Raw genomic sequence first — 115343 nt, 5'->3', positions numbered from 1 at the left:
GACTTATTAGGAAACCAGTTAGGAACTATCCCAGCAGCAGAAAAAAACACATACAAACAAAAAATTCCGTTTCAAACTTTATTAAAGATGAACGGAGAATTGATGAAACCTGAAATCTCGTTTGATATCGTTCTTCCAGACGGTAACTATGATGTCTCATCAGATATTATAACAAAGTCTCAGGCAAGATTGCAACAATTACGTCAAGAGCCATCCGAATTAAATAAACAGGTATTTGCACTTTTACTCTTGAACAGATTTGTTGGTGAAAACCCTTTTGCAAGCGAAAGTGGTGGTACAAGTGCCGAATCTATGGCGAGACAAAGTGTGAGTAAAATACTTTCGGATCAATTAAATAATCTGGCAGGAGATTTAATAAGTGGTGTTCAATTGGAATTTGATTTGGAATCTACAGATGATTATACTTCGGGAACCAAGCAAAATAAAACAGATTTGAATGTAGGAGTTTCTAAAAAACTATTAAACGATAGATTAAAAGTAACCATAGGAAGCAGTTTTGGACTAGAAGGACAAGATAACAATGAGCAGGATACTAATATTGCTGGAGATGTTGCTATAGATTACCAACTTACCAAAGACGGACGATACATGGTTAGAGCATATCGTAAAAACCAATATCAGGTTGCTGTAGAGGGGCAGGTTGTAGAAACTGGAGTTGCATTTATTATTACGATGAATTATAATAAGTTTAGAGAATTATTTCATCGTAGTGAGAAAGAAAAAGAACTGATTAAAAAAGAAAAAATACGCAAAGAAAAGGATAAGCAAAAAGAGAAAGAAGAGAAAAAGAAAGAAGAATTAGATAATGAACAAGAGCAAAAAACGTAGTAATATGGAAACTAAATATCTAAAATATTTTATACTACTTTCTTTGTTTTTTGCTTTAGGATGTAGCAATACCAAATATTTGCCAAAAGGCGAATTATTATATACAGGAGCTTCGGTAAAAGTAGAAGACACCATTCTTACAAAGAAAGAAAAAAAAGAACTACAGACTGAGCTAGAAGGTTTACTACGTCCTTTACCTAATAAACAATTTCTGGGATTGCGTCCTAAATTATGGATATACAATGTGGCTGGGGAACCTAAGAAAAAGAAAGGAACAAGATATTGGTTAAGAAATAAAGTTGGAGAAGCACCTGTACTTTACAGCAAAGTCGATTTAGATTATAACTCGGCAGTGTTGCGAAATTTTATTGAGAATAAAGGTTTCTTTAAAGTGAGGGTTAGTGCCGATTCTACAGCAAAAGATAAAAGAGCAACAGCAGAATATACTGTTTTTCCTAAACGACAATATAAAATTAAAAGTGTTACGTTTCCTGATGATTCTTCGGCTATAGCCAAAGAAATAGGAAAAACTAGTCGCAGATCATTATTAAAAGTTGGTAAGCCATATGATTTAGACGTTATAAAATCCGAGAGAGAACGTATTGATTCCCGATTAAAAGAAAAGGGATATTATTATTTTAATCCAGATTATATCTTGGCACAAGTAGATAGTACCAAAGGAGATTATGAGGTAAATATAAAATTAAAAATAAAAGGTGAAACACCTGCCAAAGCCAAAATTGCTTATAAAATTAATGATATAGTAGTGTATCCTAATTTTTCGATTTTAAAAGATAGTGTAGCTTATAAAAAAGAAGACATCTTAAAATACAAAGATTTCACGATTATAGATTCTACAAATACATTTAGACCAAGAGTATTTGACAGAGCTTTGTATTTTAAAAAAGGAGATTTTTATAATCGATCAGATCATAATCTTTCCCTTAATCGATTTGTAAACTTAGGAACATTTAATTTTGTTAAAAATGAATTTAAAGAATCCGATAGTATAAAAAATGCTCTCGATGCATATTACTATTTAACCTTATTGCCAAAGAAATTCATTCGAGTTGAGGTTTTAGGAAAAACCAATTCGGCTAGTTATACAGGTTCAGAAATTAATGTAAACTGGAATAATAGAAATTTACTAAGAGGAGCCGAATTGTTTACCGTATCCATATTTGGAGGAGCCGATTTTCAGATTTCAGGACAAAATAAAGGAAATAATATCTACAAAGTAGGAGGAGAAGCCAGTTTAACCTGGCCAAGATTAATTACGCCTTTCAATTTCCAAGGCTCTAGCGAGTTTGTTCCTAAAACAAAAGCGACTTTAGGATATGAATATCAAAACCGAATAAATCTTTATGCCTTAAATTCTTTTAGAGGGTCATTTGGTTACTTATGGAAAGAAAATATTCGTAAAGAACACCAACTGGATATTATAGAAGTTAATTATGTAAGCCCAAATCATGTAACGCCTTATTACTTACAACAAGTTGCAGAAGATGAATCATTATCTAAAGTACTCGAAAAACAATTAATCTTTGGACCTACGTATTCGTATACTTATACCAATACTATGCGAAAAAGAAAAAAGAATACATTCTATTTTAATGGAGAAATTGATCTTGCAGGTAATATTACAGGCTTGGTAACAGGAGCTAATGTCAAGAAAAACGATACCATAAAAATATTTGATGTTCCTTTTAGTCAATATGTTAAAGTAAGAGCCGATTTTAGACATTACTTAAAACTAGGAAAAGAGAGCCAATTAGCAAGTAGGATTATTGTAGGAGCTGGTTTGCCTTATGGAAATTCCTCTTCTTTACCATCGATCAAGCAATTTGTAGTAGGAGGAACTAATAGTATTCGTGCCTTTAGAGCACGCTCAATAGGACCTGGTAGTTTTAAAAGTCCAGACACAACAAGTACATTTTTGCCAGATCAATCAGGAGATTTAAAACTAGAGTTTAGTACAGAATATAGAGCAAAGCTTTTTAGTATAGTAAGAGGAGCCGTTTTTCTAGATGCTGGAAATGTTTGGTTGGTTAATAATGACCCAAATAAACCCGGAGCAAAAATCAGTAAGAACTTTATGAAGGAACTTGCAATTGGTGCTGGAGCAGGATTACGTTTTGACTTATCATTCTTGATATTAAGAACCGATATTGCATTTCCGTTAAGAATACCTTATTTACCCGAAGGACAACGCTGGGTAATAGATGATATTAACTTTGGAAGTGGCTCTTGGAGAAAAGACAATTTAATACTCAACATCGCGATTGGGTATCCTTTTTAAGGATATCCCAACATCAATTTAGTAGTTAAAAATGTAGTTTTGTTAACATAAAGAGTTAAAAAAGCACCGTACTATTAACATCTATACCTTTAAGTAATTGGACGTTTGTTTTTAATAAATTAGATAAAAGCAATTTTTTAGATTTATCCTTATTACCGCTTATATCTCTGATAATTCTGTAAATATATCTTTTGGTGATATATTTAATTTTTCTGCTAGTTTTCATAATTAAGAGGTTTATGATTTGTTATCTAAAGTTACAAAAAATAACTTTTGGATTCATCAAGTTATCCTAAGAAATTTTGTGACTTCGAACTATTATGTAACTATTCAAAATAAGAGATTTTTTTCTATCGACGTTATATTTATTTAACGGTGTTAGAATTTTACAATTCAATTAACAATTAAAAGGTTATTAATGTCTAATTTTGTAAAAAGATTAATTAAACATGAACAATAATATACCTATATCCTTATTAGAATTAGCATTTATTACTGAAGGTAGTAATGCAGCAGAAACTTTTCAGAAAACTAAAGAGCTTGCTCAACTAGCTGATAGTTTAGATTATAACCGATTCTGGCTGGCCGAACATCATAATATGGCACATGTAGCAAGTACCGCAACCGTAGTCTTAATTGGTTACATAGCAAGTCAGACTAAAAACATCCGTGTAGGTTCGGGCGGAATAATGCTTCCCAATCATTCGCCACTTATTATCGCGGAACAATTTGGAACGTTAGAAACACTTTACCCAAACCGAATAGATTTAGGGTTAGGCAGAGCACCAGGAACAGACTCGTTAACAGCACAAGCAATCCGAGAGGATTTTTATGAGCAATCACAGAAATTCCCAAAAAATGTACAAGCAATTCATGATTATTTTTCACCAGATAATGCTTCCGCAAAAGTACGAGCATTTCCTGCAGAAGGGGCAAATGTACCAGTTTGGATATTAGGATCTAGTATGGATAGTGCTGCTCTTGCTGCTGCAAAAGGATTACCGTATGCATTTGCAGGACATTTTGCACCAAAGATGATGTTGCAGGCATTTGAGTTTTATCGCAAAAACTTTATTCCTTCAAAATATTTGAGCAGTCCTAAAACAATGGCTTGTGTAAATGCGATTGGAGCAGATACAAATGAAGAAGCCGAAATTCTCTCGACTACCTTATATCAAATGTTCTTAGGATTGGTTCGTAATAATAGAAAACCAATGCAACCACCACTTGAGTCATTAGATGGATTGATGAGCGAAGAAGAAAAATTTCATGTAGATCAAATGACAGCTTGTACTTTTAAGGGAAGTAAAGAGAAATTAGAAAAAGATTTAAAGCATTTTATAGACTATTCTGGTATAGATGAATTGATGATTACAAGCCCAATTTTTGACCATCAGGATAAAATGAAAAGTATAAAAATTCTTAAAGAGGTTATCGATAACATCAATAAAGCATAGTGATGCTTTCTGAAAAAATCACTAAATTGGCTTCATAATAGCCATCATTAAAACATAATTATGTTGAGAAGAATTTTAGTCGGAATCGTAATCATAGTCGGAATTGTCCTTGCATTTAAGTATTGTGAATTCAAGAAAGACGATTCGACAAGTTTGGATTATAATACCAATTTAATACAACAACAAATTGTAAACGTTGGGAAACTGGTAGTTACCGAAGGGCATTTCTCTGAAGTAGTAACCTATAAAAACTCAAATAAGTATTTATTAGATATGATATCTTTCGAGAAGAAAGCATTGATTATTGTAAATGCAAACGTTACTGTTGCCTACGATTTGCATAAGATGAAATATGAAATCGACGAAAAAAATAAAGTCATAAAGATAGTATCGATTCCAAAAGAAGAAATTACAATCAATCCAGATATTCAATATTATAATGTAGAGCAAAGTCAGTTAAACGAGTTTACAGGAGATGATTATAATAAAATAAATAAATCTGTAAAAGCAAGTTTAGCTAAGAAAATTGAGAAGTCTTCGCTTAAAGCAAATGCACAAAACCGATTAATCAGTGAGTTGTCTAAAATTTTAATCCTGACAAATACAATGGGTTGGAAACTACAATACGACGGCAAAACAATCCAAAACGAAACTGATCTTAGTAATGATTTGAAGTTGTAGGTTTTGCTAAGGTTCAAAGTTGCAAAGGCTTAAAGATACAAAGGTTTAAAGATACAAAGGCACAAAGTTTTCTTGCAATCTTGTCTTTCTCTCAAACTTGTCTTTCCGAGGAACGAGGAATCTCCATGAGTAGCTCCATAAACGTAAGACACTTTGTGTTAGTTTCTAGCGGAGATTCCTCGTTCCTCGGAAAGTTTATGGATGAAAATGTTTCTAACACTTCTCTTTATCAAAAATCAGATCCAAACCTCCTGAAATTAAATGTGCAACTTCAGGTCTTCTTGTTTTTAAATTTTCAAGATTTGCTAATACTTCCTGTAATAATTGAGGCTGATTACTATTCTTTAAAAGCTCAGCTATTTCTACAGATAGTAACCAATCATTAGGATGATTTGCTTTGATTTTTTCGAATATAGAAGTTAGTAAAGTTTCATGAGAATTAGTTTCTCTTATAGTTCTAACTTGTTGGTATAATTCTTCTAGTTCATCACGTTCTTTAGAATGCTTGGCTTTGATGGTTTTTGTTTTTGGAATAGAATCGACTAAATCAAAACTATTTACATCGGCAGGGCCAGAAAAAGCAGAAACTACTTTTTTGCCAATTGCCATATCATAATTACCCCATTCAGGTTTAAATAAAATAGTATCTCCGTGAGTTACAGTACAGTTTTTTAAACTGATTAAAATAATCTCACCGTGTAAATTTCTAGACCCAGTAATAATTTCACCTTCTACAATAACTCCACCTTCAAATTCTAGTTTGATGGTTTCGTTTTCGACTATTTTGTAAGCATTTAAATCCATCGGACTCATATCTTCAATAGCCAGATTAAAGCCTTTTAGTTTTCCGATAGGACTACCAAAACCTTCAGGATGCGTTAAAATTCCGTGTCCAACTAATTCTTTTTCACGGTAAGATAATGCTGTTTTTCCTGTTGTTTGTACGTAAACGGGTTTCCCTTCTGCTTCAATAACATTAGTGAAAACTCCAGAAATTTGTAAACCTGTACTTAGTTCTATTGTTCCTAAAGCATTTGAGTTTATTAATTTTTGAATGCTGGAAATTCCTCCCGTACGCAAAGCCATTTTATTAGCAAATTCTTCAAGAACAAGATTTAAATGGGCAAAAGTAGGCGTAACATATAGTTGAGGTTGCAATTTTGTAATATCAAAACTCTGGTTTGCTGCCGAGATATCGTAAGGAATTTTAGTTACGTTATCGGTCATACACCAAGCGCTTTCTCCAATTGATGATAATAAACCAGCGCCGTAAATCTTAGGGTTTTCGACTGTACCAATTAAACCATATTCAACTGTCCACCAGTGTAAGTTTCTTATTTGTGCCATTTCAGACAATTCGCCCATATTGTTTTGCAAATCTTCAACTGCTTTTTCAGCTTGATCGATATCGGCTTGTGGAGTACCTTCGGCTTCTTTTAAAATCGAAAGCAATCGAATCGCTTCATACATTTGGTAATCTTTATGCGAAGAAATGGCTTTGCAACCAATTTCGCCAAAACGACGCAAGTATTCAGCATATTCAGGATTAGCAATAATAGGAGCGTGACCAGCACCTTCGTGAATAATATCGGGTGCAGGAGTATATTCAATATGTTCTAGCTGACGAATATCCGAAGCAATTACCAAGACATTATATGCCTGGAATTCCATAAAAGCATTTGGCGGAATAAAACCGTCAACGGCTACAGCAGCCCAACCAATTTCGGTTAAGATTCGGTTCATGCCATACATACTCGGAATATTATTGATTTCGATTCCAGTTTTCTTTAATCCGTCTAGATACGAATGGTGAGCAACTTTAGATAAATAGTCAACATTCTTACGCATTACATATCTCCAAACCGCTTGATTAATTGGCGTATAATCGCTGTAATCTTGAGGTTTAATAAATTGCTTTAAGTGTTTAGGTAATCTGTCCAATAACGGATTTGTTTCAATAGTTGGGTTCATTTCGAAATCGTTGTAGTTCTTCTGCGAAATTACGAATTTATGAAGCTATTTTTAGCTTTATTAGTAATTTTTTGTGTTATCATTTAGACAGAAAATTTGGAGCCTATTTTAGGTTCTTAATTTCTTTATCAAAATCAGACATGATTCTTTTGAGTTTTACAAGGTTTTCTATATTTTGGCAGTTAGTTGTATTTTGGAACTAGCTAATTTATATTAGAGCTATTTATGAATTTTTTCCAGCATTCCTAAAATATTCAATTTTGTAATTGAACATATATGCCATATTAGCTGCTCGTACTTTTGCTTCTTCAGCAACAATTCCGATGAAAAGACCATCTACAGTTTTTGTGAAAATTTCCATCCATCTATTAAAATGGGATTGATCAACAGGTAAATGTTTGTGTGGAGGAAACGGACTTCCGGAATAAGTATGTTCTTCTAGCAAAATTGTTTGCCAGAATCTATACATCTTCTCTAAATGTTCTGGCCATTTTTCTTGAATCTTTTCATTAAAAATTGAACCAATAAGTTCGTCTTTTTGAACTTTGGCATAAAAAGTATTCACTAATAGTTTTATGTCTTCGATTGTTGTAATGTCTAAAATAACCATGGCTTTATGTGGAAAAAAATTAAATGCAAAAATAGCATAAAACAGAAGATTTATCTTATATATTTAGTTAAATGAATCTAAAATGGTTCTTAAATAATAGATCATTTATAAAACATAAAATGAAAAATAACGGTATTGAAAAGGATTACTAGATTTTTAAGTAGTCCTTTATTTTTTATCCAATTAACTGCGTATATAAATCTTGATTTTCATTGAGATATTGAAATTCGAATCCCTTGGCAACCATATTGGTTTTAATATTTACGATGTCTTTTTTGTTTTTAAGTTCCAAGCCAACTACCACCGAACCAACTTCTCGGCTGTTTTTCTTGGCAAACTGAAAATAAGTGATGTCATCATTTGGGCCTAAAATATCATTTACAAATTCCTTAAGCGCGCCAGGACGTTGAGGGAACTGAATCATAAAATAATGCATCAATCCTTCGTAAAGTAACGAACGTTCTTTTATTTCGGCAGTGCGCTCTATATCGTTATTACTTCCGCTTACCACGCAAACGACTGTTTTGCCTTTTATTTTATCTTTATAAAAATCTAATGCTGCAATTGTTAATGCTCCGGCAGGTTCTACAACCATAGCTTCTTCATTGTATAAGCGTAAAATTGTTGTGCAAACTTTGCCTTCGGGAACAAGAATAATATCATCTAAGTTTTTGCGACAAATACCAAAAGTCATATCGCCAACTTGCTTTACTGCTGCACCATCTACAAATTTATCAATGGTTTTTAATGGTGTGTTTTTGCCATCAATAATAGATGTTTTCATCGATGGAGCGCCTTTTGGTTCTACCCCGATAATTTTGGTTTCAGGACTTAAATGTTTAAAGACTTCTGAAAGTCCCGATGCAAGTCCGCCGCCACCGATGGGAACAAATACATAATCAATAGGTTCTTTGTATGATTCCAGAATTTCTAATCCTACAGTGCCTTGTCCTGCAATAACTTTTAAATCATCAAATGGATGGATAAAGATTCTATTGCTTTTTACAGCATCTTCAGTTGCAGAGGCATAAGCATCATCAAAAGTATCGCCAATAAGAACAATTTCAACAAACGATTTTCCGAATAATTGTACTTGCTTTACTTTTTGTTTCGGGGTCGTTTTCGGCATATAAATCTTGCCTTTTATTTGTAGTAAATTACAAGAGTAAGCTACGCCTTGAGCATGATTTCCTGCGCTTGCACAAACAACACCTTTTGCTTTTTCGGTGTCATTTAATGATGAAATTTTATTATAAGCACCTCTAATTTTATACGAACGTACAATTTGTAAGTCTTCTCTTTTTAATAAAATAGTCGATTTAAACTCGTCCGAAAGATTAAGGTTTTGAGTTAGTGGGGTAGCGGCAACTACTTTGCTTAGTTGTTCTTTGGCTGTAATTACTTCATTAAATAAATTCATGGTGTTTTTTTGGTTGTTTTTTAAAATAAAAAACCTCCCGATTTGGGAGGTTCTAATAAATTGTATTTTGTTTACTTATTTATATAACACCTCGCCATTATTGCATAATTACAATAATGTTAATAGCGATAATAATGTTATTTAAGTTTTTCATTGTTTATTATTTGAAAAAACAAATGTATTAATTATTTAATAAGAACAACAAAAAAGATTATTTTTTTGCAATTGTAGGTGGATATTGTGCTAATATTTTAGTCACAAAATTGGTTACTATTTTATCTTTTTGCTCTCCACCTTGTTGAGTTAAATAACCTACACCTTCACCTTGCCAGATCATTTCTTTTTTCTTAGCATCGATAAAATCAATGTATAAAGTTCCTTGGGTAGATGTTGTTACAGAAGTTTGATTTCCCATCATTAAGTAAGGATTCCATCCATATCCCCATCCGTAACCCCAACCAGCGCTAAACTGGTTTACATTCACTTCTTCTCTGGCTTTTGTAAAAATGTTTATTAATAAATCTGGATTATCACTTTTAGTAAAACCTTTTGCTGCCATTTGCTCATCGATAGCGCGTAAAATTCTTCTTTTATCTAAATCAGAAATCTCTACTTTATCAATACCGGCTTTAAAATAGGCATATGTTTTATAATTAGTAAAATCCACATTTTTATCATAATCTGAATAGACTGAAACAGAACTACAAGAGCTTAGAATAAAAAGGAATAGAATCGGTAAAATAAATAATTTTTTCATGTTTAAATAATTTAAAAGTTTAATATCGACTTTAATTTAGAATAACTTTTCGTCTACTATATTAGGGATGGTCACTTTTAATAAAGGTTGCGTGTCCATGGCTCTTTTTATTGTAAAAATTGCTTCGTCATTACGAGCCCAGCTTCTTCTTGAAATACCATTGTTAACATCCCAGAAAAGCATTGATGCTAAGCGTTTTGACGCCTCTTTAGATCCATCAAGAACCATACCAAAACCACCATTTATAACCTCTCCCCAGCCTACGCCACCACCATTATGTATAGAAACCCAAGTTGCTCCTCTGAAGCTGTCACCAATGACATTTTGTATTGCCATATCGGCTGTATATCTTGATCCGTCATAAATGTTAGATGTTTCTCTGTAAGGAGAATCTGTACCCGAAACATCATGATGATCACGTCCTAAAACGACTAGTCCGATTTCGCCTTTGGCAATAGCCTGGTTAAAAGCTTCAGCAATTTTTATACGACCTTCGGCATCAGCATATAAAATACGTGCTTGTGATCCTACAACTAGTTTATTTTCCTGAGCACCTTTTATCCATTTAATATTATCCTGCATTTGTTGCTGAATTTCATCGGGTGCAGTTTTTGCCATTTCTTCTAAAACCTGAGAAGCTATAGCGTCTGTTTTTTGTAAATCTTCGGGTTTTCCAGAAGTACAAACCCATCTAAAAGGACCAAATCCGTAATCAAAGCACATTGGTCCCATGATATCCTGAACGTAACTAGGATATTTAAAATCGATATTGTTTTCGGCCATTACCTGAGCTCCTGCACGAGAAGCTTCTAGTAAAAAAGCATTTCCATAATCAAAGAAATAAGTTCCTTTGGCGGTATGTTTGTTTATAGCATCGGCATGACGACGAAGTGTTTCTTGTACTTTTTCTTTGAATAACTCAGGGTTATTAGCCATCATTTCATTGGCAGCTTCAAAGGTAATTCCAACAGGATAATACCCACCAGCCCAAGGATTATGTAATGAAGTCTGATCTGAACCTAAATCGATCTTGATATTCTCCTGATCGAATTTTTCCCAAACATCTACTACGTTTCCTAAATAAGCAATAGAGACTACTTCTTTATTGGCTTTCGCCAAAGAAACTCTTTTTACTAATTCGTCAAGGTCTTCTACAATTTCGTTAATCCAACCTTGTTCATGACGGATCTTAGTGATTTTAGGATTTACTTCGGCACAAACAGTGATACAACCAGCAATATTTCCTGCTTTAGGTTGTGCACCACTCATTCCGCCTAATCCAGAAGTAACAAATAAGTTTCCTTCGGGATTTAGTTTTATTTTTCTGAAACCATTCAATACTGTAATTGTGGTTCCGTGTACGATTCCTTGTGGGCCAATGTACATATAACTTCCTGCAGTCATTTGTCCGTATTGAGAAACCCCAAGTGCATTCATTTTCTCCCAATCATCCGGTTTAGAATAATTAGGTATAACCATTCCGTTAGTTACAACTACACGTGGAGCTTCAGCATGTGAAGGGAATAATCCCATTGGGTGTCCAGAATACATAGTTAGGGTTTGCTCATTTGTCATTTCCGACAAATATTGCATAGTAAGCAAGTATTGAGCCCAGTTCTGGAAAACAGCACCATTACCACCATAAGTAATTAATTCATGTGGATGTTGTGCCACAGCATAATCCAGATTGTTCTGAATCATTAACATAATAGCTTTTGCTTGTTCTGATTTTCCAGGATATTCGCTAATTGGTCTGGCATACATTCTGTAATCAGGACGAAAGCGGTACATATAAATACGTCCGTATTTTTCTAATTCTTCAGAGAATTCAGTTATTAATTCCGCATGATGTTGCGGTTCAAAATAACGTAATGCATTTTTTAAGGCAAGTTTTTTTTCTTCTGCCGAAAGGATTGCTTTACGCTTTGGTGCATGATTTATAGCTAAATCGTACACTGCTTTTGGAGGTAATATAGATGGAATTCCTTGTTGTATTTGTTCTTGGAAAGTCATTTTTATAAAGTTGCTTAGTTGCTAAGATTCTAAGTTGCTAAGGTATTTTAGCTAGATTAACAACAGATTAATTTTTTGTTTTTTAGATTATTGTTGACCCGTTGGGGTTCAAATACTAATCGATAAATTCTATTTCTATAAAAATAATATAATTCCAACGAATTTATTTTTTCAGCCTTTTAAAGGCGTAATATTTATAGAAAACAATACGATCAGTTGGTAAAAGCTCCATAGGAGCGAAATACCTATCAATGAAAATTCGATTTCAAATAATTATCTAATTTTCAAATTGACACATTTTCTAATTAACAACTAGGGATACCGAATATCCGACCTATGATAGGATTTGTGGATTGTAATCCTATATTTTTGAGAGCAGATATCCATATTTCGTATTTAAAGATTTAAGCATTTAAAGATTGAAAAATCCATTGAAGTAGAATTTTTTAATCTTCAAATTGATACATTTTCTAATTATCGTATTTTAAAGATTTGGAAATTTAAAGATTATATAATTTGTTTCAAAGGAATTTAATATTTCTTAGGGTTTTTAGGTTTTGGAGCAGTCGAATAATCCAAAAAACCAAAAGTCTAAGAAGTCTAACAATCTAAGAAGTCTAATAATCTATTTCCTAATTTCTCCTGTTTTTTTATCATATCCATAAGGGCAATGGCGACAACCACTTTTGCAACAATACCCTCTTTTTAAATGATGTTTTTCGGTAAAACATTTATATCCTTCGGGGGTATAATAAAAATCTTCGCCCTCAATTAATTTATTTTCCTTATTTTGTTCATTCATAATTCTGAATTTGGCAAAATGCTATTTTTATGTTTAATTTTAAGTAAATTCAATTGATTATGATTTTCTTTGTATAGAAGTAATTTACTACTACAAATTTATAAATTTTACAGCGAATGTTTTTGATTATTGCTAAATATTTAATTCCGAAAGGATATCGAGGAATGGCTGTATTTCCGTTTGTATTGGTAAAATACCCTTCGGACAAAAATAATCAGGTTTTTGTTAATCATGAAAAAATACATTTGCGTCAACAATTAGAGTTATTGATAGTACCATTTTTTATTTGGTATTTAATAGAATATGTGTTGCGTTTATTTCAATATAAAAATGCAAGTTTAGCGTATCAGAATATAAGTTTTGAGAGAGAAGCTTATAAAAATGAGGCTAATATGAACTATTTAAAGAGCAGACCTTTTTTTCGGTTTGTGCAGTATTTAAATCAAAAATAAAATCAGATTTTGAATCAAAAAATCCATACCGTTTTCCCAAACAATATTTCACTTACAATTAAAAGAGAAGATTTAATTCATCCTTTTATTTCTGGAAATAAGTACCGAAAACTCAAATATAATTTACTTCAGGCGAAAGCCGAAAACCAAGAAACGTTGCTCACATTTGGCGGAGCATTCTCTAATCATATTGCTGCTGTTGCTTATGCAGGAAAAGAAAGCGGATTTAAAACCATTGGGATTATCCGTGGGGATGAACTTGTTGATAAAATCGAAGGGAATCCAACTTTAAAATTTGCTCATGAAAACGGAATGCAATTTGAGTTTGTTTCGCGAGAAGATTATCGTCTTAAAAGCGAAATAAACTTTTTAGATAATCTAAAAGCAAAATTTGGAGCCTTTTATCTTGTACCCGAAGGGGGAACAAATGAGCTGGCAGTTCGGGGTTGTGAGGAGATTTTAACGCCCGAAGATGCCGAGTTTAATTATGTATGTTGTGCAGTAGGAACGGGAGGAACAATCTCGGGAATTAGCAATAGTGCGTTACCAAATCAAAAAGTTTTAGGGTTTCCAGCGTTAAAAGGGGATTTTTTAAAAGATGAAATTCGTATTTTTGCAAAGAATCAAAATTGGGAATTGATTACAGACTACCATTTTGGCGGTTATGGTAAAGTAAATTTAGAGCTTATTGCCTTTATTAATCAGTTTTTTGATGAAAATCAAATCCCTTTGGATCCAATTTATACAGGAAAGATGGTTTTTGGCGTTATAGATTTAATTAAGAAAAATTATTTCCCCGAAAACTCAAAAATCCTGCTGATTCATACTGGCGGATTACAAGGAATACAAGGAATGAATATGAAGCTGATGAATAAAAATTTACCAATAATTAAAAGCAATGTTTAAAAAAACACTCGTACTATTAATAACGATAACACTAATAGGTTGTAATGCAAGCAAACCTGCTATTGCAACAACCAAAAAGGCTGCTACTACCCAACAAAAACAAAGAGTAGCAATACAAACCAAGAAAAAGCCAGTTTATACCAAGACAGATACTAAAAAAACAACATCTAATAATACGACTGAAGTCATCGAGTCGACTTCAAAAACAGTTGTTACCAATACTTCTATAAGTGATTACATTGCTCAATATAAAGATATTGCGATGGGTAATATGAAAAATTACGGAATTCCTGCAAGTATTATTCTGGCACAAGGTATTTTAGAATCGGGTGCAGGAAAAGGAGATTTAGCCCTTTCATCTAATAACCATTTTGGTATAAAATGCCATAAAGACTGGGTTGGCGAGAGTGTTCGTCATGATGATGATTCGGCTCAGGAATGTTTTAGAAAATACAAAGATCCATCAGAATCGTTTCGTGATCATGCTTTATTCCTGACAGGAAAAAGCCGATATGCGACCTTGTTTACTTACGAAAAAGGAGATTATAAAGCATGGGCAAAAGGATTAAGAGCAGCAGGTTACGCAACAGATCCTAGATATCCAGAAAAATTAATTAGTTATATTGAGCGTTACGAATTACACCAATACGATAATATCGCTATGGGCAAAGACTATGTAGTAATAGAGAAAACTACAACCGTTATTGCTACAAAACCTAATACACAAAATAATAATAATTCAGGTAATCTTTCTTTGTACGAAGTCCAGAAAGGAGACACATTATATTCTATTTCTAAAAAATTCAACGTACTTGTAGATGATTTAAAGCAAAAAAACAATCTTGCTGATAATACCCTTTCTATCGGACAGAAGTTAATTGTGAAGTAAGATTTAATTCTAAAGAAACCAGATACATAAAAATATTTTTAATGAGCTTATAATTGATTTTTAGATTTAAACTTATCGTGTAAATCTAAAATCAGAACTCTAAAATCTAAAGTTAATAATGATATATCAAAGAAGCAGTCAGCTTTTTGCTGAAGCAGAAAAAGTAATTCCGGGTGGTGTAAATTCGCCTGTAAGAGCATTTAAAGCAGTAGGAGGAACTCCAATTTTTGTAAAAAGCGCTAAAGGAGCTTATTTATATGATGAAGACGGAAACAAATTGATAGATTACATCAATTCATGGGGACCAATGGTTTTAGGTCATGCATATGCTCCAGTTGTTGATGCTGTAATTGAGAAAGCTAAATTAGGAACATCTTTTGGGATGCCAACAGAGTTGGAAACACAAATCGCAGCTTTGGCTGTTTCGATGGTTCCAAATATTGATAAAATTCGTTTTGTAAATTCTGGAACAGAGGCTTGTATGAGCGCAATACGTTTGGCAAGAGGATTTACAAAGAGAGATAAAATTATAAAATTTGCAGGTTGTTACCACGGACATTCAGATTCATTCCTGATTCAGGCTGGAAGTGGGGCTGTTACTTTCGGAAGTCCAAATAGTCCAGGAGTTACAGAGGGAACGGCTAAAGACACTTTGCTGGCAAAATACAATGATTTAGAAAATGTAGCGACATTAATTAACGCTAACAAAAACGAAATCGCAGCCATTATAATAGAACCTGTTGCAGGAAATATGGGTTGTATTCCGCCAAATAAAGGATTCTTAGAAGGTTTACGTGAATTATGTACAGAAAACGGAATATTATTAATCTTTGATGAGGTTATGACCGGTTTTAGACTTGCACGTGGAGGAGTTCAGGAATTATTTAATATTAAGGCCGATATCGTAACATTTGGTAAAGTAATAGGTGGTGGTTTGCCAGTAGGAGCATTTGCTGCTCGTGCAGAAATCATGAATTATCTGGCGCCAATAGGACCAGTTTATCAAGCGGGAACATTATCTGGTAATCCGCTGGCAATGGCAGCAGGATTAGCAATGTTGCAAGCGTTAGATAATGATCGTGCTATTTTTACTCGTTTAGACGAGAAAACAGCTTATTTAGAAGCTGGAATTGATAGAGTTCTTAAAGCTAATAATGTAGTTTTTACAATAAATAGAGTAGGATCGATGATTTCGGTACATTTTGATGCTGCGCCAGTTACTGATTTTAAAAGTGCTGCCAATGGGGATAACGAAACATTTAAGAAATTCTTCCACGGATTGTTAAATGAAGGAGTATACATTGCACCTTCGGCATACGAAACATGGTTTATTACAGATGCATTAACATACGAAGATTTAGACTTTACAATTCAGGCGATTGATAAAGTTTCTAAAACTTTTTAAATATTTTTTTCACCATAAGAAATTAAGTTTCATTAAGGGAATTCAAAGGTTGCAATCCTGTAAGGTTTTTAAATCCTGGATATACTAAAGCTTAATTTTCTTAATCTCTTAATGGTAAGAATAACCAAAAAAACTTCCAGTTTAAGCTGGAAGTTTTTTTTTGTAGATTCTGGATTATTGTTTGTTTGCTCTGTCTTTCATTTTTTCTTTCATCTTCTCTTTATTTTCTTCTCTCATTGCAGTCCATTTTTTGTACTGGTCGGCATTTAAGATAGATTTCATTTGAGTTTCTGTTGCTGTTTTCTCATCCATCATTTCTTTTTTAAGAGCAGCTTTTTCTTCGGCAGTTGGTTTTGCATTGCTGTCTTTTCTAGCTTTTCGAGTTTCCATGTATTTTTGTGATTTGGCACTTTTCTCGGCAAGTAATTTTCCAACTTGAGCTTGTTGGTTGGCATCTAGATTTAATTCGGTAGTCAGTTTCTTTAAATGTTTTTCATTTCGTTGTTCAGGAGTCAATCTTTCTTTTTGTTGCTTAGGAGTCGTTGTTGTAGCGTCTTGAGCAAAGCTTACCATTCCAACGAACAATAAAGCAGCGATAAATAATTTTTTCATGATTTGTTTGTTTTAAAGGTTATAGTCGTTAGACATTGATGAAATCAATAGGTTTAATTGATTTTTTTTTAATTATAATTTATTTAACAGATGATAAAATAAAATTTGTTTCTTAAATTCGCATGGTGAAAAAAATGGTCTTCATATTGATTCTAGCTATTTTTCTAAAACCTGTATTCCCGGTTATAGAATATATTGTCAATTATGATTACATTTCGACCGTACTTTGCGAGAACAAGGCACAACCTGTTATGCAGTGTAACGGAAAGTGTCACTTGATGAAAGAATTAGCAAAAGCAGCCGATGCCGAAAAGCCATCTTCATCTGATAAAAAAAATACCCTTCTGGATAAAGTCGATTTAATGTTTGAATCAACTAAATTGTTTACCCTACAATTTTATCCAAATAATACCAAATCACAAATTAATGCGGCTTACGCTAATTTGTATTCGCATCTTAATGCGGATTTGTTTTTTCATCCACCAGCACGTATTTCTTAAATTTTAATTAAAACACTTTTGTGACCTGCTATTTCATTTGATTATTATCATTTGAAGTAAGCCTATGCACATACTATTTTAAAGACTTATTAAAGATATACAACTCAAAAATGAAAAAAATATTATATAAAGCAATAGCTATTTTGGCTATAACTGCTACTATTTCAGCATGTTCAAGTGATGATAATAATGAATCAGTTTCTGGAACTGGAAAAATCGGATTAAAATTTGATAACTCTTTTGGATCAAACGATTTAATTCTTGAAGCTCAGCCAAACACAACTACCAATAAGGAAGTTTTAAAAATTACAACGGTAAAATACATCGTAAGTAATATTGTTTTAACAAAAACTGACGGAACTACATTTACATACCCAAAAGCAAAAAGCTATTTTATTGCTGACGAAGCAAGCGCGGCTGGTTACAAATTTGTCTTATCAGATGTTCCTGCGGGAGATTACATAAAAGTAAAATTCGGAATAGGAGTAGATAAAGAGCAATGGCAATTGGGAGCATCAGGACAAGGAGATTTTCTGGCACAAGCTCAAGCTGCCAAAATGTTATGGAACTGGACTGCAGGATATAAATTCCTTGCTTTCGAAGGCAATTTTACTTCAGAAACCGTTACAACTGCACTTCCTTTTATGATCCATACAGGACAAACAGGAACTGATTATAACTATACCGAAGTAACGCTGGATTTCCCAACCAAAGCCTTGGTAAGAACTAATATTTCGCCAGATGTACATATTATAGCCGATTTGTCTAAAATTCTTGACGGACCTAATAAAATCAAACTTTCAGATTACAACATGGGCGGAACAGGCGCTATGATTATGGGTGGAGCTGCTTTGCCTTTAATTACTGCCAATGTAGCAACAATGTTTAGAGTAGATCACGTACACAACGATTAATTTCATTCCTAGGAGCACAAAAGTTGTTTTTTCATTAGGAACTCTTGTCCCGCTTTTTGCTATATCTTTTTTATTTTAAAGAAAAATAAAAAAGGATATCGCGGCAATCGGGGCTAGAATCGAGCTTTTGTGCTTCTTTTTAAATTTAGAAACCATGAGAATAAAATATTTTCTTTGGGTTATGATTCCGTTATTATATAGTTGTAGTGATCAGGATGATGAATATATAAATGTGCCTTTAGACTTTAAGGTACCATCTAATTTTCCAGCTTTGGTTTATGATATTACCACAAATCCGCCAACAGAAAAAGGGTTTGAACTGGGTAAAAAACTATTCTATGATGGGCGTTTGGCCTCTGATGGAATCGTTTCCTGTGGGTTTTGTCATATTCAGGAAAACGCTTTTACACACCACGGTCATACTGTAAGTCATGGTGTTGGCGATGCTTTAGGAACCCGAAATGCACCACCAATCCAGAACTTGGCTTATCAGAGAACTTTTATGTATGATGGCGTAACCAATCATCTGGACTTACAGCCTATAATTCCGCTAACGAGCGATATCGAAATGAATGGCGATTTAAATGCTATTCTCGAAATGATGCGAGGCGATAAAACGTATCGAACTTTGTTTGGGCAAGCTTTTACTGATGGGGCTGTTACTACGGAGAATATGCTAAAAGCACTTTCGCAATTTATGGTAATGGCAACATCATCTAATTCTCGTTTTGATAAATACCGTCGTAATGAATCTGGAGGAACTCTTACTGCCGATGAATTAGCTGGATATGCTTTGTTTAATTCTAAATGTGCTTCGTGCCACGCAACCGATTTAATGACCGACGATTCGTTCCGTAACAATGGTCTTGCAGTAAATCCTAAAGTAAACGATGTGGGACGTTACAAAGTGACTGAGTTAGCAAGCGATTATTATAAGTTTAAAGTACAAAGTTTGCGAAATGTTGAGGTTTCGGCTCCTTATATGCACGACGGACGTTTTGGAACGCTAGAAGCGGTTCTTAATCATTATGCCAGCGGAATTGAAGCTTCGGCAACATTAGACCCAATCCTGAGACAAAATGGGAAACTAGGAATCGAACTTTCGGAAATGGATAAGAAGCAAATTATCGCTTTCTTGAAAACCTTGACCGATAATCAATTCTTGACTGATAAGCGATTCTCGGAGTTTTGAGATTCTCCTAACAGGTTTTAAAAACCTGTTAGGATTAAATAATATAATAAAAATAGAAGTTTTAGCCCCGATTGTAGTGAAAAGCCTTTTTAAGAAAAGCCCTTATTTTTTCTTGGGTTTACAAAGTGACCAGCGGAAACTTTGTAAACGTATAGAAAAATGGGATTTTAAGAAAAGCTTGTAACGGAAAGCGGGTCCCGATAGCTATCGGGAGCTCCTAAAAAAATAAAATACAATGAAAAAAATAATAGTTTTAAGTTTGGTTTTAGTTTGTAATCTAACTTTTGCTGCAACGGTAAAAGATAGTATTTCGAGCTTTACATTTCAGCGTTTGGCAATGATGGAAGACTTTGATTGTGATGCTTGTGGTTGTTCGGCAAGTGGTGGAAGTATGGGTTTTAGCTCGATGTTAAACACAAATTTTGTTGGAATACGTTATTTCAATCAGAGTTATACGAGTCGTGATGGTATTTTTGCTAATTCTCCCTGGATTGATGAGAACTTTAATACGGTTCAGGCTTGGGCGCGTATTCCTGTTACAAAGAGAATCCAGATTTCGGCATTGGTTCCGTATCATTTTCATAATCGCGAATTAACGACTGGAACCGAGAGTATTTCGGGATTGGGAGATATTTCGGTAATGGCACTTTATACGGTGTTTGAAACGCAAAAAGACAGCACAGTTTTTACACATAAAATAGAGCTTGGTGGTGGTGTAAAAATGCCAACAGGAAAGTTTAACGAAGCTAATAATGTGGGGAGTGTAAACAAGAGTTTCCAACTAGGAACGGGAAGTTGGGATTATTTACTGGTTTCGGAATATGTAATTAAAAGAAAGAATTTGGGTTTAAACACAATGCTTAATTATGTTATAAAAACCGAAAATGAACAAAAATACCAATACGGGAATCAGTTTAATTACTCAGGAACATTCTTTTATTTGTTCGATTTACCATCGGTACAATTAGTTCCTCAGCTTGGTTTTGCGGGCGAAGTTTATGCTACAAACAAACAACATGGCTTGGATTTGCCAAATACGGCTGGAGATATCTTGTTTGGGAAATTTGGTATTGAGGTTGGGAAAGATAAATTTTCTGTTGGTGTAAACGGAATGCTTCCTATAAACCAGAATTTATCGAATGGCGCAATGGAGGCTAATTACCGCTGGAGCGTAAACCTGAATTATAGTTTGTAACAGGTTTTAGAATAATATAGAAAAGCTTCTATATTAGTGAGCCAATAGCTTATTGATATAGAAGTTTTTTTTATGTGTCTGGTTATGGTGAATTTATTTTAACACATAGAAACATAGAATTTGTACTCTTAAATAAAGGTGTTTCACTTATCTAAAAAGCACAGAGCTAGCTATGTGAAAGAAATGTATTTCTTTTTTGTATTCTTTTTTAGACATAGAATCTATGTTTCTATGTGTTAAATAAAATTTTAATAGATTTAAAGTAATAGATGTTTAGTTTTACTAAGGTTTAATTTAGACACATGAAATTAAGAAAAATAACTGTTGAGGATAATGTTTATCTCTATATAATGACTGGTAAGGTCGATTTGCCTGCACAGGTAGGAACATTGACAATAAAAATATTTTTAAAGGATTATAAACTAACACCATTATTAGTTAATTTCCTGACATGGGATGACCCAATAATTGGGCTTCCTTTAAATTTTGGTTTTCCACTTGTTAAGTCATTAACTGACGAAAAAGAAGTTGTGAACCTGAATAGGCCTAAATATGTTAGAGAATGTATCTTATTTGGCTTGCAAAAAGGATGGACAGGTAAAAATAAGTTGGAACCTCTTGATGGATTAGAGGTGTTACGTAATCTAGGATATGATGTTTCTGTCTTATCGGTTAAGAAGGGCGATAGTAAATAAAAAACTTTTAATAATTTAAAGACTTCTATAACAATGAGTTTAAAGACTTGTTGTTATAGGAGTTTTTTTATGTGTTGTCTTGCTACTTTTATAAGGATAGGTTTTTAAATTTGTAGAGAGATTGAAATAATTAAAATAGTTATTACTAAGAGAAAAAATGGAGTTTAATAAGAAAAGTAAAAATCGGGTTCTTAAAGCTGTAAATGGCGAGATGTCTTATAAGAAATTAACTGCTGCCGAGTTGCATCAGTTTGTGCAACATTGGAATTATGATGACGGAATTGAGCCTTTTGATTGGATTATTAAACAAAAACATTGTGATAAAGGAACTGCATTGTGTTTGTATTGGTTTCTTCAGCCAGATTATTTTTGCAAGTTTGCAAATGAGGATGAAGCAAAAGAGGATATTAACTATGAGAGTTATAAACTGCTAAAAGAAATTGAGCTGCGATATTGTGCGGGTTTTTATGAAGATGAGAATTTCTCTTTTAACCCGAAAGATGAATTTCTTGACGAATATTCTAACACGAAATGTATTCCAGCAGAAATGCTCGAAAAATCGGAAGGAACTATTTTTGAACGACAAGATATTGAGTTTGCTTTTTTAAGAAAGCCAAACGAAAAGGAATTAAAAACGATTGCTGCTAAGATAAAAGATGCTATAAAGATTATTCAGATTTCGAATTCTAGTTTTATTTATGACGGAACAGATTCCGCTATACAAGCTATAATAGAAAGTGTTGAATACTGGAAAGGAAAGGAATTAGGGAAGATAAAAATTAAAAATCTGTCATATTTATGGATGGATTGTGTACATAAACAACATAGCTGGGATTGGATAATTTGGGACTGGGAAACGGGTAATAATATAGGCGTAACCAACTCGACAAAAGAACTGACTTGTCTTGCAGATACTATTATAAACCATACAATAGATGGTTTCCAGCCTAGTACAATAATTGCTAGTTTATATAAAGATTTAGAAGGAGTAACTAATTTTTACGATTTAAAAAAAGATCCTTATAGCGGTATTGGATTATTGTTTAGTTCTGACCATTTAAAATTTAGGGAATAAAATAATTGAGGTTGCATAGATTTAAGATTGTAATAAAAAAAAGGTAACCATATAAGTAATGTAAGTCCATTTAAATTTTAGGCTGATTAAGTCGCGCTTATATTTACTTAAATTACTTATATGGTTAAAATAATTTCACTTTTTATAGGGCTTTACATAGTAGGAATTGCTTAATTTTGCAATCCAATTTTAATAAATATAATATGTTTCAGAATAAAAGTTTGTGGCTTGCAGTTTTAGTTTCTTTCATTTTTAGCTTTGGTTTTGCCCAGGAAAATGAATATTTATTAAAATTTAAAACTTCTAAAGAATTACAGAAGTTTTTAAATTATTCTAAGAAAACAATTCCGTTGGTAAGTGCACATCGAGGTGGTCCAACAGTTGGATTCCCAGAAAACTGTACACCAACATTTGCCAATGCAATAAAATATAATCCTACGATTGTAGAAACTGATATTGCTTTGAGTAAGGATTCGGTTTTAGTAATGATGCATGATAATACATTAGACAGAACAACAACTGGAACGGGTGTTATCGAAGGATATACGTATAAAGAGTTACAAGAGTTTTTCTTAAAAGATACTGAAGGAAAAGTAACTCCATATAAAATCGAAACTTTAGATCAAATCCTACAATGGGGTAAAGGTAAAGTAATTTATAATTTGGATATCAAGAAAGGTGTTCCGATGCAAATGATTATCGATGCAGTAAGAAGAAATAAAGCCGAGGCTTATTCGGTAATTATTACTTATACAGCAACACAAGCTGCTGAGGCTGCTAAACTTGCACCAGACTTAATGATTTCGGTTTCGGCAAGAGGAAAAGAAGATGTGGAACGTATGGAGAAATTAGGTGTAAAAGCCAATAAAATGATTGCATTTGTAGGTACTTCAGAACCAAAACCAGAAGTATATGAGTATTTACACAGCCGAAAAATTTCTTGTATTCTAGGAACTATGGGGAATCTAGATAAAAGTGCTGCTGCAAAAGGAGATGAGTTATATTATAAACTTGTTGCCAATGGTGCTAACGTGTTATCATCAGATCGTAATGTAGAAGCTGGTAAACAACTATTAAAATATGCAACCGATAAAAAACTAAAATCGAAACATATTGTAATTAAGAAAATAAAATAACAAACACGAATTTCACGAATTTCACGAATTTGCACAAATCTTAATGAGTAGTTTAGTTTGTGAAATTAATTTCACAAACGGATTAGTGACAATTCGTGAAATTCGTGTTTAAGATTGATTTATAATTTTTGTATCAGACGAGCTTCAATTGAAGCTCTTTTTTTTTGCCTGGAAATTTACTTTGCGATTATTTGTTTAATTTTAATGGGTAAACAATTATAATTTTAAAGAAAGCATATATGGATTTAGATAGAGTAGCAGGCATGAATAAAATAACGTTTTTCTCGGCTCAGCCTTATGATAAGACTTTCTTTAATAAACATAATTGCGAGTTTGGTTTTGACTTAGAATTTTTTGAAACACAGCTTAATAAACATACAGTAAGTTTAATTCAAGGTTCGAATATTATTTGTGTTTTTGTAAATGATATTGTCGATGAAGCGGTGATAAAACAATTAGCAGAAAAGGGTGTGAAGATTATTGCTTTACGTTGTGCTGGTTTTAATAATGTAAATCTGGAAGCAGCAAAGAAACATGGAATTCATGTGTGTCGCGTTCCTGCTTATTCACCCGAAGCTGTTGCCGAACACGCTATGGCAATGATTCTTACACTTAATCGCAAAACACATAAAGCGTATAACAGAGTTCGTGAGCAAAATTTCTCGTTAAATGGGTTATTAGGATTTGATTTGCATGGTAAAACAATTGGTATAATAGGAACAGGGAATATAGGGAAGGCTTTCTCTAAAATAGGAAAAGGCTTTGGTTGCCGAATTCTTGCTTATGATATTGTGAGTAATCCCGAAATGGAAAAAGAGGGAGTTGTATTTACCGATTTAGAGACAGTTTTTAAAGAAAGTGATATTATCTCGTTGCATTGCCCATTAAACGAGAAAACAAAGCATATCATAAATAAAGATTCGCTTACGCAAATGAAAAACAGTGTTATGATAATTAATACTAGCCGTGGCGGACTTATAGAAACAGCTAGTGTTATAGAAGCGCTAAAAGATGGTAAAGTAGGATATTTGGGAATTGATGTATATGAGCAGGAGGAAAAATTGTTTTTTAGAGACCTTTCAGAAGATATTATAAAAGATGATGCAATCCAGCGATTAATGAGTTTTCCGAATGTGTTGGTAACTGCACATCAGGCTTTTTTTACGAGCGAAGCATTAACTCAAATTGCGCTTGTAACGTATAATAATATCAAAGAATTGCTGATAAGAAAAGATCTAGAAAATAAATCGGCTTTATTGGTTTAAAGTATGTTTATTGTCAATGAATGACTTTAAGAAACCCTCTAAAACAAACGTATTTATTTAATTTTTTTGTAAATTTAACGGTAATAAAAAAAATAATAAAATCATGAAAAAGACATTTTTAATAGGCTTAGCAATGCTTAGTTTATATTCTTGCCAGAAAAAAGAAACGGCTACAGATACAGGAAAAGGAGTGGACTCAACAGCCATTGACTTATCAGTAACAACGGAAACCGATAATGACTCAGCGGCAGTAAATAATAAAACAGCTCCAATAGATTCTAAAGTAGTCGATATGATTCGTAAGCAATTAACCACAGTTTTATTAAACAAGGATTTGCCAGCAATGACAAAAGAAGACCGATTTTTTTACTATGATGCTTTCGATTTAAATAATGATAAAAAAGACGAGTACTTTGTAGGTTTCTCTAATCCTTATTTTTGTGGTACAGGCGGATGTTCTGGTTTTATCTTGAACAATGACGGAAGCTTATTGAATAAATTTACAGTAACCGATTTTCCTATTTTTGTTGGAACAACTGCTTCCGAAAAATTTCAGGATCTTATAGTGAGTAGTAAAGGAATTCTTTATAGTGTAAAAATGAAAAATGGTAAATATCCTTCTAATCCATCAGTTCAGGAAAAATGGAAAGGCGCAGTTCCTGATCAATCTCAAGCAATCCTAGATATAGATAATAAAAAACTAGAGAAAATTTCTTTTTAAAGAGAAAATATTCTTAGAGAAATAGATAAAAAAAGAGCTTCAATTGAAGCTCTTTTTTGTTTTAGTCAAACGAAATATAATTTCCTTCTTGGAGATTTATTTTATAGGAATCTTTGAATTCTTTTCTTTTTGTTGAAGCACTTGCCTTTACGATTCTTCTTTTGCTTGGAAAGCAAACAACAGCATTTAACCTATAAGGTTCAAAATCTATTAAATTTGAATAATACTTAAATGTGTTTTCTAACTGAGAATAAGCATCTTTTCTATGATTTGCTTGGTTTCCTTTCGCTACTTTTACTTCCGTAAAAAAGACCTCTTGATTATTACAGATAACATAATCACATTGACCACCTTTTACTGTTTTCATAACGCAATCATCATTTTGAATAAAATAGAATTCAGTATTTAATTTGTTTTCAATATGTAAATGCCAAGATTCTTTTGATGAGACAAATAAAACGGTTTCAGCTTCAAAAATAAATGTATGTTTGTCAGCAATCGTTTTTAAGCAATTTGTTTCAATTTGAGGAAATACTTCTCTAAGATGTTGAATCATAAATCAAGCAATTTATCAAATTCATTTGCAAAAGCATCGGAAACACCATCAATCATATTTTCTGAAATTTGCCCTAATTTATCATTCATTATTTTTTTAGCTTTTCCATTTTTCAATTCATAAGCGTTAAAGCTTTTAGGATTCAGCCAGGATTCTTTTTTAATAATTTTATTTACTTCTTTTGGATGTTTTTGTCCTTTATCATAAGCCAATAATAAATTATTTATAGATGCCAAAATAAAAGGACTATGAGTAGTAAGAATTAAATTCTTTCTTTCGTATAAACAATTTTTAACTAAATATTTAATTAATTCGTGCTGTGCTTTTGGATATAAATTTAATTCCGGCTCCTCAACAACAAAATTGAAATTATATTTTTCCTTCAATGATTTAGAATATTCAACTAATAATAAAATGGGGATTATAGATTGTAAGCCAGATGCGGACTCTAATAAGTCAACTTTTTCAATTTCATTATGATATATGTATGAAGTTTTTCCTTCTCTTTTGTATTTGATTTTTTTATCAATAATATTTAAAGGTAGTTCTTTTATTGTCTGAATTGCTTTTTCGTAATCTTGTCCGCTATTTAATAAATGTTTGGGGATTTGTACATTATTATTTATTAATCCTAAGGTGTTTTCGGAAATTAGATGAAGAAAATTTCTTTCTGCAGGAATATATAATGAGTCAAATAAAAATATATTTGGAAATACACTTATTATTTTTTCATACAAAAATATATAGCTTTCAATATTTTTTTCCTTTTCTAAAATATCAATCAAAATATCAATGTGTGAATCATTAATGATAAGTCTTTTCATTCTTACATCAGCAAATTCAATTTCGAATTTTACTTTCTGAGTTTCATTCTCGAATATATAATAAAAATTTTCTCGGAGTAAAAGTTTATAAGTATTTACAGTTGACTTAATTAATCTTTTGGTCATTTCTATAATATCTTTTTCTTTGTCTAAGATGTTGATACTGATATTTTTTATTCTGCCAAGAACATTTTGTAGGGTCGTTATATCTAACTTGTTTTTTTGAAAAGTAAAATCTGCAATTGTTATATTTTGATTTTTACTCTTATATTCAATGTAGGTTTTGTCTGTAAGATAGGATAGGATATTATATTTTTTTAATTCCTCTTCAAATGATATTTTATGATCACCTCTAAAGTTTTCATCTTCAAAAATTGAAATCAACTTAGCCAAAGTACTTTTCCCCGAAGCCTGTGCTCCAATAAAAGTGACCATTTCTCTAACTTCGATTTCAATATCTTTTAGAGGTCCGAAATTTTTAACAATAAGTTTTGCTCTTTCCATGTTTTCAAAATTAAGGAAAATTTTTATATAAGAAAAAGGAGCTTCAATAAAAGCTCCTTTTTAATTTAATATGAGTTTTAAGGAAATTACCCTACCAATTCTACAGTTTTAAACTCACCTTCAACAGCAACTTTTGTCAAACCGTGTTTAGATAAGTTTTTCATAGATGCATCCCATTTTTTGCCGCTTAAATTAGCAGTAATTTTTAATTGCTGAAGATCCATTTTATTTTCATTTCCTTTCAATAAATCCAAGATAAATTTCTCTTCATCAGATAATTCAATAGTTTGTTTTTTCTCCGGACGCATTTGTGGGAACAATAATACTTCTTGTATAGAGGCATTATTTGTTAAGTACATAATCAAACGATCCATTCCGATACCCATTCCAGATGTTGGAGGCATACCATATTCAAGTGCTCTTAAGAAATCTTCGTCGATAATACCATTAGCTTCATCATCACCTTTTTCAGACAAACGCATTTGATCTTCAAAACGCTCACGTTGATCAATTGGATCATTTAATTCAGAATAAGCATTTGCTATTTCTTTACCACAAACCATTAACTCAAAACGCTCCGTAAGTTCAGGATTATCACGGTGCTCTTTACATAAAGGAGACATTTCTTTAGGGTAATCTGTGATGAAAGTTGGCTGAATGTAATTTCCTTCGCATTTTGCTCCAAAAATTTCATCAATCAGTTTTCCTTTCCCCATTGTTTTATCTACCTCAATTCCCATTCCTCTGGCAGCTTCGAATAATTCCTCTTCAGTTTTTCCAGAAATATCAAAACCAGTAAAATGTTTGATAGAATCTGTCATGGTAACACGAGCGTAAGGCGCTTTAAAGTTAATTTGGTGTTCACCAAAAGTAACTTCGCTAGTTCCGTTTACTGCAATAGCACAATGCTCAAGTAAACCTTCAGCAAATTCCATCATCCAGTTGTAGTCTTTGTAGGCTACATATATTTCCATTGCAGTAAATTCAGGATTATGCGTTCTGTCCATACCTTCATTTCTAAAGTTTTTAGAGAATTCATAAACACCTTCAAAACCACCAACAATTAATCTTTTTAAATACAATTCGTTTGCAATACGCATATAAAGCGGAATGTCAAGCGAATTATGATGCGTGATAAAAGGTCTTGCCGAAGCACCACCTGCAATTGATTGTAAAATCGGAGTTTCAACTTCAAGATAACCTGCGTCATTAAAATAGTTACGCATAGCGGTAAACAATTTCGTACGCTTAATAAAGGTTTCTTTAACGTGTTGATTAACTGTTAAATCTACATAACGCATTCTGTAACGTAACTCAGCATCATTAAATGCATCGTGTACATTTCCGTCTTCGTCAACTTTAGGTAAAGGTAACGGACGCAATGTTTTACTCAAGAAAGTAAATCCATCTACACGTACACATTGTGCACCAACTTTTGTAGTAAACAATTCTCCTTCGATACCAATGAAATCACCTAAATCGGTTAGTTTTTTAAATACCGTGTTGTATAAAGTTTTATCATCACCTTCGCACAAAACATCGCGATTAACGTATAATTGCAAACGTCCTTCGCTATCCTGCAATTCAGCAAAACAAGCTTTTCCTTGGTCACGAACACTCATCAAACGTCCTGCAACGATAACCTTCTTACCTTCTTCAAAAGACTCCTTAATTTGCTTAGAAGTATGATTTACAGGAAAAAGATTAGCTGGATAAGGATTGATTCCTAAGTTGCGTAAGTTTTGAAGTTTCTCTCTTCGGATAATTTCTTGTTCTGATAATGCCATTTTGCGCTTTTTTTATAAGAGTGCAAAGATAAAGAAAAGAATGTAGATTTTAGAATGCAGTTTTTAGATTTTTTGTAGCAGCAATTTATTGTATTTCAATTCTCTTCTCTTAGGAACAGAGGTTCAAAGGAACAAAGGTACAGAGGTACAAAGATTCGGGTTGTGTGTATAACATAGATTATTTCTACGAGTAATTGGTTTTATAACGCGCAATCCTTCGACTCTGCCTCAGGAGGACAAACTGTAACCGTAACATTTGTACACATGTCAGGCTGAGCGGAGTCGAAGCCCGATTAATTACATCCGTAAAATCCTTCGATTGAGAAGGACAATGTTTGTGTGATAAAATCTGCTGAAATCTTTCAAATCCGCGTGAAATAAAACTTTGCGACTCTCTGTGTTTTTTCTTTGTGAAGCTTTGCGAAACTTCGCGAAATAGTTTTTTCTTACAAAACTTGTTTACATTAGCATTTTAAATTCTAAGCTTTTTAAATGAAAAATTATTTCTTCTTCTTTTTACTTACATTACTTTTTACAAGCTGTCAGGTTACAGAAACTATAAATATAAATCTGGACGGTAGCGGAACTATCGAAACAATACAGCTTAGAGACGAACATAGTTATATGCTTTTGATGGGAGAAAAATATTCCAAAGAAGAAAAGTTTCAAGACACCACCTATGTTTTTCGAGATTTTATTACAAAATATAACGAAACGTTTTTAAAATATACGGAACTAGAACAGCAATTGTTTCAGAAATATGCTAATGCAAAAGTGCATGCAAGAATGAGCTCTTTTGATAAGGAATTTAAAACTATTATTACATTTCCTTTTACCAAAATAGATGCTGTTCCTAACTTATACAATACCGAAGATTATGCAAATGATCTTGAAAACAATTATGCACTTACGGCAGAAAGTCATTTTTTTGATATAAAATATAGTTTTGATGGAACTATTTTTAAACGGACGGTAAAGGTTATTAATGAAGCTGAAATTGAGAAGAATAAAAGACAGATTGATCATTTTAAATCTAAATTCAACATCCTGAATTTCACGCAAACCTATACGCTCAAATATAATTTTCCTCGTAAGATAAAGTCGGTTTCTAATTCAGCCGCAATTCTTAGCTCAGACAAGAAATCATTGGCACTTACATTCCAGCTTTCCGATTGTTTAGTGAATCCTGAAAGTACTAATCTAGAAGTAATTTTAGAGTAAAAAGCTAGAAGCATAGCGACTTTACATCTTAGTGCCTCAGTACCTTTTTTTAAAATAGACTTCGTATCTTTGAGAAAAAATATAATCTACTCATGAAATTAATAAAATTCCTCAGTCTTTCCCTTTTATTAGCGACGTTAACAAGTTGTACTTTTACCGAGAACATTGATATTGCAGATAATGGGTCGGGTAAATTTTCGTTAGATATGGATGGTTCTGCACTTATGGCAATGGCAGGACAGCAACTAGGAAATGAAGTTGGTGATGCAACGAAAAGTATAGATTCTACTTTTTCATTTAAAGAAATGTTCAAGAACAAGAAAGACAGTATAGCAAAACTTTCTCCCGAAGAGCAAAAAGAGCTTAAAAAACTAGAGAATTTCGTCGTTCATATGAAAATGAATACAGAACAGAAACAGTTTATGTTAGATTTAAAAACTGATTTCAAAAATGTAAATGAATTACAGGATATGATGAAAACTATGAGTGCGCTTCAGAATATTGAGAAAAATAAAGCTTCAGATAAAAAAATGCCTTTTAGCGGAGATTTCAGTAACAATAGTACCGTAAGTTTTAGTTATGACGGGAAAAAGTTTAATCGTAAAGTCATTTTGAACCCAAAAGAAACTAATAAACCAGCAGAGGATTCATTAGGAATGTATAAAATGATTTTTGCATCTTCGAACTATGTTATAAAATATCGTTTCCCTAAAAAAGTAAAAAAAGTATCTAATGCAAATGCTTTGTTTAGTGAAGACAGAAAAACAATAACTATCCAATATCCGTTTACAGATTATATGGAAAATCCAACTAAACTGGGACTTGAGGTAGAGTTTGAAAAATAATACAATGAACAAAAAAATCCAACTACAAGATTTAGGTCAGAAAGATTATAAATCGACTTGGGAATATCAAGAACAATTATTTAAGGATGTTGTTGACTTAAAAATTAAAAATAGGAGAGAAGAACTTGATTTACCAACTCCTAATTATTTCATTTTTGTAGAGCATCCGCATGTATATACTTTGGGTAAAAGTGGCGATTTGAGCAACTTACTTTTATCCGAAAAACAGCTAGAAGCCAAAGGAGCTACTTTTTATAAAATAAATCGTGGTGGTGATATTACGTATCACGGCCCAGGACAAATTGTAGGATATCCTATTCTGGATTTAGAAAATTTCTTTACCGATATTCATAAATACTTGCGTTTCCTCGAGGAATCTATTATTCTTACGCTAAAAGAATACGGATTAGAATGTGGCCGAAGCGAAGGAGAAACGGGTGTTTGGTTAGGAGTAGGAACGCCGTTTGCCCGTAAGATTTGTGCACTTGGTGTACGTGCTTCACGCTGGGTAACGATGCATGGATTTGCCTTAAATGTAAATGCCGACTTAGGTTATTTTGATAATATTATTCCGTGTGGAATTCGCGGTAAAGCCGTTACTTCACTTCAGGTAGAACTTGGTGTAGAAAAAGTAGATGAAGCCGAAGTAAAAGCTAAAATCCTAAAACATCTGACAGAATTATTCGAAGCCGAATTTGTTTAAAATAATATGATTTTCGTAATGCGTTCCAAAATAGACATTGTCTAAGAATGGAACGCGTTTGAATAATTTTACTCTGAAAACTCAAGAATTATGTATGTTCTTTTATAAGACTTGTTGGGTTGTATCCAAATTGTTTTTTGAAAGCAAATGAAAAATGAGAAATGTTTTCGAAGCCTAAATCAAGATAAATATCAGATGGTTTTTTTCTTTCTCTTTGAATTTGAAAATGTGCTTCCTGCAATCTTTTCTGCATCAGCCAGCGATTAGGAGTGTCGTTAAAAATCTTTTTAAAATCCCTTTTAAAAGAAGACAAACTTCTGCCAGTTAAAAAAGCCAATCTTTCCAGACTTACATTAAACTTATAATTTCGATATACAAACGCTTCTAGATCTAGTTTTTCAGGAATACTTTGGTCAAATAAAATACTCGAAATTTCAGGATTAGTCTGTAATAATATCAATAAAAGTTCTTCCCTTTTTACTTTAGAGAACGTTTCGTCTATAACTCCACCTTCGTTGTAATAAGGCATTAATGAACGTATAAAATTGGGAATCAGAACATCTTTTTTAAGAATGATAAATGCATTTTTAGAGTTTGATTTTACATTCGCAATAGCGTGATTTTTTTTAAATTCTATCAAAAATGCTTCATCAAAAATGATTACTACTTTTTCAAATTGGCCGTTATCTTTTTGTTTTTTGTATTTAGCCAGATGATTTTTCCTTACAATACAATAATCTCCCGATTTAATAGTATGCATTTCATGTCCGTCATAACCTTCAATTTCTCCCGCTGCCAGATATAAAAAGATATGCTCTGGAACAAATTGTTCAGGTGAAATTTCAGGGCCAATATGACACGATTTTATTTCGGTAATTTTCATCTTGATTCAGCTTAAGTTAGTGCTAATTTACACCTTTCCACCATTCTTTAAAAACTTGTGTACTATCATTTAAATTTACAACTTCACCAATCATAGGTGTTACTAGTGGTAAATGAGCAGTTTTGCTAAGTGTCGATAATTTACTCAATGGTTCATCCCAAGAATGCATTGCTAGTTTAAACTTTGAAGAATGTACAGGGAAAAGTCTTTTTGCTTTTAAATCTTGAGCTGCTTTAAGTACTTGTTCAGGAAGCATATGTATGGCTTCCCAAGCTAGATTATATTGTCCGTTTTCCAGAATTGCAAAATCTATTGGGCCGAATTGCTCTCCAATTTTGGCAAAATGTGTATCGTAGCCGCTATCGCCACCAATGTAAATTTTAATACTTGGCGTCTGCAAAACATAAGAAAGCCATAAGGTATTATTTTTAGAAAAACCTCTTCCCGAAAAATGTCTTGCAGGAGTTGTATGTACTTTAAAACCATCTTCTAAGACAATTGTTTCATTCCAATCTTTTTCGATTATTTTATCTGTAGGATATCCCCAACGTTCAAAATGTCCTCCAACTCCAAGTCCACAAATAACCTTTTTTACTTTAGATTTTAAAGCAACTATAGTTTCATAATCAAGGTGGTCGTAATGATCGTGGCTAATAAACAAATAATCAATTGTAGGTAAATCTGCCACGGTGTAACCATTTGACCCTTTAAACGCGGTTACAGTTCCTGGTAATGGCGAAGCATTTCCGCTAAATACAGGATCAATCAGAAAACGTTTTCCATCTATTTGCATAAAATAAGACGAATGCCCGAACCAAACCAATACATCGGCATCAGGAGAAAGATTATGTAAATCTGTTTTTATAGATGGGATAGAATCAACAGGTTCGCGTCTTGGATGATTTCCAAATAATTGATCATAAAGAATACCTCCAAAACTGTAGCCGTTTGTTAGATTAGGAGTGTCGTGCGTGTTTTGAAATTTTCCATCACTATAATTGCTAGATTTTTTTATTAATTCCAAACGATTACCTTCTGGTGCTTTACCAAATTTTGGATGCATCATATATAAAAAAGTAACCAGGGTTAAAAGAGCCAAAATGCTTATTACTATAATCATAATTCTTTTTGTGATTTTTAGAAATCGTTTCATTCGATTTATTTTATTTTTGATTTGTTTTATGGAATCAAATTCAAGTAAACTATATGTGGTTGCAACACTTTTTAATTAAATTTCCCATAAGTATCTGAATTGATGGTACAAAATTGCATCAAAATAAATTGTGTCACTTTGTTTAAAAGTCCAATTTTACTTTGTTGAAAAGTTCACTTTAAATCTTTGGTATAAAAAAAGCTAACATTTTTTAAAGTTAGCTTTGTTATAGAAAATTATGAATTGTTTTAGTTTTTAATTTTATTAAATCCTGTTACATAATCATATCCAAGTTTCCCTTTTACCATACATAATTCAATTTTGCCACCTTCGGTTAGTTCTTCATGAAGTGCTTTTTTTATCGAAAAGCGTTCTTCCGTATTATTTTCAGTGATAATATGAATGAAGTGTTCTTTGTTACGCGATCCACTGGTTCCTTTTCTTATAATTGTATAGTTTTTACATGATTTATCGGTAGCCGCATAGAAATGATTTATAAAACTAGTTGAAGCTGCTGTAAGTAAAAACATCCCGACAAATAGCCCAAAGTGGACTGTGTACCTTCTTTTATTTTCAAAATATACAGAAGGATTTGTAATTTTTAAAATTATTGTAAGCAATATGGCTAAAGCAATTCCTGCGAAACCTGCTCTCCAAAATAGTTGAGTACCGTTTATAGTGTTGTCAATTTTTCTTATTTCAAAAAGCAAAAATACTAAACTTGTAAAAAATAAAGCAGAAGAAAAATAATATAGAAACTTGTCAAATGGTTTGGCAACTTTTTCAAAGGTAACTTTAGGAGGAAAGAAGTCATAAATTATAAATGGTGATAAGCTTATTATTAAGAGTAAATTGTACATTCCGATTAAAAAAAATGGCAGAGGAACTAATCTGAAAGTTCCTTTCTCGTCTCCAAATAAAACAATAGGAATTATACAGAGCCCAATATAAAGAAGTCGTTTGTAGAACTCTTTTCTCATTCCAAAGGACTCAAATTTCTTCTTTTTTAAAGGGGTATATTTACGTTTAGACATTTTAGATTTATGGATTTATTTGAGGTTATAATCTACGTTTATAGTTTATTATTGACTTTTTAGTTTTTTCATGAATTCTCCAAATGCAGGAAAAAAATCTTCAAAAAGAGGATGCTTTCTATTTTTAAGCATTACTTCACTGAACATTTTTAAACCAATGGCAAATTCTGTAGATTGATTCTCATCTCCAAATAGTTTCTTTTCTTTAATTTTCTCGATAATTGTAAAAATTTCATCGTGATTTTCAAATTCTAGCGATAAAGGTTTAGATAAAATTGTTTCTTCATTCATCAAAGAAACTTGTTCTAGGGTTAGTTTATATTTATTTGCTCGCTTTGTCATAATTACTGTTTTTTTTATTGGTTTTTGTCTAGAATAATCAAAGAGGTTTTTATAAATGTTACGCTTAGCTAGATTCGATATACGGGATTTAAATTATTGTAGCATTTAGAAAACTAAAATACAAATTAAAGCTGTAATTCTATACAAAGACTAATCTTCAAACAGTATTTCCAACTGATCTGGCAATAACCTAAAAGACATTCTATGATACTTAGTAGGTCCATATTTCTTAATTGCTTCGCGATGTTCCTTGGTAGGATATCCTTTGTTTTGTTTCCAATTGTACATCGGGAACTCTTCATGAATCTTATCCATATACTCGTCTCGATAGGTTTTGGCAAGTACAGATGCAGCAGCAATGCTCATAAATTTGGCATCGCCTTTTATAATGCTTTGATTTGGAATCGATTTTAATAACTCAATTTCCTTTTCAGAAAATTGCTTCCCAACGGTATTTTTCAAACCTAGTTTTGCATTTAGCATTCTATTTCCATCAACAATAATAAACTCAGGAATTTGATTTAGTTTCAGGATACATTCCTGCATTCCTTTCATTGAAGCATTTAGGATATTTATTTCGTCAATTTCATCGGGATGTAAATGAGTAATAGCAAACGTAATGGCTTGTTCTTCAATTATAGGTTTTAATTTTTCTCTAGTTTTTTCGGATAATTGCTTACTGTCATTTAGTGTTTTATTCTCAAAATTTAGTGGCAAAATTACGGCCGCTGCAGTTACTGGTCCGGCAAGGCAGCCACGACCTGCTTCGTCGGTTCCGGTTTCTAAATCATATCCTGAAAAATTGAGTTGTAGCATGTTCTTTTTTTAGAATTACAAAGATTAAATTTTTTCTGGGAAATAGATTAATGAAAGTACCGAAACTTATAACATGAGGACAAATTAATCTTCTAGCATTTTTACCTGTAAATGTTAAAATTTAACAATTTTTTTATTGTTAATATGGCTTATTAAAGGTTTGTTATTTATCACAATAATTGTCAAAAAATCTAAATCACTGTTATTTTTGTAAATTTTTTCTTTTTTGTTAACGTTTTTAAGTAGGAAAAATAATAATTAACATATTGCTAAAATTGTTATTGTAAGAAAAATTTATCATTTTTGACAAATTATTAACCAAAAACAATTTAAAATGAGGGTGAAATTTAAATGGATTTTAACATTATTAACAGCATTAACCATGCAGTTTTCTTTTTCACAGGAAAGGAATATTTCTGGAATTGTTTCAGATGCAACAGGCCCTATACCAGGCGTGAATGTTATCGTTAAAGGAACAAAAAATGGAGTACAGACGGATTTTGATGGTAAATATTCTATCAAGGCAAAAACAGGAGATGTGCTAGAGTTTTCTTATATGGGATTACAGGATAAGAGTATTGCAGTTGGAACTTCTTCGGTGATTAATACAAAGATGCAAGAAGGTGGAAAAGAATTGGATGAAGTGGTTGTTATCGGTTATGGGGTTCAAAAAAGAAAAGAAGTAACTAGTTCTATTTCTAAAATTTCAGGTAAAGATGTTGCTAATCTTATAACTCCTAGTTTTGAAAGTGGATTAGCGGGAAAAGCAACAGGAGTACAGGTTACTACCAATAGTGGGATTATTGGGGTAGCACCAAAAATAAGAATAAGGGGGGTAGCTAGTATTTCTGGGAAAACAGACCCTTTGATAGTAGTGGATGGAATGCCAATTGTTTCTGGTGATATTGGGAGTGCAAATACGCTTACTGCAAATGCATTAGGAGATATAAATCCCGCAGATATAGAATCTTATGAAATATTAAAAGATGGTGCTGCTACTGCAATTTATGGTTCAAGAGCTGCTAATGGTGTTATTTTAATAACTACAAAAAGTGGTAAAAAAGGAACATTGAAAGTGAATTTAACCAGTAGTTTAGGGATAGCTAGTGTTTCTAAAAAGTATGACTTATTAAAAACTCCTGATTTTATATTAATTTCAAATGAGAAAACAGCAAACAAAAATCTAGCGCCATGGGCAGTTGGGAATGAGTATAATACAGATTGGCAGGCAGCTATTTTTAGAAATGCTCCACAAACGAATCATTCGTTATCATTTAGTGGAGGGTCAGATAAAACAAAATATTATTTGTCGTTAGGATTAACAGATCAAAAGGGGGTTAATATAACAAATGAAATGCAAAGATATTCTATAAGAGCCAATATTGATCAGGATATAAATAAGTGGTTGAGTATAGGTACTAATTTAAGTTTAACTAGAGCTGAATATAATGGATTGAGTACAAGTGCAAGCGGATTGTCTGGAAATGTTTTTAATGCCATTAGACAATTACCTAATACACCAATTTATAACTCAGCTAATCCTACGGGTTACAATCTTTCAGATGATAATGTTTCGGTAGGTAAGTGGGAGAATAACGCCACAGTTGGTGACAACATAACTAATATTGTTTATGTTTTGAATCAGAATAAATACTATTCTAAAGTAAATAGAACCTTAGCTAATGTTTATGCAAATGCAAAAATCACTTCTGATTTGAGTTACAGATTGCAGGTAAGTGCAGATAATGCAATTACAAATGGATTTAGATATTGGAATCCTATTCATGGAGATGGACGAGGGAGTAATGGCTCATTGATAAATGACAATGCAGAGTATTTAACATGGAATTGGCAAAATATTCTGAACTACAAAAAAACTTTTGCTGAAAATCATAATTTAGGGGTTACTCTTGTTTCTGAGTATCAAAAACAAAAACTCAATTACTTTTACGGTTCAGGGAGTAATCTTCTAAGCAATTTTTATAATAAGGGATTAGTAAGCAATTCTTATGCCACTAAAGATTCAGGAGGGTCAATAACAGAGAATGGAATGATGTCTTATTTAGGGCGTGTTACATATAATTATAAGGAAAAATATTTTATTCAAGGTTCAATTAGAAGAGATGGTCTGTCAAAATTAGCAGGAGATACAAGATGGAATAATTTCCCGGGTGTTTCAGCTGGTTGGACTATCTCAAAGGAGAACTTTATGGAATCAATCAGGAATACAGTTTCTGATTTAAAGTTTAGATTATCTTATTCAGAAGTTGGAAATACAGAGATATTAAATGGATCTAATTATCCTTATATGGGGCTTACTATAAGTTCTCCTTATGGGAATTTAAATGGTATTGGCTATTCTCAATTTGGAAATGATCAACTTCAATGGGAAGCAAGCAAGAAAATAGATATTGGAATTGATTTAGGACTGTTTAAAAATCGTGTAAATGTTACTTTTGATTATTACAGAAATAATATTGATAAATTAGTTTTGGAAGCTCCTACGTCGCCTTCTTTAGGGATTCCTTTTAATGTTATTAATAAAAATATTGGAAAGCTATATAATGAAGGATATGAATTTGCTGTAAACTTCAAGGTAATTAATACTGAAAAATTTTCTTGGGATTTATCAACGAATTTAACACTTGCTAAGAATGTAGTAACAAGTTTATACCAAGGACAAGATATAATTGGAGGGTCATCTACAGATACCAATATTACACCGAACATTATTATACGCGAGGGAGAGTCGATAAATTCGTTGTATGGTTATAAATATTGGGGAGTAAATAAAGCCAATGGTAATCCTGTTTACTATAAAGCTAATGGAGATTTGGTGCAAGGAAAATTACCTCAATCTACTTACGCAGAATTTGATCCTAATAATCCAGCAGATGATTCTAAAAGTGCAACTTTGGGTATATCTGATAAGGTGATTTTAGGTAATACTTTACCAAAATATTATGGGGCATTAAGTTCATCGATGAAGTATAAAAATATAGATTTTGGGTTTATGTTTAGATTCAGTGGTGGAAATAAAATTTTTAATGCTACAAGAAGAGAATTAATGAACCAAAATTTCAATAATAATGGTACTGAAATCTTAGGAAGATGGCAAAGTGTTGATAATCCGGGAGATGGGTGGACTCCGAAATTATATGCTAGTTCAAATAATACAACTAATTTTTCCGGAAATGCAACTTCTAGATTTGTAGAAAAAGGTGATTTTATCTCATTAGATAATGTTAGTATTGGATATAGTTTGCCTAAATTATTAGTAGAAAAAATAAAACTAGATAGTTTTAGAATTTTTGCTCAAGCTCAAAATATCTGGTTAATTAGTAATTATAAAGGGCTTAATCCCGAGATGGAAACATCAGGTGTTGATATTAATGGAACACCTCGCACAAAAGTAATATCAATGGGTATAAATATAAGTTTATAATAAAACAGTATGAAAAATTTAGTTAAAACATTTCTATTTTCTGTAATTGTATTCGGAATGAACGCATGTACGGAAGAAAAACTTTTAGATTTAAGTCCTATTAATAATATATCTGAAAAAGATGCCTTTTCAACTCCTTCATTAATAGAATCCTATATGAATGGAGTTTATAACGCAGCAGCTCTTGGTACTTATAATAGCGGGACATCAAATGGAGGTAGAGGTTATATTTGGGGAGCAGCTTTTGTTCAACAGGGTGAATGTAGAGGGGAAGATGTAGTAAGTACGGCTGCTTTTTACGATTATACATATTCAACTACTTATGATGCAACTACTGCTAATAATGTTTATTACTGGGTAGATGGCTATAGGCTAATTAATAGATGTAATCTTATGATTAAAGGTGTTAATGAAGCTGTTACTAAAGGGATTATTCCTGTTGCAGTTGGGAATAATTATATTGGACAAGCTAAATTCCTAAGAGCCATAACCCATTTTGAGCTACTAACATATTTTGCTAGACCTTATAATTTTTCGTCAGATGCGAGTCATCCTGGGATACCATATAGGGAAGTGGGTATTAATACTCAAACTGAAATAGATTTAGAAAGTACTAAGTCTAGAGCTACGGTTGCGGAATGTTATGCTAAAATTTTGGTTGATTTAAATGAAGCTGAAAATTTGATAACAACTAAAATGACTGCCAAAGCCTCTAGAGAGGCTGCGATTGCTTTTAAGACTAGAGTGAATCTTCACAAAAGGGATTGGGCTAATGTAATTCTTGAAGGAAATAAATTGAATGGAGTATATACTTTGACGACTAAACCAGGTGATCCATTTGTGTTGGCAAATAATCTAACAAATACAGAATCAATCTTCTCTATTCAACATTCTGCGACTTCTAATCCTAATACAAATGGTGCATTAGCGAGTATAATAAAATCAAGAACTCTTATAGCTATTAGTCCAATTATTTGGAGAAATCCTAGTTGGTTAGTAGATGATAAGAGAAGAGAAGAAAAGTATGATCCAGATAAAAAACCAATAGGAATGGTTTTTACAAGTGGAGGAGCAAAATATACTAATAAGTATTCGGATGATGTAACTAAAACAGATGCAGCACCAATAATTAGATATGCTGAGGTGGTATTAAATATGGCAGAAGCTCAAGCTCGTCTAACTACTCCAAATTTAGCAGAATCGCTTACACTATTAAATTCTGTAAGAAACAGATCGCTTGCGAACCCTACAGTGCAAGCATATACATCAACTACTTTTTCTACAGCTTCAGATTTAGTTAAAGCTATACTCGTTGAAAGAAGAATTGAGTTTTTAGTGGAGGGACGCAGATGGTCTGATATTCATAGACTTCAAAATGATGATATTGCTCCAATTGATGGCATTCCTGCAAAAGTAGCAGGTAATATCACTCCGACCAGTAATTTATATACTTTAGGAACAGTATATTCGGGGCCTTACGCTATTGGGGCATTACCAAGTGCTGATTATAGATTTTTATGGCCAATACCTCAAATTGAGATGAATACTAATCCTGGACTAGAACAAAATCCAGTGTGGTAAAACAAAACGAACTTTAAGTACGTTTTAATTAAACTATTAAAAACTGTCCAAAATATTTTGGACAGTTTTTTTTTGGATAAAAATTAGTACAAATTCAAATAGTAATATTTAGAATATATTTTAAGGAAGATATTATGACTTAGAAAATTGATCCGGAAATTTTAGTAATCAGATTCAGGATAAAGTTGAGATGTAATTTTAAAAGTAGTTATATTAAAAACATTTTCAGTTTATAATGTTTTAATTTCGTTATTTTATTGTAGGTTAAAAACTACTTACGTGTTAAAATATTTAATTCACGACTAGGAATTAACTTACTTTATTTGTTAATTATTTGTTAAAATAAATATTAAATAAAGCTTAGTATTTTAAAGATAAAATTAGGGATAATGCTATTTATCTACTAATTTACTGAGTTGACACGTGGTAGTGTTAAAGAAATATTAAAAAAAAAGTTTTCAAGAGCTTGGTTTTACTTGTTATTTTAAGAAATTATTATGATGTTTGCGGCATACTAATTCAAAATTTAAAAAATGAAACTAAAGTTTAACGGATTCTTAGTGCTACTGGTAGTACTTATGACGCAACTCACCATTGCGCAAGAAAGAACTGTTTCTGGAATTGTTTCCGATAATGCAGGAATGCCTTTGCCAGGTGTAAGTGTATTAGTTAAAGGAACACAATCGGGAACTCAAACTGATTTTGATGGAAAATATTCTATCAAAGCAACTCCAAGCCAAGTCTTGGTATTTAGTTATATTGGGATGAAATCTCAAGAAATTACAGCTAGTTCAGCTACAGTAAATGCAAAGTTAGCAAGTTCATCAGTTGAACTTGAGGGCGTTGTAGTAACTGCATTAGGGATTAAAAGAGAGAAAAAATCTTTAGGTTATGCTTCACAAGAGATCAAAGGTGCTGATTTAAATTCAGGTGCTGCAAGTGGAAATTTTCTTAATGAGCTTTCTGGTAAGGCAGCTGGTGTAAACATCAGAAAGAATACCAACTTTGGTGGTTCTACAAACGTAGTATCCAGAGGGGTTAAAAACCTTACAGGAGATAATCAAATGCTTATCGTTATTGATGGTATGCCAATTAATAATGCTAACACTAACTCAAGTGTAGGTAAACAAACAGAAGGTGCTCGTAATACATATGATTACGGAAATGCAGCGATGGATATTAACCCAGATGATATTGAGACTTTAAATATCTTGAAAGGTGCTGCAGCTGCTGCATTATACGGATGGCAAGCTGGAAATGGGGTAATCATGATTACGACCAAAAAAGGTAAAGCAAGAAAAGGAATGGGAGTAACTATTTCTAGTGAATTTACAGTAGGTACCGTTGATAAAAAAACTTTTCCTGTTTACCAAAATAAATACGGACAAGGTTACGGACCAACTTACGATGATGCTGGTAACCCAAAAGGAATTCCAGTGGGACCAACAGGAGCATTCTTTACTATAGATAGTAACGGAAATCAAGTTGCTACTACAACTGATGATGCTTCTTACGGTGTTGCTTTTGACCCAAATCTTTCTATTTACCAATGGGATGCTTATACTAAATATTCTCCAAATTACGGAAAGAAAACAACATGGAAAGCAGCTGAGAATGGACCTATTACATTCTTTCAATCAGCTACAACCTTTAATAATTCGATCTCTATAGAGGATGGTACAGAGAAAACAAATTTTGTTTTGAACTACAACAACTATAAAGAAAATGGGATTTTACCAAATAGTGAATTAAAGAAAAATAATATAAGTCTTAAAATTAACCATAAGTTCACAGATAAATTATCAGCTAGTGCATTTGCAAATTATATGGCGCAAACTACGGTTGGTAGAAATACAACTGGATATGGAGGAGACAACATTATGGGGTCATTCCGTCAGTGGTGGGCTACCAATGTAGATATCCAGGCTCAAAAAGATGTTTTTGAAAATTCTGGTGGACAAAACATTTCTTGGAATATGGCAAATCCTGCTAATGGTAATACTAGTGCTAAGTATGCAGATAACCCTTATTTTACAAGATATAAAAATTACCAATCTGATGAGAGAAACCGTTTTATAGGATATGCTCAATTAGATTATAAGGTAGCAAATTGGTTATCTGTAACAGGAAAAGCTAGTACAGATAGTTATTCTGAATTACGTGAAGAAAGAAAAGCAGTTGGTTCTTTAAATGCAACTTTTGGAATAAACAGATTAGCTGTAGGTTCAGGATATCAAAAATATGCAGGTATGTTTTCTGAGCAAAACTATCAGCTTACTTTGAATTTCAATAAGAAAATAACACAAGATATTTCATTAAATGGTTTAGCAGGTCTTAACGCTTTAAGAACAAGACGTACTTCTACACTTGCTTCTACGGATGGTGGACTTATTATACCAGGAATTTTTGCATTATCAAATTCATTAAGCCCTTCTCCATATCCTGTAGAAGAGGAAGATAATTCGGGAGTAAATAGTGCTTATGCTTCTGTTTCTTTAGGATATAAAGACTTTTTATTCTTAGATGGAACGGTACGTAATGATGTATTCTCTACATTACCAAAAGGAAGTAACTCAGTAAATACATTCTCTACTTCTGCGAGTTATGTTTTTACAAATCATATTAATCAGCCATGGTTAACTTTCGGTAAATTTAGAGCGAGTTATGCTGAGAACCCACAAGGAAATATTGATTTGTATTCATTACAAAGTGTTTTTAGCAAATTCAATAATTTTGGTTCAAATCCATTGTACTCAAGACCAAACATAAGCGCTAATCCAGACTTACATACTGTAAAAACTAAATCGGAAGAGCTTGGTTTAGAAATGCAATTCTTTGATAGAAGAGCTGGATTTGAGGTGAGTGTATATAAAAGTTTAAGTTCAGATCAAATATTCCCTGTAGATTATTCTACAGCAACAGGATATTCTTCAAGATATGCAAATGCTGGTTCTGTTGAGAATAAAGGTATCGAGGTACAGTTTAATTTGACTCCTGTAAAATTGAAAGATTTTCAATGGGATGTTTTTGTAAACTGGTCTAAAAATGAAAATACAATTAAAGATTTAGCACCTGGAATTGAGGTGTTAACATTAGGAAGTTTTCAAGGGGGTGTGAGTATAGTTGCAAAACCAGGTAACGCTTTTGGTGATATTATTGGTAAAGATTATGTGTATGCTGCCGATGGACAAAAAGTTACTAAAGGAGGTACTTATTTAATGACTGAGTCGGTTACTAATGTTATCGGAAATGTTACTCCAGACTGGATTGGTGGAATCCGTAATAAATTTACTTACAAGCAAGTTTCATTAGGTTTCTTAATTGATATGCAAAAAGGAGGAGATATTTTCTCTTTAGATCAATACTACGGACAAAACTCTGGTTTATATGAGTCTACTGCAGGATTTAATGAGTTAGGAAATCCAGTAAGAAATACATTAGCTAATGGTGGTGGAGTTATACTTCCAGGAGTAAATGTAGATGGTACTCCTAATACAACTAGAACACCAGGGCCAGAAGTTGCAGGAGGTATTTATGGATATAATAAAAATCCACAGAAAGCTTTTATTTATGATGCAAGTTATATAAAATTAAGAGAGGTAACTATTACATATAGTTTCCCATCAGCGTTGGTTTCTAAATTAAGTTTAACTGATTTAAGACTTTCTTTAATAGGTTCTAACTTATGGATAATTCATAAAAATCTTCCAGATGCAGATCCAGAAAGTGGTCTTAGTTCAGGTAACTTGTCTTCAGGTTACTCAGGAGGTTCACTACCTACAACAAGAAACATTGGTTGTAACCTAACATTAAAATTCTAAATCATGAAAAAAATATTTTTATTAATATCTTTTGTTAGTATTGCTATCTCATGTAGTACTGATATTACAGATATGAATGTTGATCCTAAAAAACCAACATCGACCAAACCAGAATATATGTTTACTAATGCTCAAAAGAAATTAGTAGATCAGATGGTAAGTACCAATGTAAATAATAATGGGTTTAGATTGTTTTCTCAACAATGGGCAGAAACTACTTACCCTAGTGAAAGTCAGTTTGATCTTACGACTAGAAAAATTCCAGATAATCATTTTCGTATTTTGTACAGAGATGTTTTAGCTGATTTTTATGATGCTAAAAAGATGATTAATGGTCAGGTGACTGAAACTGAAGACGCTGCTATTATTAAGCAAAATAGGTTAACTCTTATTGATATTTTAGAAGCTTATACATATAGTATCTTGGTAGATACTTTTGGAGATGTTCCATATAGTCAAGTAGGAGATATTGTAAATTATCCTTTGCCAGCTTATGATGATGCTAAAACAATTTACAAAGATCTTATAAAAAGATTGACAGATGATGTTGTAATATTGAAAAAAAATGCTGCAAGCCCTAATTTTGGTAGTGCCGATATTATTTATGCAGGAGATGCAGCAAGTAATGGAAAATGGGTAAAATTTGCCAACTCATTAATTGTAAAATTAGCAGTAAATATTTCGGATGTAGAACCTGCTTATGCAGCTACAGAACTTAAGGCAGCTTTGGCTTCAGGTGTTTTAACAAGTAATGCTGAAAATGCAAAGTTGGTATATTTAACTACATCAGGGAATCAAAATCCGTTATATGCTGATTTAGTTACGGCAAACAGGAATGATTTTATTCCAGCTGAAACTTTTGTTGCAGCAATGGATGCAGTTGTTCCAGGTGGAGATCCTAGAATGGTGAAGTATTTTGTTAATGGTACAAAACCGACTCCAGTTATTCCTCCAGGAAGAACTTTTGTAGGAGGTACTTATGGAGAAGCTAACGTTTTTGAAACGTATTCACATATAACTGCTACATTAAATAATCCTGTTTTTCCAGGAACAATATTTGACTTTTCAGAATTACAATTTTTATTAGCAGAAGCTGCTGAGAAAAATTTAATTCCAGGAGGATCGGCTGTAGCTAAAGTTTATTATGAGGCAGGAATAACAGCTTCAATGGCGGATTGGGGAGTGCCAGCAGCAAGTATTACAACTTACTTAGGTCAGCCGAATGTGAATTATTTAAATCCACTAAGTGGAGCAACTTGGCAAGAAAAAATAGGTAAACAAGCTTGGTTTGCTCTTTATAACAGAGGATTTGAAGCATGGACTTCGTACAGAAGATTAGATTTTCCAAAATTAAAATCTCCAACTTCAGCTATAAATAAAAATATCCTAACTGTTCCAGTAAGATATACATATCCAGGAGTTGAGCAATCAATAAACGGAACAAATTATGCTAAAGCTGCTGCTGCTATTGGTGGTGACTTAATGAATACTAAAATATTCTGGGATAAATTCTAATCCTGATTATAACAGATCAAGGTAAAATTTGAAGGAATAAACAATAAATATTTTGAGTTTTTAGAGCCCCGATTACATTTTTGTAATCGGGGTTCTTGCATAAAATAGGAATGATTGCGTTTTTATATTAATCTATTGTGTTTTTTTATTTATACGTTTTTATAATTTACCTTTGCCACACTAAAATAGTCAAAAATAATATCTATATATAACCCTTTCAAATGAGAATTCTCTTTTTAATTTATCTTTTAGTACTACCCACACTATTATTTTCTCAGGTAAAACCATTAGAAATGAATGGGGAACATCGTGGTCTTAATGATACTATAAAAGCCAAAAAGAAAGTTGCAAGAATAGATCAATACCGGTATATAACGCTGGAACGTGATACAACTTACGTAGATACATCGCTTACAATTCAAAATGAATACAGTCATAATTATTTACGAAAGGATAATTTTGGACTTTTGCCATTTTCTAATATCGGGCAAACATACAATACATTACAATATAGCTTAACAAGCTTTACTCCTTATCCAGAAATGGGGTTCAAAGCCAAACATTTTAACTTTCTAGAAGCTAATGATGTTAAGTACTACTCGGTTGCAACGCCATTAACCGAATTGTATTTTAAATCTACGATTAATAAAGGGCAGACATTAGATTCTTTTATAACATTGAATCTGTCAGAACGATTTAATGTGTCCGCAGAATATAAGGGATTAAGGTCTGAGGGTAATTATATCAATCAACTGTCGAGTACAGGGAATTTTAAATTTACAACAAGTTATAGCACAAAAAAAGGACAGTATCATATTAATGCGCATTATACCTACCAAGATGTTTCGAATGAAGAAAATGGAGGGATAACAACGCCTGAGGATTTTGAAAGTGGTGATCCAGATTTTAAAAACCGACAAAGGCTGGAAGTGTATTTAACAGATGCAAAATCGTTTTTAAAAGGTAAGCGACTGTTTTTTGATCACGCATACAGAATAAATGAAACAGAAGGAAATAATAATTTGTATGTAACGCACCAGTTTAATTATGAAAATAAATTTTTCGAATACTATCAGCCAACAGTTTTATCAAGAGTAGGTAATGAAAATGTACTTCGATTTGGAAATTCGTATGTAACAAGTAATATCAATGATCAATCTCATTATAATAAAATGTATAATAAGGTAGGAGTTGCTTATGAAAATGTATTATTAGGGAAATTTCATTTTTTTGTAGATGATTTTAGAAGTAATTCATATTATGGAAGAGTTTTGCTTTTTGATGATGGAACAATTATCCCTAGTTCATTAAGTCAGGATATTAATAGTTTTGGAGGACAATATGAATATCAAAAAAATAAATGGAACGGAAGATTTTTATATTCAAGATCAATAACAAGTCAGTCGCTTTCGGATTTAGAAGCAAAGCTTAAATATGATTTTAGCGATAAGATTAAATTTTTATTTGAGTATCAAAACATAAACAAACTACCTAATAATAACTATAATTTATACCAAAGTAGTTATGTAGAGTATAACTGGTCGAAAAATTTTAAAAACGAAAAAATTAATTCATTAAGTGCTAGCGCTATTACACCATGGGTTAATATGTCATTTCAATATTCAGTTTTGAATGACCATTTGTATTTTGAGGATCAATCAACAGCAGCCGAAGCTGCTTTAAAAACACAAATTATAAGACCAGCACAATATAGTAATACAATTAATTATCTAGAGGTAAAGGCAAGTAAAGAATTTAAATTTGGGCGATTTGCATTAGATAATACCGTTTTATACCAAAAAGTAGATCAAACAGATGCTATTTTAAATGTGCCAGAAATTGTTACAAGAAATACATTGTACTACACTAATTATTTCTTTAAGAAAGCACTTTACTTACAAACAGGAATTGTGTTTAATTATTTCACCAGCTATTATGGTAATGATTATAATCCTGTAATTGGTGAATTTTTTGTTCAAAATAAGAAAGAAATCGGAAATTATCCGAACTTTGACTTTTTTATAAACGCCAGAATTAGACAAACTCGAATCTTTTTAAAAGCAGAGCATTTTAATTCATCGTTTTCGAGTAGTAATTACTATTCCGCACCTAATAATCCATATCGTGATTTTGTTATCCGATTTGGTTTAATTTGGAATTTCTTCCAATAAAATTAATTAATAATAATGGGAATCAGATCGTATAATTTCCAAACTTAATATAATGAATTACTCAAAAAATATTTTAGAAACAATTGGCAACACACCGTTAGTCAAACTAAATAAAACCGTAGCAGGAATTGATGCATTGGTTTTAGCAAAAGTAGAAACTTTTAACCCAGGAAATTCTGTTAAGGATAGAATGGCTGTAAAAATGGTTGAAGATGCCGAAGCAGATGGGCGCTTAAAGCGAGGAGGAACTATTATCGAAGGAACCTCAGGAAATACAGGAATGGGATTGGCTTTGGTTGCAATTATAAAAGGATACAAACTTATTTGTGTAATCTCGGATAAGCAATCAAAAGAAAAAATGGACATCTTGCGTGCAGTAGGCGCAAAAGTAGTAGTTTGTCCAACAGATGTAGAGCCAACAGATCCGCGTTCTTATTATTCTGTTTCAAAAAGATTAGCAAAAGAAACCCCAAATTCATGGTATGTAAATCAATATGATAACCCATCAAATGCATTGGCACATTATGAGCAAACAGGACCAGAAATTTGGGAACAAACAGATGGAAAAATAACTCATTTTGTCGTTGGAGTAGGAACAGGAGGAACAATTTCTGGAGTAGCAAAATACTTAAAAGAAAAGAACCCAAATATCAAAATTTGGGGAATAGATACATATGGTTCAGTTTTTAAAAAATACCATGAAACAGGTATTTTTGATGAAAACGAAATTTATTCATACATCACCGAAGGAATTGGAGAAGATATTTTACCTAAAAATGTTGACTTCTCATTGATAGATGGATTTACAAAAGTAACCGATAAAGATGCAGCTGTTTACACAAGAAAAATAGCACTCGAAGAAGGAATTTTTGTAGGGAATTCAGCAGGAGCTTGTATAAAAGGATTGTTGCAACTAAAAGAACATTTTACAAAAGATGATGTTGTTGTGGTGCTTTTTCATGACTCAGGAAGCCGTTACGTAGGTAAAATGTTTAATGATGATTGGATGCGTGAGCGTGGTTTTCTAGAAGAGAATGTTACAAAAGCTGAAGATGTTATAAAAGACCATTTAGACAAGCAATTAATAGTTGTACGTACCGAAGAATTGGTTTCGCACGCTATTGAAAGAATGCGTAAATATAAAATCTCTCAAATACCTGTAGTAGATATTACTGGATTTGTAGGTTCGGTAGATGAGACAGACTTGTTTAGAAGCTATGTAGCCGATAAAAATGTAGCCGAAAAACCGATTAAAGAAGTAATGGGAAAACCATTTCCTATTGTGAAACTAGGGACTCCGATAGAAGAAGTTTCGAAATTGTTTACAAAAGAAAATGATGCCGTTTTAGTAGATTTAGAAAACGGAAACCATCATATTATAACAAAATACGATATTATAGGTTCTATAAAATAGGACATAATTCAAAACAAATTAAAATGCCACAAATCTAGCGAGAAAGCTCGTTGAGTTTGTGGCATTTTTAGCTTATAAATTTAGTATAATGACTTTTACCGCCATAGATTTTGAAACAGCTACAGGGTATCATCCTTGTTCAGTAGGTATAGTTACTGTAGAGAATGGAGTTATAGTAGACGAGTTTGTTACTTTAATCAAGCCACCTAATAACGAATATTCACCATTTACAATTAGAGTGCATGGTATTTATCCTAGAGATACAGTAAATGCAAGATCATTTGCTCAAGTATATCCAGAAATCAAGAAACGTCTAGAAAACAGAATCGTTGTTGCCCATAACGAAAGCTTTGATCGCAATGTTTTAGCAAAGTCTATGGAATTATGCGGATTAAGCTATGAAGATTTAAATATCGCTTCACGCTGGGAATGCACAGTTAAGATATATAAAGCCAAAGGGCTAAAACCTGCCAAATTAAGCGATTGCTGTCGTGAAATGAAAATACAGCTCAACCATCACGAAGCATTATCTGATGCTCGGGCATGTGCTAAATTATATTTATTGAGGTAATTTTCTTTCATTTTTATCTTTTTTTGAATTACATTAGTCAATCTTTAAATGGCTAAAAAAATGAAAGAAGATTTTTTGCATTACCTATGGAAGTATAAAAAGTTTGATACTTTAAATCTAAGAACGTATAATAATGAAGAACTTACCATTATTAATGTAGGACAGTATCTGGAATTGGCTGGTCCCGATTTTTTTAATGCCCAAGTTATAATAGGAAATCAAAAATGGGCAGGAAATATTGAAATACACCTAAAATCTTCTGATTGGTATTTGCATCATCATGAAAAAGATAAAGCGTACGAAAATGTAATTCTTCATGTAGTTTGGGAGCATGATAGTGAAATTTTTAATAGAAACAATCTAGAAATCCCTGTCTTGATTTTAAAAAACTACGTTTCAGAAGAAATTATTAAAAACTATAAAACCTTAATTGCGCCTAAATCTTGGATTTTTTGCGAAAAAGAAATTAAAGATATTGATAGTTTTTCATTCATAAATTGGCAAGAACGTTTGTTTTTTGAAAGATTAGAGCGTAAATCACAGCCTATTTATGATCTGTTAGAATTAACAAATAATGATTGGGAAGCAGTAATGTTTTGCTTTTTAGCTAAAAACTTTGGCTTAAATATCAACGGAAATTCCTTTTTAGAGATAGCCCTATCTATTCCCTTTACTATAATAAGAAAAGAAAGCTTTGAAGTTGAAAATTTAGAAGCCTTGCTTTTTGGAAATGCAGGCTTATTAGATATTGAAAAAGAGGATAATTATTTTAAAGATTTAAAATTCAGATATTTTTATCTGTTACATAAATACCAGCTGGAGAAAAAATACATAGATCCTGTGCAATTTTTTAAACTCAGACCAGATAATTTTCCAACGATTCGCCTTTCGCAATTAGCTAATTTATATCATAAACATCAGAATTTATTTTCTAAGATTATTACTTTAAAATCTGTTAAAGAAATTTATGATTTACTATTAGTTTCTGTTGCACCATATTGGCAAAACCACTATCAGTTTGATAAAATAAGCCCTGTAAAGACGAAGAAAACTGCACAAACATTTGTTGATTTACTTATCGTAAATACAATTATTCCGATGCAATTTGCTTATGCTAAAAAGCAAGGAGAGGCTGTTTCAGAAGACTTAATTGCACTTTTAAACGAAATTAAACCAGAAAAAAACACTGTTATAGATAAGTTTAAATTGTTTAAAATTAATGCTCAAAATGCTTTTGAAACTCAATCATTATTGCAACTAAAAAATGAATACTGTAATAAAAGCAGATGTCTTGATTGTGTCGTGGGGATGGAATTACTAAAGGGGAATTAGAAAGTTAGAGAATGAGATAAATGTAAAATTAGGTAATTGTTTTATTTTGTACTTTTGCAAATCAACTATCAAATATATGTCAGCAATTATTAAACTTAAATTCTTTTTTGAAAAATACGGCTTTCATGTTTCTTCCAGATTAGCCGATAAATTAGGAATGCGAGTTACAAGCGTTCGTTTGTTTTTTATATACATATCCTTTGTTACTGCAGGATTGTGGTTTGGAGTGTATTTAACATTAGCATTCTGGATTAGATTAAAAGATTTAGTTCGAGCCAAAAGAACTTCTGTTTTTGATTTGTAATTCATTTTAATCCATAAAAAAAGGGATTATAAAGTAGTTAATACTTTATAATCCCTTTTTTGTATTGAGATATATTTTATTTATCAGGATTGTTTAATTTACTGTTTTTCTTGCCGTAGGTAAAGTAAATAACAACACCTAGAGCCATCCAAATTACAAGTCTTACCCAGCTTTCGTTTGGTAAAGAATACATTAATGCCAAACAAATTACAATACCCGCAATCGGTACAAAAGGAACCAATGGAGTTCTGAAAGATCTTGGAGCATCAGGCATTTTTTTACGCATAACCATAACACCGATACATACTAATACAAAAGCTAATAAAGTACCAATACTCACCATATGACCTAAATCACTTACAGGAACGAAACCAGCAAATAAACTTACAAATACTAAAAAGAAAAGATTAGTTTTCCAAGGAGTACGGAATTTAGAGTGAATTTCGCTAAAGAACTTAGGTAATAAACCATCTTTACTCATAGTATAAAACACACGGCTTTGTCCCATTAACATTACCAATATTACCGAAGTATATCCAGCTAAAATCGCAATGATTAAACCAGTTTGTAAAAAAGTATATCCAGTTTTTGCAAATGCAGTTGCAGCAGGTTTAGCATCACCAGCAAACTCATAATAAGGCACAAGACCAGTCATTACGTGAGCAAATAAAACATATAGTACAGTACAGATTACCAAAGAACCTAAAATACCAATTGGCATTCCTTTTTGAGGATTTTTAGCTTCTTGAGCAGCAGTAGATACAGCGTCAAAACCAATGAAGGCAAAAAATACAGTTCCAGCTCCAGCAGCAATACCAGACCATCCAAACTCACCAAAAACACCAGTATTTTTAGGAATATAAGGAGTGTAGTTTGCAGTATCAATATAGCTCCATCCTAATACGATGAAAACAATTACCACAGCAACTTTTAAAATAACTAAGAAATTGTTTATAGAAGCAGATTCTTTAGTACCTCTTATTAATAATAATGAAAGTAATGAAACTATAATAACGGCAGGAAGGTTAATTATTCCGCCTTCTATAACAGTTCCGTCACTTAGTTTTAATGTTTCCCAGGGTGAACAAATGAAATTATGCGGAAGATGAATATTATATTTATTAAGTAATTCGAGTAAATAACGCGACCAACTTACACCGACCGTTGCGGCTCCTAATGCATATTCTAAAACTAAATCCCAACCTATAATCCATGCCATAAATTCACCCATAGTTGCATAAGAGTAAGTGTAAGCACTACCTGCAACAGGTATCATCGAAGCAAATTCTGCGTAACAAAGACCTGCAAAAGCACATCCTATAGCAGCTAGAATGAAGGATAATGTAACTGCTGGCCCAGCATGTTCAGCTGCAGCAATTCCAGTTAATGAAAATAATCCGGCTCCAATAATTGCACCTACTCCTAGCGCCACTAATGACCCTGAAGATAAGGTTCTTTTTAAGCCTTTTTCAGATTCGGAAGCTTCATTAAGCAATACCGAAAGTGGTTTAGTTTTCCAAATTGACATATATTATTTTGGTTAATTGTTATTAAGCTCCAAATGTATTCTTTTTTATAAAAAATAAAAACAATTAGTGCATTTTAAGTTATAAAATAATTAAAACTCTGCGAAATTGTTTGTTAATCGGATATTTTGCTTTGCAAGATATTTAAATTGTTTTGTATTTGGTAATAAAATTTTAAATATTTTCCTACGAAAATAAAGTTTTTTGATATAACTTACAGCCCCAAGTTAAACTAAGCTTTAATCAAAAATGAATTCTAGAAAAATTGCTCCTTACTTTAAGTTTAGTCGAGAACAACGAATCGGTATTTTTTTTCTATTTGCAATCATCATCATTTTGCAGTTAGTTTACTTTTTTGCAGATTTTAGCTCCCCATCACAGTTTTTTCCCGAAAAAGAAAAATGGATGTCTTTACAAAGCCAAATTGATTCAATCAAAACTGCAGATAATAATAGAGAAGAAAAAGTTTATTTATTCAATCCTAATTTTATTACAGATTACAAAGGATATAAACTAGGCATGTCAGTAGAAGAAATAGATAGATTATTAGCTTTTCGTAAAGAAAATAAATACGTTAATTCTCCCAAGGAGTTTCAGGGTGTAACAAAAATTTCAGATTCATTATTAAATGTAATGACTCCGTATTTTAAATTTCCAGATTGGGTAAACAATAAGAAAGAAACAAAAGAATATAAAAATTACCCCAATCAGAAGACATTTCCTAAAAAGGAAAAAATTATTCAGGTAGATATTAATAGTGCTACTCAAGAAGATTTGACTAAAGTTTCAGGAATTGGAGAAGTTCTTTCTTTGCGGATTCTAAAACAGAAAGAAAGTTATGGTTATTTTGTGTCGATGGAACAACTTGATGATATTTGGGGACTTTCGCCAGAAGTTATTTCAAATTTAAATAGTCATTTTAAAATTTCTGAACTCACTAATTTCAAGAAAATAGCCATAAATGATGCGTCTTTAAAAGAGCTGGCGCTCTTTCCTTATTTCCGATATGCGCTGGCAAAACAAATCGTCACCTATCGAAGTATGAATGGAAATATAAAGAATATTGAGGATTTGATAAAAATTAAGGGCTTTCCTGTTGAAAAAGCAAAAATAATTGGTTTATATTTGGAGTTCTAAAAATATACTAATGAATTTTGATTATAACGAAACGCAGTCTATGATTGCTCAGTCCATAAAAGAATTTGCTGAAAAAAACATCCGTCCGTATATAATGGAGTGGGATGAAGCGCAAACATTTCCAATCTCCCTATTCAAAGAATTAGGAGCAATGGGTTTTATGGGAGTTCTGGTTCCAGAAGAATATGGAGGGTCAGGATTAGGTTATCATGAATATATAACCATTATTGAGGAGATTTCAAAAGTTGATCCATCTATAGGATTATCGGTTGCTGCTCATAATTCATTATGTACAAATCATATCTTGACATTTGGTAACGAAGAACAAAAGAAAAAATGGCTTCCTAAATTAGCCACAGCAGAACATATTGGTGCTTGGGGGTTAACTGAGCATAATACAGGTTCAGATGCTGGAGGAATGAACACGACAGCGGTAAAAGATGGAGATCATTGGGTAGTAAATGGAGCGAAGAACTTCATTACCCATGGTAAATCAGGAGATATTGCAGTAGTAATTGTACGTACAGGCGAAAAAGGAGATTCTCGCGGAATGACAGCTTTTGTGTTTGAAAAAGGAATGCCAGGATTTACATCAGGAAAAAAAGAAAATAAATTAGGAATGCGTGCTAGTGAAACGGCAGAATTGGTTTTTGATAATTGCCGAATTCCAGACGCAAACCGTTTAGGAAATGTTGGAGAAGGATTTATACAATCTATGAAAATCCTGGACGGAGGACGAATCTCAATAGGAGCATTATCCCTAGGAATTGCAAAAGGGGCATATGAAGCAGCTTTAAAATATTCAAAAGAAAGATACCAGTTTGGGCAACCTATTAGTAGTTTTCAGGGAATTTCGTTTAAGTTGGCAGATATGGTAACCGAAATCGAAGCTTCAGAATTGTTATTGCACAAAGCAGCATTTTTAAAGCAACAACATAGGCCAGTAACCACAATGGGAGCAATGGCTAAAATGTATGCTTCAGAGGTATGTGTGAAAGTGGCTAATGAAGCAGTTCAGATTCATGGAGGCTACGGATATACAAAAGATTTTCCAGTAGAGAAATTCTACAGAGATTCAAAGTTGTGTACTATCGGAGAAGGAACTACCGAAATTCAGAAATTAGTTATTTCAAGAAATATTCTAAAAGACTAATTATATAATATGGGCATGCCCTCAAAAAAAGAAGCCATTCATTTTACGTTGAGTGGCTTCTTTTTTTGAGGTCGGGCTTTTCGCTATAATCTTTTTTGTTCTAAAAGAAAGAACAAAAAAGGATTTCCGCTGCAATCCCTCACGCAACCCTCCATTACGATTAAGATACGTAAAAAGAGATATGTGAAAAGGGATTCGTAAAATGTGAAAAGATTAAATTAAAGAATTGTATTGATGTTGTTACTCACGTCTTAATATTTTACACTTTACATCTCGCTTCTCTTAATAAACATATTGTAAAAAAATAATTCGTAATTTATAACTCGTAATTGGAAATAATGTTTACTTTTGCACACTTAACGAAAGGGGGTGTCAATATTATGTTAATTATACCAATTAAAGACGGAGAAAATATCGATAGAGCATTAAAGCGCTATAAAAGAAAATTTGATAAAACAGGAACTGTTCGTCAGTTAAGAGCACGTACTGCTTTTATTAAGCCATCTGTAAAAAATAGAATCAAAATTCAAAAAGCTGCTTACATTCAAAACATGAAAGACAACTTGGAGAGTTAGATAAAATCTATATTCGAATAAATGCCGTTAGTCATCAAAATTTTATAACTTTGATGCTAACGGTTTTTTTATTTTATGAAAACAAATAAACAAGCATTTCAGGAATATCTTCAGTTGGAGAAAAAATACTCTCCACATACCCTGAATGCTTATATGAACGATATCGTTTCTTTTGAGTCGTTTAATAAACTTCATTTTGAACAGGAAAATATTGATCAGGCAAATTATAGTCAGATTAGGTCTTGGATTGTTTCGCTTGTAGATAGTAATGTGTCTAACGTTTCTGTTAATCGCAAAATGGCTTCTTTAAAAGCGTTTTATAAATTTCTTTTAAAAATCAAACAAATAGAAGTTAATCCAATGCTGAAACATAAAGCGTTGAGAACTCCTAAAACAATACAGATTCCTTTTTCTGAAAAAGAATTGATTGATTTGATGAGTCAAATGGGGAATTCTGTAGGTTTTGAAGAAGTGAGGAATAAATTGATAGTCGATTTGTTTTATACTACAGGTATACGTAGGGCAGAATTAATCGGGTTGCAGGTAAATAATGTCGATTCGTCGGCTTGTACTATTAAAGTGTTGGGTAAGCGTAATAAAGAACGTATTATTCCTGTTTTGCCTGTAATTACCGAACAGTTTTTGTTGTATGTAAAAGAGCGCGAAAGTGTTGAAAATATTATTGATAAAGATTATTTTTTTATTACTAAAAAAGGGTTAAAATTAAATGAAACCTTTGTGTATCGATTAATAAATTCATACTTTAGTAAAGTCTCCGAAAAAGTGAAAAAAAGTCCTCATGTTCTCCGCCATACATTTGCGACTCACTTATTAAATAACGGGGCCGATTTAAATTCAGTCAAGGAATTGTTAGGACATTCAAGTTTGGCATCTACGCAAGTGTATACTCATAGCAGTTTAACTGCTCTTAAAAAAGTATATGCCGATGCACATCCTAGGAATAAATAAGAATTCTGAAATGTTTAATTCTAAAATAATTATTATGAAGGTAGATGTTCATGCGGTTAACTTTACTGTTGACAGAAAATTAGTAGATTTCGTTCAAGAGAGAATGGATAAGTTAGAAAAGTATTACGACAGGGTAGTGTCGGCAGATGTTTTTTTAAAAGTTGAAAAAACCAGTGATAAAGAGAATAAAATTGCTGAGATAAAAATCAATGTTCCTGGTGATGATTTTTTGGTAAAAAAACAGTGTAAAACTTTTGAAGAGGCTGTTGAGCTTTCGGCGGAATCACTTGAACGATTGTTAGTAAAAAGGAAAGAAAAGGTAAGAACACATATTTAATGTAAATTTTTTTCAAAAAAAGTTTTGATACAAAGATAAAATAGCTACATTTGCAGTCCGTTAGAAATAGCGGACTTTTTTATTGAAATTGCCAGCGTAGCTCAGTTGGCTAGAGCAGCTGATTTGTAATCAGCAGGTCGTGGGTTCGAGTCCCTCCGCCGGCTCAAAATGTTTCAAATGCGATTTGAAATAGGTCATGCAAATATTGATAAAAAAAATGGGGAGATACTCAAGCGGCCAACGAGGGCAGACTGTAAATCTGCTGTGTGAACTTCGCAGGTTCGAATCCTGCTCTCCCCACAATTTTGATTTCAGATTAATGATTTCAGAATTTAGATTTCTGAAAGAGAAAATGAATTTGATTCAGTTTTTGTTTTTAATCTAAAATCAAGAGTCTAAAATTAAAAATTGAAACTCTGCCGGTGTAGCTCAGGGGTAGAGTGCTTCCTTGGTAAGGAAGAGGTCTCGGGTTCAATTCCCGACATTGGCTCAAGTAAGTAGGAAATTGAAAATTAATATATAACTAAGATTAAAAATTAAGTAAAATGGCAAAGGAGAATTTTAATCGTTCCAAACCGCACTTAAACATAGGTACAATTGGACACGTGGATCACGGAAAAACTACATTAACTGCAGCAATCACTAAAGTATTGTCTGATGCAGGTTACTGTCAAGCAAAATCGTTTGATCAAATCGACAACGCTCCAGAGGAGAAAGAAAGAGGTATTACAATTAATACATCACACGTTGAGTACGAAACTGCTAACCGTCACTACGCTCACGTTGACTGTCCTGGTCACGCGGATTACGTAAAGAACATGGTTACTGGAGCTGCTCAAATGGATGGTGCTATTCTTGTTGTTGCTGCTACAGATGGTCCAATGCCACAAACTCGTGAGCATATCTTATTAGGTCGTCAGGTTGGTATTCCAAGAATCGTTGTTTTCATGAACAAAGTGGATATGGTTGATGATGCTGAGTTGTTAGAGCTAGTTGAAATGGAAATTAGAGATTTATTATCTTTCTACGAGTATGATGGAGATAATGGTCCTGTTGTTCAAGGTTCTGCTTTAGGAGGATTGAATAATGATCCTGCTTGGGTTCCTAAAATTCTTGAATTGATGGAAGCTGTTGATGCTTGGATCGAAGAGCCAATCAGAGACGTTGCAAAACCTTTCTTGATGCCAGTTGAAGATGTATTCTCTATTACAGGTCGTGGAACTGTTGCTACAGGTCGTATCGAAACTGGAGTTGCTAATACAGGAGATCCTGTTGAAATCATTGGTATGGGAGCTGAAAAATTAACTTCTACTATTACAGGAGTTGAGATGTTCCGTAAAATCCTTGATAGAGGTGAAGCTGGAGATAACGTAGGTATTCTTTTAAGAGGTATTCAAAAAGAAGACATCAAAAGAGGAATGGTTATTTGTAAGCCAGGTTCAGTTAAACCACACGCTAAATTTAAAGCTGAGGTTTATATCTTGAAAAAAGAAGAAGGTGGTCGTCACACACCATTCCACAATAACTACCGTCCACAATTTTATGTTCGTACAACAGATGTAACTGGAGTTATTATGTTGCCAACGGGTGTAGAGATGGTTATGCCAGGAGACAACTTAACTATTGATGTTACTTTGTTAAGCCCAATCGCATTAAACGTAGGTTTACGTTTTGCTATCCGTGAAGGTGGTAGAACTGTAGGTGCAGGTCAGGTAACTGAGATTGTAGAGTAATTCTATAAAACAAATATAAAACCAGTAGCGGCTTCGCTGCTACTGGTTTTTTTTAATAAACGGGCGTAGTTCAAGGGTAGAATAGCGGTCTCCAAAACCGTTGATGGGGGTTCGAATCCCTCCGCCCGTGCAATAATAAATATATCATGACAAAAGTTGTTAATTACATATCAGAAGCATTCGAGGAATTGAAGTCAAATGTGACTTGGCCAGCTTGGGCAGAAGTACAACGATTGACAATTGTAGTAGCTGTATTTTCAGTTTTATTCGCTTTGGCAACTTGGGGAGTAGATGAATTTTTTGCAAAAGCATTGGCTGGATTTTTTAACTGGATAAAAGCGTAATTTTTTTGTAATGGCAGATAATAATGTGAAAAAGTGGTATGTCGTTCGAGCAGTAAGCGGACAAGAGAATAAAGTCAAAGCTTACATCGAAACTGAAATTGCCAGATTAGGTATGGGTGATTATGTCTCTCAGGTTTTAGTTCCTACTGAAAAAGTTGTAACTGTAAAAGAGGGAAAAAAAATAGCTAAGGATAAAGTATATTTTCCTGGATATGTTATGATCGAAGCCAATTTAGTTGGTGAAATACCTCATATTATTAAATCAATAACTAGTGTAATTGGTTTTTTAGGCGAAATTAAAGGTGGTGAGCCTGTTCCGCTTAGATTATCAGAGGTAAATAGAATGCTAGGTAAGGTAGATGAGCTGGCTGTTAATACAGATACACGTTCAATTCCTTTTAACCTAGGAGAAACAATTAAGGTAATTGATGGACCTTTCAACGGTTTCAATGGAACAGTTGAAAAAATCAATGAAGAAAAGCGTAAACTAGAAGTAATGGTTAAGATTTTCGGAAGAAAAACTCCATTAGAGTTAAGTTTTATGCAAGTAGAAAAAGTATAATTTTTGTTACATCTATAATAACCACTACAATTGCTTCCAATAATTGCAGTGTTAAATTTTTTAAAAAATGGCTAAAGAAATTAGTAAGGTAGTTAAACTACAAGTTAAGGGAGGTGCTGCGAATCCGTCGCCACCGGTTGGACCTGCTTTAGGAGCTGCTGGGGTTAATATCATGGAGTTCTGTAAGCAATTTAATGCTAGAACACAAGATAAACCTGGCAAAATATGCCCAGTACAAATTACTGTGTATAAAGACAAATCATTTGATTTTGTTGTAAAAACTCCTCCAGCAGCAGTTCAGTTAATGGAAGCTGCAAAGCTAAAATCTGGTTCAGGAGAGCCTAATCGTAAAAAAGTAGCTAGTGTTACTTGGGAACAAATTAGAGCTATTGCTGAAGACAAGATGCCAGACTTAAATGCATTCACTATGGAGTCTGCAATGAGTATGGTCGCTGGAACAGCTAGATCTATGGGTATAACTGTATCAGGAGATTCTCCTTTTTAATTAAGAGAAAGACATGGCAAAATTGACAAAAAAGCAAAAAGAGGCTGCTTCAAAAATTGAAAAGAACAAACTATACTCTTTGAAAGATGCAGCTGCATTAATTAAAGTTATAGCTTCTGCAAAATTTGATGAGTCTGTTGATATCGCAGTGCGTTTGGGTGTAGATCCAAGAAAAGCGAATCAAATGGTTAGAGGTGTAGTAACATTACCTCACGGAACTGGTAAAGATGTAAAAGTATTAGCATTAGTTACTCCAGACAAAGAAGCAGAAGCTTTAGCAGCAGGAGCAGACTATGTAGGTCTTGATGATTATTTACAAAAAATAAAAGATGGTTGGACAGATGTTGATGTTATCATCACTATGCCAGCTGTAATGGGTAAATTAGGACCATTAGGTCGTATTTTAGGACCTAGAGGTTTAATGCCAAACCCTAAAACAGGTACTGTAACTATGGATGTTGCAAAAGCTGTTCAAGAGGTTAAAGCTGGTAAAATTGACTTTAAAGTTGATAAAACTGGTATCGTGCACGCAGGAATTGGTAAAGTTTCTTTTGGAGCTGAACAAATTTATGACAACGCACACGAAATTATTCAAACATTAATCAAACTTAAACCAACTGCTGCTAAAGGTACCTACATTAAAGGTATTCACCTTACAAGCACTATGAGTCCTGCAATTGCATTGGACCCTAAAGCAGTATAATTGGTAGTTAATAATTTTTAGTATGACTAGAGAAGAAAAATCAATCGCGATTGAAGATTTAACTGCACAGTTAGCTGGTACAAATATTATTTATGTATCTGATATTTCTGGATTAAACGCAGAAACAACTTCAAACTTGAGAAGAGCTTGTTTTAAAGCAGGTATTAAATTAGAAGTTGTTAAAAATACTTTGCTTGCAAAAGCAATGGAAGCTTCTGCGAATGACTATGGTGATTTACCTTCAGTATTGACAGGAAATAGCGCTATATTTATTTCAGATGTTGCAAATGCACCTGGAAAAATTATCAAAGATTTCCGTAAGAAATCTGATAAACCAGTTTTAAAAGGAGCGTATATTAATTCAGAAGTTTACATTGGAGATGATCAATTAGATGCGTTAGCAACTATCAAATCTAAAGAAGAGCTTCTTGGAGAACTTATTGGATTACTTCAATCTCCAGCTCAAAGAGTTATCTCTGCTTTACAAAACCAATTCGCAAACAGCGAAGAGGCAGAAGCATAATAACTATAAATGCGAGGGAGCTTATTTCCTTGTTGCTTAAATAGCGCACAATAAATAATTATATTTTACAAATCATTTTAAACGATAGAAAAAATGGCAGATTTGAAACAATTCGCAGAACAATTAGTTAACCTAACAGTTAAAGAAGTTAACGAATTAGCAACAATATTAAAAGACGAGTATGGTATTGAGCCTGCTGCTGCAGCTGTTGTAGTTGCTGCTGGTGGTGATGTAGCTGCTGAAGAAGCACAAACTGAATTTACAGTTGTATTAAAAGAAGCTGGTGCTTCTAAATTAGCTGTAGTTAAATTGGTAAAAGAACTTACAGGTTTAGGTCTTAAAGAGGCTAAAGATGTAGTTGATAGTGCTCCAAGTAACGTTAAAGAAGGTGTTTCTAAAGAAGAGGCTGAAGGTCTTAAAAAATCATTAGAAGAAGCTGGAGCTGTAGTTGAGCTTAAATAATTCAACTCAGTTTTAAGAACTAGGTTTAGGTCTTGAGTTATCTCAATGGCCTAAACCATTTTTCGTATAATAAAATATAACAAGTTTTATTATCAAATAGTTTAAAATACGAAAAAGTTTTTGATCAATACGAAGAAAAAAAATTAAACAGAATTGTGTCAGTTTATTTTTAAAGATGTATTGATTATAATAAGAAAGTATAGATTAAACAGTGTGTTTTTACACAAAAAATTACTTTTTTTTAATCAAAATTTTGTCCATTGATGATAACAAATCAGACTGAAAGATTGAATTTTGCCTCTACAAAAAATATTCCTGTATATCCAGATTTCCTAGATGTTCAGGTTAAATCTTTTAAAGATTTTTTTCAATTAGAAACTAAATCTGACGAAAGAGGCAACGAAGGGTTGTACAACACCTTCATGGAAAACTTTCCAATCACAGATACAAGAAATAACTTTGTATTGGAGTTCCTAGATTATTTTGTTGATCCACCACGTTATACAATTCAAGAATGTATAGAGAGAGGTCTTACTTATAGTGTGCCCTTAAAAGCTAGGTTAAAACTATATTGTACTGATCCAGAACACGAAGATTTTGAAACTATTGTACAAGATGTTTATCTTGGAACAATACCTTATATGACTCCAAGCGGTACTTTTGTTATCAATGGTGCTGAGCGTGTAGTAGTATCTCAATTACACCGTTCTCCAGGGGTTTTCTTTGGTCAATCATTCCACGCAAATGGAACAAAACTTTATTCTGCCAGAGTAATTCCTTTTAAAGGTTCTTGGATAGAATTTTCTACAGATATTAATAGCGTAATGTACGCTTATATCGATAGAAAGAAAAAATTACCTGTTACAACTTTATTCCGTGCAATTGGATTCGAAAGAGATAAGGATATCCTTGAAATTTTCGACCTTGCAGAAGAAATTAAAGTTTCTAAAACAGGAATTAAAAAATATATTGGAAGAAGACTTGCTGCACGTGTATTAAACACTTGGCACGAGGATTTCGTAGATGAAGATACTGGTGAGGTAGTTTCTATCGAACGTAACGAAATCATCCTTGATAGAGATACTATTATCGATAAAGATAATGTTGAAGAAATCATCGATTCTAACGTTAAATCTATTTTGTTACATAAAGAGGATAATAATCAAGCAGATTATGCTATTATCCACAATACATTACAAAAAGATCCAACAAACTCTGAAAAAGAAGCTGTTGAGCACATTTACCGTCAGTTGCGTAACGCAGAACCGCCTGATGAGGAAACTGCTCGTGGTATTATAGATAAATTGTTCTTCTCTGATCAACGTTATAACTTAGGTGAAGTTGGTCGTTATAGAATGAACAAAAAACTTGGTTTAGATATCCCAATGGAAAAGCAAGTGCTTACCAAAGAAGATATCATTACCATTGTAAAATATTTGATCGAGTTAATCAACTCTAAAGCAGAGATTGATGATATTGATCACTTATCAAACCGTCGTGTTAGAACAGTTGGAGAACAATTATCTCAACAATTCGGTGTTGGTTTAGCGCGTATGGCTAGAACTATTCGTGAGAGAATGAACGTTAGAGATAACGAGGTGTTTACACCAATTGATTTGATTAATGCTAAAACATTATCATCAGTTATCAACTCTTTCTTTGGTACTAACCAGTTATCTCAATTTATGGATCAAACGAATCCACTAGCTGAGATTACGCACAAGAGAAGATTATCTGCACTTGGACCTGGTGGACTTTCTAGAGAAAGAGCTGGTTTCGAGGTACGTGACGTTCACTATACGCATTACGGACGTTTATGTCCAATTGAAACTCCAGAGGGACCAAACATTGGTTTGATTTCATCTCTTGGTGTTTATGCTAAAGTTAACGGAATGGGATTCATCGAAACACCTTACCGTAAAGTAACTAACGGTGTTGTAGATCTTGAAACTACTCCAGTATATTTAAGTGCTGAAGAAGAAGAAGGAATGATGATTGCACAAGCAAACATCGAAATGGATGCAACAGGAAAAATTATTGCTGATAACGTAATTGCGCGTCAGGAAGGGGATTTCCCAGTAATCGAACCAACTCAGGTAGATTATACAGACGTTGCTCCAAATCAAATTGCTTCTATTTCTGCATCTTTGATTCCTTTCTTAGAGCATGATGATGCGAATAGAGCCTTGATGGGATCAAACATGATGCGTCAGGCAGTACCTTTAATTCGCCCTGAAGCTCCTATTGTAGGAACAGGTTTAGAGCGTCAGGTTGCGTCTGATTCTAGAGTATTGATTAATGCTGAAGGTGATGGAACAGTAGAATATGTTGATGCAAACATCATTACTATTAAATACGATCGTTCTGAAGAAGAAAGAATGGTTAGTTTTGAGTCTGATGAAAAAACATATAATCTAATTAAATTTAGAAAAACCAATCAAGGAACAAGTATTAACTTGAAACCAATCGTTAAGAAAGGTGATAGAGTTGCACTTGGTCAAGTATTGTCAGAAGGATATGCTACACAAAATGGAGAATTAGCTTTAGGTCGTAACCTAAAAGTTGCGTTCATGCCATGGAAAGGATATAACTTTGAGGATGCGATTGTAATTTCTGAAAAAGTAGTTCGTGATGATATCTTTACGTCAATTCACGTAGATGATTATTCATTAGAAGTTAGAGATACAAAATTAGGTAACGAAGAGTTAACTAATGATATTCCTAACGTTTCTGAAGAAGCTACTAAAGATTTAGATGAAAACGGTATGATTAGAATTGGAGCAGAGGTTAAGCCTGGCGACATTCTTATCGGAAAAATTACTCCAAAAGGAGAATCAGATCCTACTCCTGAAGAGAAATTGCTTCGTGCAATCTTCGGTGATAAAGCAGGTGATGTTAAAGATGCTTCATTAAAAGCTTCTCCTTCTTTACATGGTGTAGTTCTTGACAAAAAATTATTTGCAAGAGCCGTAAAAGATAAACGTAAACGTACACAAGATAAAGATGCTTTAGGCGCTTTAGAAATGGAATTTGAAACTAAATTTGTTGAATTAAAAGACAGATTGGTTGAAAAATTATTCTTGATCGTTAACGGTAAAACATCTCAAGGTGTAATGAATGATTTGGGTGAAGAAGTTTTACCAAAAGGTAAAAAATATACTCAAAAAATGCTTTATGCTGTAGAAGATTTTGCTCACTTAAGTAAAGGTCAATGGGTTGCTGATGATGCTACTAATAAAATGGTTAATGATTTAATTCATAACTATAAAATTAAGCTGAATGACTTACAGGGATCTTTAAGAAGAGAGAAATTCACTATTACTGTTGGAGATGAATTACCAGCTGGAATCTTGAAATTAGCAAAAATTTATATTGCTAAAAAACGTAAGTTGAAAGTAGGGGATAAAATGGCAGGACGTCACGGTAACAAAGGTATTGTTGCAAGAATCGTTCGTCATGAAGATATGCCTTTCCTTGAAGACGGAACACCTGTAGATATCGTATTGAATCCACTTGGGGTACCATCTCGTATGAACATTGGTCAGATTTATGAAACGGTTTTAGGTTGGGCTGGACAAAATTTAGGTAGAAAATTTGCTACTCCAATTTTTGATGGTGCTACTTTAGATCAAATCAATGAATTGACTGACGAAGCAGGAATACCAAGATTCGGTCATACATATTTATATGATGGAGGAACTGGAGAACGTTTCCACCAAAGAGCTACTGTAGGTGTAATTTACATGTTGAAATTAGGACACATGGTAGATGATAAGATGCACGCACGTTCTATCGGACCTTACTCGTTGATTACTCAACAACCACTTGGAGGTAAAGCTCAATTTGGAGGTCAGCGTTTTGGAGAGATGGAGGTTTGGGCACTTGAGGCTTATGGAGCATCAAGTACACTACGTGAAATCTTAACTGTTAAGTCGGATGACGTTATTGGTAGAGCTAAAACTTACGAAGCAATCGTTAAGGGAGAGTCTATGCCAGAACCAGGTTTACCAGAATCATTCAATGTATTGATGCACGAATTGAAAGGTCTTGGACTTGATATTCGTCTAGAAGAATAAATATAAGTTATCAGTCACAGTCTCAGTATTCAGTTCAACGCTGAAAACTGGGACTGAAACTGTTTACCAGAATTAAAGTTTTTAAGATTTATACCCGTAACCCGTTCCGATTTTTTATAATAATGCAAGGCATTTTATAACTAGCGCTTCAAAAATTGAGTTTGAAGTTTAGAGAAGTAACCCGAGGTAGCAGCGTAATGATTTAACTCTTTTATAAGGTAACTTTTAAAAGATGTAGATTATAATCTAAAATCAATTTTTAATAGCAAATAAATCAATAGTAAAAACTATGATGAATAATAGAAATAATAATAAAGATAAAAATCCAGTTAAAAGATTTAATAAAATCTCTATTGGATTGGCTTCACCAGAATCTATCTTGAAAGAATCAAGAGGAGAGGTTTTAAAGCCAGAAACAATAAACTACAGAACTCACAAACCAGAACGTGACGGACTTTTTTGCGAAAGAATCTTCGGACCTGTTAAGGATTTTGAATGTGCTTGTGGTAAATACAAAAGAATTCGTTACAAAGGTATTATATGTGACCGTTGTGGTGTTGAAGTTACTGAGAAAAAAGTACGTCGTGATAGAGTAGGACATATCAACCTTGTTGTGCCTATTGCTCATATCTGGTACTTCCGTTCTCTTCCTAATAAAATTGGTTATATCCTTGGACTTCCTTCTAAGAAATTAGATATGATTATTTACTACGAAAGATACGTAGTAATTCAAGCAGGTATTGCTAAAAATGCAGATGGAGAATCTTTACAAAGATTAGACTTTTTAACTGAAGAAGAATATTTAAATATTTTAGATTCTCTTCCTCAGGACAATCAATATTTAGATGATTTTGATCCTAATAAATTTGTTGCCAAAATGGGAGCAGAGTGTATTATGGATTTATTAGCACGTATCGACTTAGATGAGTTATCTTACCAATTAAGACACAGTGCTAACAATGAAACATCTAAACAACGTAAAACAGAAGCATTAAAAAGATTACAAGTAGTTGAGTCTTTCCGTGAGTCTAACTTAAACCGCGAAAACCGTCCAGAATGGATGATTATGAAAGTGGTTCCAGTTATTCCACCAGAATTACGTCCCCTTGTGCCACTTGATGGAGGTCGTTTTGCAACTTCAGATTTAAATGATTTATACCGTCGTGTAATTATACGTAACAACCGTTTGAAAAGATTAATGGAGATAAAAGCTCCAGAAGTTATCTTAAGAAACGAAAAACGTATGTTACAAGAATCTGTAGATTCATTATTTGATAACACTCGTAAAGCTTCTGCAGTTAAAACAGAATCAAACAGACCATTAAAATCATTATCAGATTCATTAAAAGGTAAACAAGGACGTTTCCGTCAAAACCTTTTAGGAAAACGTGTGGATTATTCTGCTCGTTCGGTAATTGTTGTTGGACCGGAATTAAAATTGTTCGAATGTGGTATCCCTAAAGATATGGCATCTGAGCTTTACAAGCCTTTCGTTATCCGTAAATTGATAGAAAGAGGTATTGTTAAAACGGTAAAATCTGCTAAGAAAATTATAGACAAAAAAGAGCCTGTAGTTTGGGATATCCTTGAAAATGTAATTAAAGGTCACCCAATTTTACTGAATCGTGCTCCTACGTTACACAGATTAGGTATCCAGGCATTCCAACCAAAATTAATTGAAGGAAAAGCAATCCAATTGCACCCGTTAGTTTGTACGGCATTTAATGCCGATTTTGATGGGGATCAAATGGCGGTACATTTACCATTAGGACCAGAGGCTATTTTGGAAGCTCAATTATTAATGTTGGCTTCTCACAATATCTTGAACCCTGCTAACGGTGCGCCAATTACTGTACCTTCTCAGGATATGGTCTTGGGTCTATACTATATGACCAAAGAACGTCTTTCTACTCCAGATCATAAAATTTTAGGTGAAGGCTTAACTTTTTACTCTGCAGAAGAAGTAAATATTGCATTAAATGAAGGAAGATTAGAATTGAATGCTTCAGTGAGAATTAGAGCAAAAGATTTTAATGAAGCTGGAGAATTAGTGTACCAAATTATTAAAACTACCGCTGGTCGTGTATTGTTTAATGAAGTGGTACCAGAAGCTGCAGGATACATAAATGATGTATTGACTAAGAAAAACCTTAGAGATATTATTGGACACGTTTTAAGCGCTACCAATGTACCTATGACGGCTGCCTTCTTGGACAATATGAAAGATATGGGGTATAAATTCGCATTTAGAGGAGGTTTATCATTCTCTCTTGGTGATATTAGAATTCCAGAACAAAAAACAAAATTAATTGCAGATGCCAGAGAGCAAGTTGAAGGTATTTCTGTGAATTATAACATGGGTCTTATTACCAATAACGAACGTTACAACCAAGTTATTGATGTTTGGACTTCTGCAAATGCTCAATTAACTGAGTTAGCAATGAAAAATATTAGAGAAGACCAACAAGGTTTCAACTCGGTATATATGATGCTTGACTCTGGGGCGAGGGGTTCTAAGGAACAGATTCGTCAGTTAACTGGTATGCGTGGTTTGATGGCTAAGCCTAAAAAATCTACTGCTGGTGGTGGTGAGATTATTGAAAACCCGATTCTTTCTAACTTTAAGGAAGGTCTTTCTATCCTTGAGTACTTTATCTCTACTCACGGTGCTCGTAAAGGTCTTGCGGATACGGCTCTTAAAACTGCCGATGCTGGTTACTTAACTAGAAGATTACATGACGTTTCTCAAGATGTTATTGTTAACATTGAGGATTGTGGTACTCTTAGAGGTGTTGAAGTTTCTGCATTGAAAAAGAATGAGGAGATTGTAGAATCATTAGGAGAAAGAATTTTAGGACGTGTTGCATTACAAGATGTAATTAATCCTTTAACAAGTGACTATTTAGTTAGATCTGGTGAGCAAATCACAGAAACTATAATGAAAGCGATTGAAGCTTCTCCAGTAGAGAAAGTTGAAGTTCGTTCTCCATTAACTTGTGAAGCACTTAAAGGTATTTGTGCTAAATGTTACGGTAGAAACTTAGCTACTGGTAAAATGACTCAAAGAGGAGAAGCAGTTGGAGTAATTGCAGCTCAATCTATTGGAGAGCCAGGTACACAGTTAACATTACGTACTTTCCACGTTGGAGGGGTTGCGGGTGGTATTTCTGAGGAATCTAGCATCGTTACAAGATTTAACGGTAAACTAGAAATCGAAGATTTAAAAACTGTTAAAGGCGAGGATAACGAAGGTAACTCAGTTGATATTGTAGTTTCTCGTTCTACCGAATTGAAATTAATTGATGAAAGAACAGGTATCTTATTAAGTACAAACAACATTCCTTACGGTTCAAGTATCTTTGTTAAAGATGGTCAATCGGTTGTTAAAGGTGATGTAATTTGTAAATGGGATCCATATAATGGAGTTATCGTTTCTGAGTTTACTGGTAAAATTGCTTACGAAGATTTAGAGCAAGGACAATCGTTCATGGTTGAAATTGATGAGCAAACAGGATTCCAGGAAAAAGTAATTTCTGAATCTAGAGCTAAAAAATTAATCCCAACTTTATTGGTTTACGGTAAAGAAGGTGAATTGATTCGTTCTTATAACTTACCTGTTGGAGCCCACTTGATGGTTGAAAATGGTGAGAAAATTAAAGCTGGTAAAGTATTGGTAAAAATTCCACGTCGTTCTTCTAAATCAGGAGATATTACCGGAGGTTTACCAAGAATTACAGAGTTGTTAGAGGCTCGTAATCCTTCAAACCCAGCTGTAGTTTCTGAAATTGATGGAGTTGTTTCTTTTGGAAAAATCAAAAGAGGTAACCGTGAGATTGTTATCGAATCTAAATTTGGTGACATTAGAAAATACTTGGTTAAATTATCAAGCCAAATTCTAGTTCAGGAGAATGACTTCGTTAGAGCAGGTGTACCATTGTCAGACGGTGCTATTACTCCAGACGATATTTTAAGAATTCAAGGTCCAGCAGCTGTTCAACAGTACTTGGTAAATGAAATTCAAGAGGTATATCGTTTACAAGGGGTAAAAATCAATGACAAACACTTCGAGGTTGTTATTCGTCAGATGATGCGTAAAGTAAGAGTACAAGATCCAGGTGATACTTTATTCTTAGAAGATCAACTAATTCATACTAAAGATTTCATCGTTCAAAACGATAAATTATACGGAATGAAAGTTGTTGAAGATGCTGGAGATTCTAGTGTATTAAAAGCGGGGCAGATTATTTCTCCTCGTGATTTACGTGATGAAAATTCATTATTAAAACGTACAGATAAAAATCTAGTTGTAGCTAGAGATGTAATTACTGCAACTGCAACGCCAGTTTTACAAGGTATTACAAGAGCTTCGCTACAAACTAAATCATTTATTTCTGCTGCTTCTTTCCAAGAAACAACTAAAGTACTTAACGAAGCTGCAGTAGCAGGTAAGGTAGATTACTTAGAAGGATTGAAAGAAAATGTAATTGTTGGACATAGAATTCCTGCAGGAACAGGTATGAGAGAATACGATCATACAATTGTAGGTTCTAAAGATGATTACAATGAAATGATGGCTAATAAAGAAGAGTATATTTATTAATTTAGGAAACTATGAGTAATCCGAATCAACAACAAGAGCAAATTAATATTGAGTTAGATGAAAAAATCGCTGAAGGAATTTATTCTAATTTAGCAATTATCAATCATTCTTCTTCAGAATTTGTTTTAGATTTTGTAAGCATTATGCCAGGTATTCCTAAAGCCAAGGTAAAGTCAAGAATTGTCTTGACACCACAACATGCTAAACGATTGTTAAGAGCAATTGGTGAAAATATTCATCGTTTTGAAACCGCTCATGGCGAAATCAAAGAAACTGAACAAGCACCAATACCGCTTAACTTCGGTCCAGCAGGACAAGCATAAATTTTAAAAGCCCCATTACTGGGGCTTTTTTTATGGAAAAAAGAGTAGTAAAAATCAAAAAAAATAGAGATTAAATCTGGAAACTTTTAGCTTTAAAATAGGATTTGTACATGAGGGTTTTGGTAAATATCATTAATTATTAATTGACTACTGACAAAGGGTTGTCACCGTCCAAGTTTACATTTGTGTCATATTAATCTTTAAAAAATAAAAAAAATGACAAACGTAACTGGTGCAAGTTTTAATCCAATCGAGTTTCCAAGTCCCATTGTAATCTCTATCAATGGAATAGAACTCGAAGTGTTTGAGGCAGGTCAACAAAATTCTAATAAACCTATCGTGCTTTGTCACGGTTTTCCGGAGCATGCCTTTTCTTGGCGTTATCAGATTCCCGAACTTGTCAAAGCTGGCTATCATGTCATTGTTCCTAATCAGAGAGGTTATGGAAAATCATCTCGTCCAATCGAAGTAACAGAGTATGACATTGAACATTTAACAGGTGATCTGGTCGCTCTACTCGATTACTACGGATATAAAGACGCTGTTTTTATTGGTCATGATTGGGGTGCAAATGTTGTTTGGAATCTTGCATTGTTGCATCCAGAACGAGTAAATAAAGTGATAAACTTGGCCTTGCCTTATCAAGAGCGTGGAGAGAAACCTTGGATAGAGTTAATGGAAGAAGTATTTGGAGGAGACTTCTATTTTGTTCACTTTAATCGACAGCCAAGAGTAGCAGACGCTATAATGGATGAAAACACATCTCAGTTCCTTCGCAATATGTTCCGTAAGAACGTACCTCCTGCACCGCATGAACCAGGAATGTGGATGATTAATCTTGCAAGAGCAAAAAAAGTACTCGGTGAACCCATAATGAATGAAGGTGAACTGGCTGTTTTAATCTCTGCCTTCGAATTTTCAAAGTTTACAGGAAGTATAAATTGGTATAGAAACCTTGACCGAAACTGGCACTTATTAGCAGATGTAAATCCAATCATTCAACAACCGGCTCTTATGATATATGGTAATCATGATATGATCCCTAAGTTTGAAAGATTAGCGGAGTTCGTGCCTAATGTAGAAGTGGTTAGTTTAGATTGTGGTCATTGGATTCATCAAGAACTCCCAGAAGAAACTAATCAAGCGATTTTAAAATGGTTAGAACAACATAATAGCTAAACAAGAAATAGAGTGATATTGTCTTGACACCACAACATGCTAAACGATTGTTAAGAGCAATTGGTGAAAATATTTATCGCTTTGAAACCGCTCATGGCGAAATCAAAGAAACTGAACAAGCACCAATACCGCTTAACTTCGGTCCAGCAGGACAAGCATAATTTAAATAAAAAAGCTCCAGAAATGGAGCTTTTTTTATATAAGAGAATTTGTGATTTATATTTTAATCAAAAAAGGCTTCTTGAATTTATTCTAATAAGTACTTTATCCGATTTTAATTCGCTTTATCGATTAAATTTCGCCTAGAATGCACATTTTTTTAACTTGCAAGTTCCTAAAATTGAATACTCGAGGTTATTTTATTAATTCAGATTCAAAAAAAGCGCTACTTTTAAAAGTAGCGCTTTTTTTATATAACGTTGAATCAGATAATTATTCAAATTCAGAAGTGAAAAATAATTTTACACTTGGATATTTATTTTGAGTCATTTGTATTGTAAAGTCAGAATCTGCTAAAAATACTAATTGACCGTATTTGTCTTTTGCTAAGAATTTTTGCTTGATACGTTTGAACTCTTTGAATTCATCATTTTTAGCATCATCAGGTTTTACCCAACAAGCTTTGTGAACGGGGAAGTTTTCATACGTACATTTTGCACCATATTCATGTTCTAAACGGTATTGGATTACCTCATATTGTAGTGCTCCAACAGTTCCAATTACCTTACGGTTATTCATTTCAAGAGTAAATAATTGTGCAACACCTTCATCCATTAATTGGTCAACACCTTTGTCTAATTGCTTAGCTTTCATTGGGTCGGCATTATTAATGTATCTAAAATGTTCTGGAGAGAAACTCGGAATTCCTTTGAAACTCATTATTTCACCCTCAGTTAAGGTATCACCAATTTTAAAATTTCCAGTATCATGTAAACCAACAATGTCACCAGGATATGAAATGTCTACAATTTCTTTCTTCTCTGCAAAGAATGCATTCGGACTAGAAAATTTCAAGTTCTTTTTCTGGCGAACGTGGTAATACGGTTTGTTTCTTTCAAAAGTACCCGAAACAATTTTTATAAATGCTAAACGGTCCCTGTGTTTAGGATCCATATTGGCATGTATTTTAAATACAAAACCAGTCATTTTTTCTTCAGTTGGATCAACTAAACGAGTTTCAGAATCTTTTGGTCTTGGTGAAGGAGCGATAGTAACAAAACAATCTAGCAATTCACGTACTCCAAAGTTATTTAAAGCGGAACCAAAAAATACTGGTTGTAATTTTCCGTCTAAATAATCCTGACGATCAAATTTAGGATAAACTTCATCAATTAATTCTAATTCTTCACGTAGTTTATCAGCAGGTTTTTGACCAATAATTTTTTCTAATTCAGGGTTTTGAACATCAGAGAAAGCTATAGTTTCTTCAATGTTTTTACGGCTATCTCCACTGAATAAGTTGATATTTTGCTCCCATAAGTTATAGATTCCCTGAAAATCATATCCCATACCAATAGGGAAACTTAATGGAGTTACAGTTAAGCCTAATTTTTGTTCAACTTCATCCATCAAATCAAATGCATCTTTACCTTCACGATCTAATTTGTTTATAAAAACAATTATCGGAATTTTACGCATTCTACATACTGCAACTAATTTTTCGGTTTGTTCCTCAACCCCTTTTGCAACGTCTATTACCACGATTACACTATCTACAGCGGTTAAAGTTCTAAAAGTATCTTCTGCAAAATCCTTGTGTCCAGGTGTATCAAGGATGTTGATTTTTTTATCTTTATAATTAAAGGCTAATACAGATGTAGAAACCGAAATTCCTCTCTGACGCTCGATTTCCATGAAATCACTCGTAGCTCCTTTTTTTATTTTATTGTTTTTTACAGCACCTGCTTCTTGGATAGCACCCCCAAATAACAATAGTTTTTCGGTTAATGTTGTTTTTCCAGCATCGGGATGCGAAATAATTCCAAATGTTCTTCTACGTTGTATTTCTTTTAAAAAGCTCATATTTAATATCAATAGTTTGCAAAAGTACTATTAATTACGGCTTAATAAAAATATTAGCTTCTTATTTAAGTCCGTTTAGTTTATAAAATTTGTTGCTATTATTTGATTGTTTGAATAAAAAAGAGGCTGATTTAAATAATCAGCCTCAAAATTAAATATTTTTTTTAGGTAATAATTAATTATTAATCGACCAAACAGTGTATCCTTTTGGAGGACATTGAATTTTTACCCATTGATCAGCTTGAGTTGTAGGAAGCCAACTAGAACTTCCTGTAAAGTCTTTTATCTGAGTGTTTGCCCAGTTTGTTTGTATCCATCTTTCTTGCCATGATGACGAATTATTGATGTATACCACTAATCCAGGGTTTCCGTTATATCCGTTTCTGCGGGCGATATATTCGTCATTATCAGCGTATAAAATTGAAGTTGTTCCAGTCGCTTTATTGTTGTGAATCCAGATAAGGTTATTTAGTTTGTTTTTATCAAGCCATTCTTCATAATCTCTATAAAAAATAGTTGGATATCCTTCGTGAGTTAAAATATAAGAATAGGCTAGTAATTTATTAGAAATTTCATCAGTATCATGATTAGACACAAATGTAACGGCTTTGTATGGGTTTCTTTTCCACATCATGTCGTCGTTTAATAAAGCAAGATTATTTCCGTCAAAAGCATCATTCATTTTATAATAACACGCAAAATCGAATACAGAGCTATTGGCATTATTTGCCCAATCATTTAATACGTTCACGTTCGAATCCCATAATTCCCCAACCGAAAAGCCGCCTACATTAGCATTCCAGGAGTTTACAACCCAAGCACCAAATCCTTTTACATAATCAAATCTCCAGCCATCAAATTTCATGGTATTTTTATAATACTTACCAACTCCATCAGATCTTAGCCATAACCAATCCTGCACATGAGGATTTGCGTGGCATAAATCTGGGAAACCGCCAAAAGCGCCTTCGTCATTATTACCGTAACTGTTTTTATAAAAATCATTATAATTACGGGTGAATTTTCCTGAAGCAACTCCGCTAAAGTTGGTCCAGGTATTAGTTCCTGTAAACGGATTCGCTTCTGATTGCCCGCCACTATTATGATTAATTACAATATCGGCATATACTTGCATATTTTCAGCATGTACTTTGCTGATTAAGCTCACAAGTTCTGTTTTTGATCCAAATCTGGTTTCTGTAGAACCATTTTGATTATAATCTCCAAAATCAAAATAATCTGTAGGATCATAACCCATAGAAAAAGCACCATTTTGCGCTTTTGATGCAGGAGGTAACCAAATAGAGCCAATTCCGGCATTAGACCAATCGGTAATTTTGGTATTTAATGTATTCCACCAGTTACCGCCAGCAGGAACATCCCAATAAAATGCTTGCATCATTACGCCTCCGCCAGGATTGGCAACATATTTTCCTGTAGTAGGAGTTCCTGTGCTAAATGGGCGCCCATCATGCTTTGTCACATTTATTACTTTGAACTGAGAATTTGCTGCTGCAATTTCAGATTCTGTATTTTCATTAGAGCTACAGGAGTAAAAAAATGCTGTTAAAGCAGTAATTAAATAAAGTTTTACAATTTGTTTTTTCATAATTAAATGATTTTTAGGTTAATTAAGGATTTGGGTAACCAAATTGTGATTAATTAAATAATTAGCCAATTAATTGTTTAATTACTGTTTTTAAATGCTAAATTTTAATAATCACATATCGAATGTATGTAAAACTTGCTTACCTAATTATTTTGAGATTTTATTTAATAAGCGAAAACGTTGTAGTGTTGAAAACTTTTGTTTATTTGCTTAAAAATGAATTGTTTGTGATGGTGTTTTTTGATTTTTTTAAGATGAAATTCGTTCAAATAAAGACAAGGTTGGTTTTCTAAATAGTTTCAAATATTAGATGTGATTAATCGTTGGGGATGTGATTTTTTTTAGTTGCATATAATTTTTTGTTAATAGTAATAAGTATACTTGTATTATGTGATTGAATTGTTATTTTTGTTCGTTATAAGTTAATTAAGCAATGTTTGTTAGATTTGTAAAGATTTTTATTTTCTGAACATTTAAAATATATATTGAAATATTCGGTTTACTATATTTGTAAGCTAATAATGCTAAATAATAAAGCTACTTTACATCAAATTAAATTTTTAAATAATGCTATTAAAAAAATTACGAATAAAAACTATCAATTGTCAATTTGTATTTACAATAAGTTTTTTGCTTCTTTTCAATTCGCTAACCAGAGCGCAAGAAATTATTAAGGATACGGTTATAGCAAAGCCAGTTGTAGTTAAAAGTAATCAGAAACAAAAAATTGATGGTATTATCGCTACTGTAGGTGATTACATTATTTTAGATTCAGATATCGATAAAGGATATTTAGAGATTAGTAGTCAGGGAGGATCTATAAAAGATGTTTCAAGATGCCAGATGCTAGGAAAACTTCTAGAAGATAAGCTATACGCACATCAAGCTGTTCAGGATAGTATTATTGTAAGTGATGCCGAGGTAAAAGGGATGATGGATGAACGATTGAATTATATGGTTCAGCAAATTGGAGATATAAACAAGGTAGTTCAATATTATAAAAAGAATTCTATTGAAGAATTCAAAACTTATTTTGCTGATATCTTAAAAGAGCAAAAGTTAGCATCAGAAATGCAAAAAAAGATTATCGATGGAGTTGAAATAACTCCGGAAGAAGTTCGTAATTTTTTCAAAAAAATTCCTGAAAATGAATTGCCAACATTCGGAGCTGAGATGGAAGTAGCGCAGATTGTTGTAAATCCTAAAATTTCGGATGCAGAAAAGAAAAAAGTAATCGATCGTTTAAATGGTATTAAGAAAGATGTAGAAGACGGTGCTAGTTTTGCAACCAAAGCAGTTTTGTACTCACAAGATCCAGGTTCGAGTTCTAATGGAGGATATTATAAGATGACCAGAAAGACAGCTTTCGTAAAAGAATTTAAAGATGTAGCTTTTAGTCTTCAAGAAGGAGAAATTTCTGCTCCTTTTGAAACCATTTTTGGATTCCATATTATAAAAGTAGATAAAATTAAAGGGCAAGAAGTAGAGTTACGTCATATCATAATAGCGCCAGTAGTTTCTGAAGAAGCTTTAAAAGAAGCAAAAGAAAGAATTACAGGAATTAGAGAGAAAATAATAGAAAAGAAAGTAACTTTTGCAGAAGCAGCCAGAGCAGATTCTGACGAAAAAGAGACACGTGCAAATGGTGGAGCTTTAATTAATCCAAATACGCAAGATACTCGTTTTGAATTAACAAAAATGGATCCAACATTATATGCTCAGGTTTCTAATTTAAAAGACAATGAAGTTTCGCAACCAGTTTTAGATACTGATCCACAAGGGAGAAAGAGTTATAAATTAATTACTGTAACAAAAAGAATCGAAGCGCATACTGCTGATTACGGTAAGGATTATATCAAGATTAAAGATTTAGCTTTAAAAGAAAAACAAATTAAAGCTATTGCAAAATGGTTTGATGAAAAAATAAAAGAAACTTATATTAAGATTCTTGGTGAGTACAGAGATTGTACTTTTACAAATAATTGGTTGAAAAAATAATTTTTATATAATAAATAAAAAGAGTTAGTTTTATGTGTTCATAGAACTAACTCTTTTTAATTTAAAATACATTCATAGATGTCTGATGTAACAGCAATTCATAACCTAGTTCAAAAACGTAATGAATTAAAAGCCGAAATCGCAAAAATTATTGTAGGTCAGGATGCAGTTGTAGATCAAATTTTGATTTGCATTTTTTCTGGCGGACACGCTCTTTTAATAGGTGTGCCAGGATTGGCAAAAACATTATTGATAAATACACTTTCACGGGCTTTAGGGCTTGATTTTAAGAGAATTCAATTTACTCCGGATTTAATGCCATCTGATATTTTGGGAAGCGAAATCTTAGATGAAAACAGACGGTTTAAATTTATAAAAGGACCGGTTTTTTCTAATATCATTTTGGCAGATGAGATTAATAGAACACCACCAAAAACACAGGCAGCTTTGCTAGAGGCAATGCAAGAGCGTTCGGTGACAATTGCTGGTGAAAACCATAAATTAGACTTGCCTTACTTTGTGTTAGCTACACAAAACCCTATTGAGCAAGAAGGAACTTATCCTTTGCCAGAAGCGCAATTGGATCGTTTTATGTTTGCCATAAAATTAGAATATCCAAGTTTTGAAGAAGAAGTACAAGTTGTTAAACGTACAACTTCAGACAATACAAGTACGATCAACCCTTTGTTTACGGCTCAGGAAATTATAGATTTTCAGCATTTAATTCGCCGAATTCCTGTTGCTGATAATGTAATAGAGTATGCGGTAACTTTGGTTAGTAAAACACGACCAGATAATAGCCTGACGAATGAGTTTGTTAAAAATTATTTAGATTGGGGAGCAGGGCCAAGAGCTTCACAAAATTTAATTTTAGCTGCTAAAGCTCATGCAGCATTCAATGGTAAATTTTCGCCAGATATTGAAGATGTAAAAGCTGTAGCAACGGGTATTTTAAGACATCGAATCATTAAAAATTATAAAGCCGATGCCGAAGGAATTACAGAAGAAATTATAATTCAGAAGCTACTATAACGATATAAAAAAGCTTATTTAGAAAGGTTCTTTGCTTAAAACATAGCAAAGAACCTTTTTCTTTATAACAGAGAATTTCGACTTTGTCAAAGAAAGGATTTTATATTATTAATAATTTAATATTTTGACGTTAAAATGCAATTTTGCTAATTTTGCGCAATGTAAATCGTTATTTTTTAATAATAACTTTTGAAAAGGCGACTTCTGTTATATTTTTTTTAATTCTCGGCTTTAATTTTTAAATTTGCGTACAAAAAAATAAGATACCTAGAAAAGACTTCAATTATGAATATTTATAACGATTACATTAAAGAGATTGCAGAACGAAAAGACCAAGGACTTCATCCGAAGCCAATTGATGGTGCTGAGTTGTTAAGCGTGATTATTGCACAGATTAAAGATCTGGATAACGAGTATCGAGAAGAATCGATTAAACACTTTATTTATAACACTATACCAGGAACTACAAGCGCTGCGGGTGTAAAAGCTAAGTTTTTAAAAGAGATTATTCTTGGAGAATCTGCTGTAAAAGAAATAACACCAGTTTTTGCATTTGAGTTATTATCACATATGAAGGGTGGACCTTCTATTGAGGTATTGTTAGATTTAGCTTTGGGTGATGATGCTGCTATTGCAAAAGAAGCAGGAAATGTACTTAAGACACAAGTTTACCTTTATGAGGCAGACACAGATCGTTTAAAAGAAGCGTTTAAAAAAGGTAACCCAATTGCTATAGATATTATTAAAAGCTATGCGCAGGCAGAGTTTTTTACAAAATTACCAGAAGTAGTTGAAGAAATTAAAGTAGTTACTTTTATTGCTGGTGAAGGTGACATTTCTACAGATTTGTTATCTCCAGGTAATCAGGCTCACTCACGTTCAGACCGTGAACTTCATGGTCAATGTATGATTACGCCTAAAGCACAAGAAGAAATTAAGGCGTTACAAGCACAACATCCAGACAAAAGTGTGATGTTGATTGCAGAGAAAGGTACAATGGGAGTTGGTTCATCAAGAATGTCAGGTGTAAACAACGTGGCACTTTGGACAGGAAAACAAGCAAGCCCATATATTCCATTCGTTAATATCGCTCCAATTGTAGGAGGAACAAATGGTATTTCTCCAATTTTCCTAACAACAGTTGATGTTACTGGTGGTATTGGTTTAGATCTTAAAAACTGGGTTAAAAAGCTTGATGCAGATGGTAATATTATTCGTAATGAGAATAATGAGCCAATTCTGGAAGAAGCATACTCTGTAGCTACAGGAACTGTGCTTACAATAAACACAAAGACGAAAAAATTATATAATGGAGACAAAGAGCTAATTGATATTTCTAAGGCTTTTACTCCTCAAAAAATGGAATTTATCAAAGCTGGAGGATCATATGCAATTGTATTTGGTAAAAAGCTTCAGACATTGGCAGTGAAAATTCTAGAAATTGAAGCTCCTCTTGTATTTGCTCCATCAAAAGAGATCTCTCTTGAAGGACAAGGACTTACAGCGGTAGAGAAAATTTTTAACAAAAACGCTGTTGGTATAGCTCCAGGTAAAGTATTACATGCTGGTTCAGATGTTCGTGTAGAAGTTAATATCGTAGGTTCTCAAGATACGACAGGTCTTATGACTGCTCAGGAATTAGAGTCTATGGCTGCTACAGTAATTTCGCCAATCGTTGATGGTGCATACCAATCTGGTTGTCACACAGCTTCAGTATGGGATAAAAAAGCTCAGGCAAATATTCCAAAATTGATGAAATTTATGAACGATTTCGGTTTAATCACAGCACGTGACCCGAAAGGAGTTTATCATGCAATGACAGATGTAATTCATAAAGTTCTTAATGATATTACAATAGATGAGTGGGCTATCATTATTGGTGGTGACTCTCATACAAGAATGTCTAAAGGTGTAGCATTTGGTGCTGACTCAGGAACAGTTGCTCTTGCACTTGCTACAGGTGAGGCTTCAATGCCAATTCCTGAATCTGTTAAGGTAACGTTTAAAGGTGAGATGAAAGACTATATGGACTTCCGTGATGTAGTTCATTCAACACAAGCTCAAATGCTTAAGAAATTTGGTGGTGAAAATGTTTTCCAGGGGAGAATTATCGAGGTTCATCTTGGAACTCTTACTGCTGACCAGGCATTTACATTTACAGACTGGACTGCAGAGATGAAAGCAAAAGCTTCTATCTGTATTTCTGAAGATGATACCTTAATCGAATCATTGGAGATTGCAAAAAGCAGAATCCAGATCATGATCGACAAAGGAATGGATAATGAAAAACAAGTTCTTCAGGGATTAATTAACAAAGCAGATAAGAGAATTACAGAGATTAAATCAGCAGAGAAACCAGCGTTAACTCCAGATGCAAATGCTAAATATTATGCAGAAGTTGTTGTAGATCTTGATCAGATTATCGAGCCAATGATTGCTGATCCAGACGTAAATAACGCAGATGTTTCTAAGAGATATACTCACGATACAATCCGACCATTATCTTTTTACGGAGGAGATAAAAAAGTAGATTTAGGATTTATCGGTTCTTGTATGGTTCACAAAGGAGATATGAAGATTCTAGCTCAAATGCTTAAAAATATAGAACAACAATACGGTAAGGTTGAGTTTAAGGCTCCGCTAGTAGTAGCGCCACCTACTTATAATATCGTAGATGAACTTAAGGCTGAAGGAGATTGGGAAGTTTTACAAAAATACTCTGGTTTCGAATTTAACGATAGCGCTCCTAAAGGTGCTGCACGTACAGAATACGAGAACATGTTGTATTTAGAGCGTCCAGGATGTAACCTTTGTATGGGTAACCAGGAAAAAGCAGCAAAAGGAGATACTGTAATGGCAACTTCTACGCGTCTTTTCCAAGGAAGAGTTGTAGAAGATACAGAAGGTAAAAAAGGAGAGTCATTACTTTCTTCTACGCCAGTTGTAGTCTTGTCTACAATTCTTGGTAGAACACCTACATTAGATGAATATATAGCAGCAGTAGATGGTATTAGCCTAACTAGGTTTGCACCTTCTCATAAACTGTTAGTAATGTAATCGTACGATTAGTTATAATCATTATATATAAAAAGCCTGAGTTGATAAACTCAGGCTTTTTCTTTTCTGGCTCTTCTATTTTTTGTAACTTGTGATGTTCAAAAAACAAAAACAAACAAAAACAATTATACTTATGGCTTTTGATATTGAAATGATTAAAAAAGTGTATGAGAACATGCCAGGTCGTGTTGATAAAGCACGCGAGATTGTTGGTCGTCCACTTACTTTAACGGAGAAAATTTTGTACAATCACCTTTGGGATGGAAATCCAACTAAGGCGTTTGGCAGAGGAGTCGATTATGTTGATTTTGCACCCGATCGTGTAGCATGTCAGGATGCAACTGCACAAATGGCATTATTGCAATTTATGCACGCAGGTAAGGCTAAAGTGGCTGTGCCTACAACAGTTCATTGCGATCACTTAATTCAAGCTAAAGTAGATGCTGTAACCGATTTGGCTAGAGCAAAAACTCAAAGTAATGAAGTTTTCGACTTCTTGTCGTCAGTTTCTAATAAATACGGAATTGGTTTCTGGAAACCAGGAGCAGGTATTATTCACCAAGTAGTACTAGAAAATTATGCTTTCCCAGGAGGAATGATGATTGGTACAGATTCACATACTGTAAATGCAGGAGGTTTAGGAATGGTAGCTATTGGTGTTGGTGGAGCCGATGCAGTAGATGTTATGTCAGGAATGGCATGGGAATTAAAATTCCCTAAATTAATTGGAGTAAAATTAACTGGTAAATTATCAGGATGGACTGCTCCTAAAGATGTTATCCTTAAAGTTGCTGGTATTCTTACTGTAAAAGGTGGAACAGGAGCAATTGTAGAATATTTTGGAGAAGGTGCAACTTCTATGTCATGTACAGGTAAAGGTACTATTTGTAATATGGGTGCAGAGATTGGAGCGACAACTTCAACTTTTGGATATGATGATTCTATGAGTCGTTACCTGCGTTCTACAAACAGAGCCGATGTTGCAGATGCTGCAGATAAAATAGCTCCTTACTTAACTGGAGATCCAGAAGTTTACGCTAACCCGGAACAATATTTTGACCAGGTTATCGAAATTAACTTAACAGAATTAGAACCGCACTTAAACGGACCTTTTACGCCAGATTTAGCTACTCCAATTTCTAAAATGAAAGAAGCAGCAATCAAAAATAACTGGCCATTACAAATTCAGGTTGGTTTAATTGGTTCATGTACCAACTCATCTTACGAAGATATTGCGCGTGCAGCATCTTTGGCAAGACAAGTTTCTGCCAAAAAATTAAAAACAAAATCACAGTTTACAATTACTCCAGGTTCAGAGGTAGTTCGTTATACAATCGAGCGTGATGGTTTTATCGATACATTCCATAAAATTGGAGCAACAGTTTTTGCTAACGCTTGCGGGCCATGTATTGGTATGTGGGATAGAGAAGGAGCAGAGAAAGAAGAAAGAAATACAATCGTTCACTCTTTTAACCGTAACTTTTCTAAACGTGCTGATGGTAACCCAAATACACTAGCTTTCGTAGGTTCGCCAGAATTAGTAACAGCTATGGCTATCGCAGGAGATTTAAGTTTCAATCCATTAACAGATACTTTAATCAATGAAGATGGAGAAGAAGTAATGTTAGATGAACCTACAGGAGACGAATTGCCTCCAAAAGGATTTGATGTTAAAGATCCAGGATTCCAAGTTCCGGCAGAAGACGGTTCAGGAGTTCAGGTAGCTGTAAGCCCAACATCAGAGCGTTTACAATTATTAGCTCCGTTTGATGCTTGGGATGGTAAGAACATTACAGGTGCAAAATTATTAATCAAAGCATTTGGAAAATGTACGACAGATCACATCTCTATGGCAGGACCATGGTTACGTTTCCGTGGACATTTAGATAATATTTCTAATAATATGTTGATTGGTGCAGTAAATGCATATAACCAAAAAACAAATTCAGTTAAAAATCAATTAACAGGAACGTATGATGCAGTTCCTGCAGTTGCACGTGCGTACAAAGCAGCTGGAGTTCCATCTATTGTTGTGGGGGATCATAACTATGGCGAAGGATCTTCTCGTGAGCACGCAGCAATGGAGCCACGTTTCTTAGGAGTTAAAGCGGTATTGGTGAAATCTTTTGCTCGTATCCACGAAACAAACCTTAAAAAACAAGGGCTTTTAGGATTAACATTTGCTAACGAAGCAGATTATGATAAAATCCAAGAAGATGATACAATCAATTTCCTTGATTTAGTAGAATTTGCTCCAGGAAAACCATTAACGCTAGAATTCGTTCACGCAGATGGAACTAAAGACATAATCTTAGCAAATCATACTTATAATGCAGGACAGATTGGCTGGTTTGTAGCTGGTTCAGCATTAAACTTAATTGCTGCTGGAAAAGCATAATTAAAGTTTTAAATCATATTAAAAACTCTCAAGGCAACTTGGGAGTTTTTTTATTTGAAGCTATTTCCAGCTATCCGCTATATCTTTTCTTTTTTGAAGGAAAAAAGAAAAGGATGCCGCTTTTATCTGGGCTAGGAAATCTATTTAAAAAAGAAATTTAGTATAAAGATTTTACCTGTTAAGTATTATAATTTCGCAGATAATAACTCTGATATTAAAAACTAACCCTGTGTTTTTGCTAGAGTCGTTTCTTGAGATAAGTTTTTAATCTTATTCGGATTTGTTAATTTAAATTCATCTAAATCTATGCTAAAAATTTTTGCAGAAGGTATTTTAGAATAACTATTGTCAATACGTCCGCCCAAAATGTATAATTTATTATCGTTATAATACATAGCTGAATACTTCAGAGGGAGGTTGATTTCGTATTCTTTTAATACTTTTAATTTAAAATTGTAAGTGTACATTTTTTCATCCTCAAAAAAATAAATAATATCGTCATTGTAAGCAATAGCAGGTCTTTCTAATCCCGAAAATAGTTCACCCTCAGTTAGCCATTTTTCTGTTACTAAATCAAAGGTTTCTATTTTAGATATTGGTTTTCCGTTGTTTCCGCCAATAAGATAAATTTTATCGTCTATCAGTATTCCAGTAGTTTCTTCTGCCATTGGCATGCTCGTAAGTTCATACCAATATCCGGAAGTAATATTATACAAATGCACTTTATCTGTAAAATCTTTTACACCACTTTCAGTTGCTTTTATAGAACCTCCCATTACAATAATATTATCTTTATAAGTAAAAGAAGCAAAGTCAGCAGCCTGATGTGGATTTGTTTTGTCGACTTTAACAGTGAGTTTTTCAATATCTAAAACTTCAATTTGATCTTGTAAATATTCCCAACTACTGTTTTTATTTACAAACATTTTTTTCCCTCCCAAAATATAAATCAAATTGTTATAGAGATGAATGTTATGATACGCCCTAACCTGTAGTTTTAAATCTGGAAATTCCCAAGAGTTGGTTTTGATATTGTAAATAGAAAGATACTTTTTATAATGTCGTTTTGTTGTTGTTATTCCTTCATTAAAAAAATCCTGAAAGGTAGGGTCGGCTATTTTTGCCCGCACTTTGGCCATATGATCGATTTCAGGATAAGCGTCACCTCCACTAATATAAATTTTATCGTCTTTTAAAAAAGATCCAAATGAAAAAACAGGATGTTTTAAATTAGTTATTTCTGTAAAAGCAAGTTTTGTTTTCAGTTTAGTATTGGCAACAATTGTAACGCCTGATAAATTTTGTGCCTCTTCTTCAAGAAAAACTTTGTAGTTATTTTTTGCCAGATAGCTTAAGGAAACATTTTTAGTGATGTAACCAATGTGAGAAAATTGTAATGTCTCATCCTCTTTAAATTCAGGAAAAACTTTTAAATAAAATTCACCATTTTCATCAGTTATAGTTCCAACTTTACTAGACAATGCAAATACATTGGTGTTTTCAACCGGAAGATTGTCTTTCTGAGAAATTACATTACCTTTTATATTTTGAGCAATTAATAATGTAGGAAAAAATACAAAAATCAGAATTAGCTTTTTCAAGGGTGTTTTTTTTGTCAGTTATTCTTTGTTTAAAAGTAGTATTATTTTTTTAAGAAAAATAATTGAATTAATATAGAATGATTATTTTTTATGCGGAATTTGTTAATTTGAATATAAAGAGTTGTTAAAAAATAGCGATTTTTAGTTTAATAAGTTAAATTAGCTTTTTAAGTAATTGGATTGTTGTTTTTTGATTTTTTTTAAATGAATTAAATGTAATCTGCGAATGTAATTTGAATAAGAATGAAAAGTTTTGGACTGATATTAGCGTTGTTTTTTTTTAGTTTTAATGTTTTTTCACAGGAAAAATATATTAAGCATAAAATTTCTAAAGGGGAGAATGTTAGTGTTATAGCCAAAAAATATCATGTAAAAGTTAAGGAGATTCTTGATTTAAATCCTAATGCTGGTAAATTATTAAAACTAAATTCAATTTTACTAATTCCAAGTTCAGAGAAAAATGTTGCCAATAAAGATAAAGCAACAAAAACGAAGACCAAAGAAAAAGAAGTAATTGCAAGTAATAAAAGCAATTCAAACAATTCGAATACTACAGCAAGTAATCAAGAAACTACTACTCATGAAATCCTAGCAAAAGAAACATTGTACGGAATTTCAAAACAATACCAGCTTACAGTCGAGGAATTAAAAAAAGCCAATCCAAAATTAGAAAGTGAAGGACTTAGAATAGGACAGCAAATTATAATTCCGGGTAATGCTAAACCAATTATAAAAGAAACTGCAATAGCTGCGACTACGATTGTTGCAACTCCTGAGCCAGAGATAATCGAAAAACCTGTAGAAACCGAAATTGTTCGTGAAGTTTTGCCTAAAGAAACTAAATATGCAATTGCTAAAGAATACGGACTTACGGTTAAAGAATTAGAAAGACAAAACCCATTTATAAAAGGAAAATTACCAGTAGGTTACGTCCTTAAAATAAATCCTTCAAAATCATATGTAAAGAAAGAAGGAGTACAAGAGGGAGTAGATGCTGCAACAGCAGTAGCGACAACAGTAATTAAAGATACAGCAACGACAAATAATGTAAAGTTTACCCATGACTCAGATTTGTTAAATCAATTGGTATTAAACGCTACAGAGAACGTAGGAGTTCGGTATCGTTCAGGAGGAACTTCGAGAGCAGGTTTTGATTGTTCAGGATTAATGGTAACTACATTTGGAAGTTTTGATATTAAGTTACCTAGAAGTTCTATTGAACAATCTCGTATCGGAGTTAAAATAGCATCGGAAGATGCGCAAAAAGGAGATTTGATTTTCTTTAAAACTAATGGAAGACGTCAGATAAACCATGTGGGAATGGTGGTTGAGGTATTAGATGGGGAAATTAAATTTGTTCACTCATCTGTACATGGTGGTGTAATTGTTTCTTCAACAAAAGAAGCATACTACGGAAGAAACTTCACTCAAGTTAATCGTGTTTTAGAATAAATTTCTTTAATTCTAAAAACGTAATATAAGTTTAAGCTTTTAGACTTACTCAGTTAAATAATTTTTACTTCTTTATTTTTTCTAAATTTTCTTTTACTCGAAAATTTACAATCTTCGTTATTAAATCCAAAGGCATAGGTTTGTCTAATGGAAACTGAATAGAGCCCTTTCCTGATTTATAAACAGAAAGTTCTTCTTGAAAAGCTTCGTTTCCCGAAGGCAACGCATAAAAGCCAATATGGTTTTTGAAAGCTGCAAAATGCACTAAGTTACCATTAAGCGTAAAAGTAGGGATGGTGTAACTTATTTTCTCTTCGGCATTTGGAGCAGCCTTTTTAATTGTTTGGCGCACTTGTTCTAATACTGCCTGAATGGCTACAGGAAAACCAGCAATATATTCATCAATGGTTTTAGGTTTTGAAGTTATCATAGCTTTTAATTTTATAAAACCAAAACCGCAATTTTGTCAAATTGCGGCAGTTTTAATAGAGTTTATCAAAGTTGTTATTTAGAGATTTCTTCCAATACTTTCTTTGCATTTTCATTTTTTGGGTCAAACTGTAATGATTTTTTATAGTTTACAATAGCAAGTTTTTTATCTCCATCTTTTAAATAAGCCTCGCCTAAACTATCATATGCATTTCCTGATTTAGGAAAGGTGTCAACATTTATTTTAAAAACGGCTATGGATTCTTTTGTTTTTCCTGATTGTAGTAATTGATAACCAACATCGTTTATTTCACTTTCCTTAATAGCGTATTCATCAGATTTTTTGAACTCTTCAAGTTTCTTCAATCCAGTTTCTAATCCTTGAGATTTAATAATACCAAATAGAGTATAAGCGGTAGATCTTTTGGCAATATCATATGGCATATCGTATAAAATTGCTCGTATCGCTTCAGACATTTGATTAAGACCTGTTCCCCCAGTATTGTTTAATAATACAATTAAATCGTTGGATGATGGAATACGGGAGATTAGAGTATTGAAACCATTTATTCCACCACCATGTTCAATAATTTGTACTTTCTTATCTGTTTTGTCAATGTTCGCTTCTTCAATAAACCACCCGTATCCATAATAGGATGTTGCAGAGAACCTTGTATTTATGTATTTGTTAAATAATAATTCTTTGTATTTAGCCGATAATAATTTTTCAGTATAAAGAGCCTGATCCCATAAGTATAAATCCTCTACGGTAGAATATAGAGATCCTGCAGCATAAGGAAGAGACATATCAATGTAACTCGAATTTACATAGTCAGAACTGCCTTTCTCTTTTCTTTCGTATCCAGTGGCTCTATTAGCTAAAATCACATCGTGATGGTCATAGCCGGAATCATTCATGTTAAGCGGGGTAAAAATCTTTTCTTGTAAACACTGCTCATATGTTTTTCCTGTAACTTTCTCTATGATATAACCCAATAGAAAATAACCAGAGTTACTATAGGAAAATTTTTCTCCTGGCTTGAATTGAAGAGGCAAATCAGCAAATGTTTTTACAAAAGCTTCTGGTGTATAGGGATTACGACTAATATCAGAGAAAAAATTAGGGAATGAAGTATAATTAGGTATTCCAGATGTATGAGTGAGTAATTGATGAATGGTAATTTTATCACCATTGGTTTTGGAATAATCAGGAAGATAGGTAGAAATTGGAACATCTAATTTAAGTTTTCCTTGCTCTGCCAATTGAAGAATTAATAATGCTGTGAATTGTTTGGTAATAGAGCCTAATCTAAACTTTGTGTTGGGTTCATTAGGGATTTTCCATTCCATATTGGCTAGTCCAAAGCCTTTTTTATAGATAACCTTTCCGTTTTCAGTTACAAGAGCAGTTCCGTTAAACTGGTTGTATTTAGAATATAAGCTTAGCAATTCATTAATTTTATCGGCCTTGGAAGTTTGGCCAATACATACATTAACTAAAATTAATTGAAAAGCAAGACTAAAAATGAGCACTTTTAATAAAGAGCTATTTGATTTTTTTTTCATGATGGTTGATGATTTTTGGTTATTATATTTTAAGCGTTCATTAATAATAGACGACTAAAATTTAATAAAGTTACTAAAAATCATCACTTTGTTTAGTATAATGCTATAATTGTTGAAGTAGTTGTAACTCGAAGTGATAAGTTGTGACTAATCATATATGCTATGATTTTTGTAGATTTAAGAATAGAAGTTTTATTAGTATCTATAGCTATGCTATGATTATAATATGGCTCATATTTTTTTTGCTCAGTAATCGAGAATAAACCAACTGTAGGAGTTTGTACAGAGCTTGCTAAATGCATGATTCCAGAATCAGCACCAATGAAAGCTTCAGTATTTGCTATTAACGCGCCAATTTCACGTATATCTTTACTGTAAAAATGTGTGGCTTTAAAGCCAATTTGCGAGACATTTTCAATAGGTAAAATTTCAATAATATTATGATTAGGATATTGAGTTTTTAGCCTTTTATAAAACTTCCCCCACCATGATTCTGAATAACATTTGTCGCCAGTTGCATAAGTATAAATGCAAATCGTTTTTTTATCGTTATTGACTAATTTGTCTAGTATTTTTTTTCCTTCAATGATTTCAGAATTACTCAATTTAAGATTTAATGCAGCAATTGATTTGTTATTGGGAGTAAAGCCTAGTTCGCTTAAATAACTTCTGAAATTGTATACAGGATATTTTGCGATATGTTCGTAATCAAGATATTTTGATTGAATATCTTCGACTGTAGAATCTCCGAAGAATTTGAATTTTGAATTTGAAAATTTAACCGAAAGTCTTCCAGATGAAGAATTTTTATCAACATTAATTGCAATATCATATTGTTGTTTTCTAAGCGATATCCATACCTTAATATATTGAAGTAAGTTCTTAAAAGGTTTTTTAGGTAGCTCAATAATCTTATCGACATTGTCGTAGTTTTCGAATAATATAGGCGCTAGATTGCCTTTTACAAATAAGTCTATTTTGCATCCCGGAAACGTAGTAATGACTTCTTCTAATAAAGGTGTAATTAATAATAAGTTCCCTAATCGGGCATTTGGACGTGAGATTAAAACTCTTTTAATCTCAGGTTTAATGGTTAAATGTTTTTTATTCGCATTTGTAGAGTGGCCAATATTTTTAGTTAAGCTATGCATTAGCTTTCGTCTTACTACGTTTATGTTTTTTAAGATTTTCATAGTGTAAATATTATTTATTAAACTTACTTCAGTTAAAAAAGAATAAATGGCAACTCAAAAAAACAGAAAGAATTAAAAGCAAATTGTTAAAACTCATTATGAGTCTTGTTGTAATGATAACTAAATGAGATTGTTATGTTTGTTGCTTTAAGTAAAGTTAGCAAAATCATTTATAAGCTGATTACATAATTTTCTGTTTTTTTTATATGATGAATCAAAATTGGTTTTTTTTAAATGATTGATGGTTAAGTCTTAGTTAACTTATAATTAGGTTTTTAGGTCTTATGACATAGTGAGAAGAGTTGTGACTCCGTTTCGTTTGATAACACGACTGAAAGTAAAAATGACAACTGCTATATAATCTAAAATCAGCGATCTAAAAACCAAAATTTATAAAAAAAGTATATCTTTAACCAACCAAAAACCAAAAAAAATGCAAGAAAACAAACCAGAAGATTTTAAAAGAGAACTCGGATTGCTAGACGGAACCATGCTTGTGGTAGGGTCTATGATTGGTTCAGGAATATTTATTGTAAGTGCCGATATTGCCCGACAAGTAGGTTCTGCGGGTTGGCTAATCTTAATATGGCTAATCTCAGGATTAATTACAGTTATTGCAGCAGTAAGTTATGGAGAATTAAGTGCCATGTTTCCAAAAGCTGGTGGGCAGTATGTTTACTTAAAAGAAGCTTACAATAAGTTGATAGCGTTTTTGTACGGATGGAGCTTTTTTGCAGTAATCCAAACGGGTACAATTGCTGCTGTAGGTGTCGCTTTTGCCAAATTTGCAGCTTATCTCTATGAGCCTTTAAGTGATGAAAACATTCTTTTTGAGATAGGTTCTTTCGACTTAAATGCAGCTCAACTGGTTTCTATTGTTACGATTATTTTATTGACGTATATAAATAGCCGTGGGGTTAAAAACAGTAAAATTCTACAAACGGTTTTAACTATTATCAAAATTTTATCACTTTTAGGATTAATCGTTTTCGGGTTAACACTTGGAGCAAAAGCTTCTATTTGGGATGCTAATTGGGTAGATGGTTGGTCTACGCGTGCTTTTGATGCAGATACTAAATCTTGGTTTCCAATAGGAGGTACAGCATTGCTTACAGGTATTTCGGCAGCTATGGTTGGTTCTTTATTTTCTAGTGATGCTTGGAATGGAGTAACTTTTATTGCGGGCGAAATTAAAAATCCGAAACGTAATGTAGGGTTTAGTCTATTCTTGGGAACTTTTATAGTTACGATTATTTATGTTTTAACAAACCTGATGTACTTGGCAGTAGTACCTTTTGATGAAATTGCTACAGCAAAATCTGATAGGGTAGCGGTAGTGGCATCACAATATATTTTTGGTAATATCGGAACGTTAATCATTGCAATTATGATTATGATTTCGACTTTTGCTTGTAATAATGGGCTAATAATGGCTGGAGCAAGGGTATATTATACAATGGCAAAAGATGGTTTGTTTTTTAAGAAAGCAGCGATATTAAATGAGTCTAGTGTTCCAGCTTGGGCATTATGGGCACAATGTGTTTGGGCTTCGGCTTTATGTTTGACAGGGAAATATGGGGATTTATTAGACTTTGTTATTATCATTGTTCTGATTTTTTACATTTTGACTATTTATGGTATTTTTATTCTGCGTAAGAAAATGCCAGATGCTGAGAGACCTTATAAGGCTTTTGGATATCCATTTCTGCCATTCTTATATATTGTAGTAGCATCGGCAATTTGTATTTGCTTATTGCTTACTAAATTTTCTACTTGTGGATGGGGAGTTTTAATTATGTTAACAGGAATTCCTGTTTACTATTTAACAAAGCCAAAAGAATAAGCGGCATAATTTAAAGAAAGCCATTAATTAGTGGCTAAAAGAGAATAGTTGCTAACTTAGATTGTCTATAGAGGAACGCGGATTAAACGGATTTTTTATCTATTATTTTAAAAAATCCGTTTTTAATCCGCGTTCCTTTCGCAATGAGTTAGATAGAATAGAGGATTAAGGAAGCTGTTAATCAGTGGCAAGAATAATGAACTATATAAAAACAGAAAACCCGTCCTAAAGACGGGTTTTTCTAGTGTAGTAAGCACTTATATAATGCTAGCAATTATTTTGCTAACACTAATTCTTCGTTGAAAGGAAGATTCCAAGCTTCTGCAACTCCTTTGTAAAGGATTTTTCCATTAGCAATATTCAATCCTTTTTTCAATTCTTCGTTTTCAGCACAAGCTTTTTCCCATCCTTTGTTTGCTAATTGTAAAGCGTAAGGTAAAGTAGCGTTTGTTAAAGCAAGAGTAGATGTGTAAGGTACAGCACCTGGCATATTAGCCACACAGTAGTGTACAATATCATCGATAATGAAAGTTGGGTTTTCGTGAGTTGTTGGTGTACATGTTTCGATACATCCACCTTGATCAACAGCAACGTCTACAACAACAGTTCCTGGACGCATTAGTTTAAGCATATCACGAGTAACTAAGTGAGGTGCTTTTGCTCCCGGAATTAATACTGCTCCAACTACTAAATCTGCATCAGCGATTGCTTTTGTAATGTTGTAGTGGTTTGACATTTGAGTGTTTACGTTTGCAGGCATAATATCATCTAAATGACGAAGACGTGCTAAACTTACATCCATAATAGTAACTTGAGCTCCTAAACCAGCAGCCATTTTTGCAGCTTGAGTACCAACGATTCCACCACCAAGTACTAATACTTTAGCAGGAGGAACACCTGGAACACCACCTAAAAGAATTCCTCTTCCTTTTAATGGTTTCTCAAGATATTTAGCTCCTTGTTGAATCGACATACGTCCAGCAACTTCTGACATTGGAACTAATAATGGTAAACTACGGTCAGCTTTTTCAACAGTTTCGTAAGCTAAACATACAGCTCCTTTTTCGATCATTGCGTGTGTTAACGGCTCTGATGAAGCAAAGTGAAAGTATGTAAATAATAATTGATCTTTTTTGATTAAATCATATTCAGATGCAATAGGTTCTTTAACTTTAATAATCATTTCAGCTATAGCATATACCTCTTCAATAGTTGCTAATACCTGAGCACCAGCATTAGTATACTCCTCATCGCTAAATCCACTTCCTAAACCGGCAGTTGCTTGAACGTAAACAACATGTCCGTGTTTTTTCATTTCCGAAACTCCAGCTGGTGTAACAGCTACACGGTTTTCGTTATTCTTGATTTCTTTTGGAACACCTATTATCATTTTTTATATTTTTTTTGTTTTTGTTAATTTTGTTTTACAAAGCTACATATAGAGAATATATTATCGATATTATGGGTATAATAAAGAAAATATTGTTTTTATTTAATATTTTTACCAAAAAATATTCTTTTTAATGAGCTTTTATCGTCTATAAAAAGAAAAAATGACTGATTTGTAATAATTTTTAAAACACTTTTTACCATGATTTTAGACGAAACTGACAAAAAAATCCTACGCCTTTTGCAAGAAGATGCGCATTATACCTTAAAAGACATTGCAAACAAAATAAATTTGTCTCTTACACCTGTCCATGATAGAGTCAAACGACTTGAGAGAGAGGGAGTTATTGAGAAATATGTGTCTATTTTGAACAAGAAAAAATTAGGGAATAATCTTACGGTTTATTGCCAGGTAACGCTCACAAAACAGACATATGATACCTCGGAAGGGTTTAATCAATCTATTTTGAATTTACCCGAAGTTGTAGAATGTAATTATGTATCAGGAAATTTTGATTACATGCTTAAAATTATCATTCCAGATATGGAAACGTATCATCATTTTCATCAAAAAAAATTATCAATTTTACCCGAAGTTTCTTTAATCAATACTGTCTTTGTAATGTCCGAAGTAAAGAGCACGACAGTTTTACCAATAATATAATGTGAAGTACAACTGTTGTGAATTGAAATTGATTGAGTTATAAGTTCAATTACATAAAATTATTAGTGTAATAAAAAGTTAACCATGTAAGTGATTTAAGTAAATATAAGTGTGACTATCAGTATAAAGCTTAAATGAACTTAAATCACTTATATGGTAAAAAAAACTCAACTTGTTGATTTAAAAGTAAAAACCACCAAGAGAACTTGATGGTTTTGAGAAAAAGTTGGTTTGGTTGGTGTATATGCTAGTAGTAAGTAAAACGTCTTACTTTCGCAATATATTTTGCTAATCGAATAACCTGGTGACTATAGCCATATTCATTATCGTACCAAATATATAATACAATGCTTTTTCCGTCTTTGGAAACTATTGTAGCATTACTATCATAAATTGATGGTGCCGAGGTACCGATTATGTCAGAAGAAACCAATTCTGTATTCAAAGAATATTTTATCTGTTCTACTAATTCGCCTTCAAGGGCATATTTTTTCATTATTTTGTTAATTCCAGCAATCGAAGTTGCTTTTTTAACATCAAGATTTAATACAACAAGAGAACCGTTAGGAACTGGAACACGTATTGCATTTGATGTTAATTTCCCTTCAAGCGATGGTAATGCTTTTGCAACAGCACTTCCTGCACCAGTTTCAGTAATTACCATATTTAATGCAGCAGCTCTGCCACGACGGTATTTTTTGTGCATATTATCAACCAGATTCTGATCATTAGTATATGCGTGTATAGTTTCTAAGTGTCCTTTTACAACACCTAGTGTATCTTCAATTGCTTTTAAAACAGGCGTTATAGCATTTGTAGTACAAGAAGCAGCCGAGAAAATATCATTTTCATCGGGATTGTATTCGTTATGATTTACTCCGTGTACAATATTAGGAACTCCTTTTCCAGGTGCAGTAAGTAAAACTTTGCTAACCCCTTTAGAAACTAAGTGCCTGCTTAATGCTTCCTGAGTTGTAAAAGCACCAGTGTTATCTACAACTAGAGCATCATTAATGCCATATAGCGTATAATCTATTTCTTCGGGAGAATTTGCCGAAATAATATGTACCGTAGTTCCATTTATCAAAAGAGCATTATTCTTTGGGTCAGCAACCACAGAACCTTGAAAATCTCCATGAATAGAGTCATATCTTAATAAAGATGCTCTTTTTTCAAGATTTGCTAGTTCGCTTTTATCACGAATAACAATTGCTCTTAATCTCAACTGATTTCCTTTTCCTGTTTTAGACATTAATTCTCTGGCCAATAAGCGACCAATTCGGCCAAAGCCATAAAGAACAACATCTTTAGGTTGAATTTCTTCAGATGATTTAGCTTCTTTTAGTTTTTCGATTACAAAATGACGAGCATCTGGATATTTTTCATCCTCCAAACGATATTCATAAGTTAGTTTTCCAATATCAATTTTGGAAGGAGGTAATTTTAAAGATAAAACAACTCTCGCAATTTCAACAGAGTCAAAAATAGTAATTGGTTTACCTACAAATTCTCCAGCGTATTGATGTAAATTAATAATGTCGCTTACATTCTTATCTAGTAATTGATTTTTGAATAAAACCATTTCGATAGATTTATCATACCATAAATCGCTTATGATTTTAATCAATTCTACTCCGGCTTTTCGTCTGTCGACTTGAAATGATACTTCTTTTTGGTACAAAGATTTTTTGCTCATAGTTGAAAATTTGTAAAAATAAAACTGCTTGTTTTTTTAAATTTGGCGCAAAAGTACCCATTTCAATCGATTTCGTAAACTATTTTATGATTTATTTTGGAAACGGGTGAAAATAAATTTTCTTCCAATAAAATGAAAATTGGCTTCTCCTAAAACAAAAAAATAAATTCTATATCAGAAGGAAATAAAAAAGCCATCCTGATTTTGCGAGGGCACTGAAAAACATCCCTTATTTTGATTGGGATTGTTTTTAGACAATGAAAAAACGCTTATAACAGGATTTAAAAATATCCGTTGTAAGCGTTTTTCGTTTTATATCTGTTTTTTATTTGCAGCTATATGAATCGATTTTTGATTTATAGGGGGCATTTTGTGTAGGCATACTTATTTTATAAATTTCTTACATTAATTTCAGTATTCTTTTTAAGTTGACTGTAAAAATAGCCATTGCTCCTTGCATTTGCATATTGGCAATGCCGTACGATATTGCTCTATCATAGCCATGTACGTTTTTTAACTCACTATTTTTAGCCTCTATTTTGTATCGATGTTTTGCTTTTTCTTTGAAATAATCCGTTTCTTGAAAGGCGATTTGTTCTTGGTGTAAGTCTGATTTTATCCTTACACAGTAGGTTTTTGTTTTTGCCCCTTTATAACACCCCTGTTTTAAAGAACAAGATTTGCATTTTTCGACATCGAAATAGTAGGTATATGTTTGATTTTTCCCAACATTTTTTTTGCCCTGTCTAGCTTTTCGTATAGCCATATGTCCTGCAGGACAAACCATTCTATCGGCATCTTTATTATATTGAAATTTATCTTCCTCTTTTCTTGTCCCATTTGCTACTGAAACATTTAACTTAGCTACAACTCTAATATTTTTCCCGTTTGCTCGCTTGAGATTTTCTGTTCCTGAATAAGCTCCATCACCAATAATGGTATTTACATCAATTCCGTTTTGCTGACTAATCTCTAAGAGTTTTGGTAACTCTGGACCATCTGCTTTCTCTCCTGAGGTAACTACAGCCGCTGTGATGATTCGCTCTTCGGTCATCGCTAAATGAGTCTTGTATCCAAAGAAAGAGCTATCTGCGGATTTATGACCTGTTTTAGCATCTATATCTTTTGATAAGATAAAATTTTCCTGAGTATCTTCTATAGTTTCTTTAAGCAGATTTAGCTTTTCTTTTACAGCAGGTATAGAACTCAAAGATTCTTCTTTTTCTATGCGCTGCTCCAGTTCTTTACAATAGGCTAATTCTTTTTCCAATTCATTGGTATTGTTCTTCTCGGGCATATGCTCTTTGAATTGGTCATCAAATAAATATACTGTTCTTCGTAGAAGTTTAGAGCGCTCTCTTAATACATCAATTGCTGCAAATGGATTTGATCTTGATAAAGTGTGTGTAGCATCAACTATAATAGACCTGGATCTGATGATTCCCTTTTCGACGGCTATAGATACTGTTTTACCAATGAGTAGATTTAATAAGTCCGTATCCTTCAGGCGAAGTTTACGAAATTTCGTTAAAGAACTTGGATTAATAACACTCTCCTCTGGTGTCATTTCTAAGAAATACTTAAAAGACATATCAAAACGTGAACGTTCTACTACATCAACATCCGAGACATCATAAATTGTTTTTAGAAGTAAATACTTAAACATACGCACTGGGCTTTCTGCTGTGCGACCATTAGTGATGCAATATTTATTTAGCAACTCATCGTAGATGAATGAGAAGTCTATGAGTTCGTTGATTTTTCTAAGGAGATTATCCTGAGGAACAATTAAATCATATAATGAGGAATAGGGACTAAACTGAATTTGTTGCTGTTGAATTAACATCTAAAAAGCCTTATGATTACACTCAAAAGATACAAAAAAAAGGAGCAGAAACTTTTAGCTTCTACTCCTTTTAATTAACAATTTATTCGTGAAAAGGACTTTTTCAGTGCCCTCGATTTTGCAGGATGGCTTTGAATTTGGGAAATAAAATGATTTAGATGATAACTCGAATAACTTCTCCGTTTCTATTAATCATTTCAATTCGTATACTTTGGTTTTCGTCTTTTTGATTTAAAAGTTTCGAAACCGTTTCAATGTCTGTTGCTTTTATATTGTCAATACTTAAAATAATGTTGCCTTGTAATTCATTATTATACTGTTTAAGATTTTCGTTTGTAAGAGCTTTAATTTTTACACCATAGTTTATACCGAATCTCTTTTTATCTGTTGCATCGATATTTTCTAATTCGATTCCTTTATATTCAGTACTAAAAAATTCATTTTTACTTAAAGTAACAGGAACTACTTTATTTTTTCCGTCACGTATATAAGTTACCTGAACTACATCATTAGGTCTTTTAGTATTAATATATCCAGAAAAATCAGCATAAGTAGCTATATCTCGATTATCTAATTTTACAATAATGTCACCTTTTTGAAGACCAGATTTTTCAGCACCTGATTTTTGAGTTACTTTATTGATGTAAAAACCTTGAGTTTGAGAAATACCCAGCTCTTTAGAAGCGGCATTATTAAGTTCTCCGCCTTCTACACCTAAAATAGCTCTTTGTACATTACCAAACTCCATAATATCTTCTATTATTTTTCTGGCAATATTAGACGGAACTGCAAATGAGTATCCAACATAAGAACCGGTCGTAGAGGATATCATGGTATTAATACCAATTAAATCTCCTCTGGTGTTTACCAATGCACCACCACTATTACCAGGGTTTACTGCGGCATCAGTCTGGATAAACGATTGAATTCCGTTTGTATCTAAGTTTCTGGCTTTCGCCGAAACAATCCCCGCAGTTACTGTAGAAGTTAGATTATACGGATTTCCAACTGCCAAAACCCATTCACCGACTTTTACAGCATCAGAATCTGCAAAAGGAGTATAAGGTAATTTTTCGTCGGCATCGATTTTTAATAAAGCAATATCCATTTTAGAATCTGTTCCAATAAGTTTTGCCGTATAAGATTTTTTATTGTTTAAAGTAATTTCAATTTCAGTGGCGTTTTTTATCACGTGATTATTAGTTACAATATATCCATCAGCAGAAATAATTACACCAGAACCAGTACCAACTTGTTCTTGTGTTTGCTGACCTCCATAACCGTAAAAATATTCTAACATTGGGTTAGTAACAGTTCTGCGAGATACATTTTTTACGTGTACTACTGTATGAATAGTTTTATCTGCTGCAGCTGTAAAATCAACAGTTTCGGCACCTAATCCTACTGTTTTAGAGTATGAATTTGGAGCAAGAGTTACTATCGATTTCTTTTCGCCAAAAAGAGAACCGTTATTATCAAATAATAACTTGTATGCACCAAGCGTAGTAGCACCGCTTAATAAGGATACTAAAAATAAGGTTGAAAATCGTTTCATTGTTTTGATTAGTGTTTAAGTTATCTATGTATAAAATTATATCAAAAAAAAACTGAAGTAAAGTGGTTTAACGCTCTTTAACAATGATTAACATTTCATTAATAGTTCGTACTTTTGTATTTCTCAATTCAATAACAATGCAAGTAGAATTTTATAAATATCAGGGTACAGGAAATGATTTTGTAATGATTGATAATCGTTCTGATTTTTTTCCAAAGAAAGATACAAAATTAATTGAACGTTTGTGCGACAGACGATTCGGAATTGGTGCTGATGGACTTATTTTGTTAGAAAATGATTTTGAAACCGATTTTAGAATGGTTTACTATAATGCCGACGGAAACCAAAGTTCGATGTGCGGAAACGGTGGTAGATGTTTGGTGGCATTTGCTAAAAAACTAGATGTAATAGAAAATGAAACAACCTTTATAGCTACAGATGGTTTGCATCATGCTACAATCGCGCCAGACTCTATTGTTTCTTTGCAAATGATAGATGTTGATGCTATAAATAAATATGATAATTATACGTTCTTAAATACAGGATCTCCACATCATGTACAAATAGTAGATGATTTAGAACATTATAATGTAAAAGAAAACGGAGCAGCTATACGTTACGGAGAATTGTATGGAAAACTAGGGAGCAATATCAACTTTGTAAAAAAAGTAGATGATAAAACATTTTCACTACGCACTTACGAAAGAGGTGTAGAGGATGAAACTCTTGCTTGCGGAACAGGCGCTACAGCGGTTGCAATAGCTATGAATGCAATAGGAGAAACGAATGAAACAGATATCAACTTAAATGTTGAAGGAGGTAAACTAGTTGTTTCTTTTGATAAAGTAGGGGAGCACTTTACAAATGTGTTCTTAAAAGGACCAGCAGAATTTGTATTTAAAGGAACAATCGAGATTTAATGTTTTCAGTCTGAAATCTATCCTATCCCGACGTTTTGGGATCGGGGCTAAATTCTAAAATTAAAAATGATCACATTAAAAGGCGATACTATATATATACGAGCATTAGAACCCAATGATCTGGAGTTTATTTATGCAGTCGAAAACGACCTTAGTATTTGGGAAGTAAGCAATACTCAAACACCTTACAGCCGATTCTTAATAAAACAATATCTGGAAAATGCCCATCAGGACATTTATGAAGCCAAACAATTACGACTTGCTATTTGCCAAGATCAGGATTTTCCTGCCATTGGCCTAGTTGATTTATTCGATTTTGACCCTAAAAATAATAGGGCAGGTATTGGGATTGTAATTCAGGATAATGAAAGAAGGAATCAAAATATTGGTTCTGAAGCTTTAACATTATTAATTAAATATTCTTTTTATCATCTTAATTTACATCAATTATATGCAAATATTGGTGTTAAAAACGAAGCAAGTAATGCACTTTTTACTAAATTTGGCTTTGAAAAAATTGGAACAAAAAAAGATTGGCTTTTAGTTAATGGAGTTTATCAGGACGAAGCTCTTTTTCAATTAATTAATAAGGAGTTTTAAAAGTTTAGTTTTTAAATTGTTATAATTAAAAAAAAATACTAGCAAGTAATGCAACCACATATGAATATAAAGAAAATTATAACAATAAGTGCCGTAATCGTAATTTCGGTTTTGATGGTTTATGGGTTTATTTTGATAAGCCAAATTTTTAGTGCTAATACTAAATTTTCTGAGAAAGAGGTTTACGTTTATGTACCTACGGGATCTAATTATGAAGATGTAAAAAAGATATTAGAACCCTTTGTAAAAGATTTAAAGAACTTTGAGATGGTTGCTAGTAAAAGAGGTTATCCTGATAATGTAAAACCAGGACGCTTTTTATTAACCAAGGATATGAATAATATGGATTTGGTTAGAGCAATGCGATCTAATGTTCCGGTAAAATTAGCTTTTAACAATCAAGAACGTCTAGAGGATTTTGCAGGACGTGTTGCTTCTCAAATAGAAGCTGATAGCACATCATTGCTAAAAGTATTTAAAGATTCTATTTTCATGAAAGAAAATGGTTTTAACGAAGATAATGTGTTTGCAATGTTTATCCCTAATACGTATGAAGTGTATTGGAATACTTCGGCTCTTAAGTTTCGTGATAAAATGATTAAAGAATATCATAATTTCTGGACTAAAGAGAGAATAGATCAAGCTGCTGCACAAGGATTAACTCCAGTAGAAGCTACAATTTTGGCTTCAATCGTACATAAAGAATCTGTGAAAAAAGATGAGCGACCTAGAATTGCAGGAGTTTATTTAAACAGATTGCGTCTGGAAATGCCATTACAAGCTGATCCAACGGTTATTTACGCAATCAAAAAGAAATCAAATGACTTTGAGCAAGTAATAAAAAGAGTTTTCTATAAAGACTTAACAATGTCGTCTCCATATAATACCTATATGAATACGGGACTTCCTCCAGGACCAATTGCAATGCCAGATATTACAGCATTAGAAGCTGTTTTAAAACCTGAGAAAAATGATTACATCTATTTCTGTGCAAGTATAGATCGTTTTGGATATCATGAGTTTGCATCGACATTAGCACAGCATAATGTAAATGCAAAAAAATACTCAGACTGGATTAATAGTCAAGGAGTGGTAAGATAGTCCCGAAAGTAAAATATAATCTATAAAAAGATGCCGAAGTTAATTATTGACTTCGGCATCTTTTTTTTTATAAATATTGATTTTATAAATAGATTTTTGAGAAGTATGATTTGTTTAATTATTGATAGTTGAAATTGTTCAAATAATTGAATTTATTTTTCGACAAAAGAGAGAATTGTTTTTATTGAAAATATCGAAAAAAACGACCCTAATTTGACGATTTAGAATTTTAAAATAGATTGGTAGTTTTATCCCGTCTCGACGTTTTTCTTACAAAAATTGACAAAAAAGCAGTTTTTTTGAAAACGTTTTCATTGGGATTCCACGTTATTGAGAGATAAAATTGATTTTTGGAACGCACTCCTAACTAGGTGGTTACGGGGCGTATTTTGGGTTTTTTGAAAAGTTTAACTGGTTGATTTATAGCTTTGTAAATTTTGTTGTATCTTTGTGGGCAGAAATTTTTGAATGGGACAGCGTTCAAAAGAAAAACAATCTATGATAAAGAAATGGTATTTTTACACAACATTAACCGTTATTATTGGGTTTTTAAGCTCAGGTTTTAAGTCCTTTAATTTAGACACCACTCCTTGGTTTCTTACAGAAAAAACAGATGGAACCGACTACTTACTTCCATCTAAAGAAAAGAAAGATTATCCTGTTTCAGACAGTATTCCTTTCACCGGAAACCACCTAATTGGTTTCAAAGAAGCAATCGCTTTAAGAGAATCTCAAGGCAAATACAGAAAAGTAAATACACTTGGTTACATGGGAAAATATCAATTCGGAACCCAGGCTTTAAGAGCAATTGGAGTACGAAATGATGAAGCGTTCCTAAGAAACCCTGCGTTACAAGAAAAAGCATTTATTGCTTTGTTGTCTAAAAATAAATGGATTTTAAGGAAGGAAATCGAGAAGTATGAAGGAAAGCTTATCAGCGGAATTTATATTACCGAATCAGGAATATTAGCAGCGGCTCATTTAGGAGGTGCTGGGTCTGTTAAAAACTTTTTTAAGAATAATGGACAAAAATATTTCAGAGATGCTTATGGAACGTCTATTAGAAGTTACATGAAGGCTTTTGGAGGTTACAATGTCTCTTCAATCGAAGCAGATAATGATGCCACAGTTCACTCGATATAATTCATTACGAATTAAGAATATAAAAAAACCTGCAAGAGATTGCAGGTTTTTTACTTTTTAGTCAATTAGGATTTCCAGAATTGTAATTGCGGCTTCACTAATTTTTGTTCCAGGTCCAAAAACGGCTACAGCACCAGCATCAAATAAATACTGATAATCTTGTGCTGGTATTACACCACCCACAATAACCATGATATCTTCACGGCCATGTTTTTTTAGTTCTTCTATAACTTGAGGTACAAGTGTTTTATGTCCCGCAGCAAGTGAGGAAACACCTAGAATATGAACGTCATTTTCTACAGCTTGTTTGGCAGCTTCTGCCGGAGTCTGGAAAAGAGGACCTATATCTACATCAAAGCCCACATCGGCATAACCAGTGGCAACTACTTTTGCACCCCTGTCATGACCGTCTTGCCCCATTTTGGCAATCATAATTCTTGGGCGACGACCTTCCTGTTTGGCAAAGGTATCGGCCAATTGTTTTGCTTTCTCAAAGCTCTTGTCGTCTTTTATCGCTGCACTGTACACGCCACTAAAGGATTTAATTTGTGCTTTGTATCTTCCGAAAACAGTTTCTAAAGCATCGCTTATTTCGCCTAGAGTAGCACGATTTCTAGCTGCATCAATAGCTATTTCCAGTAAATTACCGTCGCCGGTTTTAGCACAATGAATTAATTTTTCGAGTATTGCTTTTACTTTTTCAGAATCTCTGGTTGCTTTTATATGTTCTAGTTGAGCAACTTGTTGTTTACGCACCATTTGGTTATCCACATCAAGAATCTGTAAAGGATCTTCTTTTTCTAGTCGGTATTTATTAACACCCACAATAATATCTTGTCCGCTGTCTATTCGGGCTTGTTTTCTTGCCGCAGCTTCTTCTATTCGTAATTTAGGAATTCCAGCTTCAATAGCTTTAGTCATTCCGCCTAGTTCTTCAACTTCTTCAATAAGTTTCCATGCATTGGCAACAATTTCATTTGTTAAGCTCTCTACATAATAACTACCAGCCCAAGGGTCAACGGTTTTTGTTATTTTGGTTTCTTCCTGCAAGAAGATTTGAGTGTTACGAGCAATTCTTGCCGAAAAATCTGTTGGCAATGCAATGGCTTCATCCAAAGCATTTGTATGTAACGATTGTGTTCCGCCAAAAGCAGCTGCTGTAGCCTCAATACAAGTACGAGCCACATTATTAAATGGATCTTGCTCGGTTAAACTCCAGCCACTTGTCTGACAATGCGTTCTCAAAGCCAGAGATTTATCGCTTTTAGGATTAAATTGTTGAACCAGTTTTGCCCAAATCATTCTTCCTGCACGCATTTTGGCAATTTCCATAAAGTGATTCATTCCTATTGCCCAGAAAAAAGACAATCGTGGAGCAAATTCATCTATAGGCATTCCTGTTGCCAATCCTGTTCGTATATATTCTAATCCATCGGCTAGAGTATAAGCCAATTCTATATCGGCAGTGGCACCTGCTTCTTGCATATGATATCCAGAAATGGAGATAGAATTGAATTTTGGCATTTTTTTGCTCGTAAATTCAAAAATATCAGCAATGATTTTCATCGAAGGAGTTGGCGGATAAATATAAGTGTTACGCACCATGAACTCTTTCAGGATATCATTTTGAATAGTTCCAGAAAGTTTTACAGGAGGAACACCTTGTTCTTCGGCAGCAACGATATAAAAAGCCATAATTGGTAAAACCGCACCATTCATTGTCATAGAAACCGACATCTCTTCAAGCGGGATTTGATCAAATAAAACCTTCATGTCTTCGACAGAGTCGATAGCAACTCCAGCTTTCCCGACATCACCAACAACACGCTCATGATCAGAGTCGTATCCGCGATGCGTAGGTAAATCAAATGCAATTGATAAACCCTTTTGCCCTGCAGCTAGATTACGTCTGTAAAAAGCATTACTTTCTTCAGCAGTCGAAAATCCTGCATATTGCCTGATTGTCCAAGGGCGTCTTACATGCATAGTTGCATAAGGACCTCTTAAATTTGGGGCAAATCCAGCTCCAAAATCAAGATGTTCTATATTCTCAATATCTTGTTTTGTATAGGTTGCTTTTAGGTCAATTCCTTCGGCTGTTTCAAAGTAATCAGTTGTTAGTTGTTTATCTTGAGGATTAACACTATCTACCTGTTCGCTTTCAGCTTTTAATTTAATATGTTTAAGGTCTTTTCTCAATTGTAAAAAAGGTATTTAAAAGAAGTTTAATTCACTATCTCTGGATGTGTGAAAAATGGATTTTATAACGATACAATTTTCGTAAATTGAATAATGTATGGCATATGGAAAAGTTTTTAAAAATAATATTCTGATATTGTCATATCTAATTTGAAATAGTAATGGGTCTTTTTTAATAATTGCTATACTTTTTTTAAAGGAATCATTAAATCTAATAGCTAATTTTGGATGTATGTTTTTATACCAAAGCAAAGATTCTTTATAATCCTTTTTTGCTTCTTCGATAATTACTATTTTATAGACCATCTTCAATTTCTTTTAAAAAATCATCTATGTCAGTAACATTCGTTGGATTTTTTAAATAATTTTCTGTTCTTTCTCTAACTTGATCAATTTGCCATTGGGGGATTTTATAATTGTCATTTTGTACAGGTAAAATAATTACTTCTACTTCATCTGCTATAAAATCATCGGGTAAAATAACTGTTATAGAATGATTTTTAACCGATATTATTTGTCGAATTGCTTCCATAATTAGTTGTGTTAGATTCAAATATAGCTATTTTAAATCAGTTTTATTCAAGTTCTAATCGTTCTTGCTCCAGTTTTTCGGCCAACCGTTTTTCTATTATTGGTGTAATTAATGTCTTTCTTGGTTTTATTTTTACAAAAGGAAAGAGTTCTAAATCATGCTTCATTTTGTCGTCTTTGTTCGGGTACTTATTTGTTCCGAGTAAAACTTCTTTCTTTGTATCAAATAATTCTTGTTCCTTATCGGCGCTTTCCTGAATTTTTCTTTTGATAATTCCTTCGTTTAATAATTTTAAGAAACCTCCATTGGCTTCGATATCTTTAAATAAGGTCAATGATTTCTCGGCAAGTTGGTTGGTCAGACTTTCTATATAATAACTTCCGTCAGCTGGATTATTGACTTTGTCAAAATAGCTTTCGTTTTTAAGAATCAATAATTGATTGCGTGCAATTCTGTCCCCAAATTCATTGTCTTTATGGTATAAAGCATCGTATGGTAAATTAGCAATGGCATCTGCACCACCAATTATTGCCGACATACATTCGGTTGTGGTACGTAACATGTTTACATTGTAATCGTACAAGGTTTTATTTCGCTTTGTGGGCGAAGCAAGTATATGACATTTTAGGTTTGGATTGTATTCGGTTGCTATTAAATTAAAAAGCAATCGTAAGGCACGAAGTTTAGCAATTTCAAAAAAGTAATTGGTTCCTACTGATACTTGTAATACGATGGTTCCGTTTATTGAGGGAATTCGATTAAAATATTCGTTTGCATGTGCTACTGTATATGCAATTTGTTGTACCATATTGGCACCAGCATTTTGATATAAACTTGCATTAATACTTATTAAGGATGCATTTGGAATTTCCTTTGAAAGGATTTCAAGCGTTTCGAAATTGTTTTTTTCTTTGGTTGTAAATGAAAACCAATTGCCCTCTTTTGCCAATTGCCCAAGGGGATCAATATTATAGTAAAAAAATGCTTTTTTCTGTATTGAAATAGCATTTAGTTTTTTTACGAAATCGATTGAAATAAAATTCAAATTAAAGTAAACATTTCTGTTTTCTAAAGGTAATTTTTCGAATAATTTATCAACGGCAACGGTGTCATTTTCGATTGTAAAATACAAACTTTCAGCACCTCTTTTTAGGGAATCTAAAGCCCTTTCAACTGATTTTGAAACGTCATGAACAAAAATGTTCTGACATATTTTAAAATCAGTTGCTTTGGTTGTTACTTCAACGGGCTTGATGTTTTCATCACTATGATAAAATGGTTTTACCTGAATGTCTTCTGGCGAATTCCAAATCAAGGTTTCGTTATAATCGGCACCATCCAATTCAAATTGAATTTTTTGTTTCCATTGTTTGGATGATACTGGACTAAAATTATCGAAAAGGGGAGTAGCCATTTTTATCTTTTTATAATTCTGAATTTATTTTTTTTCGATAGTGTCACCTTCAAATTCGATGATGTAAATGTCTTCACTATCTTTTTTCATAAAATACTTTTCCCGTGCATATTTCTCAATTTGCTCTGGGTTTTTAAGTTCTTTTATTTGTTCCTGGTCTTTTTTTATCTCTTCTTGATAATAGGTTTTGTTGTCTTTTAACTCGTTTATTTGGTTATCTAGAAAGCGATGGTCAAAATAGGAGTAATTATCCAGAAAAACCATCCAGATTATAAAAAACAACAATACCCAAACATACTTGTTGCTCAGGAATTTAAACCAGGATTTATCTTTATATGGATTTGTCATTTTTTATTTTTTAGCCCCGATAAAGCCGATATCCTTTGAGAGGAACGAACAAAGATAAAGGCGTAAGCGGGAATAGCTCCTAATTTTTAATGCAATAAATTTACAATAAAATTATAGAATACGTTGATTAATTACTGCACGAACTACATCTATTGCTACGGTATTGTATTTGTCGTTTGGTATGATAATATCAGCAAAAGCCTTTGTAGGTTCGATAAACTGCTCATGCATAGGTTTTAAAGTGTTTTGGTACCGTGTTAAAACCTCGTCTAAGTCACGACCACGTTCGGCGATATCACGCTTTAAACGTCTGATAAGTCTTTCATCAGAATCGGCGTGAACATATACTTTAATGTCAAAAAGATCTCTTAGTTCTGGATTTGTCAGGATTAAAATCCCTTCTACAATCATTACTTTTCTAGGATGTGTGCTAATTGTATCGTCGGTTCTGTTATGTGTGATAAAAGAATAAACAGGTTGATCGATAGTTTTTCCTTCTTTAAGTTCTTTTAAGTGGGTAACTAATAAATCAAAATCAATCGCACGTGGATGGTCAAAATTTATTAAGGCTCTTTCATCAAAAGATAGATTTTTATTTTCTCTGTAGTATGAATCCTGAGAAATCACGCCCACTTCGGCATGGGGTAATTCATTCATGATTTGATGTACTACGGTTGTTTTCCCGCTTCCTGTTCCGCCTGCAATTCCAATGATGAGCATAAAAATATTGTTATAATTTGAAGCCGCAAAAATAAGAATTAATACGGATTTGTCATTAGATAAAATTCCTAAAATTCCTTGTAGCTTTTATCTTGTTTTAATTTTTTTATTGATTCGGTTTTTAATTCAATAATTAATCCTTACTAGAGGAAAGGTTTAATGCTGATTTCGCAAATTTACTCTAATCAGTACGTTAAACTAGTTTGCAAAATATTGATAAAAAAATGTATTTGTATATAAGATGGAACCTATATAAAAGAAAAGACCTCGATTACTTAGTAATCGAGGTCTTTGGTGCAATCAGTGATTTGTTTAAATACCTGACTTTAGTAAGCACTTATTATTTGTTTTTCTTTGCTTTTATCATCATTTCAAGCTGATCCCAAAGTTCTTCTGGAATTGCTTCTAATAAATTAAATTGTCCAGCTCCTTTTAACCATTCACCACCATCGATAACAATTACTTCACCATTAACATAGGCTGAAAAATCAGATACTAAATAAGCAGCTAAATTGGCTAATTCCTGGTGATCACCCACGCGTTTTAATGGTACTTTTTTGGCCATGTCAAATTTCTCTGCAAGATCTCCCGGAAGTAATCTGTCCCAAGCACCTTTTGTAGGGAATGGACCTGGAGCGATAGCATTAGTACGGATTCCGTATTTTGCCCATTCTACAGCAAGACTTCTTGTCATAGCTAGAACTCCAGCTTTTGCAGTAGCACTTGGTACAACATAAGCTGATCCTGTCCAAGCATAAGTAGTTACAATATTTAATACTGTAGCCGATGTTTGTTTGGTATCAATCCAGTGCTTTCCGAAAGCAAGTGTGCAGTTTTTAGAGCCTTTTAATACAATATCGATAACAGTGTCAAAAGCATTAGCCGATAATCTTTCGGTTGGCGAAATAAAATTCCCAGCAGCATTGTTTAGTAATACATCTACTTTACCAAAAGCTTTTAAAACTTCTTGTAGCATGTTTTCTACTTCTTCGTAATGACGAACATCACATTGCAGTGGTAAACAAGTTCCTCCTGTTAGGCTCTCAAGTTCTGTAGCTGTGTTTTTTAGTTTTTCTAAATCTCTCGACGTTATTGCAACTTTAGCACCTAACTCTAGAAAGTATTTAGTCATGGCTTTTCCTAGTCCGCTTCCTCCGCCGGTTACCACTATTACTTTGCCTTTTAAAGCATCGTCTCTTAACATTTTATCTGTATAACTCATGTTTTTTTAAATTTAAAAGGTAAATATAAGAATTAAATAGTATGCATGCATAATAAATGTGTTAATTTTAGTTTATGCTAAATGCTGCATAATCTTTCGGCAGCTGCCTCGAGTGTAGCATTATCTTTTGCAAAACAAAAACGGATTAGTTTTAAATCTTTTCCGTTGGCATAGAAAGTCGAAATAGGTATTGCAGCAACTCCGTATTCGGTTATTAGTCTTTTGCAGAAAGTCACATCATCTTCGTCGGAGATTGATTTATAGGATGCAACCTGAAAATAAGTTCCTTCACATGGTTTTAATTCGAATCGACTTTTTTCTAGTAATTTTTTAAAGTAATCTCTTTTTTCCTGATAGAATTTGCCAAGTTTAGTAACGTCAACAATATCTAGATATTCGCTTATTGCAACTTGAGAAATACTGTTTACACTAAAAACCAAAAACTGATGTACTTTCTTGATTTCTATCATTAAATGTTCTGGGGCTACGACGTAGCCAATTTTCCATCCTGTAATATGAAATGATTTCCCGAAAGATGAAATCATAATGCAACGGTCTAAAAGTTGCTGACGGGTGTGTGCTGAGATATGTTTTTCTTCAAAAGTGATGTATTCATAAACTTCGTCAGATAATACTAATAGGTCTGGGTATTTATCAAGAATCTTCTCTAATCGTACAAAATCTGCTTCCGCTAAAATTTTCCCTGTTGGGTTATGCGGATTATTAATGATTAGCATTCTTGTTTTGGCAGAACAAGCTTTTTCTATGATTTCCCAATTTGGCGTGTAATCATCGTTTAAAGGAACTCTAACTGAATGTGCATTGCATAATAAAACTGGTGCTTCGTAGCAATCATAACTTGGGTCGAGAATAATTACTTCGTCGTTTGCTTTAATTAACGCTTGTATGGTGGTAAAAATACCTTGAGTTGCTCCGGCAGTTACAAGAATTTCGGTTTCTGGTACAACTACTCGTTTATAGGAGTCCAGAATAAGTTTTGCAATTTTGGTCAATAACGGCGGATAACCTGCCATTGGAGTGTATTGGTGTACATTCTCGGTTGCAAGTCGTGCTACAATGCTAGTTAAGCGTTCGTCAACAGGAAAGTTAGGGAATCCTTGCGATAGGTTAATGGCATTGTATTCGTTTGCCATTTTAGACATAACTGTAAAAATACTCGTGCCAATGTGGGGGAGTTTGCTCATAAAAATCTATAATTACTTTTATAAAGATAGCTTTTTTATGATAATTTTAAATTCTTTTTCTGAAACGAATATTTTTCTAAAAAGAGAATCTATAGCTTATTAGTTAATGATTATAGGAAGAGAATAAAGAACTCTAACTTGCTTGTTGTTTTGTATTCCTGGAGTCCATTTAGGAGATGTTTTTAAAACGCGAATAGCTTCAGCGCCGGTTCCATAACCAATATCTCTTAAAATTTTGATATCGCTCAATGAACCATCTTTTTCTATTATAAACGTCACGTATATTTTGCCCTTTAGATTATCTGTTGGGTTTTTATAATTTCGTTTTATAAAACTGTCAAAACCAATTAAGCCTCCGGGAAATTCAGGTTTTACTTCTATACCAGCGGTGTTATAAATTAGATAATCATCGTTAGGAATAGTTCCTTGTGGGGGAATTGTATCATCGATACTTATAGTAAGTGATGCGTCTATGGTAAGTTTATCACCTTCTTTTATTGTTTGAGAAAATGTATTTTGCACAAAGCAAATCAAAATCAGTAATAGAAACTTCTTCATAGATGATGGTTTTAAGGTTTGATTACATTTTATGGATAATGAAAATCGTAGGTCGATTGTGTAAATCTACTTTAATTTTTTTCCAATCAGAAATGCGCATTGTTTTTATAAACTCAGTTGGTAAAGTAATATCTGTAGCAATACAAAGATGTGTTGCAGGATTTAAGATTTGTAAAATATCTTCGACTAGTTTATTATTTCTGTACGGAGTTTCAATAAAAATTTGAGATTGGTTTTTATCCTGAGATAATTTCTCAAAATGTTTCAATGCCGATTTTTTCTCGTCTTTGTCTATTGGTAAGTAACCATTAAAAGTAAAGCTTTGTCCGTTCATTCCAGAAGCCATCATAGCTAATAAAATAGAAGAAGGACCAACAAGTGGTACTACCTGAATTCCTTTTTCGTGTGCTAATTTTACAATTGCAGCACCTGGATCAGCAACACCAGGACAACCTGCTTCGCTCATTAAACCTACGTTTTTCCCTTCTAATAAGGGCTTTATAAAATCTAAATGTTCGCTGTTTTCGGTACGCTTATTTAGTGTGAAAAGAATAAGTTCAGATTGTTTTTTTTCGGGAGAAACGGCTTTAATAGATTTTCTTGCTGTTTTCTCGTTTTCTACAATATAATGGTCTATAAAATCAATACTTCTCTTTATTGTTTGTGGTAAAACATCCATTGGGTCACTTTCGCCTAAGGTTGTCGGAATCAAATAAAGTTTTCCTAATAAAGAAGTTGATTTCATGTGTTTGATTTTTTAATTTATTAAGACAGATTTCGGTTATTGATGTTTGGCTATTAGTTTTTTAGCAATCACTTCGGCAGCTTCGTCCAGCATTTGATAAACGGAGTTAAAGCCGTTTGGTAAGCCATAATAGGGATCGGGAACATCAACATTTTCTGCGGGAAATAATTCGTTTAGAATAAGTTGTACTTTATCTTTTTGCTGTTGGTTTTTTGTCAATGCAATAACGTCATTATAGTTGGAATTGTCCATGACGTAGATATAATCGAAGGTATCAAAATCGGAAGTTTTGAATTGTCTTCCTTTTTGATTTGAAATGTTTAAGCCGTTTTTTTGTGCTACCGCGATTGAGCGTTGGTCAGGGTTACGACCAATATACCAACCGCCCGTTCCTGCCGAATCAACTAAAAAAGTGTCTTTAGGTAATTTTGAAGCTAAAATGCCTTCGGCTAATGGTGATCTGCAAATGTTACCCAAGCAGACCATTAAAATTTTTACGGGCATGGTTCGCGTTTATAGCGTTAATTTTTTATTGATGTCTTCGACAAATTTCTTGAATTGTTTGTCTGTAGAGACTAAATTGTCAACTGTTTTACAAGCGTGTAATACGGTTGCGTGATCACGATCACCAATTTGTGAGCCAATATTTGCTAAAGATGCTTTAGTGAATTTCTTTGCAAAAAACATAGCCAATTGTCTTGCCTGAACAACGTGCCTCTTTCTAGTTTTAGATTGAAGTGTTTCGATATCCAGTTGGAAATAATCGGATACAATTTTTTGGATGTAATCGATAGAAATTTCTCTTTTTACATTTTTAACGAATTTTTCGACTACACTTTTAGCCAATTCAATCGTTACTTCTTTTTTGTTGAAAGAAGATTGTGCAATCAACGAAATAATTGCTCCTTCTAGTTCACGTACATTCGATTTAATGTTGCGTGCTACATATTCGATAATATCTTCTGGAATTTCAACTCCGTCACGATATAAAATATTTTTTAAGATAGAAATTCTTGTTTCGTAATCTGGCTGATGTAACTCGGCAGATAATCCCCATTTAAAACGTGATAATAAACGTTGTTCAATGTCTTGCATGTCAACAGGAGCTTTGTCAGAAGTCAAAATTACCTGTTTTCCGTTTTGATGTAAATAATTAAAAATATGGAAGAAAACGTCTTGTGTACCTGATTTTCCAGATAGAAACTGAACGTCATCAATAATTAAAACATCGATTAACTGGTAAAAGTGAATGAAATCATTACGATTATTCTTTTTTACCGAGTCAATATATTGTTGTGTGAAAATTTCGGCAGAAATATATAAAACCGTTTTTTCTGGGTATTTGTCTTTTACTTCAACTCCAATTGCGTGAGCTAAGTGTGTTTTTCCTAAACCAACTCCACCAAAAATCAATAACGGATTAAATGATGTTCCTCCAGGTTTATTGGCAACAGCCATACCTGCAGAACGAGCTAAACGATTTGAGTCTCCTTCAAGGAAATTATCAAAACTATAGTTCGGGTTTAATTGAGACTCGATTTTTAAATTACGTATTCCTGGAATTACAAATGGGTTTTTTAATTCAGGATTTAAGTTTTTAAACGGAGCATCAACATCTTGAGGTTTCATAGGTCCTCTATTGGCACTTGGCAATTGTTCCGTAAACGGTTGTTTGTTGCCATAAGTGTTTTCCATTTTGATTTTATAGAGTAACTTTGCATTTTTTCCGAGTTCCTTGGTAAGAGCAACTTTTAGTAATTTTACATAGTGCTCTTCTAACCATTCGTAGAAAAATTTACTTGGAACTTGAATGTATAATGCGTTGTCGGTTAGCTCAACTGATTTGATTGGCTCAAACCAAGTTTTGTACGCTTGATCTTGAATGTTGTCTTTTATAAAAGACAAACAGTTTTCCCATACCGATTGTGCAGTTTTAGTCAT

94 protein-coding genes, 4 tRNA genes and 1 pseudogene (1 of these 99 running past the window's edge) are annotated in these 115343 nt (G+C 33.0%); 61 read left to right on the top strand and 38 right to left on the bottom strand.

The window, feature by feature from the left end; all coding sequences use genetic code 11:
* From AC3IPI_RS00495 to AC3IPI_RS00480, 4 genes are all read left to right on the top strand, one after another.
* On the top strand, positions 1-849 hold the final stretch of the coding sequence (locus AC3IPI_RS00495; RefSeq protein WP_489156428.1) for a translocation/assembly module TamB domain-containing protein. Its footprint begins 4236 nt before the window's first position; 849 of the gene's 5085 nt are visible here — the last part of the coding sequence; its start codon lies beyond the left edge, outside the window; its stop codon occupies positions 847-849.
* A 4-nt stretch (positions 850-853) separates the two neighbouring features.
* A complete protein-coding gene (gene tamL, locus AC3IPI_RS00490; RefSeq protein WP_039117578.1) occupies positions 854-3148 on the top strand; it encodes a translocation and assembly module lipoprotein TamL in 2295 nt (764 codons plus the stop codon).
* Between the two features lie 449 nt (positions 3149-3597).
* Entirely contained in the window at positions 3598-4605 is a 1008-nt protein-coding gene (locus tag AC3IPI_RS00485; protein WP_039111431.1) for an LLM class flavin-dependent oxidoreductase, read from the top strand.
* A 60-nt stretch (positions 4606-4665) separates the two neighbouring features.
* Complete coding sequence (locus tag AC3IPI_RS00480; protein WP_039111430.1) at positions 4666-5286, top strand: DUF4230 domain-containing protein; 621 nt, start codon at positions 4666-4668, stop codon at positions 5284-5286.
* Positions 5287-5499: 213 nt separating this feature from the next.
* On the opposite strand, the gene AC3IPI_RS00475 is transcribed toward AC3IPI_RS00480, so the two are convergent.
* From AC3IPI_RS00475 to AC3IPI_RS00450, 6 genes are all read right to left on the bottom strand, one after another.
* On the bottom strand, positions 5500-7257 hold the full coding sequence (locus tag AC3IPI_RS00475) for an aromatic amino acid hydroxylase (protein WP_489156425.1): 1758 nt from the start codon (positions 7255-7257) through the stop codon (positions 5500-5502).
* A gap of 223 nt (positions 7258-7480) precedes the next feature.
* Positions 7481-7867, bottom strand: coding sequence for a group III truncated hemoglobin (locus tag AC3IPI_RS00470; protein WP_039117542.1), 387 nt, complete (start codon positions 7865-7867; stop codon positions 7481-7483).
* A 175-nt stretch (positions 7868-8042) separates the two neighbouring features.
* Positions 8043-9287: a threonine ammonia-lyase IlvA gene (gene ilvA, locus AC3IPI_RS00465; RefSeq protein WP_489156422.1), complete on the bottom strand. Its 1245-nt coding sequence runs from the start codon at positions 9285-9287 to the stop codon at positions 8043-8045.
* Between the two features lie 211 nt (positions 9288-9498).
* Positions 9499-10044, bottom strand: coding sequence for a DUF4136 domain-containing protein (locus AC3IPI_RS00460; protein WP_039111423.1), 546 nt, complete (start codon positions 10042-10044; stop codon positions 9499-9501).
* 36 nt (positions 10045-10080) lie between these two features.
* Positions 10081-12057 carry a urocanate hydratase gene (hutU, locus tag AC3IPI_RS00455; RefSeq protein WP_489156420.1) on the bottom strand — a complete coding sequence of 659 codons (1977 nt, stop codon included), beginning with the start codon at positions 12055-12057 and terminating at the stop codon, positions 10081-10083.
* A gap of 625 nt (positions 12058-12682) precedes the next feature.
* Complete coding sequence (locus AC3IPI_RS00450; RefSeq protein WP_165571403.1) at positions 12683-12859, bottom strand: C1orf53 family protein; 177 nt, start codon at positions 12857-12859, stop codon at positions 12683-12685.
* Positions 12860-12975: 116 nt separating this feature from the next.
* Between AC3IPI_RS00450 and AC3IPI_RS00445 the strand changes: the two genes are divergently transcribed.
* The 4 genes from AC3IPI_RS00445 (at position 12976) to hemL (ending at position 16511) form a co-directional block, all read left to right on the top strand.
* A complete protein-coding gene (locus tag AC3IPI_RS00445; protein ID WP_489156417.1) occupies positions 12976-13311 on the top strand; it encodes a hypothetical protein in 336 nt (111 codons plus the stop codon).
* Between the two features lie 9 nt (positions 13312-13320).
* The gene (locus AC3IPI_RS00440; RefSeq protein WP_489156415.1) at positions 13321-14217 is read left to right on the top strand and encodes a 1-aminocyclopropane-1-carboxylate deaminase/D-cysteine desulfhydrase; all 897 of its coding nucleotides are present in this window, start codon (positions 13321-13323) and stop codon (positions 14215-14217) included.
* Positions 14210-15106: a glucosaminidase domain-containing protein gene (locus tag AC3IPI_RS00435; RefSeq protein ID WP_086894151.1), complete on the top strand. Its 897-nt coding sequence runs from the start codon at positions 14210-14212 to the stop codon at positions 15104-15106. Before AC3IPI_RS00440 ends, AC3IPI_RS00435 begins: the two co-directional genes overlap by 8 nt.
* Positions 15107-15224: 118 nt before the next feature.
* Entirely contained in the window at positions 15225-16511 is a 1287-nt protein-coding gene (gene hemL / locus AC3IPI_RS00430) for a glutamate-1-semialdehyde 2,1-aminomutase (RefSeq protein WP_086894150.1), read from the top strand.
* A gap of 174 nt (positions 16512-16685) precedes the next feature.
* On the opposite strand, the gene AC3IPI_RS00425 is transcribed toward hemL, so the two are convergent.
* Positions 16686-17123 (bottom strand): DUF4890 domain-containing protein, encoded by a 438-nt coding sequence (locus AC3IPI_RS00425; protein WP_409417279.1) that lies wholly within the window; start codon positions 17121-17123, stop codon positions 16686-16688.
* Between the two features lie 134 nt (positions 17124-17257).
* Here AC3IPI_RS00425 and AC3IPI_RS00420 point away from each other — a divergent pair, with 134 nt between their 5' ends.
* From AC3IPI_RS00420 to AC3IPI_RS00380, 9 genes are all read left to right on the top strand, one after another.
* Positions 17258-17623 (top strand): hypothetical protein, encoded by a 366-nt coding sequence (locus AC3IPI_RS00420; protein WP_039111590.1) that lies wholly within the window; start codon positions 17258-17260, stop codon positions 17621-17623.
* A 110-nt stretch (positions 17624-17733) separates the two neighbouring features.
* Entirely contained in the window at positions 17734-18537 is an 804-nt protein-coding gene (locus AC3IPI_RS00415) for an MbnP family protein (protein WP_489156412.1), read from the top strand.
* A 154-nt stretch (positions 18538-18691) separates the two neighbouring features.
* A complete protein-coding gene (locus AC3IPI_RS00410) occupies positions 18692-19729 on the top strand; it encodes a cytochrome-c peroxidase (protein WP_489156410.1) in 1038 nt (345 codons plus the stop codon).
* Positions 19730-19964: 235 nt separating this feature from the next.
* Positions 19965-20924 (top strand): transporter family protein, encoded by a 960-nt coding sequence (locus AC3IPI_RS00405; protein WP_323488865.1) that lies wholly within the window; start codon positions 19965-19967, stop codon positions 20922-20924.
* Between the two features lie 302 nt (positions 20925-21226).
* Positions 21227-21619: a hypothetical protein gene (locus AC3IPI_RS00400; RefSeq protein ID WP_086894146.1), complete on the top strand. Its 393-nt coding sequence runs from the start codon at positions 21227-21229 to the stop codon at positions 21617-21619.
* Between the two features lie 157 nt (positions 21620-21776).
* A complete protein-coding gene (locus AC3IPI_RS00395; RefSeq protein ID WP_489156407.1) occupies positions 21777-22694 on the top strand; it encodes a DUF4274 domain-containing protein in 918 nt (305 codons plus the stop codon).
* Positions 22695-22897: 203 nt separating this feature from the next.
* Positions 22898-23830, top strand: coding sequence for a glycerophosphodiester phosphodiesterase family protein (locus AC3IPI_RS00390; RefSeq protein WP_489156405.1), 933 nt, complete (start codon positions 22898-22900; stop codon positions 23828-23830).
* 239 nt (positions 23831-24069) lie between these two features.
* A complete protein-coding gene (locus AC3IPI_RS00385; protein WP_242667431.1) occupies positions 24070-25095 on the top strand; it encodes a 2-hydroxyacid dehydrogenase in 1026 nt (341 codons plus the stop codon).
* Positions 25096-25198: 103 nt separating this feature from the next.
* Complete coding sequence (locus AC3IPI_RS00380) at positions 25199-25816, top strand: hypothetical protein (protein ID WP_039117581.1); 618 nt, start codon at positions 25199-25201, stop codon at positions 25814-25816.
* Positions 25817-25877: 61 nt separating this feature from the next.
* On the opposite strand, the gene AC3IPI_RS00375 is transcribed toward AC3IPI_RS00380, so the two are convergent.
* The 3 genes from AC3IPI_RS00375 to lysS form a co-directional block, all read right to left on the bottom strand.
* Positions 25878-26372, bottom strand: a complete 495-nt coding sequence (locus AC3IPI_RS00375) for a hypothetical protein (RefSeq protein ID WP_489156403.1) — start codon at positions 26370-26372, stop codon at positions 25878-25880.
* On the bottom strand, positions 26369-27700 hold the full coding sequence (locus AC3IPI_RS00370; RefSeq protein WP_489156401.1) for an AAA family ATPase: 1332 nt from the start codon (positions 27698-27700) through the stop codon (positions 26369-26371). The genes AC3IPI_RS00375 and AC3IPI_RS00370 overlap by 4 nt, the downstream gene beginning before the upstream one ends.
* A gap of 86 nt (positions 27701-27786) precedes the next feature.
* Positions 27787-29487 (bottom strand): lysine--tRNA ligase, encoded by a 1701-nt coding sequence (gene lysS, locus AC3IPI_RS00365; protein WP_489156399.1) that lies wholly within the window; start codon positions 29485-29487, stop codon positions 27787-27789.
* Positions 29488-29979: 492 nt separating this feature from the next.
* On the opposite strand from lysS, the gene AC3IPI_RS00360 reads away from it, so the two are divergent.
* From AC3IPI_RS00360 to lipB, 3 genes are all read left to right on the top strand, one after another.
* Positions 29980-30708, top strand: coding sequence for a hypothetical protein (locus AC3IPI_RS00360; protein WP_489156397.1), 729 nt, complete (start codon positions 29980-29982; stop codon positions 30706-30708).
* Between the two features lie 92 nt (positions 30709-30800).
* Entirely contained in the window at positions 30801-31553 is a 753-nt protein-coding gene (locus AC3IPI_RS00355; RefSeq protein ID WP_489156395.1) for a hypothetical protein, read from the top strand.
* 4 nt (positions 31554-31557) lie between these two features.
* Positions 31558-32256: a lipoyl(octanoyl) transferase LipB gene (lipB, locus tag AC3IPI_RS00350; RefSeq protein WP_039117561.1), complete on the top strand. Its 699-nt coding sequence runs from the start codon at positions 31558-31560 to the stop codon at positions 32254-32256.
* A gap of 88 nt (positions 32257-32344) precedes the next feature.
* Here lipB and AC3IPI_RS00345 read toward each other — a convergent pair whose 3' ends face one another.
* From AC3IPI_RS00345 to rnhB, 5 genes are all read right to left on the bottom strand, one after another.
* The gene (locus tag AC3IPI_RS00345; protein ID WP_489156394.1) at positions 32345-33139 is read right to left on the bottom strand and encodes a helix-turn-helix domain-containing protein; all 795 of its coding nucleotides are present in this window, start codon (positions 33137-33139) and stop codon (positions 32345-32347) included.
* A 22-nt stretch (positions 33140-33161) separates the two neighbouring features.
* Positions 33162-34292 carry an MBL fold metallo-hydrolase gene (locus tag AC3IPI_RS00340; protein WP_489156392.1) on the bottom strand — a complete coding sequence of 377 codons (1131 nt, stop codon included), beginning with the start codon at positions 34290-34292 and terminating at the stop codon, positions 33162-33164.
* A 248-nt stretch (positions 34293-34540) separates the two neighbouring features.
* Entirely contained in the window at positions 34541-35326 is a 786-nt protein-coding gene (locus tag AC3IPI_RS00335; RefSeq protein WP_489156390.1) for a hypothetical protein, read from the bottom strand.
* Positions 35327-35374: 48 nt separating this feature from the next.
* The gene (locus tag AC3IPI_RS00330) at positions 35375-35668 is read right to left on the bottom strand and encodes a DUF3861 domain-containing protein (protein ID WP_489156388.1); all 294 of its coding nucleotides are present in this window, start codon (positions 35666-35668) and stop codon (positions 35375-35377) included.
* A 150-nt stretch (positions 35669-35818) separates the two neighbouring features.
* A complete protein-coding gene (rnhB, locus tag AC3IPI_RS00325; RefSeq protein ID WP_489156386.1) occupies positions 35819-36484 on the bottom strand; it encodes a ribonuclease HII in 666 nt (221 codons plus the stop codon).
* A 334-nt stretch (positions 36485-36818) separates the two neighbouring features.
* On the opposite strand from rnhB, the gene AC3IPI_RS00320 reads away from it, so the two are divergent.
* From AC3IPI_RS00320 to AC3IPI_RS00280, 9 genes are all read left to right on the top strand, one after another.
* On the top strand, positions 36819-39929 hold the full coding sequence (locus AC3IPI_RS00320) for a SusC/RagA family TonB-linked outer membrane protein (RefSeq protein ID WP_489156384.1): 3111 nt from the start codon (positions 36819-36821) through the stop codon (positions 39927-39929).
* A gap of 9 nt (positions 39930-39938) precedes the next feature.
* A complete protein-coding gene (locus AC3IPI_RS00315; protein ID WP_489156382.1) occupies positions 39939-41510 on the top strand; it encodes a RagB/SusD family nutrient uptake outer membrane protein in 1572 nt (523 codons plus the stop codon).
* A 533-nt stretch (positions 41511-42043) separates the two neighbouring features.
* On the top strand, positions 42044-45331 hold the full coding sequence (locus tag AC3IPI_RS00310) for a SusC/RagA family TonB-linked outer membrane protein (RefSeq protein ID WP_039117569.1): 3288 nt from the start codon (positions 42044-42046) through the stop codon (positions 45329-45331).
* A 3-nt stretch (positions 45332-45334) separates the two neighbouring features.
* Positions 45335-46846, top strand: coding sequence for a SusD/RagB family nutrient-binding outer membrane lipoprotein (locus tag AC3IPI_RS00305; protein WP_489156379.1), 1512 nt, complete (start codon positions 45335-45337; stop codon positions 46844-46846).
* A gap of 221 nt (positions 46847-47067) precedes the next feature.
* Positions 47068-49017 carry a putative porin gene (locus AC3IPI_RS00300; protein WP_489156377.1) on the top strand — a complete coding sequence of 650 codons (1950 nt, stop codon included), beginning with the start codon at positions 47068-47070 and terminating at the stop codon, positions 49015-49017.
* 52 nt (positions 49018-49069) lie between these two features.
* Positions 49070-50431 carry a pyridoxal-phosphate dependent enzyme gene (locus AC3IPI_RS00295; RefSeq protein WP_489156375.1) on the top strand — a complete coding sequence of 454 codons (1362 nt, stop codon included), beginning with the start codon at positions 49070-49072 and terminating at the stop codon, positions 50429-50431.
* 88 nt (positions 50432-50519) lie between these two features.
* Positions 50520-51002, top strand: a complete 483-nt coding sequence (locus tag AC3IPI_RS00290) for a 3'-5' exonuclease (RefSeq protein WP_489156373.1) — start codon at positions 50520-50522, stop codon at positions 51000-51002.
* 60 nt (positions 51003-51062) lie between these two features.
* Positions 51063-52334: a DUF2851 family protein gene (locus tag AC3IPI_RS00285; RefSeq protein ID WP_489156371.1), complete on the top strand. Its 1272-nt coding sequence runs from the start codon at positions 51063-51065 to the stop codon at positions 52332-52334.
* 76 nt (positions 52335-52410) lie between these two features.
* Positions 52411-52638, top strand: coding sequence for a hypothetical protein (locus tag AC3IPI_RS00280; RefSeq protein ID WP_035619202.1), 228 nt, complete (start codon positions 52411-52413; stop codon positions 52636-52638).
* A gap of 76 nt (positions 52639-52714) precedes the next feature.
* On the opposite strand, the gene AC3IPI_RS00275 is transcribed toward AC3IPI_RS00280, so the two are convergent.
* Complete coding sequence (locus AC3IPI_RS00275) at positions 52715-54166, bottom strand: amino acid permease (RefSeq protein ID WP_323488881.1); 1452 nt, start codon at positions 54164-54166, stop codon at positions 52715-52717.
* Between the two features lie 247 nt (positions 54167-54413).
* On the opposite strand from AC3IPI_RS00275, the gene AC3IPI_RS00270 reads away from it, so the two are divergent.
* The 21 genes and pseudogenes from AC3IPI_RS00270 to AC3IPI_RS00170 form a co-directional block, all read left to right on the top strand.
* Positions 54414-55301, top strand: coding sequence for a helix-hairpin-helix domain-containing protein (locus AC3IPI_RS00270; protein ID WP_489156368.1), 888 nt, complete (start codon positions 54414-54416; stop codon positions 55299-55301).
* 10 nt (positions 55302-55311) lie between these two features.
* Positions 55312-56454: an acyl-CoA dehydrogenase family protein gene (locus tag AC3IPI_RS00265; RefSeq protein WP_039111384.1), complete on the top strand. Its 1143-nt coding sequence runs from the start codon at positions 55312-55314 to the stop codon at positions 56452-56454.
* A gap of 380 nt (positions 56455-56834) precedes the next feature.
* Complete coding sequence (rpsU, locus tag AC3IPI_RS00260) at positions 56835-57029, top strand: 30S ribosomal protein S21 (protein ID WP_039111382.1); 195 nt, start codon at positions 56835-56837, stop codon at positions 57027-57029.
* A gap of 75 nt (positions 57030-57104) precedes the next feature.
* Positions 57105-57998 carry a tyrosine-type recombinase/integrase gene (locus AC3IPI_RS00255; RefSeq protein WP_086894248.1) on the top strand — a complete coding sequence of 298 codons (894 nt, stop codon included), beginning with the start codon at positions 57105-57107 and terminating at the stop codon, positions 57996-57998.
* A 34-nt stretch (positions 57999-58032) separates the two neighbouring features.
* The gene (hpf, locus tag AC3IPI_RS00250) at positions 58033-58335 is read left to right on the top strand and encodes a ribosome hibernation-promoting factor, HPF/YfiA family (protein ID WP_035619362.1); all 303 of its coding nucleotides are present in this window, start codon (positions 58033-58035) and stop codon (positions 58333-58335) included.
* A gap of 90 nt (positions 58336-58425) precedes the next feature.
* Positions 58426-58499: transfer RNA gene (locus AC3IPI_RS00245), tRNA-Thr, on the top strand.
* Positions 58500-58554: 55 nt separating this feature from the next.
* Positions 58555-58635: transfer RNA gene (locus AC3IPI_RS00240), tRNA-Tyr, on the top strand.
* Positions 58636-58753: 118 nt separating this feature from the next.
* Positions 58754-58825 (top strand) — tRNA-Thr (locus tag AC3IPI_RS00235).
* A gap of 55 nt (positions 58826-58880) precedes the next feature.
* Positions 58881-60068, top strand: coding sequence for an elongation factor Tu (gene tuf, locus AC3IPI_RS00230; protein WP_039111379.1), 1188 nt, complete (start codon positions 58881-58883; stop codon positions 60066-60068).
* Between the two features lie 59 nt (positions 60069-60127).
* Positions 60128-60198: transfer RNA gene (locus AC3IPI_RS00225), tRNA-Trp, on the top strand.
* Between the two features lie 16 nt (positions 60199-60214).
* Positions 60215-60412: a preprotein translocase subunit SecE gene (gene secE / locus AC3IPI_RS00220; protein ID WP_035619188.1), complete on the top strand. Its 198-nt coding sequence runs from the start codon at positions 60215-60217 to the stop codon at positions 60410-60412.
* Between the two features lie 10 nt (positions 60413-60422).
* Positions 60423-60974 carry a transcription termination/antitermination protein NusG gene (gene nusG / locus AC3IPI_RS00215; protein WP_039111377.1) on the top strand — a complete coding sequence of 184 codons (552 nt, stop codon included), beginning with the start codon at positions 60423-60425 and terminating at the stop codon, positions 60972-60974.
* A 67-nt stretch (positions 60975-61041) separates the two neighbouring features.
* The gene (gene rplK / locus AC3IPI_RS00210) at positions 61042-61479 is read left to right on the top strand and encodes a 50S ribosomal protein L11 (protein ID WP_035619182.1); all 438 of its coding nucleotides are present in this window, start codon (positions 61042-61044) and stop codon (positions 61477-61479) included.
* A gap of 13 nt (positions 61480-61492) precedes the next feature.
* Positions 61493-62182: a 50S ribosomal protein L1 gene (gene rplA, locus AC3IPI_RS00205; RefSeq protein WP_039111376.1), complete on the top strand. Its 690-nt coding sequence runs from the start codon at positions 61493-61495 to the stop codon at positions 62180-62182.
* 22 nt (positions 62183-62204) lie between these two features.
* Positions 62205-62705, top strand: coding sequence for a 50S ribosomal protein L10 (gene rplJ, locus AC3IPI_RS00200; protein WP_039111374.1), 501 nt, complete (start codon positions 62205-62207; stop codon positions 62703-62705).
* 93 nt (positions 62706-62798) lie between these two features.
* Positions 62799-63167 carry a 50S ribosomal protein L7/L12 gene (gene rplL / locus AC3IPI_RS00195; RefSeq protein ID WP_039111372.1) on the top strand — a complete coding sequence of 123 codons (369 nt, stop codon included), beginning with the start codon at positions 62799-62801 and terminating at the stop codon, positions 63165-63167.
* 263 nt (positions 63168-63430) lie between these two features.
* The gene (gene rpoB / locus AC3IPI_RS00190; protein ID WP_039111370.1) at positions 63431-67243 is read left to right on the top strand and encodes a DNA-directed RNA polymerase subunit beta; all 3813 of its coding nucleotides are present in this window, start codon (positions 63431-63433) and stop codon (positions 67241-67243) included.
* Between the two features lie 289 nt (positions 67244-67532).
* Positions 67533-71843 (top strand): DNA-directed RNA polymerase subunit beta', encoded by a 4311-nt coding sequence (gene rpoC, locus AC3IPI_RS00185; protein WP_489156360.1) that lies wholly within the window; start codon positions 67533-67535, stop codon positions 71841-71843.
* An 11-nt stretch (positions 71844-71854) separates the two neighbouring features.
* The gene (locus tag AC3IPI_RS00180) at positions 71855-72166 is read left to right on the top strand and encodes a DUF3467 domain-containing protein (protein WP_039117576.1); all 312 of its coding nucleotides are present in this window, start codon (positions 71855-71857) and stop codon (positions 72164-72166) included.
* 216 nt (positions 72167-72382) lie between these two features.
* Positions 72383-73345: an alpha/beta fold hydrolase gene (locus AC3IPI_RS00175; protein ID WP_489156358.1), complete on the top strand. Its 963-nt coding sequence runs from the start codon at positions 72383-72385 to the stop codon at positions 73343-73345.
* 11 nt (positions 73346-73356) lie between these two features.
* A pseudogene (locus AC3IPI_RS00170) lies at positions 73357-73506 on the top strand (DUF3467 domain-containing protein); the annotation flags it as partial.
* A gap of 271 nt (positions 73507-73777) precedes the next feature.
* On the opposite strand, the gene AC3IPI_RS00165 reads toward AC3IPI_RS00170, so the two are convergent.
* On the bottom strand, positions 73778-75367 hold the full coding sequence (locus AC3IPI_RS00165) for a peptide chain release factor 3 (protein ID WP_039111367.1): 1590 nt from the start codon (positions 75365-75367) through the stop codon (positions 73778-73780).
* A 175-nt stretch (positions 75368-75542) separates the two neighbouring features.
* Entirely contained in the window at positions 75543-76976 is a 1434-nt protein-coding gene (locus tag AC3IPI_RS00160) for an alpha-amylase (protein ID WP_039120389.1), read from the bottom strand.
* A 567-nt stretch (positions 76977-77543) separates the two neighbouring features.
* On the opposite strand from AC3IPI_RS00160, the gene AC3IPI_RS00155 reads away from it, so the two are divergent.
* From AC3IPI_RS00155 to AC3IPI_RS00140, 4 genes are all read left to right on the top strand, one after another.
* The gene (locus AC3IPI_RS00155; protein WP_489156355.1) at positions 77544-78974 is read left to right on the top strand and encodes a peptidylprolyl isomerase; all 1431 of its coding nucleotides are present in this window, start codon (positions 77544-77546) and stop codon (positions 78972-78974) included.
* Positions 78975-79052: 78 nt separating this feature from the next.
* Positions 79053-80006 (top strand): AAA family ATPase, encoded by a 954-nt coding sequence (locus AC3IPI_RS00150; RefSeq protein WP_489156353.1) that lies wholly within the window; start codon positions 79053-79055, stop codon positions 80004-80006.
* Positions 80007-80291: 285 nt separating this feature from the next.
* Positions 80292-83063 carry a bifunctional aconitate hydratase 2/2-methylisocitrate dehydratase gene (locus AC3IPI_RS00145; protein ID WP_489156351.1) on the top strand — a complete coding sequence of 924 codons (2772 nt, stop codon included), beginning with the start codon at positions 80292-80294 and terminating at the stop codon, positions 83061-83063.
* A gap of 133 nt (positions 83064-83196) precedes the next feature.
* The gene (locus AC3IPI_RS00140) at positions 83197-85461 is read left to right on the top strand and encodes an aconitate hydratase (RefSeq protein ID WP_039111585.1); all 2265 of its coding nucleotides are present in this window, start codon (positions 83197-83199) and stop codon (positions 85459-85461) included.
* A 221-nt stretch (positions 85462-85682) separates the two neighbouring features.
* Here the strand turns inward: AC3IPI_RS00140 and AC3IPI_RS00135 are convergent, their stop codons facing one another.
* Entirely contained in the window at positions 85683-87062 is a 1380-nt protein-coding gene (locus tag AC3IPI_RS00135; RefSeq protein WP_489156349.1) for a Kelch repeat-containing protein, read from the bottom strand.
* A 243-nt stretch (positions 87063-87305) separates the two neighbouring features.
* Between AC3IPI_RS00135 and AC3IPI_RS00130 the strand changes: the two genes are divergently transcribed.
* Positions 87306-88514, top strand: a complete 1209-nt coding sequence (locus AC3IPI_RS00130) for a C40 family peptidase (protein ID WP_489156347.1) — start codon at positions 87306-87308, stop codon at positions 88512-88514.
* Between the two features lie 64 nt (positions 88515-88578).
* Here AC3IPI_RS00130 and AC3IPI_RS00125 read toward each other — a convergent pair whose 3' ends face one another.
* From AC3IPI_RS00125 to AC3IPI_RS00115, 3 genes are all read right to left on the bottom strand, one after another.
* Positions 88579-88944, bottom strand: coding sequence for an iron chaperone (locus AC3IPI_RS00125; RefSeq protein WP_489156345.1), 366 nt, complete (start codon positions 88942-88944; stop codon positions 88579-88581).
* A gap of 74 nt (positions 88945-89018) precedes the next feature.
* Positions 89019-90509 carry a serine hydrolase gene (locus AC3IPI_RS00120; protein ID WP_489156343.1) on the bottom strand — a complete coding sequence of 497 codons (1491 nt, stop codon included), beginning with the start codon at positions 90507-90509 and terminating at the stop codon, positions 89019-89021.
* A gap of 92 nt (positions 90510-90601) precedes the next feature.
* Positions 90602-91702 (bottom strand): glycosyltransferase family 9 protein, encoded by a 1101-nt coding sequence (locus tag AC3IPI_RS00115; protein ID WP_489156341.1) that lies wholly within the window; start codon positions 91700-91702, stop codon positions 90602-90604.
* 433 nt (positions 91703-92135) lie between these two features.
* On the opposite strand from AC3IPI_RS00115, the gene AC3IPI_RS00110 reads away from it, so the two are divergent.
* Entirely contained in the window at positions 92136-93545 is a 1410-nt protein-coding gene (locus tag AC3IPI_RS00110; RefSeq protein ID WP_039111357.1) for an APC family permease, read from the top strand.
* Between the two features lie 274 nt (positions 93546-93819).
* Here AC3IPI_RS00110 and ald read toward each other — a convergent pair whose 3' ends face one another.
* A complete protein-coding gene (gene ald, locus AC3IPI_RS00105) occupies positions 93820-94935 on the bottom strand; it encodes an alanine dehydrogenase (RefSeq protein ID WP_039111355.1) in 1116 nt (371 codons plus the stop codon).
* 201 nt (positions 94936-95136) lie between these two features.
* Here ald and AC3IPI_RS00100 point away from each other — a divergent pair, with 201 nt between their 5' ends.
* Positions 95137-95598, top strand: a complete 462-nt coding sequence (locus tag AC3IPI_RS00100; protein ID WP_039111354.1) for an Lrp/AsnC family transcriptional regulator — start codon at positions 95137-95139, stop codon at positions 95596-95598.
* Positions 95599-95845: 247 nt separating this feature from the next.
* On the opposite strand, the gene AC3IPI_RS00095 is transcribed toward AC3IPI_RS00100, so the two are convergent.
* From AC3IPI_RS00095 to AC3IPI_RS00085, 3 genes are all read right to left on the bottom strand, one after another.
* Positions 95846-97294, bottom strand: a complete 1449-nt coding sequence (locus AC3IPI_RS00095; RefSeq protein ID WP_489156338.1) for a glyceraldehyde-3-phosphate dehydrogenase — start codon at positions 97292-97294, stop codon at positions 95846-95848.
* A gap of 400 nt (positions 97295-97694) precedes the next feature.
* Positions 97695-99140, bottom strand: a complete 1446-nt coding sequence (locus tag AC3IPI_RS00090) for an IS1182 family transposase (protein WP_489153512.1) — start codon at positions 99138-99140, stop codon at positions 97695-97697.
* 154 nt (positions 99141-99294) lie between these two features.
* Positions 99295-100695, bottom strand: coding sequence for a trypsin-like peptidase domain-containing protein (locus AC3IPI_RS00085; protein ID WP_039120376.1), 1401 nt, complete (start codon positions 100693-100695; stop codon positions 99295-99297).
* Positions 100696-100832: 137 nt separating this feature from the next.
* Here AC3IPI_RS00085 and dapF point away from each other — a divergent pair, with 137 nt between their 5' ends.
* The 4 genes from dapF to AC3IPI_RS00065 all read left to right on the top strand — a co-directional run bounded on the left by dapF (position 100833) and on the right by AC3IPI_RS00065 (position 104459).
* Positions 100833-101615 carry a diaminopimelate epimerase gene (gene dapF / locus AC3IPI_RS00080; RefSeq protein WP_489159254.1) on the top strand — a complete coding sequence of 261 codons (783 nt, stop codon included), beginning with the start codon at positions 100833-100835 and terminating at the stop codon, positions 101613-101615.
* A 66-nt stretch (positions 101616-101681) separates the two neighbouring features.
* Entirely contained in the window at positions 101682-102215 is a 534-nt protein-coding gene (locus AC3IPI_RS00075; RefSeq protein WP_039111342.1) for a GNAT family N-acetyltransferase, read from the top strand.
* Between the two features lie 60 nt (positions 102216-102275).
* Complete coding sequence (mltG, locus tag AC3IPI_RS00070; protein WP_039111583.1) at positions 102276-103316, top strand: endolytic transglycosylase MltG; 1041 nt, start codon at positions 102276-102278, stop codon at positions 103314-103316.
* A 498-nt stretch (positions 103317-103814) separates the two neighbouring features.
* Positions 103815-104459 (top strand): peptidoglycan-binding protein LysM, encoded by a 645-nt coding sequence (locus AC3IPI_RS00065; RefSeq protein ID WP_086895416.1) that lies wholly within the window; start codon positions 103815-103817, stop codon positions 104457-104459.
* A gap of 57 nt (positions 104460-104516) precedes the next feature.
* Here AC3IPI_RS00065 and scpA read toward each other — a convergent pair whose 3' ends face one another.
* From scpA to dnaA, 12 genes are all read right to left on the bottom strand, one after another.
* The gene (gene scpA / locus AC3IPI_RS00060) at positions 104517-106658 is read right to left on the bottom strand and encodes a methylmalonyl-CoA mutase (RefSeq protein ID WP_489156334.1); all 2142 of its coding nucleotides are present in this window, start codon (positions 106656-106658) and stop codon (positions 104517-104519) included.
* Between the two features lie 15 nt (positions 106659-106673).
* A complete protein-coding gene (locus AC3IPI_RS00055) occupies positions 106674-106964 on the bottom strand; it encodes a type II toxin-antitoxin system RelE/ParE family toxin (RefSeq protein ID WP_489156332.1) in 291 nt (96 codons plus the stop codon).
* Positions 106954-107190 (bottom strand): hypothetical protein, encoded by a 237-nt coding sequence (locus tag AC3IPI_RS00050; RefSeq protein WP_489156330.1) that lies wholly within the window; start codon positions 107188-107190, stop codon positions 106954-106956. Before AC3IPI_RS00050 ends, AC3IPI_RS00055 begins: the two co-directional genes overlap by 11 nt.
* Before the next feature lie 43 nt (positions 107191-107233).
* A complete protein-coding gene (locus AC3IPI_RS00045; RefSeq protein ID WP_489156328.1) occupies positions 107234-108604 on the bottom strand; it encodes a methylmalonyl-CoA mutase subunit beta in 1371 nt (456 codons plus the stop codon).
* A 24-nt stretch (positions 108605-108628) separates the two neighbouring features.
* Positions 108629-108952 (bottom strand): FtsB family cell division protein, encoded by a 324-nt coding sequence (locus AC3IPI_RS00040; protein ID WP_039111330.1) that lies wholly within the window; start codon positions 108950-108952, stop codon positions 108629-108631.
* Positions 108953-109063: 111 nt separating this feature from the next.
* On the bottom strand, positions 109064-109672 hold the full coding sequence (gene udk / locus AC3IPI_RS00035) for a uridine kinase (RefSeq protein WP_039111328.1): 609 nt from the start codon (positions 109670-109672) through the stop codon (positions 109064-109066).
* 340 nt (positions 109673-110012) lie between these two features.
* Entirely contained in the window at positions 110013-110894 is an 882-nt protein-coding gene (locus tag AC3IPI_RS00030; RefSeq protein ID WP_489156326.1) for an SDR family oxidoreductase, read from the bottom strand.
* Positions 110895-110971: 77 nt separating this feature from the next.
* Positions 110972-112099, bottom strand: coding sequence for a methionine aminotransferase (locus AC3IPI_RS00025; RefSeq protein WP_489156323.1), 1128 nt, complete (start codon positions 112097-112099; stop codon positions 110972-110974).
* A gap of 99 nt (positions 112100-112198) precedes the next feature.
* Complete coding sequence (locus tag AC3IPI_RS00020; RefSeq protein ID WP_489156321.1) at positions 112199-112657, bottom strand: energy transducer TonB; 459 nt, start codon at positions 112655-112657, stop codon at positions 112199-112201.
* Between the two features lie 22 nt (positions 112658-112679).
* The gene (locus AC3IPI_RS00015; RefSeq protein WP_086895408.1) at positions 112680-113402 is read right to left on the bottom strand and encodes an SAM-dependent methyltransferase; all 723 of its coding nucleotides are present in this window, start codon (positions 113400-113402) and stop codon (positions 112680-112682) included.
* 36 nt (positions 113403-113438) lie between these two features.
* Positions 113439-113906: a low molecular weight protein-tyrosine-phosphatase gene (locus AC3IPI_RS00010; protein WP_489156319.1), complete on the bottom strand. Its 468-nt coding sequence runs from the start codon at positions 113904-113906 to the stop codon at positions 113439-113441.
* 9 nt (positions 113907-113915) lie between these two features.
* Entirely contained in the window at positions 113916-115343 is a 1428-nt protein-coding gene (dnaA, locus tag AC3IPI_RS00005; RefSeq protein WP_039111581.1) for a chromosomal replication initiator protein DnaA, read from the bottom strand.

The sequence above is a fragment of the Flavobacterium sp. GL_143 genome (assembly GCF_057834355.1).
Note: the sequence above shows the minus strand (reverse complement) of the source record. Positions and strands in the feature narration are given on the sequence as shown.

What these genes read in the sequence shown, in the direction of transcription:
- AC3IPI_RS00295 (WP_489156375.1), top strand. Translation starts at nt 49,070, where the DNA reads ATGAATTACTCAAAAAATATTTTAGAAACAATTGGCAACACACCGTTA.
- tamL (WP_039117578.1), top strand. Translation starts at nt 854, where the DNA reads ATGGAAACTAAATATCTAAAATATTTTATACTACTTTCTTTGTTTTTT.
- AC3IPI_RS00095 (WP_489156338.1), bottom strand. Translation starts at nt 97,294, where the DNA reads ATGAGCAAAAAATCTTTGTACCAAAAAGAAGTATCATTTCAAGTCGAC.
- AC3IPI_RS00100 (WP_039111354.1), top strand. Translation starts at nt 95,137, where the DNA reads ATGATTTTAGACGAAACTGACAAAAAAATCCTACGCCTTTTGCAAGAA.
- AC3IPI_RS00050 (WP_489156330.1), bottom strand. Translation starts at nt 107,190, where the DNA reads ATGGAAGCAATTCGACAAATAATATCGGTTAAAAATCATTCTATAACA.
- AC3IPI_RS00075 (WP_039111342.1), top strand. Translation starts at nt 101,682, where the DNA reads ATGATCACATTAAAAGGCGATACTATATATATACGAGCATTAGAACCC.
- AC3IPI_RS00150 (WP_489156353.1), top strand. Translation starts at nt 79,053, where the DNA reads ATGTCTGATGTAACAGCAATTCATAACCTAGTTCAAAAACGTAATGAA.
- AC3IPI_RS00330 (WP_489156388.1), bottom strand. Translation starts at nt 35,668, where the DNA reads ATGACAAAGCGAGCAAATAAATATAAACTAACCCTAGAACAAGTTTCT.
- AC3IPI_RS00435 (WP_086894151.1), top strand. Translation starts at nt 14,210, where the DNA reads ATGTTTAAAAAAACACTCGTACTATTAATAACGATAACACTAATAGGT.
- AC3IPI_RS00270 (WP_489156368.1), top strand. Translation starts at nt 54,414, where the DNA reads ATGAATTCTAGAAAAATTGCTCCTTACTTTAAGTTTAGTCGAGAACAA.
- rplL (WP_039111372.1), top strand. Translation starts at nt 62,799, where the DNA reads ATGGCAGATTTGAAACAATTCGCAGAACAATTAGTTAACCTAACAGTT.
- tuf (WP_039111379.1), top strand. Translation starts at nt 58,881, where the DNA reads ATGGCAAAGGAGAATTTTAATCGTTCCAAACCGCACTTAAACATAGGT.
- AC3IPI_RS00410 (WP_489156410.1), top strand. Translation starts at nt 18,692, where the DNA reads ATGAGAATAAAATATTTTCTTTGGGTTATGATTCCGTTATTATATAGT.
- AC3IPI_RS00030 (WP_489156326.1), bottom strand. Translation starts at nt 110,894, where the DNA reads ATGAGTTATACAGATAAAATGTTAAGAGACGATGCTTTAAAAGGCAAA.
- AC3IPI_RS00390 (WP_489156405.1), top strand. Translation starts at nt 22,898, where the DNA reads ATGTTTCAGAATAAAAGTTTGTGGCTTGCAGTTTTAGTTTCTTTCATT.
- rplJ (WP_039111374.1), top strand. Translation starts at nt 62,205, where the DNA reads ATGACTAGAGAAGAAAAATCAATCGCGATTGAAGATTTAACTGCACAG.
- ilvA (WP_489156422.1), bottom strand. Translation starts at nt 9,287, where the DNA reads ATGAATTTATTTAATGAAGTAATTACAGCCAAAGAACAACTAAGCAAA.
- AC3IPI_RS00040 (WP_039111330.1), bottom strand. Translation starts at nt 108,952, where the DNA reads ATGACAAATCCATATAAAGATAAATCCTGGTTTAAATTCCTGAGCAAC.
- dnaA (WP_039111581.1), bottom strand. Translation starts at nt 115,343, where the DNA reads ATGACTAAAACTGCACAATCGGTATGGGAAAACTGTTTGTCTTTTATA.
- AC3IPI_RS00020 (WP_489156321.1), bottom strand. Translation starts at nt 112,657, where the DNA reads ATGAAGAAGTTTCTATTACTGATTTTGATTTGCTTTGTGCAAAATACA.
- AC3IPI_RS00155 (WP_489156355.1), top strand. Translation starts at nt 77,544, where the DNA reads ATGCTATTAAAAAAATTACGAATAAAAACTATCAATTGTCAATTTGTA.
- rpoC (WP_489156360.1), top strand. Translation starts at nt 67,533, where the DNA reads ATGATGAATAATAGAAATAATAATAAAGATAAAAATCCAGTTAAAAGA.
- AC3IPI_RS00160 (WP_039120389.1), bottom strand. Translation starts at nt 76,976, where the DNA reads ATGAAAAAACAAATTGTAAAACTTTATTTAATTACTGCTTTAACAGCA.
- AC3IPI_RS00370 (WP_489156401.1), bottom strand. Translation starts at nt 27,700, where the DNA reads ATGGAAAGAGCAAAACTTATTGTTAAAAATTTCGGACCTCTAAAAGAT.
- AC3IPI_RS00255 (WP_086894248.1), top strand. Translation starts at nt 57,105, where the DNA reads ATGAAAACAAATAAACAAGCATTTCAGGAATATCTTCAGTTGGAGAAA.
- AC3IPI_RS00010 (WP_489156319.1), bottom strand. Translation starts at nt 113,906, where the DNA reads ATGCCCGTAAAAATTTTAATGGTCTGCTTGGGTAACATTTGCAGATCA.
- AC3IPI_RS00285 (WP_489156371.1), top strand. Translation starts at nt 51,063, where the DNA reads ATGAAAGAAGATTTTTTGCATTACCTATGGAAGTATAAAAAGTTTGAT.
- rplA (WP_039111376.1), top strand. Translation starts at nt 61,493, where the DNA reads ATGGCAAAATTGACAAAAAAGCAAAAAGAGGCTGCTTCAAAAATTGAA.
- AC3IPI_RS00400 (WP_086894146.1), top strand. Translation starts at nt 21,227, where the DNA reads ATGAAATTAAGAAAAATAACTGTTGAGGATAATGTTTATCTCTATATA.
- nusG (WP_039111377.1), top strand. Translation starts at nt 60,423, where the DNA reads ATGGCAGATAATAATGTGAAAAAGTGGTATGTCGTTCGAGCAGTAAGC.
- AC3IPI_RS00015 (WP_086895408.1), bottom strand. Translation starts at nt 113,402, where the DNA reads ATGAAATCAACTTCTTTATTAGGAAAACTTTATTTGATTCCGACAACC.
- AC3IPI_RS00090 (WP_489153512.1), bottom strand. Translation starts at nt 99,140, where the DNA reads ATGTTAATTCAACAGCAACAAATTCAGTTTAGTCCCTATTCCTCATTA.
- udk (WP_039111328.1), bottom strand. Translation starts at nt 109,672, where the DNA reads ATGCTCATCATTGGAATTGCAGGCGGAACAGGAAGCGGGAAAACAACC.
- ald (WP_039111355.1), bottom strand. Translation starts at nt 94,935, where the DNA reads ATGATAATAGGTGTTCCAAAAGAAATCAAGAATAACGAAAACCGTGTA.
- AC3IPI_RS00405 (WP_323488865.1), top strand. Translation starts at nt 19,965, where the DNA reads ATGAAAAAAATAATAGTTTTAAGTTTGGTTTTAGTTTGTAATCTAACT.
- AC3IPI_RS00415 (WP_489156412.1), top strand. Translation starts at nt 17,734, where the DNA reads ATGAAAAAAATATTATATAAAGCAATAGCTATTTTGGCTATAACTGCT.
- AC3IPI_RS00345 (WP_489156394.1), bottom strand. Translation starts at nt 33,139, where the DNA reads ATGAAAATTACCGAAATAAAATCGTGTCATATTGGCCCTGAAATTTCA.
- AC3IPI_RS00305 (WP_489156379.1), top strand. Translation starts at nt 45,335, where the DNA reads ATGAAAAAAATATTTTTATTAATATCTTTTGTTAGTATTGCTATCTCA.
- hpf (WP_035619362.1), top strand. Translation starts at nt 58,033, where the DNA reads ATGAAGGTAGATGTTCATGCGGTTAACTTTACTGTTGACAGAAAATTA.
- lipB (WP_039117561.1), top strand. Translation starts at nt 31,558, where the DNA reads ATGAACAAAAAAATCCAACTACAAGATTTAGGTCAGAAAGATTATAAA.
- AC3IPI_RS00275 (WP_323488881.1), bottom strand. Translation starts at nt 54,166, where the DNA reads ATGTCAATTTGGAAAACTAAACCACTTTCGGTATTGCTTAATGAAGCT.
- AC3IPI_RS00290 (WP_489156373.1), top strand. Translation starts at nt 50,520, where the DNA reads ATGACTTTTACCGCCATAGATTTTGAAACAGCTACAGGGTATCATCCT.
- AC3IPI_RS00180 (WP_039117576.1), top strand. Translation starts at nt 71,855, where the DNA reads ATGAGTAATCCGAATCAACAACAAGAGCAAATTAATATTGAGTTAGAT.
- AC3IPI_RS00085 (WP_039120376.1), bottom strand. Translation starts at nt 100,695, where the DNA reads ATGAAACGATTTTCAACCTTATTTTTAGTATCCTTATTAAGCGGTGCT.
- AC3IPI_RS00450 (WP_165571403.1), bottom strand. Translation starts at nt 12,859, where the DNA reads ATGAATGAACAAAATAAGGAAAATAAATTAATTGAGGGCGAAGATTTT.
- secE (WP_035619188.1), top strand. Translation starts at nt 60,215, where the DNA reads ATGACAAAAGTTGTTAATTACATATCAGAAGCATTCGAGGAATTGAAG.
- AC3IPI_RS00265 (WP_039111384.1), top strand. Translation starts at nt 55,312, where the DNA reads ATGAATTTTGATTATAACGAAACGCAGTCTATGATTGCTCAGTCCATA.
- AC3IPI_RS00445 (WP_489156417.1), top strand. Translation starts at nt 12,976, where the DNA reads ATGTTTTTGATTATTGCTAAATATTTAATTCCGAAAGGATATCGAGGA.
- rpoB (WP_039111370.1), top strand. Translation starts at nt 63,431, where the DNA reads ATGATAACAAATCAGACTGAAAGATTGAATTTTGCCTCTACAAAAAAT.
- AC3IPI_RS00375 (WP_489156403.1), bottom strand. Translation starts at nt 26,372, where the DNA reads ATGATTCAACATCTTAGAGAAGTATTTCCTCAAATTGAAACAAATTGC.
- AC3IPI_RS00175 (WP_489156358.1), top strand. Translation starts at nt 72,383, where the DNA reads ATGACAAACGTAACTGGTGCAAGTTTTAATCCAATCGAGTTTCCAAGT.
- mltG (WP_039111583.1), top strand. Translation starts at nt 102,276, where the DNA reads ATGAATATAAAGAAAATTATAACAATAAGTGCCGTAATCGTAATTTCG.
- AC3IPI_RS00025 (WP_489156323.1), bottom strand. Translation starts at nt 112,099, where the DNA reads ATGAGCAAACTCCCCCACATTGGCACGAGTATTTTTACAGTTATGTCT.
- AC3IPI_RS00340 (WP_489156392.1), bottom strand. Translation starts at nt 34,292, where the DNA reads ATGAAACGATTTCTAAAAATCACAAAAAGAATTATGATTATAGTAATA.
- lysS (WP_489156399.1), bottom strand. Translation starts at nt 29,487, where the DNA reads ATGGCATTATCAGAACAAGAAATTATCCGAAGAGAGAAACTTCAAAAC.
- AC3IPI_RS00355 (WP_489156395.1), top strand. Translation starts at nt 30,801, where the DNA reads ATGAAATTAATAAAATTCCTCAGTCTTTCCCTTTTATTAGCGACGTTA.
- AC3IPI_RS00310 (WP_039117569.1), top strand. Translation starts at nt 42,044, where the DNA reads ATGAAACTAAAGTTTAACGGATTCTTAGTGCTACTGGTAGTACTTATG.
- AC3IPI_RS00315 (WP_489156382.1), top strand. Translation starts at nt 39,939, where the DNA reads ATGAAAAATTTAGTTAAAACATTTCTATTTTCTGTAATTGTATTCGGA.
- AC3IPI_RS00470 (WP_039117542.1), bottom strand. Translation starts at nt 7,867, where the DNA reads ATGGTTATTTTAGACATTACAACAATCGAAGACATAAAACTATTAGTG.
- AC3IPI_RS00360 (WP_489156397.1), top strand. Translation starts at nt 29,980, where the DNA reads ATGAAAAATTATTTCTTCTTCTTTTTACTTACATTACTTTTTACAAGC.
- rplK (WP_035619182.1), top strand. Translation starts at nt 61,042, where the DNA reads ATGGCTAAAGAAATTAGTAAGGTAGTTAAACTACAAGTTAAGGGAGGT.
- AC3IPI_RS00165 (WP_039111367.1), bottom strand. Translation starts at nt 75,367, where the DNA reads ATGAGCTTTTTAAAAGAAATACAACGTAGAAGAACATTTGGAATTATT.
- rpsU (WP_039111382.1), top strand. Translation starts at nt 56,835, where the DNA reads ATGTTAATTATACCAATTAAAGACGGAGAAAATATCGATAGAGCATTA.
- AC3IPI_RS00280 (WP_035619202.1), top strand. Translation starts at nt 52,411, where the DNA reads ATGTCAGCAATTATTAAACTTAAATTCTTTTTTGAAAAATACGGCTTT.
- AC3IPI_RS00480 (WP_039111430.1), top strand. Translation starts at nt 4,666, where the DNA reads ATGTTGAGAAGAATTTTAGTCGGAATCGTAATCATAGTCGGAATTGTC.
- AC3IPI_RS00335 (WP_489156390.1), bottom strand. Translation starts at nt 35,326, where the DNA reads ATGTCTAAACGTAAATATACCCCTTTAAAAAAGAAGAAATTTGAGTCC.
- AC3IPI_RS00115 (WP_489156341.1), bottom strand. Translation starts at nt 91,702, where the DNA reads ATGAAAATCTTAAAAAACATAAACGTAGTAAGACGAAAGCTAATGCAT.
- AC3IPI_RS00395 (WP_489156407.1), top strand. Translation starts at nt 21,777, where the DNA reads ATGGAGTTTAATAAGAAAAGTAAAAATCGGGTTCTTAAAGCTGTAAAT.
- AC3IPI_RS00300 (WP_489156377.1), top strand. Translation starts at nt 47,068, where the DNA reads ATGAGAATTCTCTTTTTAATTTATCTTTTAGTACTACCCACACTATTA.
- AC3IPI_RS00475 (WP_489156425.1), bottom strand. Translation starts at nt 7,257, where the DNA reads ATGAACCCAACTATTGAAACAAATCCGTTATTGGACAGATTACCTAAA.
- AC3IPI_RS00140 (WP_039111585.1), top strand. Translation starts at nt 83,197, where the DNA reads ATGGCTTTTGATATTGAAATGATTAAAAAAGTGTATGAGAACATGCCA.
- AC3IPI_RS00120 (WP_489156343.1), bottom strand. Translation starts at nt 90,509, where the DNA reads ATGAAAAAAAAATCAAATAGCTCTTTATTAAAAGTGCTCATTTTTAGT.
- AC3IPI_RS00110 (WP_039111357.1), top strand. Translation starts at nt 92,136, where the DNA reads ATGCAAGAAAACAAACCAGAAGATTTTAAAAGAGAACTCGGATTGCTA.
- AC3IPI_RS00320 (WP_489156384.1), top strand. Translation starts at nt 36,819, where the DNA reads ATGAGGGTGAAATTTAAATGGATTTTAACATTATTAACAGCATTAACC.
- hemL (WP_086894150.1), top strand. Translation starts at nt 15,225, where the DNA reads ATGATATATCAAAGAAGCAGTCAGCTTTTTGCTGAAGCAGAAAAAGTA.
- AC3IPI_RS00485 (WP_039111431.1), top strand. Translation starts at nt 3,598, where the DNA reads ATGAACAATAATATACCTATATCCTTATTAGAATTAGCATTTATTACT.
- hutU (WP_489156420.1), bottom strand. Translation starts at nt 12,057, where the DNA reads ATGACTTTCCAAGAACAAATACAACAAGGAATTCCATCTATATTACCT.
- rnhB (WP_489156386.1), bottom strand. Translation starts at nt 36,484, where the DNA reads ATGCTACAACTCAATTTTTCAGGATATGATTTAGAAACCGGAACCGAC.
- AC3IPI_RS00065 (WP_086895416.1), top strand. Translation starts at nt 103,815, where the DNA reads ATGATAAAGAAATGGTATTTTTACACAACATTAACCGTTATTATTGGG.
- AC3IPI_RS00125 (WP_489156345.1), bottom strand. Translation starts at nt 88,944, where the DNA reads ATGATAACTTCAAAACCTAAAACCATTGATGAATATATTGCTGGTTTT.
- AC3IPI_RS00130 (WP_489156347.1), top strand. Translation starts at nt 87,306, where the DNA reads ATGAAAAGTTTTGGACTGATATTAGCGTTGTTTTTTTTTAGTTTTAAT.
- AC3IPI_RS00420 (WP_039111590.1), top strand. Translation starts at nt 17,258, where the DNA reads ATGGTCTTCATATTGATTCTAGCTATTTTTCTAAAACCTGTATTCCCG.
- AC3IPI_RS00385 (WP_242667431.1), top strand. Translation starts at nt 24,070, where the DNA reads ATGGATTTAGATAGAGTAGCAGGCATGAATAAAATAACGTTTTTCTCG.
- AC3IPI_RS00055 (WP_489156332.1), bottom strand. Translation starts at nt 106,964, where the DNA reads ATGGTCTATAAAATAGTAATTATCGAAGAAGCAAAAAAGGATTATAAA.
- AC3IPI_RS00145 (WP_489156351.1), top strand. Translation starts at nt 80,292, where the DNA reads ATGAATATTTATAACGATTACATTAAAGAGATTGCAGAACGAAAAGAC.
- AC3IPI_RS00425 (WP_409417279.1), bottom strand. Translation starts at nt 17,123, where the DNA reads ATGAAAAAATTATTTATCGCTGCTTTATTGTTCGTTGGAATGGTAAGC.
- dapF (WP_489159254.1), top strand. Translation starts at nt 100,833, where the DNA reads ATGCAAGTAGAATTTTATAAATATCAGGGTACAGGAAATGATTTTGTA.
- AC3IPI_RS00380 (WP_039117581.1), top strand. Translation starts at nt 25,199, where the DNA reads ATGAAAAAGACATTTTTAATAGGCTTAGCAATGCTTAGTTTATATTCT.
- AC3IPI_RS00460 (WP_039111423.1), bottom strand. Translation starts at nt 10,044, where the DNA reads ATGAAAAAATTATTTATTTTACCGATTCTATTCCTTTTTATTCTAAGC.
- AC3IPI_RS00045 (WP_489156328.1), bottom strand. Translation starts at nt 108,604, where the DNA reads ATGGCTACTCCCCTTTTCGATAATTTTAGTCCAGTATCATCCAAACAA.